Source organism: Streptomyces sp. Ag109_G2-15 (assembly GCF_900215565.1).
Lineage (GTDB): Bacteria > Actinomycetota > Actinomycetes > Streptomycetales > Streptomycetaceae > Streptomyces > Streptomyces diastatochromogenes.
This window is the reverse complement of sequence record NZ_OCNI01000001.1, coordinates 5,263,499-5,376,082: the sequence shown is the minus strand read 5'-3', so window position 1 is coordinate 5,376,082 and position 112,584 is coordinate 5,263,499. Positions and strand designations below refer to the sequence as shown.

At 71.6% G+C, this 112,584-nt stretch carries 105 protein-coding genes, 1 tRNA gene and 2 pseudogenes (2 of these 108 only partly in view); 45 read left to right on the top strand and 63 right to left on the bottom strand.

What is annotated here, in order from left to right:
- A protein-coding gene (locus CRP49_RS24130) for an ABC transporter ATP-binding protein (RefSeq protein ID WP_097255272.1) crosses the window boundary here: on the top strand, nt 1-1,002 show its 3' portion. It extends 942 nt beyond the left edge of the window; the window shows 1,002 of its 1,944 coding nt (coding positions 943-1,944); its start codon lies beyond the left edge, outside the window; the stop codon is at nt 1,000-1,002.
- A 65-nt stretch (nt 1,003-1,067) separates the two neighbouring features.
- Here CRP49_RS24130 and CRP49_RS46950 read toward each other — a convergent pair whose 3' ends face one another.
- The 5 genes from CRP49_RS46950 to CRP49_RS24105 form a co-directional block, all read right to left on the bottom strand.
- Entirely contained in the window at nt 1,068-1,238 is a 171-nt protein-coding gene (locus tag CRP49_RS46950) for a hypothetical protein (RefSeq protein WP_179851441.1), read from the bottom strand.
- Between the two features lie 189 nt (nt 1,239-1,427).
- Nucleotides 1,428-2,591, bottom strand: coding sequence for a cytochrome P450 (locus tag CRP49_RS24120; protein ID WP_097255271.1), 1,164 nt, complete (start codon nt 2,589-2,591; stop codon nt 1,428-1,430).
- A gap of 20 nt (nt 2,592-2,611) precedes the next feature.
- Nucleotides 2,612-3,976 (bottom strand): amidohydrolase, encoded by a 1,365-nt coding sequence (locus CRP49_RS24115; protein WP_179851739.1) that lies wholly within the window; start codon nt 3,974-3,976, stop codon nt 2,612-2,614.
- A 49-nt stretch (nt 3,977-4,025) separates the two neighbouring features.
- Nucleotides 4,026-5,888 (bottom strand): FUSC family protein, encoded by a 1,863-nt coding sequence (locus tag CRP49_RS24110; RefSeq protein WP_179851738.1) that lies wholly within the window; start codon nt 5,886-5,888, stop codon nt 4,026-4,028.
- Nucleotides 5,889-6,102: 214 nt separating this feature from the next.
- Nucleotides 6,103-6,870: a nucleotidyltransferase domain-containing protein gene (locus CRP49_RS24105; protein WP_097255268.1), complete on the bottom strand. Its 768-nt coding sequence runs from the start codon at nt 6,868-6,870 to the stop codon at nt 6,103-6,105.
- A 641-nt stretch (nt 6,871-7,511) separates the two neighbouring features.
- On the opposite strand from CRP49_RS24105, the gene CRP49_RS24100 reads away from it, so the two are divergent.
- Together CRP49_RS24100 and CRP49_RS24095 are read left to right on the top strand one after the other, a co-directional pair.
- Entirely contained in the window at nt 7,512-7,925 is a 414-nt protein-coding gene (locus tag CRP49_RS24100; protein WP_097255267.1) for a RidA family protein, read from the top strand.
- Nucleotides 7,922-8,386, top strand: a complete 465-nt coding sequence (locus tag CRP49_RS24095) for a GNAT family N-acetyltransferase (protein WP_097255266.1) — start codon at nt 7,922-7,924, stop codon at nt 8,384-8,386. The genes CRP49_RS24100 and CRP49_RS24095 overlap by 4 nt, the downstream gene beginning before the upstream one ends.
- A gap of 10 nt (nt 8,387-8,396) precedes the next feature.
- Here CRP49_RS24095 and CRP49_RS24090 read toward each other — a convergent pair whose 3' ends face one another.
- Together CRP49_RS24090 and CRP49_RS24085 are read right to left on the bottom strand one after the other, a co-directional pair.
- Nucleotides 8,397-9,119 (bottom strand): aspartate/glutamate racemase family protein, encoded by a 723-nt coding sequence (locus CRP49_RS24090; RefSeq protein ID WP_097255265.1) that lies wholly within the window; start codon nt 9,117-9,119, stop codon nt 8,397-8,399.
- A 5-nt stretch (nt 9,120-9,124) separates the two neighbouring features.
- A complete protein-coding gene (locus CRP49_RS24085) occupies nt 9,125-10,585 on the bottom strand; it encodes an NCS1 family nucleobase:cation symporter-1 (protein ID WP_097255264.1) in 1,461 nt (486 codons plus the stop codon).
- A 186-nt stretch (nt 10,586-10,771) separates the two neighbouring features.
- Between CRP49_RS24085 and CRP49_RS24080 the strand changes: the two genes are divergently transcribed.
- Nucleotides 10,772-11,446: a GntR family transcriptional regulator gene (locus tag CRP49_RS24080; RefSeq protein ID WP_097255263.1), complete on the top strand. Its 675-nt coding sequence runs from the start codon at nt 10,772-10,774 to the stop codon at nt 11,444-11,446.
- Nucleotides 11,447-11,453: 7 nt separating this feature from the next.
- Here the strand turns inward: CRP49_RS24080 and CRP49_RS24075 are convergent, their stop codons facing one another.
- The gene (locus CRP49_RS24075) at nt 11,454-12,149 is read right to left on the bottom strand and encodes a uracil-DNA glycosylase (RefSeq protein WP_097255262.1); all 696 of its coding nucleotides are present in this window, start codon (nt 12,147-12,149) and stop codon (nt 11,454-11,456) included.
- 69 nt (nt 12,150-12,218) lie between these two features.
- Here CRP49_RS24075 and CRP49_RS24070 point away from each other — a divergent pair, with 69 nt between their 5' ends.
- Entirely contained in the window at nt 12,219-12,848 is a 630-nt protein-coding gene (locus CRP49_RS24070) for an RNA-binding S4 domain-containing protein (RefSeq protein ID WP_097255261.1), read from the top strand.
- Between the two features lie 133 nt (nt 12,849-12,981).
- Here CRP49_RS24070 and CRP49_RS24065 read toward each other — a convergent pair whose 3' ends face one another.
- The 3 genes from CRP49_RS24065 to CRP49_RS24055 form a co-directional block, all read right to left on the bottom strand.
- A complete protein-coding gene (locus CRP49_RS24065; protein WP_097255260.1) occupies nt 12,982-13,446 on the bottom strand; it encodes a DoxX family protein in 465 nt (154 codons plus the stop codon).
- Between the two features lie 75 nt (nt 13,447-13,521).
- Nucleotides 13,522-14,202: a bifunctional 2-polyprenyl-6-hydroxyphenol methylase/3-demethylubiquinol 3-O-methyltransferase UbiG gene (locus tag CRP49_RS24060; protein WP_097257512.1), complete on the bottom strand. Its 681-nt coding sequence runs from the start codon at nt 14,200-14,202 to the stop codon at nt 13,522-13,524.
- A gap of 74 nt (nt 14,203-14,276) precedes the next feature.
- Nucleotides 14,277-15,185, bottom strand: coding sequence for an acyltransferase domain-containing protein (locus CRP49_RS24055; RefSeq protein WP_097255259.1), 909 nt, complete (start codon nt 15,183-15,185; stop codon nt 14,277-14,279).
- Nucleotides 15,186-15,249: 64 nt separating this feature from the next.
- Between CRP49_RS24055 and CRP49_RS24050 the strand changes: the two genes are divergently transcribed.
- Nucleotides 15,250-15,570 (top strand): DUF6343 family protein, encoded by a 321-nt coding sequence (locus CRP49_RS24050; protein ID WP_179851737.1) that lies wholly within the window; start codon nt 15,250-15,252, stop codon nt 15,568-15,570.
- 97 nt (nt 15,571-15,667) lie between these two features.
- Here the strand turns inward: CRP49_RS24050 and CRP49_RS24045 are convergent, their stop codons facing one another.
- The 3 genes from CRP49_RS24045 to CRP49_RS24035 form a co-directional block, all read right to left on the bottom strand.
- Nucleotides 15,668-16,048, bottom strand: coding sequence for a tetratricopeptide repeat protein (locus CRP49_RS24045; RefSeq protein WP_097255257.1), 381 nt, complete (start codon nt 16,046-16,048; stop codon nt 15,668-15,670).
- Nucleotides 16,049-16,097: 49 nt separating this feature from the next.
- Nucleotides 16,098-16,745 (bottom strand): dephospho-CoA kinase, encoded by a 648-nt coding sequence (gene coaE / locus CRP49_RS24040; RefSeq protein WP_097255256.1) that lies wholly within the window; start codon nt 16,743-16,745, stop codon nt 16,098-16,100.
- Between the two features lie 118 nt (nt 16,746-16,863).
- Nucleotides 16,864-17,802, bottom strand: coding sequence for a PAC2 family protein (locus CRP49_RS24035; RefSeq protein WP_097255255.1), 939 nt, complete (start codon nt 17,800-17,802; stop codon nt 16,864-16,866).
- Nucleotides 17,803-18,004: 202 nt separating this feature from the next.
- On the opposite strand from CRP49_RS24035, the gene CRP49_RS24030 reads away from it, so the two are divergent.
- On the top strand, nt 18,005-18,964 hold the full coding sequence (locus tag CRP49_RS24030) for a nitrous oxide reductase family maturation protein NosD (protein ID WP_097255254.1): 960 nt from the start codon (nt 18,005-18,007) through the stop codon (nt 18,962-18,964).
- 181 nt (nt 18,965-19,145) lie between these two features.
- Here the strand turns inward: CRP49_RS24030 and rpsA are convergent, their stop codons facing one another.
- Nucleotides 19,146-20,636, bottom strand: a complete 1,491-nt coding sequence (gene rpsA, locus CRP49_RS24025) for a 30S ribosomal protein S1 (RefSeq protein ID WP_097255253.1) — start codon at nt 20,634-20,636, stop codon at nt 19,146-19,148.
- Between the two features lie 370 nt (nt 20,637-21,006).
- Here rpsA and CRP49_RS24020 point away from each other — a divergent pair.
- Together CRP49_RS24020 and hrpB are read left to right on the top strand one after the other, a co-directional pair.
- Nucleotides 21,007-21,833: pseudogene (locus tag CRP49_RS24020) on the top strand (class I SAM-dependent methyltransferase).
- A gap of 67 nt (nt 21,834-21,900) precedes the next feature.
- Complete coding sequence (hrpB, locus tag CRP49_RS24015; RefSeq protein ID WP_097255252.1) at nt 21,901-24,426, top strand: ATP-dependent helicase HrpB; 2,526 nt, start codon at nt 21,901-21,903, stop codon at nt 24,424-24,426.
- Here hrpB and CRP49_RS24010 read toward each other — a convergent pair.
- The 3 genes from CRP49_RS24010 to CRP49_RS24005 form a co-directional block, all read right to left on the bottom strand.
- Complete coding sequence (locus CRP49_RS24010) at nt 24,416-25,408, bottom strand: DUF3068 domain-containing protein (RefSeq protein ID WP_097255251.1); 993 nt, start codon at nt 25,406-25,408, stop codon at nt 24,416-24,418. The genes hrpB and CRP49_RS24010 overlap by 11 nt on opposite strands.
- Before the next feature lie 27 nt (nt 25,409-25,435).
- Entirely contained in the window at nt 25,436-25,570 is a 135-nt protein-coding gene (locus CRP49_RS46255) for an SPW_0924 family protein (protein ID WP_107487117.1), read from the bottom strand.
- Nucleotides 25,571-25,730: 160 nt separating this feature from the next.
- On the bottom strand, nt 25,731-27,443 hold the full coding sequence (locus CRP49_RS24005; protein WP_097255250.1) for a lytic transglycosylase domain-containing protein: 1,713 nt from the start codon (nt 27,441-27,443) through the stop codon (nt 25,731-25,733).
- A gap of 318 nt (nt 27,444-27,761) precedes the next feature.
- On the opposite strand from CRP49_RS24005, the gene CRP49_RS24000 reads away from it, so the two are divergent.
- The gene (locus tag CRP49_RS24000) at nt 27,762-28,619 is read left to right on the top strand and encodes a DUF4184 family protein (RefSeq protein WP_097255249.1); all 858 of its coding nucleotides are present in this window, start codon (nt 27,762-27,764) and stop codon (nt 28,617-28,619) included.
- On the opposite strand, the gene CRP49_RS23995 is transcribed toward CRP49_RS24000, so the two are convergent.
- Both CRP49_RS23995 and polA read right to left on the bottom strand, forming a co-directional pair.
- On the bottom strand, nt 28,537-28,944 hold the full coding sequence (locus CRP49_RS23995) for a hypothetical protein (RefSeq protein ID WP_179851736.1): 408 nt from the start codon (nt 28,942-28,944) through the stop codon (nt 28,537-28,539). The two genes, CRP49_RS24000 and CRP49_RS23995, sit on opposite strands and share 83 nt — an antisense overlap.
- A 319-nt stretch (nt 28,945-29,263) precedes the next feature.
- Nucleotides 29,264-31,990 (bottom strand): DNA polymerase I, encoded by a 2,727-nt coding sequence (gene polA / locus CRP49_RS23990; protein WP_097255248.1) that lies wholly within the window; start codon nt 31,988-31,990, stop codon nt 29,264-29,266.
- 183 nt (nt 31,991-32,173) lie between these two features.
- Here polA and CRP49_RS23985 point away from each other — a divergent pair, with 183 nt between their 5' ends.
- The 9 genes from CRP49_RS23985 (at nt 32,174) to CRP49_RS23945 (ending at nt 42,145) form a co-directional block, all read left to right on the top strand.
- Nucleotides 32,174-34,501: an FdhF/YdeP family oxidoreductase gene (locus CRP49_RS23985; protein WP_097255247.1), complete on the top strand. Its 2,328-nt coding sequence runs from the start codon at nt 32,174-32,176 to the stop codon at nt 34,499-34,501.
- 48 nt (nt 34,502-34,549) lie between these two features.
- Nucleotides 34,550-35,035 carry a PaaI family thioesterase gene (locus tag CRP49_RS23980; RefSeq protein ID WP_097255246.1) on the top strand — a complete coding sequence of 162 codons (486 nt, stop codon included), beginning with the start codon at nt 34,550-34,552 and terminating at the stop codon, nt 35,033-35,035.
- A 66-nt stretch (nt 35,036-35,101) separates the two neighbouring features.
- The gene (locus tag CRP49_RS23975; protein WP_097255245.1) at nt 35,102-35,515 is read left to right on the top strand and encodes a hypothetical protein; all 414 of its coding nucleotides are present in this window, start codon (nt 35,102-35,104) and stop codon (nt 35,513-35,515) included.
- The gene (locus tag CRP49_RS23970) at nt 35,512-36,120 is read left to right on the top strand and encodes a Tat pathway signal sequence domain protein (RefSeq protein ID WP_097255244.1); all 609 of its coding nucleotides are present in this window, start codon (nt 35,512-35,514) and stop codon (nt 36,118-36,120) included. The genes CRP49_RS23975 and CRP49_RS23970 overlap by 4 nt, the downstream gene beginning before the upstream one ends.
- A 290-nt stretch (nt 36,121-36,410) precedes the next feature.
- Nucleotides 36,411-37,646, top strand: coding sequence for a branched-chain amino acid ABC transporter substrate-binding protein (locus tag CRP49_RS23965; protein ID WP_097255243.1), 1,236 nt, complete (start codon nt 36,411-36,413; stop codon nt 37,644-37,646).
- Nucleotides 37,647-37,753: 107 nt separating this feature from the next.
- Nucleotides 37,754-38,686 carry a branched-chain amino acid ABC transporter permease gene (locus CRP49_RS23960; protein ID WP_094220285.1) on the top strand — a complete coding sequence of 311 codons (933 nt, stop codon included), beginning with the start codon at nt 37,754-37,756 and terminating at the stop codon, nt 38,684-38,686.
- Nucleotides 38,687-38,691: 5 nt separating this feature from the next.
- Nucleotides 38,692-40,515 carry a branched-chain amino acid ABC transporter permease gene (locus tag CRP49_RS23955; protein ID WP_097255242.1) on the top strand — a complete coding sequence of 608 codons (1,824 nt, stop codon included), beginning with the start codon at nt 38,692-38,694 and terminating at the stop codon, nt 40,513-40,515.
- A 5-nt stretch (nt 40,516-40,520) separates the two neighbouring features.
- Nucleotides 40,521-41,432, top strand: a complete 912-nt coding sequence (locus tag CRP49_RS23950) for an ABC transporter ATP-binding protein (protein WP_097257511.1) — start codon at nt 40,521-40,523, stop codon at nt 41,430-41,432.
- Nucleotides 41,429-42,145 carry an ABC transporter ATP-binding protein gene (locus CRP49_RS23945; RefSeq protein ID WP_094220283.1) on the top strand — a complete coding sequence of 239 codons (717 nt, stop codon included), beginning with the start codon at nt 41,429-41,431 and terminating at the stop codon, nt 42,143-42,145. The genes CRP49_RS23950 and CRP49_RS23945 overlap by 4 nt, the downstream gene beginning before the upstream one ends.
- 71 nt (nt 42,146-42,216) lie before the next feature.
- On the opposite strand, the gene CRP49_RS23940 is transcribed toward CRP49_RS23945, so the two are convergent.
- Nucleotides 42,217-42,873 (bottom strand): ANTAR domain-containing response regulator, encoded by a 657-nt coding sequence (locus tag CRP49_RS23940; RefSeq protein WP_097255241.1) that lies wholly within the window; start codon nt 42,871-42,873, stop codon nt 42,217-42,219.
- 100 nt (nt 42,874-42,973) lie between these two features.
- Between CRP49_RS23940 and CRP49_RS23935 the strand changes: the two genes are divergently transcribed.
- Nucleotides 42,974-43,048 (top strand) — tRNA-Leu (locus CRP49_RS23935).
- 75 nt (nt 43,049-43,123) lie between these two features.
- Here CRP49_RS23935 and pyk read toward each other — a convergent pair.
- Nucleotides 43,124-44,560 (bottom strand): pyruvate kinase, encoded by a 1,437-nt coding sequence (gene pyk / locus CRP49_RS23930; protein WP_097255240.1) that lies wholly within the window; start codon nt 44,558-44,560, stop codon nt 43,124-43,126.
- 154 nt (nt 44,561-44,714) lie between these two features.
- A complete protein-coding gene (locus CRP49_RS23925; protein ID WP_097255239.1) occupies nt 44,715-45,410 on the bottom strand; it encodes an SIMPL domain-containing protein in 696 nt (231 codons plus the stop codon).
- Nucleotides 45,411-45,559: 149 nt separating this feature from the next.
- Between CRP49_RS23925 and CRP49_RS23920 the strand changes: the two genes are divergently transcribed.
- Nucleotides 45,560-47,365, top strand: a complete 1,806-nt coding sequence (locus tag CRP49_RS23920) for a bifunctional UDP-sugar hydrolase/5'-nucleotidase (protein WP_097255238.1) — start codon at nt 45,560-45,562, stop codon at nt 47,363-47,365.
- A 42-nt stretch (nt 47,366-47,407) separates the two neighbouring features.
- On the opposite strand, the gene CRP49_RS23915 is transcribed toward CRP49_RS23920, so the two are convergent.
- Together CRP49_RS23915 and CRP49_RS23910 are read right to left on the bottom strand one after the other, a co-directional pair.
- Nucleotides 47,408-48,820, bottom strand: coding sequence for a lysine N(6)-hydroxylase/L-ornithine N(5)-oxygenase family protein (locus CRP49_RS23915; protein WP_097255237.1), 1,413 nt, complete (start codon nt 48,818-48,820; stop codon nt 47,408-47,410).
- Nucleotides 48,817-50,175: an aminotransferase class V-fold PLP-dependent enzyme gene (locus tag CRP49_RS23910; RefSeq protein ID WP_097255236.1), complete on the bottom strand. Its 1,359-nt coding sequence runs from the start codon at nt 50,173-50,175 to the stop codon at nt 48,817-48,819. The genes CRP49_RS23915 and CRP49_RS23910 overlap by 4 nt, the downstream gene beginning before the upstream one ends.
- A 203-nt stretch (nt 50,176-50,378) precedes the next feature.
- Here CRP49_RS23910 and CRP49_RS46250 point away from each other — a divergent pair, with 203 nt between their 5' ends.
- Complete coding sequence (locus tag CRP49_RS46250) at nt 50,379-50,918, top strand: GNAT family N-acetyltransferase (RefSeq protein WP_257033476.1); 540 nt, start codon at nt 50,379-50,381, stop codon at nt 50,916-50,918.
- Here the strand turns inward: CRP49_RS46250 and CRP49_RS23900 are convergent.
- The 4 genes from CRP49_RS23900 to CRP49_RS23885 form a co-directional block, all read right to left on the bottom strand.
- Nucleotides 50,915-51,751: an NAD(P)H-binding protein gene (locus CRP49_RS23900; protein ID WP_097255234.1), complete on the bottom strand. Its 837-nt coding sequence runs from the start codon at nt 51,749-51,751 to the stop codon at nt 50,915-50,917. The genes CRP49_RS46250 and CRP49_RS23900 overlap by 4 nt on opposite strands.
- A 127-nt stretch (nt 51,752-51,878) precedes the next feature.
- On the bottom strand, nt 51,879-54,359 hold the full coding sequence (pepN, locus tag CRP49_RS23895; protein WP_097255233.1) for an aminopeptidase N: 2,481 nt from the start codon (nt 54,357-54,359) through the stop codon (nt 51,879-51,881).
- Between the two features lie 82 nt (nt 54,360-54,441).
- Entirely contained in the window at nt 54,442-54,792 is a 351-nt protein-coding gene (locus tag CRP49_RS23890) for a chorismate mutase (protein ID WP_094220274.1), read from the bottom strand.
- A gap of 56 nt (nt 54,793-54,848) precedes the next feature.
- On the bottom strand, nt 54,849-55,727 hold the full coding sequence (locus CRP49_RS23885) for an AraC family transcriptional regulator (protein ID WP_097255232.1): 879 nt from the start codon (nt 55,725-55,727) through the stop codon (nt 54,849-54,851).
- A 98-nt stretch (nt 55,728-55,825) separates the two neighbouring features.
- Between CRP49_RS23885 and CRP49_RS23880 the strand changes: the two genes are divergently transcribed.
- Together CRP49_RS23880 and CRP49_RS23875 are read left to right on the top strand one after the other, a co-directional pair.
- Entirely contained in the window at nt 55,826-57,583 is a 1,758-nt protein-coding gene (locus tag CRP49_RS23880; RefSeq protein ID WP_097255231.1) for a beta-galactosidase family protein, read from the top strand.
- Nucleotides 57,584-57,686: 103 nt separating this feature from the next.
- The gene (locus CRP49_RS23875) at nt 57,687-58,562 is read left to right on the top strand and encodes a hypothetical protein (protein ID WP_097255230.1); all 876 of its coding nucleotides are present in this window, start codon (nt 57,687-57,689) and stop codon (nt 58,560-58,562) included.
- 26 nt (nt 58,563-58,588) lie between these two features.
- Here the strand turns inward: CRP49_RS23875 and CRP49_RS23870 are convergent, their stop codons facing one another.
- Complete coding sequence (locus tag CRP49_RS23870; protein ID WP_097255229.1) at nt 58,589-60,028, bottom strand: MFS transporter; 1,440 nt, start codon at nt 60,026-60,028, stop codon at nt 58,589-58,591.
- Between the two features lie 116 nt (nt 60,029-60,144).
- Here CRP49_RS23870 and CRP49_RS23865 point away from each other — a divergent pair, with 116 nt between their 5' ends.
- Nucleotides 60,145-60,612, top strand: coding sequence for a MarR family winged helix-turn-helix transcriptional regulator (locus CRP49_RS23865; RefSeq protein ID WP_097255228.1), 468 nt, complete (start codon nt 60,145-60,147; stop codon nt 60,610-60,612).
- A gap of 6 nt (nt 60,613-60,618) precedes the next feature.
- On the opposite strand, the gene CRP49_RS23860 is transcribed toward CRP49_RS23865, so the two are convergent.
- Both CRP49_RS23860 and CRP49_RS23855 read right to left on the bottom strand, forming a co-directional pair.
- The gene (locus CRP49_RS23860; RefSeq protein ID WP_097255227.1) at nt 60,619-61,530 is read right to left on the bottom strand and encodes an SDR family oxidoreductase; all 912 of its coding nucleotides are present in this window, start codon (nt 61,528-61,530) and stop codon (nt 60,619-60,621) included.
- The gene (locus CRP49_RS23855; RefSeq protein ID WP_257033475.1) at nt 61,527-62,342 is read right to left on the bottom strand and encodes an SDR family oxidoreductase; all 816 of its coding nucleotides are present in this window, start codon (nt 62,340-62,342) and stop codon (nt 61,527-61,529) included. Before CRP49_RS23855 ends, CRP49_RS23860 begins: the two co-directional genes overlap by 4 nt.
- A gap of 100 nt (nt 62,343-62,442) precedes the next feature.
- On the opposite strand from CRP49_RS23855, the gene CRP49_RS23850 reads away from it, so the two are divergent.
- From CRP49_RS23850 to CRP49_RS23835, 4 genes are read left to right on the top strand one after another with little or no spacing between them, the layout of a single operon-like run.
- A complete protein-coding gene (locus CRP49_RS23850; RefSeq protein WP_097255226.1) occupies nt 62,443-63,186 on the top strand; it encodes an enoyl-CoA hydratase family protein in 744 nt (247 codons plus the stop codon).
- Nucleotides 63,187-64,035, top strand: coding sequence for a CoA transferase subunit A (locus CRP49_RS23845; RefSeq protein WP_097255225.1), 849 nt, complete (start codon nt 63,187-63,189; stop codon nt 64,033-64,035).
- Nucleotides 64,032-64,799, top strand: coding sequence for a CoA-transferase subunit beta (locus CRP49_RS23840; protein ID WP_257033474.1), 768 nt, complete (start codon nt 64,032-64,034; stop codon nt 64,797-64,799). Before CRP49_RS23845 ends, CRP49_RS23840 begins: the two co-directional genes overlap by 4 nt.
- A complete protein-coding gene (locus tag CRP49_RS23835; protein ID WP_097255224.1) occupies nt 64,799-65,857 on the top strand; it encodes a nitronate monooxygenase family protein in 1,059 nt (352 codons plus the stop codon). Before CRP49_RS23840 ends, CRP49_RS23835 begins: the two co-directional genes overlap by 1 nt.
- Here CRP49_RS23835 and CRP49_RS23830 read toward each other — a convergent pair.
- From CRP49_RS23830 to CRP49_RS23820, 3 genes are read right to left on the bottom strand one after another with little or no spacing between them, the layout of a single operon-like run.
- Complete coding sequence (locus CRP49_RS23830) at nt 65,841-66,998, bottom strand: acetyl-CoA C-acetyltransferase (protein ID WP_097255223.1); 1,158 nt, start codon at nt 66,996-66,998, stop codon at nt 65,841-65,843. The two genes, CRP49_RS23835 and CRP49_RS23830, sit on opposite strands and share 17 nt — an antisense overlap.
- 38 nt (nt 66,999-67,036) lie before the next feature.
- Nucleotides 67,037-67,672, bottom strand: coding sequence for a TetR/AcrR family transcriptional regulator (locus CRP49_RS23825; protein WP_097255222.1), 636 nt, complete (start codon nt 67,670-67,672; stop codon nt 67,037-67,039).
- Nucleotides 67,673-67,696: 24 nt separating this feature from the next.
- A complete protein-coding gene (locus CRP49_RS23820) occupies nt 67,697-68,482 on the bottom strand; it encodes an SDR family oxidoreductase (RefSeq protein WP_097255221.1) in 786 nt (261 codons plus the stop codon).
- Nucleotides 68,483-68,535: 53 nt separating this feature from the next.
- Here CRP49_RS23820 and CRP49_RS23815 point away from each other — a divergent pair, with 53 nt between their 5' ends.
- Together CRP49_RS23815 and CRP49_RS23810 are read left to right on the top strand one after the other, a co-directional pair.
- Nucleotides 68,536-69,675, top strand: a complete 1,140-nt coding sequence (locus tag CRP49_RS23815; protein WP_097257508.1) for an acyl-CoA dehydrogenase family protein — start codon at nt 68,536-68,538, stop codon at nt 69,673-69,675.
- Complete coding sequence (locus tag CRP49_RS23810; protein WP_097255220.1) at nt 69,675-70,625, top strand: acyl-CoA dehydrogenase family protein; 951 nt, start codon at nt 69,675-69,677, stop codon at nt 70,623-70,625. Before CRP49_RS23815 ends, CRP49_RS23810 begins: the two co-directional genes overlap by 1 nt.
- Before the next feature lie 26 nt (nt 70,626-70,651).
- On the opposite strand, the gene CRP49_RS23805 is transcribed toward CRP49_RS23810, so the two are convergent.
- The gene (locus CRP49_RS23805; RefSeq protein WP_097255219.1) at nt 70,652-71,377 is read right to left on the bottom strand and encodes a VWA domain-containing protein; all 726 of its coding nucleotides are present in this window, start codon (nt 71,375-71,377) and stop codon (nt 70,652-70,654) included.
- 143 nt (nt 71,378-71,520) lie between these two features.
- Between CRP49_RS23805 and CRP49_RS23800 the strand changes: the two genes are divergently transcribed.
- Complete coding sequence (locus tag CRP49_RS23800; protein ID WP_097255218.1) at nt 71,521-72,399, top strand: rhomboid family intramembrane serine protease; 879 nt, start codon at nt 71,521-71,523, stop codon at nt 72,397-72,399.
- Nucleotides 72,396-73,250 carry a chitosanase gene (locus CRP49_RS23795; protein WP_097255217.1) on the top strand — a complete coding sequence of 285 codons (855 nt, stop codon included), beginning with the start codon at nt 72,396-72,398 and terminating at the stop codon, nt 73,248-73,250. Before CRP49_RS23800 ends, CRP49_RS23795 begins: the two co-directional genes overlap by 4 nt.
- Before the next feature lie 13 nt (nt 73,251-73,263).
- On the opposite strand, the gene CRP49_RS23790 is transcribed toward CRP49_RS23795, so the two are convergent.
- From CRP49_RS23790 to CRP49_RS46945, 3 genes are all read right to left on the bottom strand, one after another.
- A complete protein-coding gene (locus CRP49_RS23790) occupies nt 73,264-74,289 on the bottom strand; it encodes a hypothetical protein (RefSeq protein WP_097255216.1) in 1,026 nt (341 codons plus the stop codon).
- Nucleotides 74,290-74,324: 35 nt separating this feature from the next.
- Nucleotides 74,325-76,097, bottom strand: coding sequence for a DUF2334 domain-containing protein (locus tag CRP49_RS23785; RefSeq protein ID WP_097255215.1), 1,773 nt, complete (start codon nt 76,095-76,097; stop codon nt 74,325-74,327).
- Between the two features lie 346 nt (nt 76,098-76,443).
- Nucleotides 76,444-76,596: a hypothetical protein gene (locus CRP49_RS46945; protein WP_179851440.1), complete on the bottom strand. Its 153-nt coding sequence runs from the start codon at nt 76,594-76,596 to the stop codon at nt 76,444-76,446.
- Here CRP49_RS46945 and CRP49_RS23780 point away from each other — a divergent pair.
- The 3 genes from CRP49_RS23780 to CRP49_RS23770 all read left to right on the top strand — a co-directional run bounded on the left by CRP49_RS23780 (nt 76,550) and on the right by CRP49_RS23770 (nt 79,796).
- Entirely contained in the window at nt 76,550-77,818 is a 1,269-nt protein-coding gene (locus CRP49_RS23780) for a glycosyltransferase (RefSeq protein ID WP_257033473.1), read from the top strand. The two genes, CRP49_RS46945 and CRP49_RS23780, sit on opposite strands and share 47 nt — an antisense overlap.
- Before the next feature lie 110 nt (nt 77,819-77,928).
- A complete protein-coding gene (wecB, locus tag CRP49_RS23775; protein WP_097255214.1) occupies nt 77,929-79,092 on the top strand; it encodes a non-hydrolyzing UDP-N-acetylglucosamine 2-epimerase in 1,164 nt (387 codons plus the stop codon).
- Nucleotides 79,089-79,796 carry a calcium-binding protein gene (locus CRP49_RS23770; protein ID WP_257033472.1) on the top strand — a complete coding sequence of 236 codons (708 nt, stop codon included), beginning with the start codon at nt 79,089-79,091 and terminating at the stop codon, nt 79,794-79,796. The genes wecB and CRP49_RS23770 overlap by 4 nt, the downstream gene beginning before the upstream one ends.
- Nucleotides 79,797-79,916: 120 nt before the next feature.
- On the opposite strand, the gene CRP49_RS23765 is transcribed toward CRP49_RS23770, so the two are convergent.
- From CRP49_RS23765 to CRP49_RS23755, 3 genes are all read right to left on the bottom strand, one after another.
- Nucleotides 79,917-81,380 carry a glutamate synthase subunit beta gene (locus CRP49_RS23765; protein WP_097255213.1) on the bottom strand — a complete coding sequence of 488 codons (1,464 nt, stop codon included), beginning with the start codon at nt 81,378-81,380 and terminating at the stop codon, nt 79,917-79,919.
- The gene (gene gltB, locus CRP49_RS23760; protein WP_179851735.1) at nt 81,373-85,965 is read right to left on the bottom strand and encodes a glutamate synthase large subunit; all 4,593 of its coding nucleotides are present in this window, start codon (nt 85,963-85,965) and stop codon (nt 81,373-81,375) included. The genes CRP49_RS23765 and gltB overlap by 8 nt, the downstream gene beginning before the upstream one ends.
- Nucleotides 85,966-86,368: 403 nt before the next feature.
- Nucleotides 86,369-87,100: a VIT1/CCC1 transporter family protein gene (locus CRP49_RS23755; protein WP_097255211.1), complete on the bottom strand. Its 732-nt coding sequence runs from the start codon at nt 87,098-87,100 to the stop codon at nt 86,369-86,371.
- A 131-nt stretch (nt 87,101-87,231) separates the two neighbouring features.
- Between CRP49_RS23755 and CRP49_RS23750 the strand changes: the two are divergent.
- The 7 genes and pseudogenes from CRP49_RS23750 to CRP49_RS23720 form a co-directional block, all read left to right on the top strand.
- Nucleotides 87,232-88,188 (top strand): annotated as a pseudogene (locus CRP49_RS23750) (ADP-ribosylglycohydrolase family protein); the annotation flags it as partial.
- Nucleotides 88,189-88,609: 421 nt separating this feature from the next.
- Complete coding sequence (locus CRP49_RS23745) at nt 88,610-89,725, top strand: ADP-ribosylglycohydrolase family protein (RefSeq protein ID WP_097255210.1); 1,116 nt, start codon at nt 88,610-88,612, stop codon at nt 89,723-89,725.
- Nucleotides 89,726-89,733: 8 nt separating this feature from the next.
- Complete coding sequence (locus tag CRP49_RS23740; RefSeq protein WP_097257505.1) at nt 89,734-90,909, top strand: ADP-ribosylglycohydrolase family protein; 1,176 nt, start codon at nt 89,734-89,736, stop codon at nt 90,907-90,909.
- Entirely contained in the window at nt 90,897-92,258 is a 1,362-nt protein-coding gene (locus CRP49_RS23735) for an ADP-ribosylglycohydrolase family protein (protein ID WP_097255209.1), read from the top strand. The genes CRP49_RS23740 and CRP49_RS23735 overlap by 13 nt, the downstream gene beginning before the upstream one ends.
- Nucleotides 92,255-93,148, top strand: a complete 894-nt coding sequence (rbsK, locus tag CRP49_RS23730) for a ribokinase (RefSeq protein ID WP_097255208.1) — start codon at nt 92,255-92,257, stop codon at nt 93,146-93,148. The genes CRP49_RS23735 and rbsK overlap by 4 nt, the downstream gene beginning before the upstream one ends.
- Nucleotides 93,145-94,350 carry a CaiB/BaiF CoA-transferase family protein gene (locus CRP49_RS23725; RefSeq protein ID WP_097255207.1) on the top strand — a complete coding sequence of 402 codons (1,206 nt, stop codon included), beginning with the start codon at nt 93,145-93,147 and terminating at the stop codon, nt 94,348-94,350. Before rbsK ends, CRP49_RS23725 begins: the two co-directional genes overlap by 4 nt.
- Nucleotides 94,347-95,159 (top strand): CoA ester lyase, encoded by an 813-nt coding sequence (locus tag CRP49_RS23720; RefSeq protein ID WP_097255206.1) that lies wholly within the window; start codon nt 94,347-94,349, stop codon nt 95,157-95,159. The genes CRP49_RS23725 and CRP49_RS23720 overlap by 4 nt, the downstream gene beginning before the upstream one ends.
- Before the next feature lie 68 nt (nt 95,160-95,227).
- Here CRP49_RS23720 and lgt read toward each other — a convergent pair whose 3' ends face one another.
- The 11 genes from lgt to hisI all read right to left on the bottom strand — a co-directional run bounded on the left by lgt (nt 95,228) and on the right by hisI (nt 104,112).
- Nucleotides 95,228-96,199: a prolipoprotein diacylglyceryl transferase gene (gene lgt, locus CRP49_RS23715; RefSeq protein ID WP_097255205.1), complete on the bottom strand. Its 972-nt coding sequence runs from the start codon at nt 96,197-96,199 to the stop codon at nt 95,228-95,230.
- Nucleotides 96,200-96,283: 84 nt separating this feature from the next.
- Entirely contained in the window at nt 96,284-97,057 is a 774-nt protein-coding gene (locus CRP49_RS23710; protein ID WP_094220245.1) for a thioredoxin domain-containing protein, read from the bottom strand.
- A 62-nt stretch (nt 97,058-97,119) separates the two neighbouring features.
- Complete coding sequence (trpA, locus tag CRP49_RS23705; RefSeq protein ID WP_097255204.1) at nt 97,120-97,938, bottom strand: tryptophan synthase subunit alpha; 819 nt, start codon at nt 97,936-97,938, stop codon at nt 97,120-97,122.
- Entirely contained in the window at nt 97,935-99,218 is a 1,284-nt protein-coding gene (gene trpB, locus CRP49_RS23700) for a tryptophan synthase subunit beta (RefSeq protein ID WP_097255203.1), read from the bottom strand. Before trpB ends, trpA begins: the two co-directional genes overlap by 4 nt.
- Nucleotides 99,219-99,355: 137 nt before the next feature.
- A complete protein-coding gene (gene trpM, locus CRP49_RS49160) occupies nt 99,356-99,529 on the bottom strand; it encodes a tryptophan biosynthesis modulator TrpM (RefSeq protein WP_373560363.1) in 174 nt (57 codons plus the stop codon).
- 21 nt (nt 99,530-99,550) lie between these two features.
- Nucleotides 99,551-100,360 carry an indole-3-glycerol phosphate synthase TrpC gene (gene trpC, locus CRP49_RS23695; protein WP_097255202.1) on the bottom strand — a complete coding sequence of 270 codons (810 nt, stop codon included), beginning with the start codon at nt 100,358-100,360 and terminating at the stop codon, nt 99,551-99,553.
- A 163-nt stretch (nt 100,361-100,523) separates the two neighbouring features.
- Nucleotides 100,524-100,964, bottom strand: a complete 441-nt coding sequence (locus CRP49_RS23690) for a DUF2752 domain-containing protein (protein ID WP_097255201.1) — start codon at nt 100,962-100,964, stop codon at nt 100,524-100,526.
- Between the two features lie 175 nt (nt 100,965-101,139).
- Nucleotides 101,140-101,397, bottom strand: coding sequence for an HGxxPAAW family protein (locus tag CRP49_RS23685; RefSeq protein ID WP_097255200.1), 258 nt, complete (start codon nt 101,395-101,397; stop codon nt 101,140-101,142).
- A gap of 141 nt (nt 101,398-101,538) precedes the next feature.
- Nucleotides 101,539-102,177, bottom strand: a complete 639-nt coding sequence (locus CRP49_RS23680; protein WP_097255199.1) for a TIGR02234 family membrane protein — start codon at nt 102,175-102,177, stop codon at nt 101,539-101,541.
- A gap of 52 nt (nt 102,178-102,229) precedes the next feature.
- Nucleotides 102,230-103,708: an anthranilate synthase component I gene (locus tag CRP49_RS23675; protein ID WP_094220237.1), complete on the bottom strand. Its 1,479-nt coding sequence runs from the start codon at nt 103,706-103,708 to the stop codon at nt 102,230-102,232.
- A gap of 11 nt (nt 103,709-103,719) precedes the next feature.
- Entirely contained in the window at nt 103,720-104,112 is a 393-nt protein-coding gene (gene hisI, locus CRP49_RS23670) for a phosphoribosyl-AMP cyclohydrolase (protein ID WP_097257504.1), read from the bottom strand.
- Nucleotides 104,113-104,194: 82 nt separating this feature from the next.
- Between hisI and CRP49_RS23665 the strand changes: the two genes are divergently transcribed.
- Together CRP49_RS23665 and CRP49_RS23660 are read left to right on the top strand one after the other, a co-directional pair.
- Nucleotides 104,195-104,830, top strand: coding sequence for a TIGR03085 family metal-binding protein (locus CRP49_RS23665; RefSeq protein WP_097255198.1), 636 nt, complete (start codon nt 104,195-104,197; stop codon nt 104,828-104,830).
- A 10-nt stretch (nt 104,831-104,840) separates the two neighbouring features.
- On the top strand, nt 104,841-105,248 hold the full coding sequence (locus CRP49_RS23660) for a VOC family protein (protein WP_097255197.1): 408 nt from the start codon (nt 104,841-104,843) through the stop codon (nt 105,246-105,248).
- Nucleotides 105,249-105,263: 15 nt separating this feature from the next.
- Here CRP49_RS23660 and CRP49_RS23655 read toward each other — a convergent pair whose 3' ends face one another.
- The 10 genes from CRP49_RS23655 to hisD all read right to left on the bottom strand — a co-directional run.
- Entirely contained in the window at nt 105,264-106,514 is a 1,251-nt protein-coding gene (locus CRP49_RS23655) for an MFS transporter (RefSeq protein WP_257033471.1), read from the bottom strand.
- A gap of 14 nt (nt 106,515-106,528) precedes the next feature.
- A complete protein-coding gene (locus CRP49_RS23650) occupies nt 106,529-107,116 on the bottom strand; it encodes a transcriptional regulator (RefSeq protein WP_097255196.1) in 588 nt (195 codons plus the stop codon).
- A 123-nt stretch (nt 107,117-107,239) separates the two neighbouring features.
- Nucleotides 107,240-107,995: an imidazole glycerol phosphate synthase subunit HisF gene (hisF, locus tag CRP49_RS23645; protein ID WP_097255195.1), complete on the bottom strand. Its 756-nt coding sequence runs from the start codon at nt 107,993-107,995 to the stop codon at nt 107,240-107,242.
- A complete protein-coding gene (locus CRP49_RS23640; RefSeq protein WP_097255194.1) occupies nt 107,992-108,393 on the bottom strand; it encodes a RidA family protein in 402 nt (133 codons plus the stop codon). The genes hisF and CRP49_RS23640 overlap by 4 nt, the downstream gene beginning before the upstream one ends.
- A complete protein-coding gene (gene priA / locus CRP49_RS23635; protein ID WP_097255193.1) occupies nt 108,390-109,115 on the bottom strand; it encodes a bifunctional 1-(5-phosphoribosyl)-5-((5-phosphoribosylamino)methylideneamino)imidazole-4-carboxamide isomerase/phosphoribosylanthranilate isomerase PriA in 726 nt (241 codons plus the stop codon). The genes CRP49_RS23640 and priA overlap by 4 nt, the downstream gene beginning before the upstream one ends.
- 3 nt (nt 109,116-109,118) lie before the next feature.
- Nucleotides 109,119-109,760: an imidazole glycerol phosphate synthase subunit HisH gene (gene hisH, locus CRP49_RS23630; RefSeq protein ID WP_097255192.1), complete on the bottom strand. Its 642-nt coding sequence runs from the start codon at nt 109,758-109,760 to the stop codon at nt 109,119-109,121.
- A complete protein-coding gene (locus CRP49_RS46940; protein ID WP_167444304.1) occupies nt 109,757-109,921 on the bottom strand; it encodes a hypothetical protein in 165 nt (54 codons plus the stop codon). The genes hisH and CRP49_RS46940 overlap by 4 nt, the downstream gene beginning before the upstream one ends.
- Before the next feature lie 3 nt (nt 109,922-109,924).
- A complete protein-coding gene (gene hisB / locus CRP49_RS23625; protein ID WP_030783530.1) occupies nt 109,925-110,518 on the bottom strand; it encodes an imidazoleglycerol-phosphate dehydratase HisB in 594 nt (197 codons plus the stop codon).
- Nucleotides 110,515-111,624, bottom strand: a complete 1,110-nt coding sequence (locus tag CRP49_RS23620) for a histidinol-phosphate transaminase (protein WP_097255191.1) — start codon at nt 111,622-111,624, stop codon at nt 110,515-110,517. The genes hisB and CRP49_RS23620 overlap by 4 nt, the downstream gene beginning before the upstream one ends.
- Nucleotides 111,621-112,584: the 3' portion of a histidinol dehydrogenase gene (gene hisD / locus CRP49_RS23615; RefSeq protein WP_097255190.1), read on the bottom strand. The gene runs 362 nt beyond the window's last position; 964 of the gene's 1,326 nt are visible here — the last part of the coding sequence; its start codon lies off the right edge, out of view; its stop codon occupies nt 111,621-111,623. The genes CRP49_RS23620 and hisD overlap by 4 nt, the downstream gene beginning before the upstream one ends.

Genomic DNA, 112,584 nt, shown 5'->3' with positions numbered 1-112,584 from the left:
ACGCTGGGCGCGCTGCTGCTGGGCGGCGCGATGGCCCTGTCCGTGGCCGGTACGGCGGTGATCGCGATCCGTACCGGGTCGACGAGCCTGGACACGCTGGTGCTGGAGATCAACGAGCTGCACGAGGAGGCCCTGTTCGTCGGCGATCTGCAGCGGCTGTACACCGAGGCGGCCGAGCGGGCGATCCCGTCCGGCGGGCTGCCGCTGCCCGAGGACCCGCGGGAGATCCGGTTCGAGAACGTCACGTTCAGCTATCCGGGTGACGCGGCCCGCCCCGCCCTCGACGACGTGAGTCTCACGCTCCCGCTGGGCCGGATCATCGCGCTCGTCGGTGAGAACGGCTCGGGCAAGACCACCCTGGTCAAGCTGCTCGCGGGCCTGTACACACCGGCCCGGGGCCGGATCCTGTGGGACGGTGTCGACGCGGCGAGCGCCGACCGGCGGCTGCTCGCCGAGCGCGTCGCGATGGTGGCCCAGGACTTCAAGCGCTGGCCGTTCACCGCCCGGGTGAACGTGGCCGTCGGCCGTTCCTCCGCACCCCTGACCGAGGAGCGCCTGGCCGCGTCGATCGCCGAGGCGGGGGCCGAGGAGGTGGTCGCCGACCTGCCGCGCGGCCTGGACACGCTGCTGGCCCGCAACTTCAGCGGCGGGCACGAGCTGTCGGGCGGCCAGTGGCAGCGCCTCGGCATCGCCCGGGCGGCCTACCGGCGCGGGCGCATCCTGATCGTGGACGAGCCGACGGCGGCGCTGGACGCGCGGGCCGAGCTGGAGGTGTTCGACAAGATCCGGGCGCTGGCGGGCAGCGGTCAGACGGTCGTTCTGATCACCCACCGGCTGGCCTCGGTCCGCCACGCCGATCTGGTGCACGTCCTGGAACACGGGCGGCTGGTGGAGTCCGGCACTCCGGAGGAACTCCTGGCCAGGGGTGGTGTCTACGCGGAGCTGTACGCGCTGCAGGCGGAGCAGTTCACGGCGCGGGTGCCGACCCCGAAGCCGACCTGAGCCGCCTCACTCCGTGCCCCTCACCCCGCGGCATCTCACTCCGTGCCGTCTTACTCCGCGGCATCTCACTCCGTCGCGTCTGCGCGCACGATGACCAGGAACGTGTCCGTCGCGAGGTCCATGACGACCTCGGCGGGCAGGCCTTCGAGACGCCGGGCACGCGCGAACTCCTCCGCCGGCCACGATCCCCGCGGGCCACCTGCGGGAAAGCACTCGAGCACGGTTCGCCCGTTCACCATCTCGCACCTCCAGAAAGTGTCGTACTTCTTGGAGTTAACGCCCTGGAGAAGGCGAACGGCTCGCTCGGTGACGGGACTGAGACATTGTTGACACCCGCCCACGGCGGAGCGTGAGGATCCGTTCACTTTCCGACAGGAATGACACATTCAGCGATGGCATCGTAGCTGAATGTGTCATTGTGCCACTCAGTACGTCACCGGCAGCGCCGTCAGCCCACGGGCCCGCAGCGACGAACGCCACCGCAACTCGCCCTCCGCGAGCGCCAGATCGGGAAACCGCTCCAGAAGCGCGGTCAGCGCGATCTCGGTCTCGGCGCGCGCCAGGGGTGCGCCCAGGCAGTAGTGGATGCCATGGCCGAGGGAGAGATGGCCGGAGGCGTCGCGGGAGAGGTCGAGGCGGTCGGGGTCGGGGAAGCGGGCGGGATCGCGGTCGGCGGCGGACAGGGACACCCAGACGGTCTCGCCCGCCGGGATGGTCGCTCCGGCGATCGTCACGTCCTCGACCGGGAATCGGCGCATGGCCAGCAGCATGGGCCCCTCGTAGCGGGCGAGTTCCTCGACGGCGGCGGGGATCCGTCCCGGGTCCTTGCGCAGAGCGGCGAGCTGGTCGGGGTGCTGGAGGAGGGCGAGTACTGCGTTGCCGATGAGCTGGACCGTGTTCTCGTACCCGGCGAAGAGGATGAGGAAGGCCAGGGACATCAGCTCGTCCTCGCCGAGCCGGTCGCCTTCGTCGCGGACGGCGATCAGGTCGGAGAGGAGGTCGTCGGCGGGTTCCCGGCGCTTGGTCGCGACCAGCCGGGTGAGGAAGTCGAGCATGGCCGCCATCGCTTCCTTGGAGGCGTGCGGGCGGGCCGGGTCGGGGGCCGTGAGGCTGTCGGTCCACTGCCGGAAGTCCAGCCGGTCACCCTCCGGGATGCCGAGCAGGTCGCAGATGACCGTGATCGGCAGCGGGGCGGCGTAGGAGGCGACCAGGTCGGTGCTGCCGTGCGGGCCGAGGGCGTCGAGGAGCCGGTCGGCGGTGCGCCGGATCGGCTCGCGGAGCTGCTGGACGCGGCGCGGGGTGAAGGCGCGGCCGACCAGGCGGCGGATGCGGGTGTGGTCGGGCGGGTCCATGTTGAGGAGGTTGGCGTCGAGGGCGGGCGGCAGCGAGAGGCCCTTGTACGTGCCGGTCCCCCGCCGCTTGTCCAAGGAGAGCCGGGGGTCGGCCAGGACCGCCCGGACGTCCTCGTACCGGGTGACGAGCCAGGCGGCGGTGCCGTCGGGTCCGGTGATGCGGTGCACGGGCGCGGTGTCGCGCAGGCGCCGGTAGATGTCGTAGGGCTGGTCGAGGAGGCCGTCCGCGAGATCCATGGCAGGAAGCCTACGCGGACTCAGGTGTCGTACTCCTGGATGCGCCGCCCGTGGCTCCGGTCGACCAGGGCGGGCAGCCGCTGGTCCAACTCCCGTACGACGGCGGGCACATCGAGGGTGAGCAGCTCGCGGTCCCGCATCAGGACCCGGCCGTCCACGATGGTGGTGCTGACGTCGGCGGAGCGGGCGCTGTGCACGAGGGTGGCGGCGAGGTCGTGGACCGGCTGGGTGTGCGGGCCGGTGAGGTCGACCAGGATGAGATCGGCGCGCCGGCCGGCGGCGAGGGTCCCGATGTCGCCGCCGAGGCCGACCGCGCGGGCGCTCTGCAGTGTGGCGTGGTGCAGGGCCTGACGGGAGGTCAGCCAGCGCGGGTCGCCCTCGGTGGACTTCTGGATCAGGGAGGTCAGCGCCATCGACTCCCACACGTCGAGGGAGTTGTTGGAGGCGGCGCCGTCCGTGGCGAGGCCGACGGGGACGCCGATCGCGCGCAGGGCCCGTACCGGAGTGGCGTCGGGCCAGGCGAACTTGAGGTAGCCGCGGGGCGCGGTCGCCACCGCCGTACGGCCGCCCGTGCGTTCGAGGAGTGACAGGTCGCGCTCGATGATGCCGGTGCCGTGGGCGATGAGCAGGTCGGTGTCGAGGAGTCCGGTGCGGTCGAGGACCTCGACGGGGGTGACGCCGTGCCGGGCGAGACTGGTGTCGGTCTGGTCGCGGTTCTCGGCGGCGTGGAGGTGGACGGGCAGGCCGTGCGCGCGGGCGAGTTCGGCGGTCGCGGTGAGGTCGGCTTCGGTGACGGTGTAGGGGGCGTGCGGAGCGAGCGCGGTGGTGATCCGCCCACCGGCGGCGCCCCGCCGACCGAGCGCGAACTCCACCGAACGCTCCCGCCCTTGCGGGCCCTGCGAGGAGAAGTAGGCCTCGCCGAGGTGGGCCCGCATCCCGCACTCGGCGACGACGTCGGCGACCACGTCCATGTGGAAGTAGTGGTCGGCGAAGCAGGTGACCCCGCCGCGGATCATCTCGGCGCAGGCGAGCCGGGCGCCCAGCTCGACGTCCTTCGCGGTGAGGTTGGACTCGACGGGCCAGACGACGTCGTTGAACCACTCCTCGGTCGGCAGATCCTCTGCGAGCCCGCGCAGGGCGACCATCGGGGCGTGCGTATGGCAGTTGACGAGCCCGGGCATCGCGACCTGCCCGCGCGCCTCGATCCGCTCCACGGCCGCCAGCTCCGCCGCGGCCGCCGCGGTGGTCACCGCTTCGATCACCCCGTCGCGTACGACGATCGCGGCGTCCTCACGAAAGGCGATGCGCTCCTCTTCGTCGTGCACCTCGTCGTGCACGAGGACGGTGCAGCCGGTGATGATCAGGTCGGCGGGAGAGGCACTCATGGGCCCAACGTACGACGGTGCCGGACCGCGAGGTGAGCGCATCCGGTCACTACGCGGCGGCGGGCGGCCCGACCCACTCCTGGCGCTGCTCCAACTCGTCCAGCAGTTCTTGCAGTTGCCGGGTGTGCCGTGGGGTGAGGTGGCCGGTGTCGTCGAGGTGCACGGCGCAGGCCGTGGTGGTGTCGACGAGGCGTTCCAGGACGGTGGCGACGGCGTCCGTGCCCTCGGTGTGCCGGGCGAGAGCGGGCAGTTCGGCGGCGGCGAGCGCGATCGCGGTACGGGCCTCGGCGAGGGTGCGGTAGGCCTCGCGGCGCAGCGCCCAGCGTTCGGTACGGTCGCCGGACTCGCTCAGGACGTGCACGAGATAGGCGTGCGCGGCGCTCGCGGCGGCGGCGAGCCGGGCCCGCACCCCTCCGCCCCGCTCCCCCGGCATCGGCAGATGCCCGACGATCAGCACGATCACGCAGGCCAGCAGGGTCTCGCCGATCCGGCTGGCGGAGGCCTGCGACTCGCCGCCGACCATGACCAGGGCCAGGACGAGGACGGTGACGACAGTGGTCAGGGCGGCGAAGTTCCGGGTGGCGACGGGGATGAGCGCCCCGCAGACGGCCACCAGCACGATGAGCCCCTCGGGCCGGGGCAGCACGGCGGCGAACCCGGCGAAGACGAGGGCACCCAGCACGGTCCCGGCGGCCCGGCTCAGCACGCGGGAGGCGAGCGGCCCGAGGTCCGGCTTGACCAGGAAGACGGCGGTGGCGGGCAGCCAGTACCAGTGCTGGTGCTGCCCGTACCAACGGGTGTGGTGCAGGGCCTGGGCGACGGCGGCGCTGGCCCCGAAGCAGAGGGCCACGCGCAGCCCGTACTCCCGCCCGCCGGTGCCGAGCGCGGCCCGGACTGCGTCCCTGACGCCGCGCCGCCGGGCGAGCAGCCGGTGTGCGCCGTCCTCGGTCCGGTCGAAGGCCTCCGCGGCGCGCAACAGGGCGTCGTCGAGGGCGCGCAGGGCGGGCGCGGACCGGGTGGGGGCGGGCAGCGGGCCGGTGCCGGTGTTGCCGCGGACGGCGGCGGCGAGCCGCCGGGGCCCTTCCGCCGCGCGCGCGGAGACGGGTTCGCCCGCCCAGGCGAGGGCGGTGGCGGCCTCGGCCAGGGGCAGCGCGGCGGCGTACTGGGCGTGCAGCCGGCGCTCGGCCGCGGAGCCGGCGTACCGGCGCAGCCGGGGTCCGGCGAGGGCGTCCTGGGCGTGGTCGAGGGCGGCGGTGAGCGCGGCCCGGCGGGCGGCGGCGGTGTCCGTGCCCACGGCGTCGAGCAGCGCGGCGACGGCGTCGTACACGTCGGCGACCGCCTCCCGTTCGCCGTCGAACCGGAAGTCCCCGGCGAGCGAACCGGGCGTGGGCAGCGCCAGCCGCAGCAGGAGCAGCCAGCCGGCGCCGGCGAGAAAGGCGAGCGCCCGCTGCCAGCCGCTCTCGGCCGCGGGCATACCCGCGCCGATGGCGGAGGCGACGAGCAACTGGGTACCGGCGGCGGAGGCGACGGGCCCGACGGCGCTGATGCCTCCGGCGACCAGCCCGAGCACGGTGAGGAGCAGGGTCAGCGGTACGGCGGACAGCACCTGCCCGGTGTACGTCCCCACGAGCAGCCCGAGAGCCCCGGCCAGCGCGGGCACCCCGAGCCGCCTGACGGAGGCGCGCCTGCTGCCGGGCCGGTCGTTGATGCCGGCGAGCATCGCGGCGATGGCGGCGAGGACGCCGAGCGCAGTACGGCCACTGAGCACACCGGCGAGCAGCAGCGGCCCGGCGGCGAGCGCGCCCCGGGTCACCGCGCTCCAGGGGACGGGTCCGCGCTGGGTGCGCAGGGCGTGGGCGAGCCAGGGGGGCAGTGACAGTGCGGCCGGGCGCGACACGGGGCTCCTGTTCATTCGAGGGCGGGGTGGGCCTTCGGACGACGGTGGCCGGGCTATGGGGTGTGCGTCCCACGGTAGATCGCGTTCGCTGAGCAAACGGGGCGATCGCGTTTCGGGGAGGTGAAAGGTGGCGGTGTGGGGACTTTCTTTATGAACGCAATTCCCCTGGGCCTGGGGGCCTTGGGGAACGGCTGCCCCTCAACTCCCTGGACCGACCCCGAGGATCTCTTCAACTCGCGGGACCGACCCCGAGGATCCTTTCGGCCTGTCCGATCGCGTCCGTCAGCGCCTCCGGCTCCGCCCGCAACGCGCCCACCACCGCGTCGATCCGCCGCAGCCCCGCCCGCTCCAGCAACCGCTTCTCGTTCGTCACCCACTCCCCGCGTGCCGCCAGCACCGCGTGGCCGGCCTGTACGGCGGCGGTGGCCAGCGCGCCGGCGACCTCGGTGAGGCGGGCGTGCGGAGCGTGGTTGGCCTTGGCGTAGGCCAGAGTGGCGCGTGCGGTGCCTGACCAGCGCTCCGCCGCGGTCCGGCGCAGCTTCTCCGGATAGGCGGCCGGGCGCGGCAGCTCGCCCCGCAGTACCCGGTTGACGGCCAGCTCGGCCACGATCAAGTAGCTGGGGATCCCGGCCAGATGGAACAGCAGCGGCTCCACCCGGAACCGCCCCTCCTCCGCCTCCGCCAGCTCGTGCTCGACCACGTCCAGATCCCGGTAGTGCACGTCGACCCGGCGTCCGTCGATCGTCAGCCAGGCCCCGCCGTTGAAGACTCCGCCGCCCCAGCCGCCGATCTCGGACACCTCGCCCTGCCAGCCGAGGGCGCGCAGGTCGGCGGGGTCGAAGGGGCCGCGGTAGTAGAGGGCGAGGTCCCAGTCGCTGTCGGGGGTGTGCGTGCCCTGGGCCCGGGATCCGCCGAGGGCCACGGCCTGGACGGTGGGGAGGGCGGCGAGGCGGTCGGCCGTGGTGGTGAGGAAGTCGGGGTCGGCGAGCGTGGGCATGGGTGGGGGCTCCGGCTGGGGTGAGGGTTTGGGTGCGGGGAGCGTAGGACGGGGCCGGACGCGCGGCGACCCGATTGTCAGTGGGGTGCGTTATCAATGAGATCGTCACTCACTGTCACGACGGGGGAGGTCATGGTGACGACTGGGGAGAGCGGGGCGAAGGCGCGGCGCGGCCATGTGTCGATGGCCGGGCTGCGGGCTCGCGGGTGGACGGCCGAGCTGGCGCGCCGGCTGCTGGGTGAGCCCGATCTGCTGCGTGTCAATCCGTACTCGGCCTCGGCCCCGCCGACCCGGCTCTACCGCCTCGAACGGGTCGCGGCGGCGGAGCAGAGCGCCGAGTTCAGAGCCGTGGCGGCAGCCGCGGTACGGCGGTCCATCGCGGCCAAGGCCGCCGTCCGGCGCGGGCGACGGGAAGTGCGGGCGCGGGTCGCGGAGGCGCGGCGGGCTGCGGAGGACGGCATGCCCGGTAGGCCTCCCCGGACCGCCGAAGACCCGGAAATTCGGGTGCGCAGGCCTGGGCGGGCCCCGGATGATCAGGAGGTTGCCCGTCCATCGAACGTTGCCCGCCCATCGAACGTTGCACGTCCACCGAACGCCGCCTGTCCGTCGAACGCCGCCCGTCCATCGAACCAGGAGCCGCCATGATCCGACGCGTGACCACCCCCGCGCTCTTCCCGCCGCCCACCTACTCGCACGCCTCCGTCGTCGAGGCCGGCACGAAGCTCGCCTTCCTCGCCGGGGCCGTGCCGCTCGACGAGAAGGGGGAGGTGGTGGGAGTAGGGGATCCCGTGCGGCAGGCGAAGCAGGTGGTCGCCAATCTTCGGGAGCAACTGCTCGCGGTGGGCAGCGACTTGGAGCATGTCGTGTCGACCGACGTGTACGTCGTGAGCAGCGAGCCCTCGGTGCTGTCCGCCGTCTGGGACGTGGTCGAGGCGTCGGGGCTCAGTGCCGGACCGCACTCGTCGACCCTCCTCGGCGTGGCCTGCCTCGGGTACACGGGGCAGTTGGTGGAGATCACGGCCACGGCCGTCGTACCCGAGGAGGCGCGCCCGTGAGCGCGGGTGCCGGGCCGGAGATCGTGCTGCGCCGGGCGGCCGGCCCGGACGCCGCCGCCGTCGCCGACGTGTGGCTGCGGTCCTACACGGCCGCGTTGCCCACGGTGGTCCGGGCGCACACCGACGACGAGGTGCGCGACTACTTCCGGGAGGTCGTGGTGCCTTCCCGCGAGACCTGGGTCGCCGAGGCGGGCGGTGGCGTCGTGGGCATGATGGTGCTCGCCGGGGACCTGCTGTCCCAGCTGTACCTGGACCCCGACTGGCGCGGCCGTGGCATCGGCGACCGGTTCGTCACGCTGGCCAAGGAGCGCAGTCCGGGCGGGCTCACCCTGTGGACCTTCCAGGTCAACAAGCCCGCCCACCGCTTCTACGAACGGCACGGTTTCGTCGCCGTCGAGTCCACGGACGGCAGCGGCAACGAGGAGCGGGAGCCGGACGTGCGGTACGAGTGGCGGCCCTGAAGGGCATCCCTCACCCCCTCGGCCGTCCCCACGCCCGCAGCTTCGGCAAGGGCTTCGCGTACGTGCCCGCCCGGCTCGTCGTCAGCCCCAGCGACACCAGCGACTCCGCCAGCTTCACCGCCGCTCCGACCCCGTCGACGACCGGGAGCCCCAGCTTCTCCTCCACCGCGCGCTGCAGTCCCGTCATCCCGGCGCAGCCCAGCACCAGGACCTCGGCGCCGGCCTCGCCGGCCCGTTCGGCCGCGGCGAGGAAGGCGGCCTCGGTGCGGGCCGGGTCGTCGGCGAGGTCGAGGACGCCCAGGCCCGTGCCGATCACGGCGGCGCAGTTGCGGGCCACGCCGGCGGTCTCCAGGCTGTCCTCGATCTGGCCGCGGGACCGGTCGAGGGTGGTGACGACGCCGTAGCGCCGCCCGAGGAGGCAGGCGAGGTGGGCCGCGGCCTCGGTGATGTCCACGACGGGCACGTCCACCAGCTCCCGTACGCCCTCCCGGCCGTGCTCCCCGAACCCGGCGAGCACGACGGCGTCGTACGACGGGCCGTCGTAGGTGCGCAGTGCGTCGAGGACGGCCGCGGCCGAGAGGTAACTGTCGAGCCAGCCCTCGGCCGACTCGGGGCCCCAGGCGGGGGTCAGCCCGGTCACGGTGGTGCCCGGGCCTGCGGCGGCCCGGGCACCTCGGACGATCTCCTCGGTCATCTCCTGCGTGGTGTTGCAGTTGGTGACGACGATCCGCACGTCCGTCAGACCTCCGCCCCGGCGGTCCGGGCCCGCTCACCGCGGCACAGCACCGCGTACAGCCCGGCGGCCAGCGCCGTGCCGATGAACCAGGAGTACGGCGCCACGTCGCTGAAGGTCTTGACCAGCGCCAGCACCGCGGCGACCGCGGCCGAGGGCAGGAACGCCCACAGGGCCTTGGGGTTGACGCCCTTGCGGTAGTAGTAGCGGGAACCGGGCGTGGCGTCGAAGAGCTGGTCCACGTCGACCCGGCCGCGCTTGACCGCGTAGTAGTCGACCATGATCACGCCGAACAGCGGGCCCAGGAAGGCGCCGAGGCCGCCGAGGAAGTAGTTGACCACGGTCGGGTTGGAGAAGAGGTTCCAGGGGGTGACGACCAGCGCGGCCACCGTGCTGATCAGGCCGCCGACCTTGAAGGTGATCTTCTGCGGCCAGACGTTGGCGAGGTCGTACGCCGGTGAGACGAAGTTGGCGACGATGTTGACGCCCATGGTGGCGACGGCGAACGTCAGCGCGGCCAGGACCAGCACCCAGGTGTTGCCGACCTTGGCGACCAGCTCCGCCGGGTCCGTGATGGCCTTGCCCCAGACCTCCAGCGAGCCCGCGGTGACGATGACGGAGACGACGACGAAGGCGGTGGAGTTGATGGGCAGGCCCCAGAAGTTGCCGCGGCGGACCGTCTTGTAGTCGGGTGCGAAGCGGGAGAAGTCGCAGAAGTTGAGCATCAGCGTGCCGTAGGTGGCGAGGATCAGACCGATCGCGCCGAACCACTGCCGCCACTGCTCGCCGACGGAGACCGGGTGCGGGGTGGAGGTGAGCGAGATGCTCCAGTGGGCCTTGGCCAGGACCCAGATGGCCAGCGCGATCATCACCAGCCAGATCGCCGGACCGCAAAAGTCCTGGAACTTCCGCACCGATTCCATGCCCTGGCTGATGATCAGCGCCTGGATCAGCCAGAGGGAGACGAAGGAGGTCCAGCCGAGGGCGTCCAGACCGAGGAAGGAGCTGTGAGTGAGGGACTCCAGGCCGGGCCAGGCCGCCAGCAGCATCACGTTGACGGCGACGGAGGCCAGATAGGTCTGGATGCCGTACCACATGATGGCGATCACGGCCCGGATCAGGGCCGGGATGTTGGCACCCCAGACACCGAAGCTGATGCGGCTGACGACGGGGAACGGGACGCCGTGGCGCTGGCCGATCTTCCCCATCCAGTTCATGCCGATGTAGATGAGCACGAAGCCGACGAGCAGGGAGGTGAAGACCTGCCAGACGTTCATGCCCAGGACGAGCAGGCCGGCGGCGAAGGTGTAGTTGCCGAGGTTGTGGACGTCGGACATCCACATGGCGAACAGGTCGAAGACCTTCCAGTTCCGCTGCCCGGCGGGGGCGAGGTCTTCGTTGGTGAGTCGGGGGTCGGGGACGAACGCTGGGGCGCCGGTGGCTTCGGCGCGGTCGGCGAGGGACACGGGGCCTCCATGGACGAGGGGACGGCGGAGGACGGCTGCATTGTCCGGAGTGCCGGACTGGGGGGTGCCGAGCGAGTTCGTTTGGTATACCAAACTGCCGTCATGGTCCCGCCGTCAAGCGTTCGGACCGATGTCGCTGCTGTTACTTCTCCGTAAAAGCACCGCCGGGTCGGCGAAGATGGCCCCATGAGCTCCACGACGACGAAGACCGAGCCCCTGGGCGCGGTGCGCGAACGGGTCCTCGCGACCTTGCGGCAGGACATCATCGCGGGGCGTCTGGGTCCCGGCGAACGGCTCGTCGAACGGGAGCTGGCCGACCGGTTCGGCGTCTCGCGGGTGCCGGTGCGGGAGGCGATCCGCGCCCTGGTCGCCGAGGGCTTCGTCCTGTTCGAGTCGGCACGCCGTACGGTCGTACGCCGGCTGACCCCGACCGATGTGAAGGAACTCTTCGAACTGCGCGAGGCGTTGGAGGTGTACGCGGCGGGACTGGCCGCGGCACGGGCGACACCCGAGGCGCTGGCGGAGCTGCGGGAGCTGCTGGCCGAGGCCGCGACGGCGACGAAGGAGGGGGACGGCGAGGCCATCACGGACATCAACACCCGCTTCCACGACCGCATCCTGGCCATGGCCGGCAACACCCTGCTGATCTCCGTCATGGAACCGGTCGACGGCCGGCTGCGCTGGCTCACCCGACAGAACGAGGAATGGCCCCAACTCCTCGACGAACACCGGGAGTTGTACGAAGCCATCGCCTCCGGCGACCCGGACCGCGCGCGCACCCACGCACTCGGCCACGTCCGCGCCAACTACCGCTCGACGGTACGGCACCTGTTCGGAACCGAGCCCGACGACGCCGGCTGAGGCCTCCCTACGGCAGTCCGGCCGCGTCGGCCGCCATGCGCAGCACCTCGCGCAGCATCTCGGGGGTGAGCCGGCCGGTGAAGGTGTTGCGCTGGCTGACATGGAAGCAGCCGAAAACGTCCAGACCGCCGAGCGCGACCCGGGCGCCATGGGCGAAGACGGGGCGGGGCCGGGGCACGGGCCAGCCCGCCTCGGCGAACGCGGGCAGCGCCGCCTGCCAGCCGAAGGCGCCGAGCACCACGGCGGCCCGGAGCGTCGGGCGCAGCAGCTTCAGCTCCTGGACCAGCCAGGGGCGGCAGGTGTCGCGTTCCCCGGGGGTGGGCTTGTTGGCGGGCGGGGCACAGTGCACGGGCGCGGTGACGCGGACGCCGTACAGCTCCAGGCCGTCGTCGGCGCGCACGGAGGTGGGCTGCGAGGCCAGCCCCACGTCGTACAGCGCCTGGTACAGCACGTCTCCTGAACGGTCCCCGGTGAACATACGGCCCGTGCGGTTGCCCCCGTGCGCGGCCGGGGCCAGCCCGATGATCACGAGGCGGGCATCGGCCGGCCCGAAGCCCGGCACCGGCCGCCCCCAGTACGTCCAGTCGGCGAACGCGGCCCGCTTGGTCCGAGCCACCTCCTCCCGCCACTCGACCAGCCGTGGGCAGGCCCGGCACTCCGCGACGCGCCGGTCGAGCCGGGCAAGGGCACAGCTGTCGTCCATACCGCCACCGTATGCCCGCCCCCGGAAAACGCCTCCGGCTCCTCCGACCCGGCGGGTTAAGGTCGGGACATGGCTTCCGAGGATGCGGACGAGAACGTCAACCGTGACACCGGCGGATCGGGCGCAGCGGCACCCGGCCAGACCGCCGAGGGTCCCGGAGCCTCCGGTGCCCAACCGGCCGACCCGAAGGTCGCCGCCGCGTTGGCCGAGGCCGAGGCCGCCGGTCAGGCCAGCGGCGAGACCGTACGGATCGACAGCTGGATCTGGGCCGTCCGCCTGATCAAGACCCGCTCCCTGGGCGCCACCGCCTGCCGTGGCGGGCACGTCCACGTCAACGGCGAGCGGGTGAAGCCCGCCCACTCCGTGCGCGTCGGCGACGAGGTGCGCCTGCGGCACGAGGGCCGGGAACGGGTCGTGATCGTCAAGCGTCTGATCCGCAAGCGCGTCGGCGCCCCGGTGGCCGCCCAGTGCTACATCGACAACTCCCCGCCTCCCCCGCCCCGCGAGACCGTGGCCCCCGCCGGCCTCCGCGACCGCGGCACCGGCCGCCCCACCAAGCGGGACCGCCGCGACATGGAACGACTGCGGGGGCTGGGCGGTATGGGGGGACTCGGTGGGCCGGGCGGGCCCGCCGGACCCAGCGGGGCGGGCCAGCCGGGGGGATTGGGTGGGTCTGGCGGGCGTCCTCGGGGGCGCTGAGGCGGTCCCACTTGGGGCCCCCTCCCCCCTCCCCCTCCCCTCCCCCTTTTGCACGCTCGGGTTCTTCACGCTCGGCTGACGTCGGCCAGGCCCCCGCGCCCCGGCCGACGTCACTGCGGGTGTCCCGCATGGGTCACGCCCGTCGGCCTGCCTGTCGGCCCGCGCGCCCCAGCAGCCGTAGCAGTTCCGTGTTGTGCCCGCGCCGGGACCAGGCGATCAGGGCGAGCGGCACGATCAGGATCAGCGGGGTCGCCGCGTACTGACCGTCGAAGACGCTGAGCTGGACGATGAACGCGCCCACCATGAGCGCGCTCAGCGCGATCGCCGCCACCGACTGCAGCACCGGGACCAACAGCGCGATCGCGCCGGCCAGTTCGAGCGCGCCGATGGTGTACATACCCGCACTGCCCCAGCCGATCTTGTCGAAGGACTCGACGGCCGACGGGTGCGCGATCAGCTTGGGCAGGGCGCTCGCGGTCCCGTAGAAGAGGGCGAGCAGCACCTGCACCGTGCGCAGGGCGATGCGGGCGAGGCGACCGCGGGCGGTCACGGAGGCGGTGGAGGGAGCGGAAGTCGCGGGGGCGGTGGTCTCGGACATGGGGGTCTCCTGGGTGAAGCGGTCCCGGTTGCTGTCACCGAGGTAGACCGCCCGCCGTCCGAAAACTCATCGCTCCTACGCCACCGGTACCGCCCTCACCCACATCCCGTCCGGAGTCAGATACGCGTCCACCTCCAGTCCCGCCTCCGCCAGCGCCTCCTCGAACTGTTCCTTCGTGAGGGGCCGGGCGAGGAACGTCTGGGTCCAGGCCGCGTCCGGGAACACGTACTCGGCGCGCACCGAGTGCACCCCGTCGCCGACCGGCTCCGACGACGCGATCCGCACGGTGAAGCCGCTCGGGTCGACCCGCTCCCTCGGCACGTTGGCGTGGTAGTCCCCGCCCTCCCGCTGGATGAGCACGCAGCCGCCCTCCGCGACATGGCGGGTGCAGGCGCACAGCATGCCGCGGCTCACCTCGACGTCGCCGTTGTGCACGAGGAACGACGCGAGCATCACCACGTCGAACCTCTCGCCCAGGTCCAGGTCTTCGATCGGGCCGCATATCGTGCGAGCCCCGCGGACGTGGGCGAGCATCTCGGCGGACTCGTCCACCGCCGTGACCGTGAAGCCGCGCTCCAGCAGGGCGTGGGTCACCCGGCCCACTCCGCTGCCCAGTTCCAGGATGTGGGCCCCGGCGGGCACTGCCGCGGCGATGACGTCCGGCTCGTCGCCCACCGGAAGCCGCGTGTACAGCTCGACCGCGCAGCCGTCCGGGGTGATCGCACCGGGTCCTGTTCCGTCGTATCCCTCACGCATTTCGACCGTCATGCCCGAACAACGGGCGGCCTCCGTACGCCCGTTCCCGTCCGACGGCGGTTCACCCTTTCGGGTTATTTACCCTGCAGTGGGAACCATCCGTGCCCGATGTACCAGTGCCCTCCGGCTCGCAGATGGTCGCCGACGGCCCGCTCCACGGACGTGCGCCGCGGCAGTTCGGCGACCGGCAGGTCCGGGTTCCCGAAGACGAACTGGACGGGCTCGGTGTCGGCCGGTTCCGTGTCCTCGTGGGCGATGCGGAAGCGTTCCTGGAAGCGGATGACGTTGGACTGCGCGGGCAGGTGGCGCTTCAACTGGGGGTCGAGCAGCCAGGAGTGGCAGGCCGCGACCGAGTACGTCTCGTCGGGGTAGTGGCCCGCGAAGAACTCCGTGGCCAGCGCCAGCGAGCGGTCACAGGCGCCCGGCGAGAGCGGGCCGAGGAAGTCGGGTATGTGGAGGTTCAGGCAGGGCGTGCCCGGGGCTGCGTCCAGCCCGGCCGCGGCGAGTGCCGCGCTGGTGCGCTGTCCGAGTGGGGCCCGCTGGAACTGCAGGCGCCCCAGTTGGTACAGCTCGCCGCGGAAGTGCAGGGTGAGCCAGCGCGGCGCCTGCACGCCCGCAGTGCCGTAGCGCCTGCGGTGGACCGCCATGTTCCGCCCGAGGTCGGCGAGGGTGCGGCGGGAGACGTCGGCCGGGATGCCGCGCTCGCGGTGGTGGGTGCGGACGTGGGGGAGCGCCGCCACGAAGACATACACGGGGAAGCAGCGCTGCAGGGCACCCGATGGCCAGTCGAGCTGGGGCAGGTCGGCCCCGCCGCGGATCTCACCCAGCCCTCGCACCAGCTCGGCGACGGCGCCTTCGAGGATCCGCGAGAGTTCCGGGTCGTCGCTCACGCGTCGGCCCATTCGTACGAGTGCGTTGATGTCCTCGTGGGGTACTGCCAGATCGAGCAGCACCTCGGCCAGTTCGTCGGCATCGGGCAGCAAGCGATGACCCCCTTGGTGAACGTCCGCTCCGAAGAGTACGTTGCAGATAGGAGTGGTGGTCCCGATGCGTACGGGCAGTGAGCCGGCGACCGCGCGCAGTGCGCTGCGAGCGCGCTTCTGGCTGAGCGTGTGGGGGCTGGTCTGGGCGATCTTCGGCACGGCGGTGTTCGCGTTCGTCGGGCGTCCCGGCTGGGCGGCCGCCTGCGGGGTGCTGTGGCTGGTGGCCACCGTCGACATGACCATGATCCTCAGGCACATCCGGCAGGGGCCGCACTATCAGCCGGGCCGGGACATCCCGCCGTACCGGCCGGTGGACAGCGATCCGCCTTACCCTCGGCCGAGCGGTCGGCCCTACCCGCGCCCGCCTCGGCCCCGCCACCCGTGACGGCGGCCTGTGGGCCTGTCAGCGCGGACTCCTCGGCGCGGACCCTCGGCACGGCCCGTCACCTCGGCGCGGACGCCCGGCAGGGCCCCGTCCGCAGTCAGGACTCGAACTCGGCCGCCTTCAGGTACTGCGGGTTGGGGTCGAGCGCGGCGGCCAGCCGGAAGTGACGCTTGGCCTGGTCGTGGCGGCCCTGGCGTTCGTAGGTGCGGGCCAGCGCGAAGTGCGCGAACGCGTTGTCCGGCTCACGCTCCAGCACGATGGTGAACTCGAGTTCGGCGGGCCGCAGTTGTGCGGCCGCGAAGAAGGCTCGCGCACGCAGCAGCCGGGCCGCGGTGTTCTCGGGGTGTGCGGCGATGACTCCGTCCAGCAGCTTCACCGCGCCCCGCGGATCCCGCGCGTTGAGCAGTTGCTCGGCCGCGCGGAAGTCTATGACGTGCGTCTCCGGAGTACGTCCGGTGGAACCGCTGATCTCGGGCACGGCAAAGTCCTTCCCTCACTGCGGCGGTTCAACGCCCTGCCACAGGCAGCTATTCCGCGCCGCCGTCGCGCGACCGCCCGTCCCCGGATGCCGCCCGTGGGGCGCGCGCCCGGCGCACGAGGTCGTCCCAGACTTCCGCCACGCGCTTGCGCAGCGCGTCCAGGGGTACGTCGTTGTCGATCACGATGTCCGCGATCTCCCGGCGCTGCTCGCGGGTCGCCTGTGCGGCCATGCGCGCGCGTGCGTCGTCGTCGGTCATCCCGCGCAGCCGGACCAGCCGGTCGAGCTGGGTCTCGGGGCTCGCGTCGACGACGATCACCAGGTCGTACAGCGGCGCCAGGCCGTTCTCGGTGAGGAGCGGCACGTCGTGGATCACTACGGCGCCCTCGGTCGCGGTGCTCTCCAGCTCGCGGGAGCGGGCGCCCACCAGGGGATGCACGATCGAGTTGAGGACGGCCAGCTTCTCGGGATCGGCGAAGACGATGGAGCCGAGTCTGGGCCGGTCCAGGCTGCCGTCGGCGGCGAGGATCTCCTCGCCGAAGGCCTCCACCACGGCCGCGAGCCCGGGCGTGCCGGGCGCCACGACCTCGCGCGCGATGCGGTCGGCGTCGATCAGCACGGCTCCGTGCTCCACGAGCAGCCGGGACACCTCGCTCTTGCCGGCGCCGATGCCGCCGGTCAGGCCCACTTTCAGCATGAGCGGAAGCTTAGGCCCTGCCACTGACAGGGCCACCCCGGCGTCGGCCCTACGGCCGGGCCGGCCGCGCCAGGGCGTGCCAGACCCCGCGTCGTCGGTGTGATCCAGAAGACACCCTCTAGTTCTCGCCCTCTCGCTCCGCGAGGAACCGCTCGAACTCCCGCCCGATCTCGTCGGCGGACGGAATCTCGACCGGCTCGGCGAGCATGTTGCCCCGGGTCTCGGCGCCCGCGGCAGCGTCGTACTGGTGCTCCAGGCCCTGGACGAGCGAGGTCAGTTCCTCGTCGCCTTCCTGGATCTGCCGGTCGATCTCGGTCTGCGTGCGGTGCGCGTCGGTACGCAGGGAGTGCGCGATGCCCGGCAGCACCAGCCCGGTGGCGGCCGTGACGGCCTCCAGTACGGTCAGCGCGGCGTCCGGGTACGCGGAGCGGGCGATGTAGTGCGGGACGTGCGCGGCGACACCCAGGACGTCGTGTCCGGCCTCCATGAGGCGGTACTCCAGCAGCGACTCGGCGCTGCCGGGGACCTGGGCCTCCTCGAAGGGGCTGCGGTGGCCCGGGATCAGGTCGGTGCGGTTGCCGTGGGGGGTGAGGCCCACGGGGCGGGTGTGCGGGACGCCCATGGGGATGCCGTGGAAGTTCACGGACAGGCGGACGCCGAGCCGCTCCACGATCTGCCGTACGGCGGCCGCGAACCGCTCCCACTCCACGTCCGGTTCGGGCCCGGAGAGCAGCAGGAAGGGGGCGCCGGTGGCGTCCTGGACGAGGTGGACCTCGATGGCCGGCACCTCGTAGTCGGTCCAGCTGTCCCGCTTGAAGGTGAGCAGCGGGCGGCGGGCCCGGTAGTCCACGAGCCGGTCGTGGTCGAAGCGGGCCACGACCTGGTGGGGCAGTGAGTCGAGGAGCCGGTCGACGATCTGGTCGCCGGTCTCGCCCGCGTCGATGTATCCGTCGAAGTGGTAGAGCATGACAAGTCCGGCCGACTCCTGGGCGAGCGCCATGTCGACGACGGCCAGGCCCTTCGGCTCCCATGCGTACAAACCCTGCGGATCAAGCACTGTGACCGCTCCTCCTCGTGTTCCTCTTCGACAACGCGCCCTGGGGCGTAGGCATTCCCGCGTCAGGTCGCTGATCAGGCACCTAGGTCCGCGCATCTTGACGCCCCGTCAACTGGTCCGTACCTTCACGAAGACCGGAGTTCATATCCACGCACATCGTTCATGTATGAGATCCGCGTCCGCACGACAGGAAGGCACCCCCATGCGCACGCGCACGCTGCTCACCTCCCTGCTCGCCGCGACCACCGCAACCGGCGGCCTGCTCCTCTGCGCGGGCCCGGCCCCGGCCGCCTCGACCGTCGAGGTCGGCACCGCGGCCCAGCTCAAGACCGCGCTCAGCAACGCGAAGCCGGGCGACACGATCCATCTCGCGGACGGCACGTACACCGGCAACTTCAAGGCGGCCGCGCCGGGCGGCGCCACGGCCCGCATCACCCTCACCGGCTCCCCCAGGGCCGTACTCACCGCGGGCGGCGGCTACGGCCTGCACCTGAACGGCGCGTCCTACTGGACGGTCAGCGGGCTGACCGTGACCGGAGGCCAGAAGGGCATCGTGATCGACACGGCCAAGGGTGTCGTGGTGGACGGCGTCACGGTGCACGGGCTCGACATGGAGGGCGTGCACTTCCGCAACTCCAGCACGGACGGCGTGATCAGGAACTCCAGGATCTACGACACCGGGAACGACGGCCGGGGCATGGGCGAGGGCGTGTACGTGGGGACCGCGAACACGCTGTCCGACAGGAGCGACCGCATCCAGATCCTGAACAACACGATCGGCCCCGACGTCGGCGGCGAGAACGTGGACATCAAGGAGGGCACGACGGGCGCGCAGATCGTCGGCAACACCTTCGACGGCAGCGGGCTGACCGGCGCCAACTACGACGACTCCTGGGTCGACGTGAAGGGCAACGACGTCCTCGTCCAGGACAACACCGGCAGGAACACCAGCAACGACGGCTACCAGACCCACACCCAGCAGTCCGGCTGGGGCTGCGGCACGGTCTTCAAGAACAACAAGTCAACTTTGACTGGCACCACCGGCTCGACCCAGCTGGCCATCAACGTGACCAACTACAGCGCCGGCTGCAAGGCGACGGTCTACAGCACCAACACGGTGACGGGCGGCAAGGGCCTGACGAATATCCCGGTCACTTCCTGAGAAGGGCCGGGGCACCCCACCTAGGGGCGCGGGGCTGTATCACTATGCGGCTCCGCCGCGTGGGCGCGACAAGCCCCCACCGGGCCGCACCCCAAGGACGGTCGCCCCCAAAAAGTCTGAGGGGCCGCACCTCGAAAGGTACGGCCCCTCAGAACTAACGGCTAAGCCCCGCGGCTAGCGCTCAGCTCTGGCCACCGGCAAGCTTCTCGCGAAGCGCGGCAAGCGCCTCGTCCGAGGCCAGCGCACCGGAGGTGTCCGCACCCTCGGAGGAGTACGAACCGCCGGTCGCGGCCGGAGCGGCGGCCTCGCCACCCTCGGCGGCAGCGGCAGCGTCGGCCTCGCGGGACTTGATGACCTGCTGCTGGTGCTGCTCGAAGCGGGACTGCGCCTCGGCGTACTGGCGCTCCCACTCCTCGCGCTGCTTCTCGTAGCCCTCGAGCCAGTCGTTGGTCTCGGGGTCGAAGCCCTCGGGGTAGATGTAGTTGCCCTGGTCGTCGTAGGACGCGGCCATGCCGTACAGGGTCGGGTCGAACTCGACCGAGGCCGGGTCGGCACCGAAGGACTCGTTGGCCTGCTTCAGCGAGAGGCTGATGCGACGACGCTCGAGGTCGATGTCGATGACCTTGACGAAGATCTCGTCGTTGACCTGCACGACCTGCTCCGGGATCTCCACGTGGCGCTCGGCCAGCTCGGAGATGTGGACCAGACCCTCGATGCCCTCGTCCACGCGGACGAACGCACCGAACGGAACCAGCTTGGTGACCTTACCCGGGACGACCTGACCGATCTGGTGGGTCCGGGCGAACTGCTGCCACGGGTCTTCCTGGGTCGCCTTCAGCGACAGGGAGACACGCTCGCGGTCCATGTCGACGTCGAGGACCTCGACGGTGACTTCCTGGCCGACCTCGACAACCTCGGACGGGTGGTCGATGTGCTTCCAGGACAGCTCGGAGACGTGGACCAGACCGTCGACGCCACCCAGGTCCACGAAGGCACCGAAGTTGACGATCGAGGAGACCACGCCGGAGCGGACCTGACCCTTCTGCAGGGTCGTGAGGAACGTCTGGCGGACCTCGGACTGGGTCTGCTCCAGCCAGGCACGGCGGGACAGGACCACGTTGTTGCGGTTCTTGTCCAGCTCGATGATCTTGGCCTCGAGCTCCTTGCCCACGTAGGGCTGGAGGTCGCGGACGCGGCGCATCTCGACCAGGGAGGCCGGGAGGAAGCCACGGAGGCCGATGTCGAGGATGAGACCACCCTTGACGACCTCGATGACGGTACCGGTGACGATGCCGTCCTCTTCCTTGATCTTCTCGATGGTGCCCCAGGCACGCTCGTACTGGGCGCGCTTCTTCGAGAGGATCAGGCGGCCTTCCTTGTCCTCCTTCTGGAGAACAAGGGCCTCGATCTCGTCACCGACGGCGACGACCTCGTTCGGGTCGACGTCGTGCTTGATCGAGAGCTCGCGGCTCGGGATGACACCTTCGGTCTTGTAACCGATGTCGAGCAGGACCTCGTCCCGGTCGACCTTCACGATGACGCCGTCGACGATGTCGCCGTCGTTGAAGTACTTGATCGTCTCGTCGATCGCGGCGAGGAAGGCTTCCTCGTTACCGATGTCGTTGACCGCAACCTGCGGGGTGGTGGCGGTGGTCTCGGTGCTGCTCGTCATGTGGGAAAGGGCTCCGGTACGGACATTGAAGTCGTAGGTACTGCTACGCCGGGAGCCCGTATCGCTCTGAAGAAGCCGGACAGCCAAGGAAGCGCCCCACCAGAGAACTGGTGATGGCGCCTCGACAACCGAGGGGACATACAACAGATGCGAGCGCAGCCTGCTACGTCTGAGGTGCGCAGGCCCGCAGCGCAACTTGTAGCATACGGGGGCAGCCGGACAGGGTCAATGCGCGAAGGCGCACACCCGGGCGGATCGCCGCATACCCGGCACAAAAAATCGTCCCAGCAGGCCACGCAGGGCTGCGGGACCCCTTCCGTGACACGCGCGCGCCCGGCGGGTTGGACGGAAGAGTACGACGAGGGAGCCGATCATCCAAGAGCCTGAAACGCTCGCCCCGAGGGGCTCGAGCCGGAAGCCACCCGACGTGACGCCGGGGTCGCGGAGAGCACCCGGGCCAACCGTGGCTGGTGGGACCGCAACGCCGACGAGTACCAGATCGATCACGGCACGTTCCTCGGCGACGACCGCTTCGTGTGGGGCCCGGAGGGCCTGGACGAGGTGGAGGCCGAGCTGCTCGGCGCCCCGGAGGACCTGAAGGGCAAGGACGTCCTGGAGATCGGCGCCGGCGCGGCCCAGTGCGCGCGCTGGCTGGCCGCCCAGGGCGCCCACCCGGTGGCCCTGGACCTCTCGCACCGCCAGCTCCAGCACGCCCTGCGCATCGGCGGATCGTTTCCCCTGGTCTGCGCCGACGCCGGCGCGCTGCCCTTCGCGGACGGCTCCTTCGACCTCGCGTGCTCCGCGTACGGGGCGCTGCCGTTCGTGGCCGACCCCCGGCTGGTGCTGCGCGAGGTGCGGCGGGTGCTGCGGCCGGGTGGCCGCTTCGTCTTCTCGGTGACGCACCCGATCCGCTGGGCGTTCCCGGACGAGCCCGGTCCCGAGGGCCTGTCGGTGTCCGCGTCCTACTTCGACCGCACGCCCTACGTGGAGCAGGACGAGGAGGGCCGCGCGGTGTACGTCGAGCACCACAGGACGCTCGGCGACCGGGTCCGGGACATCGTGGCCTCGGGCTTCCGGCTCGTGGACCTGGTGGAGCCGGAGTGGCCGGCGTGGAACACCTCGGAGTGGGGCGGCTGGTCCCCCCTGCGCGGGAACCTGATCCCGGGTACGGCCGTCTTCGTCTGCGAGCGGGACTGAGCGGTCTCGTCCGCTTATGCGCACGCGCGCGTGGGGGGCGTTTTCGGCGTCGTACGACACTAGGGGCGTGATCCGTTACGACGCCCTGGACGCGCTGCCCGTCCATGCCGCCCTGCCCGCCCTGAGCGACGCCCTGGACGGGCACGGCACGGCCGTGCTCGTGGCGCCGCCCGGCACCGGCAAGACGACGCTGGTGCCGCTCGTGCTGGCGGGGCTGGTCGGCGGCGGTCCCGCGCGGCGGGTCGTGGTGGCCGAGCCGCGGCGGATCGCTGCGCGGGCGGCGGCCCGGCGGATGGCGTGGCTGCTGGGTGAGAAGCCCGGCGAGAGCGTCGGCCACACGGTGCGCGGCGAGCGGGTCGTGGGGCGGCACGCGCGCGTGGAGGTCGTGACGACCGGTGTGCTGTTGCAGCGGCTGCAACGGGATCCGGAGCTGGCCGGCGTCGACGTGGTGGTGCTCGACGAGTGCCACGAGCGGCATCTGGACGCCGACACGGTGGCCGCCTTCCTCTGGGACGTACGGCAGACGCTGCGGCCGGAGCTGCGGCTGGTGGCCGCGTCGGCGACCACGGACGCGCAGGGCTGGGCGCGGCTGCTCGGCGGTGCTCCGGTGGTCGAGGCCGAGGGAGTCGCGCATCCCGTGGACGTCGTCTGGGCGCCTCCCGTGCGTCCGGTACGGCCGCCGCACGGCATGTGGGTCGATCCGGCGCTGCTGGGCCATGTGGCGTCGGTGGTGCGGCGGGCGCTGGCCGAGCGGGAGGGGGACGTGCTGTGTTTCCTGCCCGGGGTGGGCGAGATCGCGCGCGTGGCCGGGCAGCTGGGCGATCCGGGTGATGTCGAGGTGCTGCAGGTGCACGGGCGGGCGCCGGCCGCCGTGCAGGACGCGGTGCTGGCGCCCGGGGAGCGGCGCCGGGTGGTGCTGGCCACGTCCGTGGCGGAGTCGTCGCTGACCGTGCCCGGGGTGCGGGTGGTGGTCGACTCGGGGCTGGCGCGGGAGCCGCGTGTGGACCACGCGCGCGGACTGAGCGGACTGGCGACGGTACGGGCGTCGCGGGCGGCCGGGCGGCAGCGGGCGGGGCGGGCCGGGCGTGAGGCGCCGGGTGTGGTGTACCGGTGCTGGACGGAGGCCGAGGACGTCCGGCTGCCGGCCTTTCCGGCGCCGGAGATCAAGGTGGCCGACCTGACCGCGTTCGCCCTTCAGGCGGCCTGCTGGGGCGATCCGGACGCGTCCGGACTGGCGTTGCTGGACGCACCGCCGGGTGGGGCGATGGCGGCCGCGCGCTCCGCGTTGGCAGCGGTGGGGGCGGTGGACTCCGTCGGTCGGGCCACGGAGGTCGGTCAGCGGTTGGGGCGCCTGGGGGTGCACCCTCGGCTGGGGCGGGCGCTGCTGGACACCTCCGGTGGGGGTGCCTCGGTTGTCGCTCTGCTTTCTGAAGAGGTGCCGCGGGATTACGGGGATGATCTCGCTGGTGCTTTGAGGCGTGCTCGGCGTGGGGGTGACGCCTACGCGGGTCGGTGGGCTGCGGAGGTGCGGCGGCTGCGGGCCGTCTCTGGGGAGTTTTCCCACCCGCCCACGCATGCCCGTCGGTCACAGGCGGACGTTCGAGTAGAGCCACGCACCGGCGACGACAGGCTCACCGGGCTCGTCGCCGCTCTCGCGTTCCCCGAGCGCGTCGCCAAGCTCGACGGCGGGTCGTACCTCATGGCCTCCGGAACTCGGGCCGAGTTGTCCGAGGGGTCGGCGCTGCGTGGGGCGCCCTGGATCGTCGTCGCCTCCGCCGATCGGCCCGGTGGGAAGGGGCACGCGCGCGTGCGGCTGGCGGCGGGCGTGCACGAGGACGTGGCGCGAGCGGCGGCCGGGGCGCTGTTCGAGGAACGGGACGAGGTGCACTGGGGCGACGGGGATGTCGTGGCTCGGCGTGTCGAGCGGCTGAGGGCCATCGAGTTGGCCGTACGGCCGCTGAAGGACGTCGGTCCCGGTCTCGTACGCGGCGCCCTTCTGGAAGGGCTACGGCAGGAGGGGTTCGGGCTGTTGCGGTGGTCCGCGGAGGCGGAGGTGCTGCGGCAGCGGCTGGCGTTCCTGCACAGCCACCTCGGTGCGCCGTGGCCGGACGTGTCGGACGAAGCCCTGCACGCGCGCGTGGACGAGTGGTTGGAGCCGGAGCTGGGCCGGGCCCGCAGGCGGGCCGATCTCGGGCGGATCGACGCCGGGCAGGCCCTCGCGCGGCTGCTGCCCTGGGCGAGCGGGGAGGCCGCCCGGCTGGAGGAGCTGGCGCCGGAACGGATCGCCGTACCCAGTGGGTCCAGAATCCGGATCGACTACGGGGACCCGGAGCGGCCTGTCCTCGCGGTGAAGCTGCAGGAGATGTTCGGGTTGCGGGAGACACCCGCCGTGGCGGGGGTGCCGCTGCTGGTCCATCTCCTCTCCCCCGCCGGACGGCCGGCCGCCGTCACGGCCGATCTCGCCTCCTTCTGGAAGGACGGCTACAAGGGTGTGCGCGCGGAGCTGCGGGGGCGCTATCCGAAGCATCCGTGGCCCGAGGACCCGGCGACCGCCGAACCCACCCGGCACACCAACGCGCGGCTCAGGCGCTGACCGGTTCGGTTTCCGTCGCCTGTGTGTGTGCCGGGCCCTCGGGGCGGCGGCCGCGTGCCTCCAGGTAGAGGGAGAGCGCGAGGAGCAGGAGGCCGAGGGCCAGGAAGCCCCAGGGCAGGTAGGAGGTCATCAGGAGGACCAGGGTGCGGTTGTGTTTGACGAGGGCGACGGTGTGTTCGATGTAGTCCTCGCGCATCTTCACGTCCCCGGCGAACGCCGTCACCTTGGCGCGGCCGCCGAGCAGGGTGCCGCCGCGCAGCTCCTCCTTGTGGAGCTCTTCGCCGTAGACGGGCGCTCCGGTGACCGGTTCGACCCAGAACTTCCGGACGGTGCTGTACCAGCGGGTGGTGCCGGTCTTCGCCACCGACTCGGGGGTGATGCCCTGGACCGGCATGGTCTTGGGCATGAGGACCTTGGTCCAGGGGATGGTCTGTTCGAAGTAGTAGACCTTCAGGCCGCGGAAGGTCTGGGTGCCCTTGTAGTGGATGGGGTTGGTGGTGCGGGTCTGCGCGTCGAAGTACTCGTAGTCGCGCTTCTGGGTCAGGAAGGGCCACTTGAACTCGATGCCGTCCCGCTTGACCGGGTCGCCGTCGACGGACTCGCCGGTGGCGTGGACGGGGTCCTGGCTGTGGGCGTCGAAGATGTAGCGCTCCGGGATCCGGGAGATCATCTTGCCGTCGGGGTCCTGGAGGTAGGACAGCCCGTCCCAGACGACGACGGGTCGCCCCGCGCTCTTCTCGATCTTCTCGGCGGCCTCCACGTTGCCCTTGAGGGTCTGCACGATGGTCACCTTGGAGACCTTCTTCGCGCGCATGGTGCCGTAGTCGAGGAGGGTGGCGTCCTTGGCCTCCAGGACCATGTCCTGGTACTGGTTCGGCGGGATCCTGGCCAGGCGCGGGAAGGCGTACCAGCGCAGCAGCGGGGACAGCGCCGCGAAGAACACGGCGCAGCCGAGCAGGACCAGGCTTGCGTTGCGGCGCATTCCGGCCTCCCTCCGGGACGGGTGCTGCTACGGGTGCGCGGGCACCGTCGTCAGCAGCGGCTTGGGGGACGTCCGGCCCGTCGGTGTGCCCATGGCGCTCACTGCCAGGACCAGGGCGAGCGCGAGGGCGAGACCGGTCGCGGCGGCGATCAGGGCACGCATGCGGGGCCTCCCGGCGGACGGTTCCTGATGGATCGTCAGGTGCGGCAGGCACCGTAGCAATGGGCGGCCGAGATGAGAACACGTCGCGCACACAGACGAGGGCGCCCCCTCCGCCATGGCGGAAGAGGCGCCCTGTTCGCCCGGTGTCGGGTGTGTGCCGTCAGGAGCTCGCGGACGGGCTCGGCGAGGGCGAGGGGCTGGCCGAGGCGTCGGCCGCGGCGACCTTCAGTTCGACGGTGAGGGTCGCGCCGCCCGTGGTGGTGATGCGGAGCAGGAAGGTGCCGGTGGTGTCGTCCGCGTACAGCTTCGGCAGTGTCAGCAGGCCCTTGTCGTCCGTCTGGAGGTCGGTGAGGGTGCGTACGACCTTGCCGTCGGCGTCCTTGAAGTAGGGGCCCTTGTCGTTCTCGGTGGCGTCGTCGGCGGACTTGATCAGGGTGGCGGTGGCCGCGACCTTGTCGGCGACGGCGCCCTTGTACGTCGCCTTCACCTGGACCTGGTCGGCGAACTCGCCGCCCGGGGTGCAGGTCAGCGGGGTGTCGCTGGTGCGGGCGAGGGTGTCGGCGGCGCGTGCGGTGACGGTGGCCGTGTAGTCGACCCCCTTGACCTGGTGGCCGACGACAGCGGTGGTGATCTTGAAGGCGCCGGTCTTCTCGCCCGCCTGGAGCGCCGGTGCGAGCGCCACGCCCTTGGCGTCGGTGGCGATGGTGGCCACGGTCTCGCCGCCGACGAAGGTGGCGTCGGTATCGCCGGTGATGGTGAACCGGATCCGGACCTTGCCGACGGCCGCCCCGGCCTTGGTCTCGGCACGGGTGCTGATCCGCTGGGCGAACGCGTCGCCGGCCATCGCGGTGAGCTTCGTGGTGCCGTTGCCCGCGTCCTCCAGGTGGTCCACGGTGTCGGAGGGGGTGGGCGGGGCCGGCGGCTTCGGCGGCTTCGGGTCGGGCGTGTCCTTGCCGCCGCCGGGCTTGCCCGGCTCCGGCTTGGTCTTCGGCGGGTCGGAGGGCTTCTTGGTGTGGTGCTTCGAGCCGTCGTCGCTGCGGTGGGAGGGCACGCCGCCGGTGCCGTCGGGCACGGAGTGGGTGCCCTTGCGGTAGTACTCCAGCCAGCTCAGGACCAGGTTCAGGTAGTCCTGCGAGTTGTTGTAGCTGAGGATCGCGCTGTACAGGCCGGCCTGGGTGGACATGTCCCAGTCGTTGCGGCACAGGTAGTGGCCGGCGGCGAGCGCGGCGTCGTAGGCGTTGTTGGGGTCCGCCTTGCCGTCGCCGTTGCCGTCGCGGCCGGCCCAGGCCCAGGTGGACGGGATGAACTGCATCGGGCCGACGGCCTGGTCGTACTGGCTGTTGCCGTCGTACTCGCCGTGGTCGGTGTCCTTGATGAGCGCGAAGCCGTTGCCGTCGAGCTGCGGGCCGAGGATCCGGCCCAGGGTGGTGCCGTTGGCGTCGACGCGACCGCCGCGGGCATGGCCCGACTCGACCTTGCCGATGGCGGCCAGGAGTTGCCAGGGCAGGTTGCAGCCCGGCTTGGAGGTGCGCAGCTCGGCCTCGGCCTTCTTGTAGGCGTCGAGGACCGTCGCGGGGATACCGGCCTCGGCCGGGCCCCGGGAGACGGGGGTGCCGATGGTGGGCGACGGGCTGGGGTTGGGGCTGTTGAGCGGCGGCAGGTCCGTGTAGTACGGCGAGTTGCCGGTGGCGTTGGCGCTACCGTCGGCGGCCACGTCCGGTACCGGGGTGCTGGCGCCGGCCGTGGCCTGTCTGCCGTGGTCCTCGCCGGTGGCTCCCGGAGCCTGGGACGCGGACAGAGCCGCGACCGCTGCCGCGGCCACGGCGGTGGTCGCCGCTCCCTTGCGCAGCCGCCTGCCGATGTGCGCCGCCATAGAGTGAACCCCTCCCGTGGACGCCCCTGCGTCCGTCTCCGTCCGTGTGCCTCGCTCTGGTCTGACGGTTGACCCGGTGCTCTGGTTGCCCCTGTTCCGCCTTTCCATCCGCGCGACGTACGTTCGAACGTGCGCCCGGCACTGCGACCCAGGTGACCCTACGACACCTTCCTTTGCCCGGGCACCCGTTCGCGCCCGTTTTTCACCGGTTGGCCAACTTCCGTTGGTGTGGGGGGCGTCGGACGGTACTCACGCATACTGGACGGACATGATCACCGGTTCCGGTGCCACGGCCGACGACCGTTCCAGGGGGCTCTGTTGCCGTTCACGCTCAGCCATGCGGCGGCCGTACTGCCCGCCATCCGCCGGGACGGCGCGGGCCGGGGCCGGCTGGTGCCCTCGGTGCTCGTCGCGGGCTCCTTCGCGCCCGACCTGACCTACTACGCGGCGAGTGTCCTGCCGGGCGCAATGGAGTTCGGGTCGGTCACGCACTCGTTCACGGGTGTGGTCGGCGTGGACGTGCTCATCTCCTGGGCTTTGGTGGGGCTGTGGCTGCTCGTCCGGGAACCGCTGGTGGCTCTGCTGCCCCGGGGCCGGCAGGGGCGGCCGGCCACGCTGCTGCGGTGCGGTGCGCCACGCGCGCGCGTGCGGGCCGTTTCCGTGCTGTGGTGGTACGTCTCCGCGGTGCTCGGCGCGCTGACGCATGTCGTGTGGGACGCGTTCACGCATCACGACCGGTGGGGGTCGCGGCTGATTCCGGCCCTCGGACGGAGCCTGGCGGGCATGCCGCTCTACTCATGGCTGCAGTACGGCACGTCCGCGGTGGCCGCCGTGGTGATCGCCGTGTTCCTGGTACGTGCGCTGCGGCGCTCGCCGGCCGGCGAGCCGGTGGGGGTGCCCGCCCTGTCCGTACGGGACCGGTGGTGGGCCGCCTGCGTACTCGGCGGCTGCGCCCTGACGGGGGCGGTGCAGCGGGCGACGCGGTGGCGGGAGTACTGGGGTGCGCACGCGAACCCCTGGGACCTGGTGCCCACGCTCTGCTTCGGTGTGGGCGCCGGGCTGGTCCTCGGAGTGCTGGTGTACGCGGCCGGGGTCAGGGTGTGGCGCCCTGCCCCGGTTCCGGGCAGTCCCGCAATGGCGGCCGGTGCCGCTCGGGACCGGTCGGCCGCTCGATGACGGGGGCCACGAACACGGTGAGGGTGCGTCTGGGGCGTGCCCTCGGGATCAGGGTGAGCAGCAGCGCGAGGTAGCCGCGGAGAAGGTCGGGCCAGGCGCGCCAGTCGGGGGCGTGGCGTGTGCGGGCGGCCAGTCGGCGCCGGAGGTCCACCGCGGCCCTGCGTACGGTCGTGGCCAGGTCGGCGGGGATGCGGGCGGTGCTTGCGTCGGCCGCGAGGGCCGGGACCGGCGAGGCGGGCGTGGCTCGGTCCGTGGCGGTGTCCGCCCGGGCCGGGGTGCCGCCCTGCGCCTCGGGCGTCCGGCGGTGGAGCATGCGTATACCCATGCTCGCAGTGTTGCGGTTACGGGGCTCGGGGGGCGTTCTGGCGGGGGCCACGTGAGTGACGGGCCCTCCGGGGGTTCAGCCGGATTCGGGTGCGGGTGGGGTGGCAGCGGGGGTGGTCCGGTGGGTCCGGCACCGCCGGGATGCGCCGTGGGGGTCGATCGCCGTCGCGGCGGAGAACTTCTTCGCGCCGGCGGGCGACCAGCAGCCGTGGCGGAGGCGAGGGGGAGTCGCCCGCCTCGGCACCCACCGGCACCCGCAGCGGCGGAGGGGCGTTGTCCTGCCCTTGGCTGAAAACGCCCCTCCGCTGCATTGCCGAAGGCTAGTGCGCCGCCGACTCCCAGTCCGGGCCCACGCCCACGGAGACGTCGAGCGGGGCCCTCAGGTGGACCGCGTCGGCCATCTCGTGGCGGACGATCTCCTCGGTGGCCTTGCGTTCGCCGGGGGCGATCTCCAGGACGATTTCGTCGTGGACCTGGAGGAGCATGCGGGACTTGAGGTCCGCCTCACGCAGGGCCCGGTCGACGTTGAGCATGGCGATCTTGACGATGTCCGCCGCCGTGCCCTGGATCGGCGCGTTCAGCGCCATGCGCTCGGCCGCCTCGCGGCGCTGGCGGTTGTCGCTGTTGAGGTCCGGGAGGTAGCGGCGGCGCCCGAAGAGCGTCGCCGTGTAGCCCGTCGCCCGGGCCTCGTCGACCGCTCGGCGCAGATAGTCCCGGACGCCACCGAAGCGCTCGAAGTAGGCGTCCATCAGCGCACGGGCCTCGCCCGCGTCGATGTTCAGCTGCTGGGAGAGACCGAAGGCGGAGAGGCCGTAGGCCAGGCCGTACGACATCGCCTTGATCTTGCGGCGCATCTCCGCGTCCACCGCGGTGGGCTCGACGCCGAACACCTGGGAGGCCGCCGTGGTGTGCAGGTCCTCGCCGGAGGTGAACGCCTCGATCAGGCCCTCGTCCTCGGAGAGGTGGGCCATCACGCGCAGCTCGATCTGGCTGTAGTCGGCGGTCATCAGGGACTCGAAGCCCTCGCCGACCACGAAGCCGCGGCGGATCGCCCGGCCCTCGTCGGTGCGGACCGGGATGTTCTGCAGGTTCGGGTCCGTGGAGGACAGCCGGCCGGTCGCGGCCACCGTCTGGTTGAAGGTGGTGTGGATACGGCCGTCGCCGGCGACGGTCTTGATCAGGCCCTCGACCGTGACGCGGAGCTTCGCCTGCTCGCGGTGCCGGAGCATGATCACCGGCAGTTCGTTGTCCGTCTGGGTGGCGAGCCAGGCGAGGGCGTCGGCGTCGGTGGTATAGCCGGTCTTGGTCTTCTTCGTCCTGGGCAGGGCCAGCTCGCCGAAGAGGACCTCCTGGAGCTGCTTGGGCGAGCCCAGGTTGAACTCGTGCCCGGCGGCCGCGTGCGCCTCCTTCACGGCCTGCTGCACCGCGCCCGCGAACATCTGCTCCATCGCCTCGAGGTGTGCGCGGTCGGCGGCGATGCCGTGGCGCTCCATGCGGGCGAGCAGGACGGAGGTGGGCAGCTCCACGTCCCGCAGGAGGTCGGCGGCACCGACCTCCTGGAGGCGTTCCTCGAAGGCCTCGCCCAGGTCGAGGACGGCGCGGGCCTGGATCATCAGCGCCTCGGCCTCGGCGCCGTCGTCCGCGCCGAAGGCCAGCTGGCCGTCGGCCGCGGCGGCGGGGGCCAGCTCGCGGTGCAGGTACTCCAGGGACAGCGCGTCCAGGTCGAAGGAGCGGCGGCCCGGCTTGACCAGGTAGGCGGCGAGGGCGGTGTCCATGGCGACGCCCTCGACGCTCCAGCCGTGCTCGGCGAAGACGCGCATGGCGCCCTTGGCGTTGTGGAACACCTTGGGGCGGCCGGCGTCGGCCAGCCAGGCCGCGAACGCGTTCTCGTCGGTCTCGTCCAGCTCGGCGGGGTCGAACCAGGCGGCCGCGCCCTCGGCCGCGGCGAGAGCGACCTCGGCGACCGAGCCGGTGCCCAGGGCCCAGGTGTCGACGGTGGCGACGCCGAGGGTCTTGGTGCCGTGCTCGGCCAGCCAGGGGGACAGCTCGCCGGTGCCGAGGATCTTGCCGTCCAGCTCGACGCCCTCCGCCGCGACCGGAGTGGTCTCGGCCTCCTCGGCGCCCGGGTCGACGGCGAAGAGACGCTCCCGCAGGGACGGGTTGCGGATCTCCAGGGTGTCCAGGACCATCGCGACGGTCTTGCGGTCGTACGGAGCACGCTCCAGGTCGGTGACCGTCTTCGGCAGCTCGACCTGGCGCTCCAGCTCGGTGAGGCGGCGGTTGAGCTTGACCGCCTCCAGGTGGTCGCGAAGGTTCTGTCCCGCCTTGCCCTTGACCTCGTCGACGCGCTCGACCAGCTCCGCGAACGAGCCGAACTGGTTGATCCACTTCGCGGCGGTCTTCTCGCCGACACCGGGGATGCCGGGCAGGTTGTCGGACGGGTCGCCGCGCAGGGCCGCGAAGTCGGGGTACTGGGCGGGCGTCAACCCGTACTTCTCGAGAACCTTCTCCGGGGTGAAGCGGGTCAGCTCCGAGACACCCTTCGTCGGGTACAGCACGGTCGTGTTCTCGGTGACGAGCTGGAAGGAGTCGCGGTCGCCGGTGACGATCAGCACCTCGAAGCCCTCGGCCTCGGCCTGGGTGGCGAGGGTGGCGATGACGTCGTCGGCCTCGAAGCCCTCGACGGCGAAGCGCGGCGCGTGCATGGCGTCGAGCAGCTCGCCGATCAGCTCGACCTGGCCCTTGAACTCGTCGGGGGTCTTGGAGCGGTTCGCCTTGTACTCGGTGAACTGCTCGGAGCGCCACGTCTTGCGGGAGACGTCGAAGGCCACCGCGAAGTGCGTGGGGGCCTCGTCACGCAGGGTGTTGGCCAGCATCGACGCGAAGCCGTAGATCGCGTTCGTCGGCTGGCCCGTCGCGGTCGTGAAGTTCTCCGCGGGCAGCGCGAAGAACGCGCGGTAGGCCAGCGAGTGCCCGTCCATGAGCATCAGCCGGGGACGGGTAACGCCGGGGTTCTTGTCGGTCTTCTTCGATGCTGTCTCTGCCACGCCCCCGATCCTGCCACGCCCCACTGACAGTCCGGGCCGCGACGGGTTCGGCACCCCGCCTGGAACCCCACGGATCCGGGCAGGGCCGGGGCTCACGGCTGTCGGTGCCCCGTGCGAGGATCGGAGGCGTACTTCTCACACGTAGAGGCGTATTTCTCACACGCAGTCGAAGGGGACCGTGCGATGGCGACCAAGCCGCCCAAGGGTGATCCGGTTCAGGACGCGCCGCAGGTCGCGGAGCCGAAGCACGCGGCGGCGGGGCTGCCCGCCATCGGGCACACCCTGCGCATCGCCCAGCAGCAGATGGGCGTGAAGCGCACCGCGCTGACCCTGCTGCGGGTGAACCAGAAGGACGGCTTCGACTGCCCGGGCTGTGCCTGGCCGGAGCCGGACCACCGGCACAAGGCGGAGTTCTGCGAGAACGGCGCCAAGGCGGTCGCCGAGGAGGCCACCCTGCGCCGGGTCACCCCGGAGTTCTTCGCCGCGCACTCCGTCGCCGACCTGGCCACCAGGAGCGGGTACTGGCTGGGGCAGCAGGGACGGCTCACGCACCCCATGCATCTGCCCGAGGGCGGCGATCACTACGAGCCGGTCAGCTGGGAGCGTGCCTTCGACATCATCGCGGAGGAGATCTCCGCCCTCGGCTCCCCCGACGAGGCCGTCTTCTACACCTCGGGCCGGACCAGCAACGAGGCCGCGTTCCTGTACCAGCTCTTCGCGCGCGAGCTGGGCACCAACAACCTGCCCGACTGCTCGAACATGTGCCACGAATCGTCCGGCTCGGCGCTCTCCGAGACGATCGGCATCGGCAAGGGCAGCGTCCTGCTGGAGGACCTCTACCGGGCCGACCTGATCATCGTCGCGGGCCAGAACCCGGGGACGAACCATCCGCGCATGCTCTCCGCGCTGGAGAAGGCCAAGGCGAACGGTGCGAAGATCATCAGCGTCAACCCGCTGCCCGAGGCCGGCCTGGAGCGGTTCAAGAACCCGCAGACCCCGCAGGGCATGCTCAGGGGCGCCGCCCTCACCGATCTGTTCCTGCAGATCCGCATCGGCGGCGATCAGGCCCTGTTCCGTCTCCTCAACAAGCTGATCCTGGAGACCGAGGGCGCGGTCGACGAGGAGTTCGTGCGCGAGCACACACACGGGTACGAGGAGTTCGCCGAGGCCGCGCGTGCCGCCGACTGGGACGAGACGCTCAGGGCGACCGGCCTGTCCCGGGAGGAGATCGAGGAAGCGCTCGGCATGGTCCTCGCCTCCGAGCGCACCATCGTCTGCTGGGCCATGGGCCTGACCCAGCACAAGCACGCCGTCCCGACCATCCGCGAAGTGGTCAACTTCCTGCTCCTGCGCGGCAACATCGGCCGCCCGGGCGCGGGCGTGTGCCCGGTGCGCGGCCACTCCAACGTGCAGGGCGACCGCACGATGGGCATCTTCGAGCGGCCCGCCCCGGCCTTCCTGGACGCGCTGGAGAAGGAGTTCGGGTTCGCTCCCCCGCGCGAGCACGGCTTCGACGTCGTACAGGCCATCCGTGCGCTGCGGGACGGCGAGGCGAAGGTGTTCTTCGCCATGGGCGGCAACTTCATCTCCGCCTCCCCCGACACCGAGGTCACCGAGGCGGCCATGCGGCGCGCGCGGCTCACCGTGCACGTGTCGACCAAGCTCAACCGCTCGCATGTCGTCACGGGCGCGCGTGCCCTGATCCTGCCGACGCTGGGCCGCACCGAGCGGGATCTGCAGGGCAGCGGCGAGCAGTTCGTCACCGTCGAGGACTCCATGGGCATGGTGCACGCCTCGCGCGGGCGGCTCGCGCCGGCGAGCCGGCAGCTGCTGTCCGAGCCGGCGATCGTGTGCCGGATGGCGCGCCGGGTGCTCGGCGCGGACAGCAAGGCGCCGTGGGAGGAGTTCGAGAAGGACTACGCGACGATCCGCGACCGCATCGCGCGCGTGATCCCCGGTTTCGAGGACTTCAACGCGCGCGTGGCCCACCCGGGCGGCTTCACGCTGCCGCACGCGCCGCGCGACGAGCGCCGCTTCCCGACCGCGACCGGCAAGGCGAACTTCACGGCGGCGCCGGTGGAGTACCCGGAGCTGCCCGAGGGCCGGCTGCTGCTGCAGACGCTGCGCTCGCACGACCAGTACAACACCACGATCTACGGCCTGGACGACCGCTACCGGGGCATCACGGCCGGCCGCCGGGTGGTGCTGGTCAACCCGGAGGACGCGCGGACCCTGGGGGTCGCCGACGGGTCGTACGTGGACCTGGTGAGCGAGTGGAAGGACGGCGTGGAGCGGCGGGCCCCCGGCTTCCGGGTCGTGCACTATCCGACGGCCCGGGGCTGCGCGGCGGCGTACTACCCGGAGACCAACGTGCTCGTGCCGCTGGACGCCACCGCCGACACCAGCAACACCCCGGCCAGCAAGTCCGTCGTGGTCCGCCTGGAGACCGCGCCGGAGAGCCGCCCGGGGACCCGCCCGGAAGCCCGTCTGGAACAATCGGCCACCGACTGAGCGTTTGCTCAGCCACGAGACAGGTGTACGACGAACGGAGCCGGGCCCATGGGTGAGCAGCAGCAGGTGAAATTCCCGCAGGAAGTCATCGACGAGTACGCCGCGCTCGGTGTCGACCTGCCCGCGCTGTTCTCGGCAGGCCACCTCGGGACGCGGATGGGCGTGCAGATCCTGGAGGCGTCGGCGGACCGGGTCGTCGGCACGATGCCGGTGGAGGGCAACACCCAGCCGTACGGGCTGCTGCACGGAGGCGCGTCCGCGGTGCTCGCGGAGACCCTGGGCTCGGTCGGCTCCATGCTGCACGGCGGCAGCTCGAAGATCGCGGTCGGCGTGGACCTGAACTGCACGCACCACCGCGGGGTCCGCTCGGGCCTGGTGACCGGTGTGGCCACGCCGGTGCACCGGGGGCGGTCGACGGCGACGTACGAGATCGTGATCAGTGACGAGGAGGGCCGCCGGGTGTGCAGCGCGCGGCTGACCTGTCTGCTGCGCGACCTCAAGCCGGAGGACGGCGCCCAGGTCGTCAAGGGCTGATCCCGGCCGCCGAGCGGCCGGCGCCGGGCCGTTGCCCCGCGCCGTGCCTCCCCTTAGCTTCGGCACATGGGACCGCGGCTTCGGCACGGAGCCCCCTGGCCGGGAGTCACGGGGCGGGGACTCGCACTGGCACTGCTGGCTGCCGTACTGACGGGTGGGTGCGCCGGATCGGGCGCACCCGCTCGTACCCCGCACAGCGGCACGGTCTCCGCGTCACCGACCTCCGAAGCCGAGCTGTGCGCCAGGATCGTCGCGTACTGGTCGCGCAAAGTGCTCGACAGCGGCACCTACGGCGACTACCAGTCCATGGGGCTGTCCAACGGGCAGTATGAGATCCTGCGGACCGTCGTGGACGCGGCGCGCGCGGCCGAGCGGCGCCAAGGGGCCGCTGCCGCCGACGAGTTGATCGACCGTCAGTCCCGCAGTGCCTGCGCCGAGCGGTACCGGCACGGAACGCCGAGCGGAGGTCCGTGGCAATGAGCGGCATCGGCCCCCTGGAGCCCGGCGAGGGCACGCGCGCGTGGGACACCGCGCAGGAAGCGCCCCTCGGCCGAAGACGCGCGCCGCTCGCGGCCCTGTACGCCCGCCACCGCCGCGCCGTCCTGGCTCTCGCCGCCACCGCGGCCGTACTCGCGGGCGGCGGCTATCTCTACGCGACCCGCCCGCAGCAGCCGCCACCGCCCGAAGTGCCGTACCCCGCACAGGTGGTGGCGATGTCGTACCTGCGCGACCGGGCCACCCCGCCCGGCGCGCCGGCCCGCAGCTTCAGCTTCGAGGTGCTGATGCGCGTGGAGTCGGGACCGCCGGTCACCGTCACCCGGGTGACCCAGCCGTACGCCGGCCTCTCGGCGGCCGCGGCGCCACACGTCCCCTTCCGGACAAAGGCAGGCGCTCCCCGCAAGATCACCATAACCATGCATGTGACGGAATGCGGAAAGGTTCCGAAGGACGCCGGGATGCCTTTCCTGGAAGTAACTCTACGTAATACGCGCGCAATACAGATTCAGAGTTTCATCCTCGGCCCCCACTACGCACAGCACCTCTCACACGCCCTGAAAGTCGCCTGCAGCAACAGTGGTGCGTAATCACCAAAACCCCCGAGACACCTGAACGGATCACGGTGAGTCCTGCGGGTTCTCACAATGCGGACAGGGCGAATCGGTCTGAATTCCGGCGTTCCCCCCACCGTGTACCGCTCTGCATTACCTCGTGTCATAACAAGAGCGTCACAGCATTGGTCAGACCCTCCTCCACGTTCCCCACACACGCCTAGAGTCACGGCCAGTCACCGCGCAGTCGGATTCTCACTTCGGCCAGGCGCGCGCGGCTCGACCGTTTCCACGGGGATGCGGTTGTCGATCGGAAAGGACTGATCGTGCGTCAACGTTCGCTCATCGCCATCACCGCCGCCCTGGCGGCGGGTGCACTCACCCTCACCGCCTGCGGCTCGCGCGACAGCGGCGACAAGGGATCGGACTCCGGCAACGGCGGCACCACCGTCACCATCGGCGTCGACGCCCCGCTGACCGGCGACCTGTCCGCCCTGGGCCTGGGCATCCGGAACTCCGTGGACCTCGCGGCCAAGCAGGCCAACAAGAAGAACTATGTCAAGGGCATCACCTTCAAGGTCGAGGCCCTCGACGACCAGGCCCAGCCCTCCTCCGGCCAGACGAACGCCACCAAGTTCGTCGGCGAGTCGGGCGTCCTCGGCGTGGTCGGTCCGCTGAACTCCTCGGTCGCCCAGTCGATGCAGAAGGTCTTCGACGACGCGAAGCTGGTCGAGGTCTCCCCGGCCAACACCAGCCCGGACCTGACCCAGGGTCCCGACTGGCGGACCTCGAAGTCGCGTACGTACAAGTCGTACTTCCGCACCGCGACCACGGACGCCATCCAGGGCCCGTTCGCCGCCCAGTACGTCTACAACAAGGCCAAGAAGACCAAGGCCTTCGTCATCGACGACAAGAAGACCTACGGCGCCGGCCTCGCCGGGACGTTCACCGACGAGTTCAAGAAGCTCGGCGGCAAGATCGTCGGCACCGAGCACATCAACCCCGACACCAAGGACTTCTCCGCGGTCGCCACCAAGGTGAAGAACTCCGGTGCCCAGGTGGTCTACTACGGCGGCGAGTACCCGCAGGCCGGCCCGCTCAGCAAGCAGATCAAGGCCGCCGGCGCCAAGATCCCGCTGGTCGGCGGTGACGGCATCTACGCCGACGACTTCATCAAGCTGGCCGGCGCCTCGGGCACCGGTGACCTCGCCACCTCGGTCGGTGCGCCGGTCGAGACCCTCCCCTCCGCCAAGGAGTTCGTCGACAACTACAAGGCGGCGGGCTACAAGGAGGCGTACGCGGCGTACGGCGGTTACTCCTACGACTCGGCCTGGTCGATCATCGAGGCCGTGAAGAAGGTCGTGGACGACAACGGCGGCAAGCTGCCGTCCGACGCCCGCGCGAAGATCACCGCCGCGATGCAGAACGTCTCCTTCGACGGTGTGACCGGCAAGGTCTCCTTCGACGAGTACGGTGACGCGACCAACAAGCAGCTCACCGTCTACTCCGTCACGGGCGGTGCCTGGAAGGCCGTGGAGTCCGGCACCTACAACGGCGGCTGACCCACACCCGCACCACGAGCCGCGCGGGGCGCTGTTCCACAGGCGCCCCGCGCGGACTCGCATCCGGCCACATCCGTCGAACTTTCCGAACGCTCGGAGGACATGCGGTGAACGAACTGCCGCAGCAGCTGGTCAACGGCCTGCTACTTGGATCCATGTACGGGCTGGTCGCCATCGGCTACACAATGGTCTATGGCATTGTCCAGCTCATCAACTTCGCCCACGGCGAGATCTTCATGACCGGAGCGTTCGGCGCGCTCACGGTCTACGCATACATACTTCCCGACGGCACCTCGATGTGGGTGGCCCTGCCGCTCATGCTCGTCGGCGCCATCCTCGTCGCCACCACCGTCGCCGTCGGAGCGGAACGGTTCGCCTACCGGCCCCTGCGCAGCGCCCCGCGCCTCGCTCCCCTCATCACCGCCATCGGCCTCTCCCTGGCCCTGCAGCAGGCGGTGTGGGCCTGGTACCCGGGCGCCAAGTCCGCCCGCACCTTCCCGAGCATCCCCGGCGGCCCCTTCGAGATCGGCAACGTCACGATCCAGACCGGTGACATCTTCCTGGTCTGCGCGGCGCCGCTCAGCATGGCCTTCCTCGCCTACTTCGTGATGCGCACCCGTACCGGGCGCGGCATGCAGGCCACCGCCCAGGACCCGGACACCGCGAAGCTGATGGGCATCAACACCGACCGCATCATCGTGGTCGCGTTCGCCCTCGGTGCCACCTTCGCCGCCGTCGGATCCGTGGCCTACGGCCTCAAGTACGGCCAGATCGACTTCCGTATGGGCTTCATCCTCGGCCTGAAGGCCTTCACCGCGGCCGTCCTCGGCGGCATCGGCAACATCTACGGCGCCATGCTCGGCGGCCTCGTCCTCGGTGTCGCCGAGGCCCTGTCCACCGCCTACATCTCCGACATCCCCGGCATGGACAAGTTCGGCAGCCAGTCCTGGGCAGACGTCTGGGCGTTCGTACTCCTCATCCTCGTTCTGCTGTTCAGGCCACAGGGCCTGCTCGGCGAGCGCGTCGCGGACAGGGCGTGACACCGATGACCACACAGACCACCGCATCCGAGACCCCGAGCGCTCCCGCGGCCGCCCCGTCCGGCCTGATCGGCCTGCCCGCCCCGCTCGGACGGGCCCTCGCCACCGGCGGCGGCGTCCTGACGATCGTCTCCACCTTCCTCGCCTGGACCTGGACCGCCGCGTTCCCCGGCGACCTCACCGTCTACGGCTACCCGGGCGGCCTTCAGGTCCTCGTCCTGATCGGCGGCATCCTCACCACCGTCTTCGGCCTCGCCTCCTACGGCGTCAAGGGCCTGAAGTGGCTGACCCCGGGCAGCGCCGACAGCGCCCTGAAGCTGTCCGCGCTCGGCGCCTTCGCCACCGCCTGGTACACGGTCATCGCCATCAGCGCCAAGCTGGGCGGCCTGGTCAACCTGGAGGCCGGCGGCTTCGTCGTGGCCGTCGCCACGCTGGCGGCCCTGGTCGGCGCGCTGGCCCTGCCGTACGAGCGGCCGGCCCCGGAGCCCGCCGACCCGGACGACACCGGTCTGGAGGCGTTCCGCCACCAGGCCCGCCAGAACTGGAGCAACTTCAAGGCGGCCTTCGCCTCCAAGACCCCGGCCCCGGCCCCGAAGTTGTCCGCCTACGTCGAGATCCTCGTCATCATCGCGGCGATGGCGGTCGGTCTGATCGTCTTCACCTACGGCATCGGCACCCAGTACGACCAGCTGTTCATCGGCTTCCTCATCACCGCCGGCTTCGGTTTCGGCGCCCTCGCCAAGGCCGGGCTCGTGGCCCGGGTCTCGGCGATCACCGCGCGCCACCGCAACATCACCATGACCGGTGCCTTCGTCGCGGCGGCCGCCTTCCCCTTCACCCAGTCCGACGACCAGTACGCGACGATCGGCGTCTACATCCTGATCTTCGCCACCGTCGCGCTCGGCCTGAACATCGTCATCGGCCTCGCCGGCCTCCTCGACCTCGGTTACGTCGCCTTCCTCGGTGTCGGCGCCTACACCGCGGCCCTGGTCTCCGGCTCGCCGTCCTCGCCGCTGCACGTGCACTGGCCGTTCTGGGCCTCGGCGCTCTGCGGCGCGGCCGTCGCCATGGTCTTCGGTGTCCTCATCGGCGCCCCGACCCTGCGGCTGCGCGGCGACTACCTCGCCATCGTGACGCTCGGCTTCGGTGAGATCTTCCGCATCACCGTCCTCAACATGGACGGCACCTCGGGCCCGGACGTCACCAACGGCTCCAACGGCATCTCCTCGATCCCGAACCTGAACATCCTCGGCTTCGACTTCGGCCAGGAGCACCAGCTCCTCGGCACCACCATCGGCCGGTTCGCGAACTACTTCCTGCTGATGCTGTTCATCACGCTCATCGTCGTCGTGGTGTTCCGGCGCAGCAGCGACTCCCGCATCGGCCGCGCCTGGATCGCCATCCGCGAGGACGAGACCGCCGCGCTCGCCATGGGCATCAACGGCTTCCGGGTCAAGCTCATCGCGTTCGCCCTGGGCGCCTGCATGGCCGGCCTCGCCGGCTCCGTCCAGGCCCACGTCACCTACACGGTGACCCCGGAGCAGTACCAGTTCGCGCACGTCGTCCCGCCCAACTCGGCCTTCCTGCTGGCCGCTGTGGTCCTCGGCGGCATGGGCACCATCTCCGGTCCGCTGGTCGGCGCCGCGCTGCTGTACCTGATCCCGGCCAAGCTCCAGTTCCTGGGCGACTACCAGCTCTTCGCCTTCGGCTGTGCGCTCGTCCTGCTGATGCGCTTCCGCCCCGAGGGCATCATCCCCAACCGGCGTCGGCAGCTCGAATTCCACGAAGAGACCGAAGCGCCCGCCGTCCTCAGCAAGGCAGGGGCGTGACCACGATGACCACCGACACCACCACCCAGGACGCCGTCCCCGGCGCTTCCGCACCCGGCGAGGTCGTGCTCGACGCCCGCGGCGTCACGATGCGCTTCGGCGGTCTGACCGCCGTGCACAACGTCGACCTCACGGTCAACAGCGGCGAGATCGTCGGTCTGATCGGCCCCAACGGCGCCGGCAAGACCACGTTCTTCAACTGCCTCACCGGCCTGTACATCCCCACCGAGGGCGAGGTCCGCTACAAGGGCAACGTCCTGCCGCCCAAGTCCTTCAAGGTCACTGCCGCCGGCATCGCCCGCACCTTCCAGAACATCCGTCTGTTCGCCAACATGACGGTCCTGGAGAACGTGCTCGTCGGCCGCCACACCCGCACCAAGGAGGGCCTGTGGTCCGCGCTGCTGCGCGGCCCCGGCTTCCACAAGGCCGAGGCGGCCTCCCGCGCCCGCGCCATGGAACTCCTGGAGTTCGTGGGCCTGGAGGCGAAGGCCGAGCACCTCGCCCGCAACCTGCCCTACGGCGAGCAGCGCAAGCTGGAGATCGCCCGGGCGCTGGCCAGCGAGCCCGGCCTGCTGCTCCTGGACGAGCCGACGGCCGGTATGAACCCGCAGGAGACCCGGGCCACCGAGGAACTGGTCTTCGCCATCCGGGACAAGGGCATCGCCGTCCTCGTCATCGAGCACGACATGCGCTTCATCTTCAACCTCTGCGACCGCGTCGCCGTCCTGGTGCAGGGCCAGAAACTCGTCGAAGGCGACAGCGCGACCGTGCAGGGCGACGAGCGGGTCGTCGCCGCGTACCTCGGCGAACCCTTCGAGAACGCTCCCGGCGACGAGGAGGTCGCCGAGGTCGAGGCGGCCGAGGCGCACGCCGAGGCCACGACGGACGCCGCGCCCGGCAAGGAGAACGACCGATGACCGCACTGCTCGAAGTAGAGGACCTGCGGGTCGCCTACGGCAAGATCGAGGCCGTCAAGGGCATCTCCTTCAAGGTCGAGGCCGGCGAGGTGGTCACCCTCATCGGCACCAACGGCGCCGGCAAGACCACCACCCTGCGCACGCTCTCCGGCCTGCTCAAGCCGGTCGGCGGGCAGATCAGGTTCAACGGCAAGTCGCTGAAGAAGGTCCCGGCCCACCAGGTGGTCTCGCTGGGGCTCGCCCACTCCCCCGAGGGGCGGCACATCTTCCCGCGCATGACCATCGAGGACAACCTGCGCCTCGGTGCGTTCCTGCGCAGCGACAAGCCGGGCATCGAGAAGGACATCCAGCGCGCCTACGACCTCTTCCCCATCCTCGGGGAGCGCAGGAAGCAGGCCGCGGGCACCCTCTCGGGCGGTGAGCAGCAGATGCTGGCGATGGGCCGCGCCCTGATGTCCCAGCCGAAGCTGCTGATGCTGGACGAGCCGTCCATGGGTCTGTCGCCGATCATGATGCAGAAGATCATGGCGACGATCGCCGAGCTGAAGTCCCAGGGCACGACGATCCTGCTGGTCGAGCAGAACGCCCAGGCGGCGCTCTCGCTCGCCGACCAGGGCCATGTCATGGAGGTCGGCAACATCGTCCTGTCCGGCTCGGGTCAGGACCTGCTGCACGACGAGTCCGTGCGCAAGGCGTACCTCGGCGAGGACTGACCGCCGAGGCAGACGACCAGGCCCGCGCCCCTCTTCTCCGGGGCGGGGGCCTGGTCGTTCACGTGGGAAGGTCAGCCCTTCTTGGCGGACTTCTTCTCCTCGTTGTCCGCGATGACGGCCACGGCGACCTCCTGCATCGACATCCGGCGGTCCATGGAGGTCTTCTGGATCCAGCGGAAGGCGGCGGGCTCGGTCAGCCCGTACTCGGTCTGCAGGATGGACTTGGCGCGGTCGACCAGCTTGCGGGTCTCCAGCCGCTGGGTGAGGTCGGCGACCTCCTGCTCCAGCTGCTTCAGCTCGGTGAAGCGGGAGACGGCCATCTCGATGGCCGGTACGACGTCGCTCTTGCTGAACGGCTTCACCAGGTAGGCCATGGCACCGGCGTCCCGGGCGCGCTCGACGAGGTCGCGCTGGGAGAAGGCGGTGAGCATCAGGACCGGGGCGATGGACTCCTCGGCGATCTTCTCGGCCGCGGAGATGCCGTCCAGCTTGGGCATCTTGACATCGAGGATGACCAGGTCCGGCCGGTGCTCGCGGGCCAGCTCCACGGCCTGCTCCCCGTCCCCGGCCTCGCCGACGACGGTGTACCCCTCCTCCTCCAGCATCTCCTTCAGGTCGAGCCGGATCAGGGCCTCGTCCTCGGCGATGACGACACGGGTCGTCAGCGGAGGCACGTGCGACTTGTCGTCGTCGGGCGCGTCTACGGGCTGGGGCGACTCGGCGGTCACGGGGGCTCCTCGTTCAGGGCAGGGGTACTGCTGACAAGAGCCTACCTAGCTACGGTATGGTGGACGCGCGGAGGGTCGGGGGAAACCTTGGATTCTGCGAGCCCCGGTAGCCCAATTGGCAGCAGGCAACGGATTCAAAACCCGTACAGTGTCGGTTCGAGTCCGACCCGGGGCACTTTTCCTTGGATTCCAAGGTCACTGAATTGGCGGGCCCCTCTCGATGAGGGGCCCTTTTCCGTAGCGTGTTCCACTATTTGGGACTGTCGTCCTCGCCGATGTGGTGCACCCGGACCAGGTTGGTCGAGCCGGAGACACCGGGCGGGGAGCCCGCCGTGATGACCACGACGTCACCCTTCTGACAGCGGCCGTACTTCAGCAGCAGCTCGTCCACCTGGTCGACCATGGCGTCCGTGGAGTCGACGTGCGGGCCGAGGAAGGTCTCCGCGCCCCAGGTGAGGCTGAGCTGGGAGCGAGTGGCCGGCTCCGGGGTGAACGCCAGCAGCGGGATGGGCGAGCGGTAGCGGGACAGCCGGCGGGCCGTGTCTCCCGACTGGGTGAACGCCACCAGGAACTTCGCCCCCAGGAAGTCGCCCATCTCGGCGGCGGCCCGGGCGACCGCGCCGCCCTGGGTGCGGGGCTTGTTCCGCTCGGTCAGCGGCGGCAGGCCCTTGGCGAGCAGGTCCTCCTCGGCCGCCTCGACGATCTTCGCCATGGTCCGCACGGTCTCGATCGGGTACTTGCCGACGCTGGTCTCGCCGGACAGCATCACCGCGTCCGTGCCGTCGATGACCGCGTTGGCCACGTCCGAGGCCTCGGCGCGGGTCGGACGGGAGTTGTCGATCATCGAGTCCAGCATCTGGGTGGCCACGATGACCGGCTTGGCGTTGCGCTTGGCGAGCTTGATCGCGCGCTTCTGCACGATCGGGACCTGCTCCAGCGGCATCTCCACGCCCAGGTCGCCGCGCGCGACCATGATGCCGTCGAAGGCGGCGACGATGTCGTCGATGCTGTCGACCGCCTGCGGCTTCTCCACCTTGGCGATCACCGGGAGGCGGCGGCCCTCCTCCGCCATGATGCGGTGGACGTCCGCGGCGTCCTTGCCACTGCGGACGAAGGACAGCGCGATGACGTCGAAGCCCGTGCGCAGCGCCCAGCGCAGGTCGTCCTCGTCCTTCTTGGAGAGGGCGGGCACGGAGACGGCGACGCCGGGGAGGTTCAGGCCCTTGTGGTCGGAGATCACCCCGCCCTCGATCACCCGGGTGTGGACCCGGGGGCCGTCGACGGCGGTGACCTCCAGGCAGACCTTGCCGTCGTCCACGAGGACGCGCTCACCCGGGGTGACATCGGCGGCGAGGCCGGCGTACGTGGTGCCGCACGTGTGGCGGTCGCCCTCGACGCCCTCCTCCACGGTGATGGTGAACGAGTCGCCGCGTTCAAGGAGTACGGGTCCTTCGCTGAAGCGGCCGAGCCGGATCTTCGGACCTTGAAGGTCGGCGAGGATTCCGACGCTGCGACCGGTTTCGTCGGCCGCCTTCCGTACGCGCTGGTAACGCTCCTCGTGTTCGGCGTGCGTGCCGTGGCTGAGGTTGAAGCGGGCGACGTCCATTCCGGCCTCGACCAGTGCCTTGATCTGGTCGTACGAGTCGGTGGCGGGCCCCAGGGTACAGACGATCTTTGCTCGGCGCATGATTCGAGCCTAGGCCTTACCCGCCGGTAGAGAATCCGGGCTACATGACCACTCAACAACCTTTACGTAAAGGGCTATTGACAAGTGTTGAATTGTGCAGCCGCCCGCTCCTATGAGCGATTCTTTTCGGGCGTCGATTCTCGGCCCGCGCAATTCACAGTCGCGGCGGCACCACAGTGAATTGAGCGCTGACCTGGGCCGTCACCCGCAGTCGCGAGGGTTCCAGATCGAGAGGTTCGGCGGGCTCGGCCGTTTCGGCCATGCCCATGCGCCGGACACCCCGCGCGAAGGCGGCCCCGCCGGCCCGCGGGCGCTCGGCGCCGGTGTCGGCCAGTTCGATCAGGGCGGCGATCGAGGTGCCCAGGGCCTCGGCGTACTCCCGGGCCCGCTGGAGCGCGTCGCCGACCGCCCGCCGCCTGGCCTCCGCGTGCACCGGCGAGCCGGGGCGCAGGGACCACCAGGGGCCGTCGACCCGGGTCAGCTCCAAGTCGGCGAGGCGGGTGGTGAGTTCACCGAGGACGGTGAAGTCCGAGAACTCGGCGCCGAGGTGGACCCGGCCCTGGTAGCTGCGCACCCGCTCGCCCCGGCCGCGCTCGGTGAGTTCCGGGGTGATGGAGAAGGCGCCGGTGGACAGCTCCTCCACCGCGTCACCGTAGGACTTCACGAGGTCGAGAACGGCGGTGTTGCGCCGGGTGAGGTCGTCCAGGGTGGAGCGCCGGTCACGGCCGCGGGCGCTCACGGTCACGCCGATGCGGGCGATCTCGGGCTCGACGTCGAGGTCGGCCTCGCCGCGGACCACGAGGAGGGGGGCGTCGGGGGTGCCGTACGGGACGGTCGACGGAGAGGTCATACGTCCCACTCTGTCACGCACCTCCCGCTTCGGCGGCCGGAGTTCACCTCACAGGTCACCAGATCGAAACCTCACGGACCTGTTGCCGTCGGTCATGAACGGGTCAGAATCTACGCGCGTTGTTGACCATTCCCCGAGGAGACCGAGAGATGCCGTTGAACCGCCGGAAGTTCCTGAAGAAGTCCGCCGCGACGGGGGCGGGAGTGGCGATCGCCGGTGCGGCGGCGGCTCCGGCGGCCGAGGCGGCCGAGCAGCAGGCGCCCGGGAAGCACGTGAAGCGCTACTCGCTCACCGTCATGGGCACCACCGACCTGCACGGCCACGTCTTCAACTGGGACTACTTCAAGAACGCGGAGTACACCGACAAGGCGGGCAACGCCCAGGGCCTGGCCCGGATCTCGACGCTGGTCAACCAGATCCGCGCGGAGAAGGGCCACTGCAACACGCTGCTGCTGGACGCCGGCGACACGATCCAGGGCACCCCGCTGACGTACTACTACGCCAAGGTCGACCCGATCACCGCCAAGGGCGGCCCGGTCCACCCGATGGCGCAGGCGATGAACGCGATCGGGTACGACGCCGCCGCGCTCGGCAACCACGAGTTCAACTACGGCATCGAGACCCTGCGCAAGTTCGAGGACCAGCTGGACTTCCCGCTGCTCGGCGCCAACGCGGTCGACGCCAAGACGCTGCGGCCCGCCTTCCCGCCCTACTTCATCAAGACCTTCCACGTGCCCGGCGCCCGGCCGGTCAGGGTCGCCGTGCTCGGTCTGACCAACCCCGGCATCGCGATCTGGGACAAGGCGTACGTGCAGGGCAAGCTGGCGTTCCCGGGCCTGGAGGAGCAGGCCGCGAAGTGGGTGCCGAAGCTGAAGGCGCTGGGTGCCGACGTCGTCGTGGTCTCGGCGCACTCCGGATCCTCCGGTACCTCGTCGTACGGTGACCAGCTGCCGTACGTGGAGAACGCGGCCGCCAACGTCGCCAAGCAGGTCCCGGACATCGACGCCGTCCTGGTCGGCCACGCGCACGTGGAGATCCCGGAGCTGAAGGTCACCAACGACAAGACCGGGAAGACGGTCGTGCTGTCGGAGCCGCTGGCGTACGCGGAGCGGCTGTCCGTGTTCGACATCGAGCTGGTCTTCGAGAAGGGCCGGTGGGCCGTCGAGTCCGTCTCCTCGAAGGTGCTCAACTCCAACTCGGTCGCCGACGACCCGAAGATCACCAAGCTGCTCAGCGACGAGCACGCGAAGGTCGTGACGTACGTGAACCAGGTCGTCGGCACCGCGACCGCGACCCTGACGACCGTCGAGGCCCGCTACAAGGACGCCCCGATCATCGACCTGATCACCAAGGTCCAGGAGGACGTGGTCAAGGCCGCGCTGGCGGGCACCGAGTACGCCTCGCTGCCGGTGATCGCGCAGGCCTCGCCGTTCTCCCGTACCTCCGAGATCCCGGCCGGCAACGTGACCATCCGGGACCTGTCGAGCCTGTACGTGTACGACAACACGCTGGTCGCCAAGCTGCTGACGGGCGCCCAGGTGCGGGCGTACCTGGAGTACTCGGCGCAGTACTACGTCCAGACGGCCACCGACGCCGCCGTCGACGTGGAGAAGCTGACCAACGCGGGCGGCCGTCCCGACTACAACTACGACTACGTCTCGGGCCTGTCGTACGACATCGACATCGCCCAGCCGGCCGGTTCGCGGATCAAGAACCTCACGTTCAACGGTGCCGCGCTGGACGACGCCCAGCAGTTCGTGTTCGCGGTGAACAACTACCGTGCCAACGGCGGCGGCGCCTTCCCGCATGTCGCGTCGGCCAAGGAGCTGTGGTCGGAGTCGACGGAGATCCGCACCCGGATCGCGGAGTGGGTCACCGCGAAGGGCGTCCTGGACCCGAAGGACTTCGCGTCCGTGGACTGGAAGCTGACGCGGAACGGCACGCCGGTGTTCTAGGGAAAGCTGTTCCCTGGAACACCGTTCCAGGGAGCACCTCTCTCACCCTTCCTCGACCAGCGGAGTCAGCTGCTTCGCCTGCCTGGTCTGCGGCACCCTGGACCGCTGCTCCTGAAGTCCGAACGTGGTGAAGGCCGTTCGGAGGGGCTGCGGGTACGGCTCCTTCTCCGTGAGGGAGTTGAGGATGCGGGCGCTGCGCCAGGCGGCGAGGCCGAGGTCGGGGGCGCCGACGCCGTGGGTGTGGACCTCGGCGTTCTGGACGTACACCGATCCGGTGACCGAGGGGTCGAGGACGAGGCGGAACTCCTCGTCGATGCGCAGGCGTTCGCTGCTGTCGCGACGCAGGTAGGGGTCGAGTCCCGCGAGGATGCGGCCGAGCGGGCGTTCGCCGTAGCCGGTGGCGAGGACGACGGCGTCGGTGGTGAGCCGGGAGCGGCTGCCCTGCTGGACGTGTTCCAGGTGCAGTTCGACCTTGGTCGTGGCGATGCGGCCGGCGGTGCGGACGCTGACACCGGGGGTCAGGACGGCGTCCGGCCAGCCGCCGTCCAGGGTGCGCCGGTACAGCTCGTCGTGGATCTCGGCGAGCGTGCCGGCGTCGATGCCCTTGTGCAGCTGCCACTGGGCGGCGACCAGCCGGTCGCGGACGGGCTCGGCGAGGGCGTGGAAGTAGCGGGTGTAGTCGGGGGTGAAGTGCTCCAGGCCGAGCTTGGAGTACTCCATCGGCGCGAACGCCTCGCTCCGGCCGATCCAGTGCAGCTTCTCGCGTCCGGCGGGGCGGTTGCGGAGCAGGTCGAGGAAGACCTCGGCACCGGACTGTCCGGAGCCGACGACGGTGACGTGCTCGGCGGCGAGGACGGCGGCGCGGTGGTCGAGGTAGTCGGCGGCGTGGAAGACCGGGACGCCGGGCGCCTCGACGAGGGGCTTGAGCGGGTCGGGCACGTAGGGGGCGGTGCCCACGCCGAGGACGACGTTGCGGGTGTAGGTGCGGCCCAGCGCCTCGGCCTCGCCCTCGGCGTCGAGCTGGGTGTGGTCGACCTCGAACACATCGCGTTCGGGGTTCCAGCGGACGGCGTCGACCTGGTGGCGGAAGCGCAGCCCGGGGAGGTTCTCGGAGACCCAGCGGCAGTAGGCGTCGTACTCGGCGCGCTGGATCTGGAAGCGCTCGGCGAAGTAGAAGGGGAAGAGCCGCTCGCGGGTCCTGAGGTAGTTGAGGAAGCTCCAGGGGCTGGTGGGGTCGGCGAGGGTCACCAGGTCGGCGAGGAACGGCACCTGGATGGTGGCGCCCTCGATGAGGAGGCCGGGGTGCCAGTCGAAGGCGGGGCGCTGTTCGTAGAAGACGGCGTCGAGTTCGGCGAGCGGGTGGGCGAGGGCGGCGAGGGAGAGGTTGCAGGGGCCGATGCCGATGCCGACCAGGTCGCGCGGGGACTCGGGCTCGTGGCGTGGGGGGATGGTCATCTGGGGGTCGTTCCTTCTACGAGTTTGAGGAGCTGGGCCAGTTCGTCCGGCCGGGTGTGGGGGTTGAGGAAGGTGGCCTTGAGCCAGAGGCGGCCGTCGAGACGGGCGCGGCCGAGGACGGCCCGGCCCTCCTGCAGCAGCGTGCGGCGTACGGCGGCGACGGTGTCGTCGTCCGCGCCGGCGGGCCGGAACAGGACCGTGCTGATGACGGGCCGGTCGTACAGCTCGAAGCCGGAGTGGCCCTGGACGAGCGCGGCGAACTCGCGGGCGCGGGCGCAGACCTGGTCGACCAGGGTGCCCAGTCCGCCGCGGCCCAGCGTCCTCAGGGTGACGGCGATCTTGAGAATGTCCGGCCGACGGGTGGTGCGCAGGGAGCGGCCGAGCAGGTCGGGGAGTCCGGCCTCGGTGTCGTCGTCGGCGTTCAGGTAGTCGGCGCGCTGGTGCAGGACGGCGAGTTCCCGGGGCCGGGCCACGGCGAGGAGGCCGGCGGCGGCCGGCTGCCAGCCGAGCTTGTGCAGGTCGAGGGTGACGGTGTGGGCGGCTTCGAGTCCGGCGAGCTTGTCCCGGTGCCGGTCGCTGAAGGCGAGGCCTCCGCCGTAGGCGGCGTCGATGTGCAGGCGGGCGCCGTGGGCGGTGCACAGGCCGGCGATCTCGGGCAGCGGGTCGATGAGCCCGGCGTCGGTGGTGCCGGCGGTGGCGGCGACCAGCAGCGGGCCGGAGAGCGCGGTCAGGGCCGCGTCGAGGGCGGCCGGGTCGAGGGTGCCGCCCGGGGCGGGGACGACGACCGGCTCGGGCAGGCCGAGCAGCCAGGCGGCGCGGGGCAGCGAGTGGTGGGCGTTCGCCCCGCAGACCAGTTGGACGCTGCCGCCGTGGGCCTCGCGGGCGAGCAGCAGGGCGAGCTGGTTGGACTCGGTGCCGCCGGTGGTGACCAGGGCGTCGGCGAGGCCGATCTCCTGGGCGAGGGCGCGGGTGACCTCGGCCTCCAGCGCGGAGGCGGCCGGGGCCTGGTCCCAGGAGTCCAGGGACGGGTTGAGGACGCTCGCGGCGAGGTCGGCGGCGGTGGCGACGGCGAGCGGCGGGCAGTGCAGATGGGCCGCGCACAGCGGGTCCGCGGGGTCGGCGGCACCCTCGGCCAGGGCCCGCACGAGGGCGTGCAGCGCGCCCGGGTCGCCGTCGTCCGGCAGGACGTCCCCGAGGGCGTCGGCGATCCGTGCGGCGACGGCCTCGGGCCCGCCGGCCGGCAGCGGTCCGCCGCGGGCTCGGGCGCCGCTCGCGAGCGCGTCTATGACGGTGTCCAGGAGCGGCCGCAGGGCTCCGGGGCCGTCGGGTCCTGAGGCGAGGGGCGGCAGGCTCATGGGGCTCTCCTCCGGGGCGCGGGGACAAGGGGGCGACCATGCGGGCTTCCGGCTGGTGCAGGGACTTCTGTGCGGCGTTCTTCCAGTTTGTACGGGAAGAATCCCACGCGTCCGGAAAGCCCAACGATCGGAACCCGAAAGTGGGTACTGCCGTACGGGGAAAACGCGTTGGAGCGTGGTGACCTGCGGCTAACGTCGGTCGGGTGGTTGACGCGTGGATGATCGACGTGCCCGGTGAGCGGGTGGTGGTGCGTGAGCCCGGTCCGGCGGACGAGGCGCCGCTGCTCACGCTGTTCGCGGAGTGCGAGGACTGGTTCGTGGCGGCGACGGGACTGCCGTCGGGGCCGGGGGACGTGCAGAGCCTCTTCTACTCGCTGCCGGAGGGCGCTTGCCCCGACGCCAAGGTGCTCCTGGTGCTGGAGCGGGACGGCGTGGTCGCGGGCCTGGTGGACGCCGTACGGGACCATCCGGAGCCGGGCGCGGTGGCGGTGGGGCTGTTCCTGCTGGCGCCGTGGGCGCGGGGCCGTGGCCTCGGCCGTGCGCTGGCCGAGTCCCTGCTGGCCCGCGCCGGTCGGGTGCCCCTGGTCACGGCGACGGTCCCGGCGGGCTGGCGCTCCGGTGAGTGCTTCCTGGAGCGGCTCGGTTTCACCCTGGCCGCCGCCGCTCCCGCCCCGACCGAGGTGGGCAACCGGCGGGCGGGGCGGGGCGAAGGGGGCGTACGGCGGGCGGAGTTGAGGTTCTAGACGCCTCGGAAGTCGTCCGCGTGATCCTGTGCCCACCGGTCGAAGGTGCGCGCCGGAGTGCCCGTGACCTTCTCGACCGTGGCGGTGATCTCAGGGGGTACGCCCACGGTGGCGGCGAAGCTCTTCAGCAAGGGCTGGACGAACTCCGGCGGGGCGTGCGGGAACAGCTTGGGTCCCGCCTCTTCCGGGGACACCTCGACGAAGGTCAGCTCGCGGCCCACTGCCCGGCCGATCGCGGCGATCTGGTCGGTGTTGGTGGTCGCCTCGGGCCCGGTGAGGCGGTGGACGGCGCCTTCGTGACCGTCGTCCAGCAGGGCGCGTTCGGCCACGGCGGCGATGTCGTCCTCGTGGATGGGCGCCGTGAGCATGCCCGCGAAGACACCGTGGACGGTGTCGCCGCCACGGATCTGCGGCGCCCACTGCAACGCGTTGACGGCGAAGGCGTTGGGGCGCAGGAACGTCCACTCCAGGCCGCTGTCACGGATCTGCCGCTCGGCGGTGGCGTGCATGACGTGGATGGGATGGGTCTCGTCGGCGCCCTCCTGGATGATCCCGGAAGAGAGCAGGACGACGTGGCGCACCCCGGCCGTGCGCGCGGCCTCCAGCAGGGCGGCCGTCCGCTCGCCGCCCGCCTGGACGTACAGGAAGAGCTTGCTCGCTCCCTCGAACAGGGCCGCCGACGCCTCCGGCGCGAACGTCACCACCTCGGCCCGCTGGGGCAGACCCGCGCGTTCGGGGTCGCGGGTCAGTGCCCGTACCGGCCGGCCGGCGGCGACGAGACGCTCGACGAGGGCACGGCCGACGTTGCCGGTCGCACCGGTGACTACGATCACGGGTTGCCTCCTGGGCTCGGGTTGATCGTCCTGGTCGTCCTTGGCCTTCCGAGCCTAGGAAGGACGATGGGCCCTCCGCATCGTCGTCAGGGACCAGCCACCCCGGCCACGCCCTACGTCCCCGGCCCTACTCCCCCCGTACCCGCAACGCCCGGGCCAGGTCGTCCAGTTCGTCGATCAGCTTGCGGCGGAGGGCGACGACCGGGTCGGACTCGCGCAGGCAGGCCTCGCCGAGAGCGAGGTTCTCGGCGTCGACGGCGTGGTGCGGGAAGGCCCAGCGGCCGGCGGCGACGGCGATGGCGGGGCCGCGGCGGGCGGCGAGGGCGACCGCGTCCTCGTAGTAGCGCGTCACGTACGCGCGTACCAGGTCGGCCTGTTCGGGCTGCCAGAAGCCGCGCGCGGTGGCCGTGAACAGGTAGTTGGAGAGGTCGTCCGTGGCGAACATCGCCTCCCAGGCTGCGCGCTTGGCCTCGGGGTCGGGCAGGGCGGCACGGCAGGTGGCGGCGCCCTCCTGGCCGGTGGCGGACGGGTCCCGCTCCAGCTCGGCGGCGATGGCGGCCTCGTCGGTCGCGCCGAGCACGGCGAGCCGGCCGAGGAGGCGCCAGCGCAGCTCCGGGTCGAGTTCCGGCCCGCCGGGCACCGTGCCGTCGGCGAGCCAGGCGGCGATGGTGTCGGGGTGTGCGGCCACGTCGATGAAGTGCCGTACGGCGATCAGACGCAGGCCGGGGTTGTCGCCGTCCTCGGTGCGGCGCAGCAGGTCGCGGCAGAGGGAGCTGAGGGTGGCGAGAGCGGCCGGGCGGTCCTCGGGGCGCAGGAAGCGGTCGGCGACGTGGGTGGAGGCGAAGGCGAGGACGCCCTGGACGAGGGCCAGGTCGGTCTCCAGCGGGAGATGGGTGCGGGCCGTCTCCAAGTAGGCCTGGGGCGGGAGTTCGCCGTCGCGGACGGCGTCCCTGAGGGCGTTCCACACCACCGCGCGGGTGAGCGGGTCGGGCAGCCCGGACAGACCCGCGCGGACCGCCTCGAAGGACTCGGCGTCGAAGCGGACCTTGGCGTAGGTCAGGTCGCCGTCGTTGAGCAGGAGCAGCGCAGGGCGCTTGCCGATGGGCTCCGGGGCGGTCTGCGGGACGTCGAGGCCGATGCGCTCGCGCAGGGTGAGGCCGCCCTCGTCGCCGAGGTCACGGTCGTAGAGGCCGACGGTGACGCGGTGCGGGCGGCTGCCCGCGCGCTCGACGGTCAGGGCGCAGGTGCCGTCGGCGGACTCGATCGCCGGGGTGAGCGTGTCGACTCCGGTGGTGCGCAGCCAGGCGTCGGCCCAGGCGTGCACGTCGCGCTCGGTGGCCGCTGCGAGGGAGTCGATGAAGTCGGCGAGGGTGGCGTTGGCGAACCGGTGCCGCTTGAAGTGGATGTTGATGCCGGCGAGGAAGTCCTTCTCACCGAGCCAGGCCACCAGCTGGCGCAGCGCGGAGGCGCCCTTGGCGTAGGAGATGCCGTCGAAGTTGAGCAGGGCGGCGGCGGTGTCGTCGACCGCCTCAGGGGCCACCGGGTGGGTGGAGGGGCGCTGGTCGGCGTCGTAGCCCCAGGCCTTGCGGGCGACCCCGAAGTCGGTCCAGGTGTCGGTGAAGCGGGTGGCCTCGGCAGTGGTCTGGTAGCCCATGTACTCGGCGAAGGACTCGTTCAGCCAGATGTCGTCCCACCACTTGAGGGTGACGAGGTCGCCGAACCACATGTGGGCCATCTCGTGGGCGATGACCATGGCGCGGGTCTGCCGCTCGGTCTCGGTGACCGCCGAGCGGAAGACGAACTCGTCGCGGAAGGTGACCAGGCCGGGGTTCTCCATGGCGCCGGCGTTGAACTCGGGGACGAACGCCTGGTCGTAGGAGTCGAAGGGGTAGGGCTCCTCGAACTTCTCGTGGTAGCGGTCGAAGCACGCGCGCGTGACCTCGAAGATCTCGTCGGCGTCGACGTCGAGGTGGGGGGCGAGGGAGCGGCGGCAGTGGATGCCGAAGGGCAGGCCGCGGTGCTCGGTGCGCACCGAGTGCCAGGGGCCGGCGGCGACGGCGACGAGGTAGGTGGAGATCAGCGGGGTCGGGGCGGCCCGCCAGCGGCCCTCGCCGAGGTGTTCGGTGATGCCGTTGGCGAGGACGGTCCAGCCGTCGGGCGCGGTGACGGTGAGCTCGAAGACGGCCTTCAGGTCGGGCTGGTCGAAGGCGGCGAAGACCCGCTGGACGTCGTCCAGGAACAGCTGGGTGTAGACGTACGTCTCGCCGTCGGTGGGGTCGGTGAAGCGGTGCATGCCCTCGCCGGTGCGGGAGTAGCGCATGGCCGCGTCGACGCGCAGCTCGTGCTCGCCGGCGGTGAGGTTCTTCAGCGGAAGCCGTTCGTCCTGGAAGGACTCCGGGTCGAGGGGCTGTCCGTCCAGCGTGACGGCGCGCAGCTCGGCGGGCTTCAGCTCGACGAACGTGTCCCCGTCGGTCCGCGCGGTGAACCTGATCACGGTACGGGAGTCGAAGGTCTCGTCCCCCGTGGTGAGGTCGAGCTCGATCGAGTAGCGGTGGACGTCGAGGAACTGTGCTCGGAGCTGCGCTTCGTCGCGCGTGATGACGGACATGCAGCCATGCTGCCTGATCGCGCTGACAGCGCACAGGGGTGGATCGGTACACGCCTTTTGTCCGAATCCCCCTCGCGGCTGGTCAGTCGGCCTGGGCCGGCTGCCCGTTCGCGGTGTCCTCGGCGATGGACTCGTGGTGCCGGATCACCTCGGCGATGATGAAGTTCAGGAACTTCTCCGCGAACGCCGGGTCGAGCCTCGCGTTCTCGGCGAGGCTGCGCAGCCGCTCGATCTGCCGGGCCTCGCGGGCCGGGTCGGCGGGCGGCAGCTGGTGCACCGCCTTGAGCCGGCCGACCTGCTGGGTGCACTTGAAGCGCTCGGCGAGCATGTGGACGACGGCCGCGTCGATGTTGTCGATGCTCTCGCGCAGCCGCTCCAGCTCCTGGCGGACCGCGGGGTCGACGTCACCGGTACCGGTGTTGCTGATGGTCATGGGCGTCAACCCTAAGGGGCGCGGTGCCTCCCGATCACCGGCTGATCACCATGCGATCAGTCGCCGATCATCGGAGGATCGTCCGGATCCGGGATGCGGTCGCTCCAGCCGCCGGGGACGCTGCGGCCCTGCTGGGCGCGGAAGCGGACGGGGGCGAGGCCGACCCGGCGGGTGAACAGGCGCGAGAAGTAGGCGGGGTCGTCGTAGCCGACGCGGCGGGCGACGGCCGCGACGGGCAGCTCGGTGGCGGCGAGGAGTTCCTTGGCGCGGCCCAGGCGGATGCGGAGCAGGTAGTCCTTGGGGCTGCATCCGGCGGCGCGGCGGACGGCGCCGCGCAGCTCGGCGGGGGTCATGCCGTGCACGCGCGCGTGGTCGGCGACGCTCATCGGCCTGCAGGCGTCCCGGGCGAGGGCCTGCAGCACCTGGTCGCCGTCGGGGGCGAGGTCGGCGCGGGCCCGGCGAAGGGCGACGAGGAGTTCGTGGACGGCGGCACCGGTCTCGACCTCCAGGAGGGGGTTGCCGCGGCGGGTGGCGCGGGCGATGCGGGCGACGACCGCACGGGGTCCGGCCGCGTCCGAGAGCGGGACGACGGGCCGCTCGGGCTCGATGTAGCCGAGTTCGGTGTAGGTCGCGGTGGCGGGCCCGGCGAAGTCGACGAAGCCCTCGTCCCAGCCGGTGTCCGGGTCGGGCCCGTAGTGGTGCGGCACCCCGGGGGTGAGCCACAGCAGCGCGGGCGCGGTGACGGTCGTACGGCGGCCGTCGGCGCCCTGGTACCAGCCGCCGCCCGTGCTGATCACGACGGCCACGTGGTGGTCGAGGGTGCGGGGGCCGACCGTGGGCAGCGTGCCGTACTGGAGGCCGACGCCGAGGCAGACCAGGCCGAGGCGGTGGTGGGCGGGGCCGGGACTGAAGAACCGCATCCAGGTGTGGTACATCGGCGCTCCTCCCGGCGTCGGCGACGGCGGACTTTTGTCCAAGCAGCGCCGATCTTCGTCCATGGCGTCGATCGCCGCCAGGGCCGAGGCTCGGGTGCATGAGCGAGTTCACGGTGGGGGAATCCGACTTCCTGCTGGACGGGCGGCCGGTACGGCTGCTGTCCGGCGCGCTGCACTACTTCCGGGTGCACGAGGCGCAGTGGCGGCACCGGCTGGAGATGCTGCGGGCGATGGGCCTCAACTGCGTGGAGACGTACGTCCCGTGGAACCTGCACCAGCCCGGCCCGGGGCGCTTTCGGGACGTGCGGGCGGTCGGCCGGTTCCTGGACGCGGTCCGCGAGGCCGGGCTGTGGGCGATCGTGCGGCCGGGGCCGTACATCTGCGCCGAGTGGGAGAACGGCGGGCTGCCGCACTGGGTGACGGGCGAGCCGGGTACGCGCGCGCGTACCCGTGACGAGCGCTTCCTGTTCCACGTACGGAACTGGTTCCGCCCTCTGCTGCACGAGATCGTGCCCCGGCAGATCGACCGGGGCGGCCCGGTGATCATGGTGCAGGTCGAGAACGAGTACGGCAGCTACGGCTCGGACGCGGACTACCTCGAACAGCTCGCCGAGCTGCTACGGGTCAAGGGGGTCACGGTGCCGCTGTTCACCTCGGACGGCCCCGAGGACCACATGATCACCGGTGGCTCGCTGCCCGGGGTGCTCGCCACGGTGAACTTCGGCTCCCACGCGCGCGTGGCGTTCGAGACACTGCGCCGCCATCGTCCCGGGGGCCCGCTGATGTGCATGGAGTTCTGGTGCGGCTGGTTCGACCACTGGGGCGGCGAACACGTCGTACGGGACCCCGGGGAGGCGGCCGAGGCGCTGCGGGAGATCCTGGAGTGCGGTGCCTCGGTGAACTTGTACATGGCGCACGGCGGGACGAGTTTCGGGGGCTGGGCGGGCGCCAACCGGGGCGGCGGCGAGCTGCACGAGGGTCCGCTGGAGCCGGACGTGACCTCGTACGACTACGACGCGCCGGTCGACGAGTACGGGCGCCCCACGGAGAAGTTCTGGCGCTTCCGCGAGGTGCTCGCCGAGTACCACTCCGATCCCCTGCCCGAACCGCCGCCGCTACCTGATCCGTTGGGTTCTCCAACGGAGGTGGCGCTCACCGACTGGGCACCCATGGGTGACGTCCTGGAGGCGCTCGGCGGCGAGGAGACCGTCACCCCCGTACCGCCGGCCTTCGAGGAACTGGGCGTCGCCCGGGGCCTGGTGCGCTACGAGGTGAGCGTGCCGGGACCGCGGCAGCCGTACCCGCTGACGGTGCGCGGGCTCAGGGATCTCGCGGTGGTGTACGTGGACGGCGAGCGGGCCGGGGTGCTCACCGAGGAGGAGCCCCGGCTGAAGGAACCCGTCGCCGGCCCCGCGCGCGTGGAGCTGTGGGTGGAGTCCCTGGGGAGGGTCAACTACGGGCCGCGTTCCGGCGAGGCGAAGGGCATCACCGAGGGTGTCCTGCACGAGCGGCAGTATCTGCACGGGGTACGCGCGCGTGGGCTCGATCTGGACGCCTTCGACGACGGCCTGGAGGCGGTGCCCTTCGGCGCGCTCTCCGGGGACGGCGCCCCGGGGCTGTACCGGGGCACCGTCACGGTCCGCGGGGCCGGGGACGCCCGGCTCGAACTGCCCGGCTGGACACGGGGCTTCGTCTGGGTCAACGGCTTCGGTCTGGGCCGCTACTGGTCCGTGGGACCGCAGCGGTCCCTGTACGTCCCCGGGCCGGTGCTGCGGGAGGGCGAGAACGAAGTGTGGGTGCTGGAGCTGCAGGAGGCGGGACCGGGGCCCGGCGCGCCGCGGCTGCTGCCGGTCTGATCCCTGGTCGGTGGCCGCCGCAGAGCGGCCGACGCGGTGCGCGAAAATCCGCTCACGCCCGCATAGAGTGGAAGGCGGTTCTGGGCGTCTTTGGGGGTCGGACGTGGCGAACGGCGGACCGGTCGAGCATGGCTACCCGCATCTGGAGACGGTGCGGGCCGCCATCACCGCGCTGTACAAACGGCTGTCGTACGACACCGTGCAGACCTTCTCGACCAGCGTGGCCCCCGCCGACGTGGCCTTCAGTGACGTGGACGACCTGCATCTGGGCGCGCAGCGGGTGGCCCGCGAGATCGTCCGGCACTTCCGGCTGCCCGATGCCCGGCTGATCGTCGGCTTCCGGGACATGACCCACGCGGCCAATGTCGAACTGGCGGCGGGCCCCGAGTACTTCGTCGAGCTGAACGACCGCTTCCGCACCCACCGCAAGGACATCGGCGCGGCCCTCGCCCACGAGGTGACCCACGTCTATCTGCACCGCCTCGACCTCGCCTTCCCCACCACGGCGGAGAACGAGATCCTCACGGACACGGTGACGACCTACCTGGGCGCGGGATGGCTGCTGCTGGACGCCTTCCGCGAGGACGGGGTCTCCTCCCAGAAGCTCGGCTATCTCACCCCCGAGGAGTTCGGCTACGTCCTCGCCAAACGGTCCCTGCTCTTCGACGAGGATCCCTCCGTGTGGTTCACCAGTCCGCAGGCGTACACGGCCTACGCCAAGGGCATGGACCGGGCCCGGCGGGACCAGCAGCAGCCGCCGCTGACCGGGGCCGGCTGGGCGGGCCGCCGCCGCTACGCCCACGACCGGCGCCACGGCGTCCCGCCCGGAGCGCCCTACGCCTTCAGCCCCGACCCCGCCGGCCACCTCCACGTCTCCTTCCCCTGCCCCACCTGCCACCAGCGCATCAGAGTGCCGGTGCGGGGGCGGGTACGGGCGCGGTGCGGGTTGTGCCGGACGGTGCTGGAGTGCGACACCTAGGTTCACACACCCCACCGGGGGGCAGCTCACTCCGAGTGCTCAGCCACCGCCCGTCGCGGCAGCACAGCACACAACACCCCGCACACCCCGAACGCCCCCACAACCCACGGCATAGAAGCGGCAAGCGCCCCCGTAAGCCCCTCCCCCACGTGCCCGAAGAACACCGTCCCGACCACGGCCGCCCCCACCGCGCCCCCGAACTGCTGAGCCGTGGAGAAGATCCCCGACGCCCCACCGGCCAACTCCCCCGGCACCGCGGACAGCACCACGTTCACCAGCGGCACCACCAGGAACCCGAGCCCCGCCCCGGCGACCAGCAGCCCCGGCGCCAGCGGCCACGCCCCCGTGTGCACAGCCGCCGCTCCGTCGACCGCCGCCCACACCCAGCCGAAGCCGCCCGCCATCATCAGCGCCCCGGCACCGAGCACCATCCGCCCGTACTTCACGGCGAGCCCGTCCGCGGCCGGCGCGGTCAGGAAGCCGCCGACCGAGAAGGCCACGGTCACCACCCCGGCCTGCATCGGCGTGTACCGCTCGCCGCCCTGCAGCCAGAGGGCGAAGACCAGGAAGAACCCCTGCATGCCGAGGGCGAACAGCAGCTGGACCACCACACCCACCGAGAACGCCGGGAGCCCGAAGGCGCGTGCCGGCAGCAGCGGTGCCGTCCCGGGCCGGTGCCGCCGGGCCTCGTAGAGTCCGAGCCCGACGACCGCGGCCACCCCGGCGGCCAGGCAGAGCCAGCCCCACAGCGGCCACCCGTTCTCCCGACCCTGAACGAGCGGCAGCACGATCGCGACCAGCCCGCCGGCCAGCAGCACACTGCCCAGCACGTCGGGCCGCCCCGCCGACCGCTCGCGCGTGGCCGGCACCAGCAGCAGCCCGCCCACGAAGGTCGCCACGGCGACCGGCACGTTGACCAGGAACACCGAGCGCCAGCCCCAGCCGAACAGGTCGGCGTCGGTGAGCACCCCGCCCAGCAGCAGCCCGACCGCCGAGGCGAACCCGGCGACGGCGCCGTACATCCCGAAGGCGGCCCCGCGCTCCTTGCCCTGGAACAGCGTGCGGAACGAGCCGAGCACCTGCGGCACCAGCACCGCCGCGAGCACCCCCTGCACCGCGCGCGCGGCGATCAGCTGCCCCGGTGACTGGGCGATCCCGCAGGCCAGGCCCGCCAGTCCGAAGCCGGCCGTACCGGCGAGGAAGAGGGGGCGTCGGCCGATGCGGTCGCCGAGGTGACCGGAGACGATCAGCGCGGCGGCGAAGCCGAGCAGGTAGGCGGAGACCGTCCACTGCAGGTCGCTCGCCGAGGCGTGCAGATCGCGGCTGATGGACGGGACCGCGACGTTGACGATCGTGCCGTCCAGCAGGTCCATCAGCGCCGCGATCATCATCACGACGGCGGCGGCCCAGCGGCGCGGATGCGGCTCGGCCGTGGTGGGCGGGTGTGGTGTGAAGGTCGTGGACACGGCAGTCTCCCCCTGGCTCAATTTATTTCGTTCGGACTAACGAAAGACTTGCACCGGCGCAGGCGTGATCGCAAGTCCTTAGTTCGATCGAACGAAATATTTGCTAGCCTGAGCCCATGACCGAGGCAGACGCGAAGCGGGCCGAGACACTGCGGCAACTCATGGAAGTGGGGCGGAACCACAGCGCCGTGACGGTCATGTTCCACTCGGCGGTCGCCGCCAAGCAGGGGCTGAACGCCACGGAGGAGAAGACCCTCGACTATCTCCAGCGGCAGGGTCCGCTCACCGCCAAGGACCTGGCCGAGCTGACCGGACTCGCCCCCGCCTCCGTCACCGGCCTGCTCGACCGGCTGGAGAGCAAGGGGTTCGTCCGCAGGGTCAAGCACCCTACGGACAAGCGCCGGGTGCTCGTCGAGCTGAACCAGGACAAGCTCGCCGAACTGGCCGTGTTCTTCGAGGACTGGGCGCGTGACATCGTCGAGGCCTGCGAGGAGTTCAGCACCGACGAGCTGAGCACGGTGGTCCGCTTCCTGTCCGTCATGAGCGAGCGGCAGCGCGCGGCCGCAGCCCGCCTGACGGGCTGAACTCCCCTACCCCTGGGCCCCGTACACAGCTCCCGGCGGCTCCGCCTCCGCCAGCAGCTTCAGCGTGGCCTCCCCCGCCTCGGCCGGGGTCCAGCGCGCCCCCTTGTCCGCGCCGGGACCTGGGCGCCAGCCCTCCATGACGGTGATCCGGCCGCCCTCCGCCTCGAACACCCGGCCGGTCACGCCGGTGCACGCGGCGGAGCCGAGCCAGACGACCAGCGGGGAGACGTTCTCGGGGGCCATGGCGTCGAATCCGGCGGCCGGGGCCGCCATGGTCTCGCCGAAGGCACGTTCCGTCATGCGGGTGCGGGCCGCCGGGGCGACGGCGTTGACCTGGACGCCGTAGCGGGCCAGCTCGGCCGCCGCGACGAGGGTCAGCCCGATGATCCCGGCCTTGGCGGCGCTGTAGTTCCCCTGCCCGACCGAGCCCAGCAGACCGGCTCCGCTGCTGGTGTTGACGATCCGGGCCACCGGGGTGCGCCCGGCCCTGGCCTCGGCCCGCCAGTGCGCGGCGGCGTGCTTGAGGGGCAGGAAGTGTCCCTTGAGGTGGACACGCAGCACGGCGTCCCAGTCGTCCTCGTCGAGGTTGACGAGCATGCGGTCGCGCAGGAAACCGGCGTTGTTGACGAGGGTGTCGAGCCGGCCGTACGTCTCGACGGCGGTCCGGATCAGGGAGGCGGCCCCCTCGGTCGTCGCGATGTCGCCGCCGTGCGCGACCGCCTCGCCGCCCGCCGCCCGGATCTCCGCGACCACGGCCACCGCCGGGCTGTCGGGTCCGGGCACCCCGTCCAGCCCGACGCCCAGGTCGTTGACGACGACCCGGGCGCCCTCGGCCGCGAAGGCGAGGGCGTGGGCGCGGCCCAGCCCCCGTCCGGCTCCGGTGACCACGACGACTCGCCCTGCGCAGATTCCGCTCATCCCAGGCCTCCTTGCCGGCGGTCTTCCTTGCCGTCTTCCCTGCCGTCTTCCTTGTTGACGGTCGCGATGTCCAGGAAGGCGGGCCGATCCCCGCCTCCGTGCACCAGCAGACTCGCCCCGCTGATGTAGGCGGCCGCGTCGGAGGCGAGGAAGACGGCGGCCGCGCCGACGTCCGAGGGGGTGGCCAGCCGTCCGAGCGGGACGGTGCGGGAGACGGCGGCGAGGCCGTCCGGGCCTCCGTAGTGCAGGTGAGACAGCTCGGTGCGGACCATGCCGACGACCAGCGTGTTGACGCGGACCTCCGGCGCCCATTCCACGGCCATGGAGGCGGCCAGGTTCGCCAGGCCCGCCTTGGCCGCGCCGTAGGCCGCCGAGCCGGGCGAGGGACGGCCGCCGCTCACGCTGCCGACCATGACGACCGAGCCTCGGGTGCGCCGGAGCTGGTCGTAGGCGGCGAGGGAAGCGGTCAGCGGGGTGACGAGGTTCAGCTCGACGACCCGGGCGTGCCGTTCGGCGTCCGCGTCGGCCAGCCGCCGGTACGGGGTGCCGCCCGCGTTGTTGACGAGGGCGTCGAGCCGGGGCAGCGCGGCGAAGAAGGCGCGGACGGCCGGCGGGTCACGCAGGTCGAGGGGCGCGAACTCCACGCCGTCGAGGGGTTGTTCGGGGGGACGCCGGGCGCAGGCCAGCACCTGGGCGCCGGCCTGGGCGAAGGCCTGCGCGATGCCCGCCCCCACGCCCCGGGTGCCGCCGGTGACGACAACGGTTCTGCCGCGCAGCGAGTTGTCCACAGGCCCTGCCGCGGAGTTGTCCACAGGCTCTCCCGCTCGTCTTCGGCGACTGCTAGCGTCGAAGCCTCACACCTAACAAATGTTTGGTGGAAAGGCGTTGAGTGCGAAGGTAGCTGATGCGTCCATGGGTGTCTCCATGTCGGTCCCGGAAAAGGGGATTTCCGTAGTCACCGTCGACTTCCCGCCGGTGAACGCGCTGCCGGTGCGCGGCTGGTTCGCCCTGGCCGAGGCCGTGCGCGCGGCGGGCCGTGACCCCGAGGTGCGGTGTGTGGTGCTGGCTGCCGAGGGGCGCGGCTTCAACGCGGGCGTGGACATCAAGGAGATACAGGCGGACGGACACGAGGCGCTGATCGGTGCCAACGAGGGCTGCGCGGAGGCCTTCGCGGCGGTGTACGAGTGCGAGACACCCGTGATAGCGGCGGTGCACGGCTTCTGTCTGGGCGGCGGGATAGGCCTGGTGGGGAACGCCGACGCGATCGTGGCGAGTGACGACGCCTTCTTCGGGCTGCCGGAGCTGGAGCGGGGCGCACTGGGCGCCGCCACGCATCTGGCCCGGCTGGTCCCGCAGCACACGATGCGCGCGCTGTATTACACCGCGCGCACGGCGAGCGCCGCCGAGTTGCACGCGCACGGCTCGGTGTGGCGGGTGGTACCGCGTGCGGAGCTGCGTGCGGCGGCGCTGGAGCTGGCCGGCGAGATCGCCGCCAAGGACGGACGGCTGCTGCGCATGGCCAAGGCCGCCATCAACGGGATCGATCCCGTCGACGTGCGCCGCAGTTACCGCTTCGAACAGGGCTTCACGTTCGAGGCCAACCTCAGCGGACTGGCCGACCGGGTCCGCGACACGTTCGGGAAGGAGGGTGCGTAGGTGAGCGACAAGACGATGACCGCCGACGAGGTGGTCTCCCGGCTGTCCAGCGGGATGACCCTGGGCATCGGCGGCTGGGGTTCCCGGCGCAAGCCGATGGCGCTGGTCAGGGCCCTGCTGAGAGCCGGGATCGGGGACCTCACGGTCATCTCGTACGGCGGCCCGGACATCGGCGTGCTGGCCGCGGCCGGCCGGATCCGCAGGCTGGTCACCGCCTTCGTCACCCTCGACTCCATCCCGCTCGAACCGCACTACCGGGCGGCCCGTGAGGGCGGGGACTTCGAGCTGACGGAGGTCGACGAGGGGATGTTCATGTGGGGGCTGCACGCGGCCGCCCACCGGCTGCCGTTCCTGCCGGTGCGGGCGGGCCTCGGCTCGGACGTGATGCGGGTCAACCCGGGCCTGCGGACGGTCACTTCACCGTACGAGGACGGGGAGACGTTCGTGGCGATGCCCGCCTTGCGGATGGACGCGGCCCTGGTGCACGTCAACCGCGCCGACCGGCTGGGCAACGGGCAGTACCTGGGCCCGGACCCGTACTTCGACGACCTGTTCTGCGAGGCGGCGGACGCGGCCTACGTCTCCTGCGAACGGATCGTCGACACCGCCGAGCTGACGAAGGAGGCGGCCCCGCAGTCGCTGCTGCTCAAGCGGCTCGCGGTGACGGGTGTGGTCGAGGCACCGAACGGCGCACACTTCACCTCCTGCGCACCGGACTACGGCCGGGACGAGGAGTTCCAGCGGGAGTACGCGGCCACGCCCTGGCCGGAGTTCGCGGCACGCTTCCTCGACGGGGACGAGCAGGCATACCAGTCGGCGGTGCAGGCGTGGCACAAGGAGCGGCCGTGAACACCGTGAGCCGCGCCCCCTCTCCCCCGCCCACCCGCGCCGAGTACTGCGTGATCGCCTGCGCCGAGGCCTGGCGGGACGGCGGGGAGATCCTGGCCAGCCCGATGGGCCTGATCCCGTCGCTGGGCGCGCGGATGGCCCGGCTCACCTTCGCGCCGGACCTGCTGCTCACCGACGGCGAGGCGCTGCTGGTCCGCCCGGACGGCACTCCCGAGGGCTGGCTGCCCTACCGGCAGCATCTGGCCCTGGTGGCGGGAGGGCGCCGGCACGTGATGATGGGGGCGAGCCAGATCGACCGGTTCGGCAACCAGAACATCTCCTGCATCGGCGACTGGCCCCGGCCCCGCCGGCAGCTGCTCGGGGTGCGCGGAGCTCCGCTCAACACACTGAACAATCCCACGAGTTACTGGATCCCCAGACACTCCAGGCGGGTGTTCGTGGAGAAGGCGGACATGGTGTGCGGGGTGGGGTACGACCGGGCGGCGGAGCTGGGGAGCACGGCCCGCTTCCACCGCGTCCCGCGGGTCGTCTCCGACCTCGGCGTCTTCGACTTCGCCACCCCCGACCACTCGATGCGGCTGGCCTCGCTGCATCCGGGGGTGAGCGTGGAGCAGGTGCGGGAGGCGACGGGCTTCGCGCTCGCCGTGCCCGACGAGGTGCCGTACACCCGGGACCCCGGCACGGAGGAGCTGCGGCTGATCCGCGAGGTGCTGGATCCGGCGGGGGCCCGCGCGCGTGAGGTGCCCGAGGGGGCGAGGGGGTGATGAAGACCGCGCTGACCCGGCTGGTCGGGGTCCGGCATCCGATCGTGCAGACCGGGATGGGCTGGGTGGCCGGCCCCCGGCTCGTCTCGGCGGCGGCGAACGCGGGGGCGCTCGGCATCCTTGCCTCCGCGACGATGACCGTCGACCAGCTGCGTGACGCGATACGGGAGGTCCGGTCGCGGACCCGGGCGCCGTTCGGGGTGAACCTGCGGGCCGACGCGGCCGACGCGGCCGACCGGGTGCAGATCATGCTCGACGAGGAGGTCCGGGTGGCCTCCTTCGCGCTGGCCCCCTCTGCCGAGCTGATCGCCCGGCTCAAGGAGGCCGGTGTGGTGGTCGTCCCGTCCGTCGGGGCGCGGCGGCACGCCGAGAAGGTGGCCGCGTGGGGTGCGGACGCGGTGATCGTGCAGGGCGGCGAGGGTGGCGGGCACACCGGCGAGGTGGCGACGACCGTGCTGCTGCCGCAGGTGGTGGACGCGGTGCGGATACCGGTCGTGGCGGCGGGCGGCTTCTTCGACGGGCGGGGCCTGGTCGCGGCGCTGGCCTACGGGGCGGCCGGGGTGGCGATGGGCACGCGATTCCTGCTCACCTCGGACTCGACGGTGCCGGACGCGGTGAAGGCCCGGTATCTGGCGGCGACGGTCCGGGACGTGACGGTCACCCGGGCGGTGGACGGGCTGCCGCACCGGATGCTGCGCACGGAGCTGGTCGACGCGCTGGAGCGGTCCGGCCGCATACGGGCTCTCGCCCACGCGGTGCGGCGGGCCTCGGGCTTCCGGCGGCTGTCGGGGCTCACCTGGCGGCAGCTGGTCCGGGACGGCCAGGCCCTGAGGCACGGCAAGGAGCTGTCCTGGAGTCAGGTGCTGCTGGCCGCGAACACGCCGATGCTGCTGAAGTCGGCGATGGTGGACGGCCGTACGGACCTCGGGGTGATGGCGTCCGGGCAGGTCGCCGGGGTGATCGACGACCTGCCGTCGTGCGCGGAACTGGTGGAGCGGATCGTGAAGGAGGCGGAGGGGGTGCTGGAGCAGTTGGACGGCCTCAGAGGCGTTCGATGATCGTCACGTTCGCCTGACCGCCGCCCTCGCACATCGTCTGGAGGCCGAACCGGCCGCCGGTGCGCTCCAGTTCGTGCAGCAGGGTCGTCATCAGGCGGACGCCGGTGGCGCCGAGCGGGTGGCCGAGGGCGATCGCGCCGCCGTTGACGTTGACCTTCTCCGGGTCGGCTCCGGTCTCCTTGAGCCAGGCGAGCACGACGGGGGCGAAGGCCTCGTTGATCTCCACGAGGTCGATGGCGTCGATGGTCAGGCCGGTCTTCTTCAGGGCGTGTGCGGTGGCCGGGATGGGCGCGGAGAGCATGCGGATGGGATCCTCGCCGCGCACGGAGAGGTGGTGGACGCGGGCCCGCGGGCGCAGCCCGTGTTCCCGTACCGCCCGCTCGGAGGCGAGCAGCATGGCCGCGGCTCCGTCGGAGACCTGGGAGGAGCAGGCCGCGGTGATGGTGCCCCCGTCGAGGACGGGCTTCAGTGCGGCCATCTTCTCCAGGGAGGTGTCCCGGCGCGGGCCCTCGTCGAGGGTGACCTCGCCGTAGGGGACGGTCTCGCGCTCGAAGCGGCCCGTGTCGATGGCCCAGACCGCGCGCCGGTGCGAGCGCAGGGCGAACTCCTCCTGGTCCGCGCGGCTGATGCCCCACTTGGCGGCGATCATCTCGGCGCCGGCGAACTGGTTGACGGGCTGGTCGCCGTAGCGGGCGCGCCAGCCGGTGCTGCCGAGGAAGGGGCCGTCGGTCAGGCCGAGGGGGTCGGCGGCCTGCCGGGAGGCGAAGGCGATGGGGATCTGGGACATGTTCTGCACCCCGCCCGCGACCACCAGGTCCTGGGTGCCGGAGAGCACGGCCTGCGCGGCGAAGTGCACGGCCTGCTGGGAGGAGCCGCACTGCCGGTCGACGGTCACGCCCGGCACCTCCTCGGGCAGCCCTGCGGCCAGCCAGCAGGTGCGGGCGATGTCCCCGGCCTGCGGCCCGACCGCGTCCAGGCAGCCGAAGACGACGTCCTCCACGGCGGCCGGGTCGATCCCGGCCCGCTGCACGAGCGCCTTCAGCACATGTGCGCCCAGGTCGGCGGGGTGGACCCCGCCGAGCCCTCCCCCGCGCCGCCCGACGGGCGTGCGGACCGCTTCGACGATGTAGGCCTCGGCCATGGCGACTCCCTCACAGGAAAGGGGTGTTCAGCGTGATGTCATTCGCGTACGGCGATCCCGTCCAGCACCATCGACAGGTACTGGCGGGCGATCTCCTCGGGGCTGTGTTGTCCGCCGGGCCGGTACCAGGACGCGGCGACCCACACCGTGTCCCGGACGAACCGGTAGGTGAGCCGGACGTCCAGGTCGGCGCGGAAGACCCGCTCGGCGACCCCGCGTTCCAGCGCGGACAGCCATGCCTTCTCGAACCGGCGCTGCGAGTCGGCGAGGAAGGCGAAGCGGTCCTGCGCCACGAGCTGCTTGCTCTCCTTCTGGTAGATCGCGACGGCGGCGCGGTGCCGGTCGATCTCCCGGAAGGACTCGGTGACCAGGGCCTCCAGGGTCTCGCGGGGCCCGAGCCCGGAGGCCAGGACGGTGTCGTAGCCGTCCCACAGCTCGTCCAGGAAGGTCCGCAGGATCTCCTCCAGCATCGACTCCTTGGAGTCGAAGTGGTAGTAGAGGCTGCCCGCGAGCATCCCGGCGTGGTCGGCGATGGTGCGGACGGTGGTGGCGTTGTAGCCCTGCTCGGCGAAGACCTCGGCGGCGGTGCCGAGGAGTTCGTGACGGCGCGCCTGGGCGGCCGCGGCTGTGGGCTTCTTCGGAGCGGTCACCTGGGGCTTCTTCTTGGTCGGCACGAACCCATTGTGGTCTGCCGTTCGTCAGGGATGCTGGCTGCTGACGGCGATGACCTCGCCGGTCAGGTACGAGGAGTAGCCGGAGGCCAGGAACACGATCACGTTGGCCACCTCCCAGGGCTCGGCGTACCGCCCGAAGGCCTCCCGCTCGGTGAGTTCCCGGAGCAGTTCGGGCGAGGTGACCTTCACCAGATGCGGATGCATGGCGAGGCTGGGCGCCACCGCGTTGACCCGCACCCCGTAGGCGGCCGCCTCGATCGCCGCGCACCGGGTCAGCGCCATCACGCCGGCCTTGGCGGCGGCGTAGTGGGCCTGCCCGGCCTGGGCGCGCCAGCCGACCACGGAGGCGTTGTTGACGATCACCCCGCCGCCGGTGTCCCGCATGGCGCGCAGGGCGGCGCGGGTGCAGCGGAAGGTGCCGTTCAGGGTGACGTCGAGGACCCGGGACCACTGCTCGTCGGTCATGTCGACGAGGTCCGAAGTCCCGCCGAGACCCGCGTTGTTGACCACGATGTCGAGCTTTCCGTGCTCCCGTACGGCCGCCTCGAACAGGGCCCGCACCTGGGTCTCGTCGGTGACGTCGCAGGGCACCGCGGCCACCGCGCCGGGGAACTCCCGGCCCAGCCCGGCCTCGTGCTCCTTCAGGCGGCGCGTGTGTGCGTCGCTGATCAGCACCCGGGCGCCCTCCTCCAGGAAGCGGCGCGCGGTCGCCCCGCCGATCCCCGCGCCGGCCGCCGCGGTGATGACGGCGGTGCGCCCCTTCAGCAGCCCGTGCCCTGGCTCGTAGGCCGGACTCTCGACGCCTGTCATAGGGCCACGCTAACCTACCAAACACTTGTTAGGGAAGGACGGTGACGGCGACCGTGGACCTGACCCACGCTCCGGCCGACGAGGAGTTCCGCGCCGAGGCCCGCGCCTGGCTGGCGGCACATGTGCCCCGCACCCCGCTCCCCTCCCTGGAGACCGCGGAGGGTTTCGCGGCGCACCGCGCCTGGGAGGCCGAACTGGCCGCGGACCGCTGGTCGGTGGTGTCCTGGCCCGAGGAGTACGGCGGGCGGGGCGTCGGGCTGCTGCGCTGGCTGGTCTTCGAGGAGGAGTACTGGGCGGCGGGCGCGCCCGGCCGGGTCGGCCAGAACGGCATCAGCCTGCTCGCGCCGACCCTCTTCGACCACGGCACGGAGGAGCAACGCGCGCGTGTGCTGCCGCCGATGGCCTCCGCCGAGGTGGTCTGGGCGCAGGCCTGGTCCGAGCCGGAGGCGGGCTCCGACCTGGCCTCGCTCACCTCCAGGGCGGTGCGGACGGACGGCGGCTGGCTGCTGAGCGGCCTGAAGACCTGGTCCTCGCGGGCGGCCTTCGCCGACCGGGCCTTCGGCCTGTTCCGCAGCGACCCCGGGACCCCTAAGCCGCACCAGGGGCTCACGTACCTGATGTTCGACCTGCGGGCACCGGGCGTCACCGTCCGCCCGATCGGCCGTCTGGACGGGAAGCCGGCCTTCGCGGAGCTGTTCCTGGACGAGGTGTTCGTGCCGGACGAGGACGTGATCGGCGAGCCCGGCCAGGGCTGGCGGATCGCGATGTCCACGACGGGCAACGAACGCGGCCTCACCCTGCGCTCCCCCGGCCGCTTCCTCGCCTCCGCCGCCCGGCTGCTGGAGCTGTGGCAGGCGCGGGGCCGCCCCGGGCACGCGCGCGCCCGTGTGGCCGACGCCCTGATCGGCGCCCGCGCCTACCAGCTGTTCACCTACGCGGCCGCCGGCCGCTTCCTGGAGGGCGCCGCACTCGGCCCGGAGTCCAGCATGAACAAGGTGTTCTGGTCCGAGTACGACCTGGCACTGCACGAGACGGCGCTCGATCTGCTGGGCGAGGAGGGCGAGTCGGCGGACACGGAGTGGGCGGAGGGGTACGTGTTCTCCCTGGCCGGGCCGATCTACGCGGGGACCAACGAGATCCAGCGCGACATCGTCGCCGAGCGCCTGCTCGGCCTGCCGAAGGGACGCCGCTGATGCGCTTCCTCCTCGACACCGAGCAGCGTGCCTTCGCCGACTCGCTGCACGCGATGCTGACGGCGACGGACACCCCGGCGGTGGTCCGGGACTGGAGTCGCGGCGACCATGCGGGCGGCCGCGCGCTGTGGCGTCGTGTCGCCGAGGCAGGGGTGTTCGGTCTCGTCGTGCCGGAGGAGTACGGGGGGCTGGGGCCGCACCCGGTGGAACTGGCCGTCGCCTTCGTGGAGTTGGGCAGGCACGCGGTGCCCGGTCCACTGGTGGAGACGGTCGCGGCGGCCGTACTGCTCGGCGAGGGCGGGCCGGCCAAACGGTTCCTGCCCGGGCTCGCGGCGGGCGAGATCATCGCGACCGTGGCGACGCCCACCGGGTACGCCCTCGACGGCGACGCGGCCACCCTCCACCTCACCCCGACCCCCGAGGGACTGCACCTGTCCCCGGGGCCCGGCCCGGTCCGCCCCTCTCTCGACCCCGCCCGCCGTCTGACCCCGCTGGCCCCCGGCGGCGAACTCCTGACCCCCGACCCGCCGAGCGCCCACGCCCTGACCTGGGCGCGCCTGGCCACCGCCGCCCAGGCCCTCGGCGTCGGACTCGCCCTGCTCGACCGGACGGTCGCCCACGTGAGACAGCGCACGCAGTTCGGTGTCCCCATCGGCTCGTTCCAGGCCGTCAAACACCGCCTCGCCGACGCGAAGATCGCCCTGGAGTTCGCCCGCCCCCTGCTCTTCGGAGCGGCCCTGTCCCTGCGCCCCGCGGACGTGGCCGCCGCCAAGCTGAAGGCCTGCGAGGCGGCCTACGCCACCGCTCGCACGGCACTCCAGCTGCACGGCGCGATCGGGTACACGGCGGAGTACGACCTGTCCCTGTGGCTGACCAAGGCCCGCGCCCTGCGCACCGCGTGGGGCACGCCCGAGGAGTGCGGGGACGCCGTGCTCGAAGCCGCCTGCTGAACGGTCGGGACCGGCCGGCGCATGACTCAGACGGACCGCACGATGCCCGCGGCGCGTGCGGCCGTGAGCCACTGGGGGAACTCGCCGACGAGACGGTCGTACAGCTCGGCGTCGGATACCCGGCGTGGGTCCTGGCCCACGTGGAAGAAGCCGGCGTTGTCCAGGGGCCGCTTGCCGGGGACGGCCAGCTCGTCCAGTTTGCGCAGGAACTCGAACTGGCGGCTGCCCGGGTCGCCGAAGCCGACGAACTGCCAGAACAGCGGCAGCCTGGCCGCCTTGCACAGGTAGCGTTCCGCGGCGAGCTTGTTGATCGGGCCGCCGTCGGTCTGGAAGACGACCAGCGCGGGGTCGGTGGCGCCGCTGTCCAGGTAGTGGTCGATGACGGCGTCCATCGCCAGGTGGTAGCTGGTCTTGCCCATGTGCCCGAGCCCGGCCGCGATCCGCTCGATGCGGCCCTCGTGGCCGGCGAGGGCGATGTCGGTGACCGCGTCGATGTCCGTGGAGAAGAACACCACCGGCACCCGTCCGTCGTCGTCCAGGTGCGCGGACAGGCTCAGCACCCGGTCGGCGAGCGCCTGCACGCTGCCGTCCTTGTAGTACGGCTTCATGGAACCCGAGTAGTCGACCACGAGGTAGACGGCGGCCCGCAGCCCGTCCAGGCCGTGCTTGCGCAGGCAGACGCCGGCCGAGCGGTACGGCCCGACGAGCGCGGGTGCGGTCTCCTCCACCTTGCGCAGACTGATCGCGGCCACGGTTCCCCCCTTGGCTGTGCGGGAGGCCGAGCCTAAGGGATCGGGAGCCCCGGCTGTCTCTCCCGTCACATCGGTTCGCTATTTTGTTCGCCGCCGTCCCCACCGGCTCACCCTGTCCCGAACTTTCCTCAGAGGAGCCGGCCGTGACCGCCGAGTCCGCCGTGACCACCTGCTTTCGTCACCCCAAGGTCGAGTCCCACGTCCGCTGCACGCGCTGCGACCGCTACATCTGCCCGTCCTGCATGCGGGAGGCTGCCGTCGGTCACCAGTGCGTGGAGTGTGTGCAGGAGGGCGCACGCTCGGTCCGGCAGGCGCGCACCGCGTTCGGTGGCCGGATCAGCGCGGTGCCGCTGGTGACGTACGTGCTGATCGGGCTCAACGTGCTCGCGTACCTCGCCGAGTTGGCGCGGCCGTCGGTCGAGGACCGGTTCGACATGCTGGGCACCGTGCCGGCGGGCTACTACCCGGAGGGCGTCGCCCACGGTGAGTGGTACCGGCTGCTGACCGGAGCGTTCCTGCACCTGACGCCCGCCGAGGGCACGTTCGGCATCGCGCACATCCTGATGAACATGCTGGCGCTGTGGAACGTCGGCCGGGTGGTCGAGGCCCAGCTGGGCCGGGTCCGCTATCTCGCCCTGTACCTGCTGTCGGCGCTCGGCGGCTCGGTCCTGGTGCTGCTGATCGCCCCCGAGACCCCCACGGTCGGCGCGTCCGGGGCCATCTTCGGGCTGGGCGCCGCGTACTACGTCATGGGCCGTCGGCTCGGCTACGACATGCGCGCGGTCAACCAGTACATGGGCGGCCTGCTGCTGTGGCTGGTGCTCTCCGCGTGGGTGACCTCCTGGCAGGGCCACCTCGGCGGCCTGCTGGCGGGCGGGGTGGTGACGCTGGCGTACGCGTACGCGCCCCGGGACGGTCGCCGCGTGCTGATCCAGGCGGGCGCCTGCGTCGCCCTGCTGGCGTTGCTACTGGTCCTCGCCTGGGTCAAGGTCGCGGATCTCACGGGCGGCGTGGCCGCATGAGGCGAGCGGGAATCCTGCTGCTCGCCGCCGTGCCCGTGGTCGTGGCGGCGGCGGTGTTCGCCGCCGGCCCCGACCGGTCCGGCTCTTCGGAGGGCAAGGACACTCCGGCTTCCCAGGACGCGTCGGTCGTCACCGACGCCCCGCCGGGCCTGGCCGCGCCCGCCAAGAAGGAGCTGGCGCAGCGGATCGTGGCCAGCGCCGAGAACTCCACGCTGGACTGGCGCAGCGCCTACGGCTACATCGAGGACATCGGTGACGGGCAGGGCTACACCGCCGGCGTCATCGGCTTCTGCACCGGCACCCACGACCTGCTCACCCTGGTCGAGCGCTACACCAGGGCCCACCCGGACAACGGCCTCGCGAAGTTCCTGCCGGCCCTCCGCGAGGTCGACGGCTCGGACTCCCACGAGGGCCTGGACCCGGGCTTCACCGCGGCCTGGAAGGCGGAGGCGAAGCTCCCGGCCTTCCGCAAGGCCCAGGACGAGGAGCGCGACCGCGTCTACTTCGACCCCGCCGTCCGCCGCGCCAAGCTCGACGGCCTGGGCACACTGGGCCAGTTCATCTACTACGACGCGATGGTCTACCACGGCCCCGGAACCGGCCCCGACAGCTTCCACGGCCTGCGCGCACGGGCCCTGAAGGAGGCCGACACCCCCGCCGAGGGCGGCAGCGAGAAGAACTACCTGGACATCTTCCTCGACGTCCGCCGCCGGGCCATGAAGACGAAACGACCGGGCATCGACACCTCCCGCGTCGACACGGCCCAGCGGCGGTTCCTCTACGACGGCAACCTCGACCTGGACACTCCACTGGAGTGGCGGGTGTACGGGGAGCCGTACCGGATTCCCTAGGGAGTCAGGGACGTCAGCCGGCCCACTTCCGGCGCAGCACCTCCTCGGCGGGTTTGCCGCGGGGGGTGTACGCCAGGCGTGCCGGTGTCTCTCCGCTGTCCGGCCAGTCGTCCCACATCCACCAGCAGACGCCGGCCCACCACTTCCGGCCCTCGAAGGAGTCGAGGAGTGCCCCGTAGGCGGCGGCCTGTTCGGCGTTCGCCGGGTGGGTGCTGACGGTCCAGGAGTACGGGGCGGTGGTGGTGCCGCGCTGGCTGACGTAACCGGCCTCGGTGAACAGGATCCGGCGGTGCTGGCGTGCCGAGTACGCGGCGAGCTTCTGCCGGATCGGGGCCCAGGCGCGGTTCAGCAGGGCGGGGTCGGTGGTGGCTTTCTCGGCGAGCGGCCAGTAGGCGTCGATGCCGATGAGGTCGAGGTCCTTCCAGAAGTGGATGTGCTGGTACTCGTCGTAGTTGGCGGCGTAGGTCAGCGGTCCGTCGTAGTGGTCGCGGACCGCCTTGATCACCTTCGTCCAGGCGGTGGTGTCGCCGGAGACCCCGGCGAGTTCGGTGCCGACCGCGAGCTGTTCGGCTCCGGTGTCGGCGGCGAGGTCCGCGTAGTGGGTGATGAAGCGGCGGTAGGCGGCGAACCAGGCGGCCCGGTCGCGGGGGCGGATCTCGGCGCGGTCGACATCGCCGGGCAGGTCCACGTGCGGCTTGATCATCACCTTGAGGCCGGCCGCGTGGGCGCGCTGCACGATCCCGCGCAGGCTCGCGTCGCTCGCGGTCTCCTCCGTGGTGTGCGGGGCGGAGTCGGTGACCCGCTTCTGGTACCAGGTCGGGGTGAAGGTGACCCAGCGTGCCCCGGTGGCCTTGATGTCGCGCAGATAGCGGGGCGCGGCCGGGCTGTCGTAGTCGGTGCGGTACCACGAGGGCAGGGTGATGCCGCGCATGGTGGTGGTCCCGGTCTCCGGGCGGGAGGCGTGCGTGCCGCCGTGGGCGGGGCCCTTGCCCGCGCCGGTGGACACGCACCCGGTGACGACGGCGAGGACCGCCGCCATGACGGCGACGGTCCTCTTCCTCGGGGCGGGCGCCGTCACAGCGCCGCCGGGCTGACGAAGGTGTAGCCGAGTGCCTTGATGCCGTCGATCGTGTCCTTCAACGGCTGCACCGGGTAGTAGGGGTGGTAGAAGAAGCTCGCCACTCCGTCCCGTACGGCCAGGTTCGCCTTCGCCGACGCGATGAGGTCGGCGGGCAGGCGGGCCGGGTGGTTGTTGTACGCCTCCGGCTCGTAGTTGCCGATGTTCTCGGGCAGCACCTTGGTGCCGTAGACGTCCTTCACCACGTACGGGAAGAACTGCCCGATGAACCGGTTCGGGTCGGCCGAGGCCCCGCTCAGCGTCCCGGCGAAGTAGAGCGAACGCTCCAGGCGCGCCGAGAAGTTGGCGCCGAAGACCTTGTAGTCGGCCGCGGAGCCCGCGTAGTGCGGGGTGGTCCACAGCGTCGGCCTGGGCAGGCCCGCCAGGGCGAACTGGGTGAGCGCGCTGGTGACCCGGGTCTGCGCCCAGAGGGCGGAGTCCTCGGCGACCGGGCCGTCGTGGACGACGTTGTTCGCGGCGTCGATGTGGGCCCGATAGAACTCGAAGTCGTCGCCGGTCACCCCGTTGTAGGGGTTGTTGACGTTGCTGTACTGGTGCGTGTAGCCGTGGTCCATCAGGACCGCGCCCCTGGCCAGCATGTACTTCAGCGCGCTGACCACCTGCGGGCGCTGGGCGAGCGTGATCGTCTGTGGGACGCCGTTGTTGTAGGTGCCCTTGGGGTCCGTGTAGACGGGGATCACGTTGATGCCGTACGGGATGTTCTGCGCGTACAGGTAGTCGGCCATCGCCCGCAGTTCGGTGGGATCCGAGTCGGGGCTGATGTCCTCCAGGCGCACCATCGCCCGGTGGCGCTCGGCGGTGGCCGGGGCGAGGGCGTCGAAGAGCAGGTCCTCGAAGGCGATGACGCGGTCGGTCTCGGAGACGTAGGAGAACGGGATCTCACTGATGTAGGTGAGGTTGGCCGAGCGCACCGCCCAGCCGAAGGTGTGCCCGTTCGAGCTGTCCAGGCCCTCCGCGAGCCGGGTGACGGCCGCGTACCCGGGCCCCGTCAGGACGTGGGGGCGCAGCACGCCGCCGTCCTGCCCGGCCGGAATGGTGCGGGTCAGGGTCTGGCCGCGGTACGTCACCTGCGTGACGTTGCCGATCGAACCGCCGTCCTCGTAGTACGACGTCGTCGGGTCCCAGCCGTACTTCTGCGTGAACTGGGCTACGCCCACCGCGCCCGCCATGTTCCAGATGTTGGCGCCCATCCAGATCACCGGCTTGGCGCTCGCCGACGCGTCGGCGTAGAAGGCGGCCGGGACGGCGTCCGGGGTGGCGCCGCCGTAGTACGTCGAGCCGATGTAGATCACGGTCGAGTACGAGTCGATCATTCCGGCGGTGTACTGCTGGACCGGCTTGGCCGTCACCGTGCCGAAGTGGCCGGCGAGGTTGGCCGTGGCCATCGCGTACAGCTCGCCCAGCTGCCCGTAGGGGCCCGCCGTGTCGTAGAGGACGAGTGCGGCCGGGGTGGCGTCGGCGGCCGCGTCGGCCGGGGCGAGCAGGGCCTTCTGCCGGGTCGCGGCGGTCGTGGTGCGGACCGGGTGGGCGGCCACCGACGCGCGGGTGGTCGGGGTGGTCCTCGGGAGCGGCCGGGTGCGCCGTGCCCGGTCGGCCTTGAGCTGGGTTTTCGCCCAGCCCTTGAGGTCGACCCGGTTCAGCCCGGACCCGGTGCCGGTGGCCTCGCCCCTGTGCTGCCGCCCCCCGGCGGCCTGGGCGTTGGTGGCCATGAATGTGCCGCTCAGCAGAGCGGCGACCAGTAGTAGAACGACGGAAATTCTGCTGTGTGCCCTCTTCCGGGGCGGGATCCCTCGTCTCACGATCTTCCCCCCACTTTGCCAAATGATTGACAAAGCATTTGGCGTCAGGAAGGCACCGATTCTTCTGGTCGGCGTGATGACTGTCAAATGTCCTTCTTGCTATCGGAAGGTCTGCTAAGTTCACCACCGCGCGTTGGGGACGCGCACCGAATATGGGGGGACAATGTACGGACGACCCGCCCTGGGGGCACTTCTGCCCATGGCAGGCGCGATGGCCGCACCGGAAGCGATACCCGGCCTGCCTTTGGCCAAAGCACTACAGGCGATAGCCGGGGCCGGATTTCTGTTCTATTGCCTGACGGCGTGCCTGATACTGCTGACCCGGATACGTCTGCGACGCCAGGGCCAGCGGATACGGGCGCATGCCGGAGGCAGCCGTGATCATTGAGCTGCTGTTGTGGTCGAGCATCACTCTGATTGTGATGGCCGGCTGCTACAACACCAGTCTTTTCCTTCTCTCTCGACGCAGAATTCGCCGCTCTCGAACAGATCGGCGAGAACGTTTCTACGTATTTCTGCTGGCGTGTCTGAACGAGGAGAAAGTTCTCGCGGAAAGCCTGGCGCGCATCACTTCGCTGCCCGCCGGTAATTTCATGGCGCTGGTCATAGACGACGGCTCCGACGATCGCACCAGCGAAATCGCACGGGCCGCCGACCCGAACCTGGTCCGGCTGCACCGGCGCACTCCACCGAACGCACGCCGGGGCAAGGGCGCCGCACTCAACGACGGCGTGCGGCACCTCAGAGAGTCCGGCCTGCTCGCCGGACACGACCCGGCGGACGTCGTGCTGTGCGTGGTCGACGCGGACGGGCGGCTCGACCCGCACGTCGTGCAGTCCGTCGACCCGTACTTCGACGACCCGGGTACGGGCGCGGTCCAGGTCTGCGTCCGTATGTACAACCGGGACGAGGGGCTGCTCGCCCGCATGCAGGACATGGAGTTCGTCGTCTACGGCGACGTGTTCCAGAGCGCGCGGCGCTTCATCGGCAGCGTGGGCATGGGCGGCAACGGGCAGTTCATGCGGCTGTCGGCGCTCAACACCCTGAACGCCGTGGATGGTGCCGGCCCGTGGAGCGACAGCCTCACCGAGGACCTGGACCTCGGGGTGCGGCTGATCGCCAAGGGCTGGACCAACATGCACTGCACCACCGCCGCGGTCTCCCAGCAGGCCGTGCTCAGCCTCCGGCGCCTGGTCCGGCAGCGATCCCGCTGGTTCCAGGGCCATCTGCAGTCCGCCGGTCTCGTCCCGCTCATCCTCAGGGACGTGCCGACCCGGCCGGCGCTGGACATGCTCTACCACCTGTCGAGCCCGGTCCTGATCCTGCTCACCTCGCTGCTGCCGGTCTCCTTCCTGGTCGCCCTGGGTGCCACCGTCGTGGCCTCGCTCCAAGTGGGACACCCGCTCGTGTCGCCCATGTGGCTGCTCGGGCCGTACGCGCTCTCGTTCACGGCCGCCTACACCTACGGCTTCGTGTACTTCAAGCGTGAGCGGCAGCTGGGCCTGGTGCGCTGTGTGCTCCTCGCCCATGTCTTCGTCTTCTACGGCTACATCTGGTTCTTCGCCGGCTGGTGGGGGTTCTGGCGGATGCTCACCGGCAAACAGACCTGGCTGAAGACCGCGCGCACCTGAGGACCTTCGTCCCGCTCTCGCGGCTGAACGGCCGCGCATCTCTCATCTCTCATCTCTCCGCACCGCTCACGCGGTCCTGCGACGACCGCGCACGCCCTAGGGGGGCTTCCATGTCCACACCTCCGTCCACCCTGCCCGTACGCGCCATGCTCGTGCTGGGCACCCGGCCGGAAGCGATCAAACTGGCGCCGGTGGCACGGGCCATGGCCGACAGCGAGCAGTTCGAGCCGATCGTCGTCACCACCGGCCAGCACCGCGAGATGCTCCACCAGATGCTCGGCCTGCTCTGCGTCGACGTACGGATCGCGCTCGACGTGATGCGCAGCCGGCAGCAGCTGTCCGAGCTGACCGCCCGCCTGGTCGGCGAACTCGGCGAGGTCATGCGGGAGCAGCGGCCCGACCTGGTCGTGGTGCAGGGGGACACCACGACCGCGCTGGCCGGCGCCCTGGCCGCCTTCTACGAGAAGATCCCGGTCGCCCACGTCGAGGCGGGGCTGCGCACCGGAGTCATCGACAACCCGTTCCCGGAGGAGCTGAACCGCAGCCTCATCGGACGCATCGCCCGCTGGCACTTCGCCCCGACCCCGCGCGCGGCACGACAGCTCACCGACGAGGGCGTCCCGGCGGAGCAGGTGTTCACCACCGGCAACACCGTCATCGACAACCTGCTGTGGGTGCTGGCCGAGGGCACCGGCACCTCCGCGTTCCGCACCGGCGCCCGGCGGGTCCTGGTGACCCTGCACCGCCGGGAGAACCAGGGCGAGCGGATGCGCGGCATGGGCCGTGCGCTCACCCGGCTCGCCGGGCGCGGGGACGTGGAGATCGTGCTGCCGCTGCACAAGAGCCCCGCCGTACGGGAGGCGCTGCTGCCCGAACTCGACGGCCACGCCGGCATCTCGCTCGTCGAACCGCTCGACTACCTGGACTTCGCGGCCACGCTGGCCGCGTGCGACCTGGTGCTCACCGACTCCGGCGGCATCCAGGAGGAGGCCCCGAGCCTGAGCAAGCCCACGCTGGTGCTGCGCACGACCACCGAACGCCCGGAGGCGGTCGAGGCGGGCGCGGCCCGGCTGATCGGCACGGACCCGGACGCCATCGTGACCTGGGCCGAGCGGCTGCTGGACGATCCGGTGGAGTACCGGCGGATGGCGGCCGCGGGCAACCCGTTCGGGGACGGCCTGGCCGCCGGCCGCGTACTGGCCCAACTGGCCGAGGACTTCGCCGCAGAAGTACCCGTCGGCCTCACCGCTTCCGGGCCATACTCGACCGCATGACCCAGACGCCCCTGCGCATCGTTCGCCGGATCCCGCCGATCCCGCGGGGGCGCGGGGGCCGTCTGCTCACCACCCTGGCACTGGCGCTCACGCTGACCGCGCTCCTGGCGGTGGTCCTGGTCCAGTGCCAGGGCGACGCACCGCCGCCCAAGCCCTGGATCGACGGCACGATCCACGGCCGCTGGCTCTCGGTGTTCAACGGCCACGGCACCAACCTGGGCGACGACGACTCCCTGTCGCTCTCCCCCAGGGCCGCGGAAGGCCCCGGCACCACACACGCGGGCCTGGTGGTGAGCACCGCCTCGTACACGGACGTGCGGTACGGGGCACGGATGCGGACGGTGCGGCAGCTGCGCGATCCCGACCCGAACCCGTGGGAGGTCCCGTGGCTGGTCTGGGCGTACACCGATCCGGAGCACTTCTACTACATCACCCTCAAGCCCAACGGCTGGGAGCTGGGGAAGCGGGATCCGGCCTATCCGGGGGGCCAGCGCTTCCTGGCGACCGGGCGGACGGTCTACCCGGTGGGCGCCTGGTACACGGTCCGGGTGGAGCAGAACGGTGCGGGCCTCACCGTCGCGGTGGGCGGAAAGCACCTGGTGACCTTCACCGACACCGAACGGCCGTACACCACGGGCAGGGTGGGGGCGTACACCGAGGACGCGACCGTGAAGTTCGAGGGGCTGAAGGCGAGTTCCCGCTGAAGGGGGCGGCGCTTCGCGCCGAAAAGGCGGCGACGCCTGCCCACGTCCGGTCGGGGACTGTGGGGCAGGCGCCGCCAGTGTTCCGTACGCCTTTGTACGGGACGTTCTTGTGATGAACCGTCAGACCATCAGCGAGCGGTCCGTCGGGCGGATCGGGGCCGGCAGGTCGCTGGCTCCGGTCAGGTGGCGGTCGACACCGCGGGCGGCCGAGCGGCCCTCCGCGATCGCCCACACGATGAGGGACTGGCCGCGGCCGGCGTCACCGGCGACGAACACACCCGGCACGTTGGTCTGGAAGTCGGCGTCGCGGGCGATGTTACCCCGCTCGTCGAGGGCCAGGCCGAACTGCTCCACCACGCCGTTCTCCCGGTCGGTGCCGGTGAAGCCCATGGCGAGGGTGACCAGCTGGGCCGGGATCTTGCGCTCGGTGCCCGGCTTCGGGGTCAGCTTGCCGTCGACGAACTCGACCTCGGACAGGTGCAGCCACTGCACGTTGCCGTCCTCGTCGCCCTCGAAGTGGGTGGTCGAGACGGAGTAGACCCGCTCGCCGCCCTCCTCGTGCGCCGAGGTGACCTTGTAGAGCATCGGGAAGGTCGGCCAGGGCTGGCTGGTCGGGTGCCGCTCCTCGTTCGGGCGGGGCATGATCTCCAGCTGGGTGACGGAGGCCGCGCCCTGGCGGTGGGCGGTGCCCACGCAGTCGGCGCCGGTGTCGCCACCGCCGATGACGACGACGTGCTTGCCCTCGGCCGAGATCGGCGCGGTGACGTAGTCGCCCTCCTGCACCTTGTTGGCCAGCGGCAGGAACTCCATCGCCTGGTAGATGCCCTTGAGCTCGCGGCCCGGCACCGGCAGGTCACGGGCGGTCGTGGCGCCGGCGGCGATCACGATCGCGTCGTACCGCTTCTTGAGGTCCGTCGCCTTCAGATCGCGGCCGATCTCGATACCGGTGCGGAAGCGGGTGCCCTCCGCGCGCATCTGCTCGATACGGCGGTTGATGTGCCGCTTCTCCATCTTGAACTCGGGGATGCCGTACCGGAGGAGGCCTCCGATGCGGTCCGCGCGCTCGTAGACGGCGACCGTGTGGCCGGCCCGGGTCAGCTGCTGGGCGGCGGCGAGACCCGCCGGGCCCGAGCCGATGACCGCGACCGTCTTGCCGGACAGGCGCTCGGGGATCTGCGGGGCGACGTCCCCGGTCTCCCACGCCTTGTCGATGATCGAGACCTCGACGTTCTTGATGGTGACCGGCTGCTGGTTGATGCCGAGCACACACGCCGACTCACAGGGGGCCGGGCAGAGGCGACCGGTGAACTCCGGGAAGTTGTTGGTCGCGTGCAGGCGCTCGGAGGCGGCCGCCCAGTCCTCGCGGTAGGCGTAGTCGTTCCACTCGGGGATCAGGTTCCCCAGCGGACAGCCGTTGTGGCAGAACGGGATGCCGCAGTCCATGCACCGGCTGGCCTGCTTGCTGATGATCGGCAGCAGGGAGCCGGGGACGTAGACCTCGTTCCAGTCCTTGACGCGCTCGGCGACGGGGCGGGTCTTGGCGACCTCACGGCCGTGGTTCAGGAAGCCCTTCGGGTCAGCCATTGATCGCCGCCTCCATCATCTTCTCGGTGATCTCGGTCTCGGTGAGACCGGCTCGCTCGGCGGCGTCCTTGGCGGCGAGCACTGCCTTGTACGTGCTGGGGATGATCTTGCTGAACCGCTCCGCGGCCGCGTCCCAGTCGGCCAGCAGCTTCTCGGCGACCGTCGAGCCGGACTCTTCGGCGTGGCGGCGCACCACGCCGTGCAGCCACTGCTTGTCCGTGTCGTCCAGCGCCTCGACGGCGTCGACGTTGCCGACGTTGACGTTGTCGCGGTCGAGGTCGATGACGTACGCGACACCGCCGGACATGCCCGCCGCGAAGTTGCGGCCGGTCGGGCCGAGGACGACCGCGTGACCGCCGGTCATGTACTCGCAGCCGTGGTCGCCCACGCCCTCGGAGACGACCAGCGCGCCGGAGTTGCGGACGCAGAACCGCTCACCGGTACGGCCGCGCAGGAACAGCTCGCCGCCGGTGGCGCCGTAGGCGATGGTGTTGCCCGCGATGGTCGAGTACTCGGCGAGGTGGTCGGCCGCGCGGTCCGGGCGGACGACGACGCGGCCGCCGGAGAGGCCCTTGCCGACGTAGTCGTTGGCGTCGCCCTCCAGGCGCAGCGTGACGCCGCGCGGAAGGAACGCGCCGAAGGACTGGCCGGCGGAGCCGGTGAAGGTGATGTCGATGGTGTCGTCGGGCAGGCCCGCGCCGCCGAACTTCTTCGTCACCTCGTGGCCGAGCATGGTGCCGACCGTGCGGTTGATGTTGCGGATGGCGACCTGGGCGCGCACCGGCTGGGCCTCGGTGGCGTCCGAGGCGGCGAGCGCGTCCGCGGCCAGCTTGATCAGCTCGTTGTCCAGGGCCTTCTCCAGGCCGTGGTCCTGCTCGACGATCTGGTGGCGCACCGCGCCCTCGGGCAGCGACGGAACGTGGAACAGCGGCTCCAGGTCCAGGCCCTGCGCCTTCCAGTGGTCGACGGCACGGGTGACGTCGAGCGCCTCGGCGTGGCCGACGGCCTCCTCGATGGAGCGGAAGCCCAGCTCGGCGAGGATCTCGCGGACCTCCTCGGCGATGAACTGGAAGAAGTTCACCACGTACTCGGCCTTGCCGGAGAAACGGTCGCGCAGCGTCGGGTTCTGGGTGGCGATGCCGACCGGGCAGGTGTCCAGGTGGCAGACGCGCATCATGATGCAGCCGGAGACGACGAGCGGAGCAGTCGCGAAACCGAACTCCTCGGCGCCCAGCAGCGCGGCGATGACCACGTCACGACCGGTCTTCAGCTGGCCGTCCGTCTGGACCACGATCCGGTCGCGCAGGCCGTTGAGCAGCAGCGTCTGCTGCGTCTCGGCCAGGCCCAGCTCCCAGGGACCGCCCGCGTGCTTGAGCGAGGTCAGCGGGGAGGCACCCGTACCGCCGTCGTGACCCGAGATGAGGACGACGTCCGCGTGCGCCTTGGACACACCGGCCGCGACCGTGCCGACGCCGACCTCCGACACCAGCTTCACGTGGATACGTGCCGCCGGGTTGGCGTTCTTGAGGTCGTGGATCAGCTGGGCCAGGTCCTCGATGGAGTAGATGTCGTGGTGCGGCGGCGGGGAGATGAGGCCCACGCCCGGCGTCGAGTGACGCGTCTTCGCGACCCACGGGTAGACCTTGTGGCCGGGCAGCTGGCCGCCCTCGCCGGGCTTGGCGCCCTGGGCCATCTTGATCTGGATGTCGTCCGCGTTGACCAGGTACTCGGAGGTCACACCGAAGCGGCCGGAGGCGACCTGCTTGATGCTGGACCGGCGCGCCGGGTCGTACAGGCGCTCCGGGTCCTCGCCGCCCTCACCGGTGTTGGACTTGCCGCCCAGCTGGTTCATGGCGATGGCGAGGGTCTCGTGCGCCTCCTTGGAGATGGAGCCGTACGACATCGCGCCGGTCGAGAACCGCTTGACGATCTCACTGGCCGGCTCGACCTCGTCGATGGAGATCGACGGGCGGTCCGACGTGAAACCGAACAGACCGCGCAGCGTCATCAGGCGCTCGGACTGCTCGTTCACCCGCTCGGTGTACTTCTTGAAGATGTCGTAGCGGCCGGAGCGCGTGGAGTGCTGGAGGCGGAAGACCGTCTCCGGGTCGAACAGGTGCGGCTCGCCCTCGCGGCGCCACTGGTACTCGCCGCCGATCTCCAGCGCGCGGTGCGCCGGGGCGATGCCGGAGGCCGGGTACGCCTTGGCGTGGCGGGCGGCGACCTCCTTGGCGATGACGTCGATGCCGACGCCGCCGATCTTGGTGGCGGTGCCGTTGAAGTACTTCTCGACGAAGGTGTCGTCCAGGCCGACGGCCTCGAAGACCTGGGCGCCGCGGTAGGAGGCGACGGTCGAGATGCCCATCTTGGACATGACCTTCAGGACGCCCTTGCCGAGGGCGTAGATCAGGTTGCGGATGGCCTTCTCGGACTCGATGTCCGACAGGAAGGTGCCCGCGCGGACCAGGTCCTCGACGGACTCCATCGCCAGGTACGGGTTCACGGCCGCGGCGCCGAAGCCGATGAGCAGCGCGACGTGGTGGACCTCGCGGACGTCGCCGGCCTCGACCAGCAGGCCCACGTGGGTGCGCTGCTTGGTGCGGATGAGGTGGTGGTGGACGGCCGCGGTGAGCAGCAGCGACGGGATCGGCGCGTGCTCGGCGTCCGAGTGCCGGTCCGAGAGGACGATCAGCCGGGCGCCGTTCTCGATGGCCGCGTCGGCCTCGGCGCAGATCTCGTCGATGCGCGCGGCGAGGGAGTCACCGCCGCCGGAGACCCGGTACAGGCCGGAGAGGGTCGCGGCCTTGAAGCCGGGCATGTCGCCGTCGGCGTTGATGTGGATGAGCTTGGCCAGCTCGTCGTTGTCGATCACCGGGAAGGGCAGGGTGACCGAACGGCAGGACGCGGCGGTCGGGTCCAGCAGGTTGCCCTCGGGGCCCAGCGAGGAGCGCAGGGAGGTGACCAGCTCTTCGCGGATCGCGTCCAGCGGCGGGTTGGTGACCTGCGCGAACAGCTGGGTGAAGTAGTCGAAGAGCAGCCGGGGGCGCTCGGAGAGGGCGGCGATCGGCGAGTCGGTGCCCATGGAGCCGATCGGCTCGGCGCCGGCCTTGGCCATCGGCGCGAGGATGACGCGCAGCTCCTCCTCGGTGTAGCCGAAGGTCTGCTGGCGGCGGGTGACCGAGGCGTGGGTGTGGACGATGTGCTCGCGCTCGGGCAGGTCGCCCAGCTCGATCTCACCGGCCTCCAGCCACTCGGCGTAGGGAGCCTCGGCGGCGAGCTGCGCCTTGATCTCGTCGTCCTCGATGATCCGGTGCTCGACGGTGTCGACGAGGAACATCTTGCCGGGCTGCAGCCGGCCCTTGCGGACGACCTTGGCAGGGTCGATGTCGAGGACGCCGACCTCGGAGCCGAGGACGACGAGGCCGTCGTCGGTGACCCAGTAGCGGCCGGGGCGCAGACCGTTGCGGTCGAGCACGGCACCGACCTGGGTGCCGTCAGTGAAGGTGACGCAGGCGGGGCCGTCCCAGGGCTCCATCATCGTGGAGTGGAACTGGTAGAACGCGCGCCGGGCCGGCTCCATGGAGTCGTGGTTCTCCCACGCCTCCGGGATCATCATCAGCACGGAGTGCGGGAGCGAGCGGCCGCCGAGGTGGAGCAGCTCGAGCACCTCGTCGAAGGAGGCCGAGTCGGAGGCGTCCGGCGTACACACCGGGAAGACGCGCTCGAGGTCGCCGTTGCCGAACAGGTCGGAGACCAGCTGCGACTCGCGGGCACGCATCCAGTTGCGGTTGCCCTTGACGGTGTTGATCTCACCGTTGTGGGCGACGAAGCGGTAGGGGTGCGCGAGCGGCCACGACGGGAAGGTGTTCGTGGAGAAGCGCGAGTGGACGAGCGCGATGGCCGAGGCGAAGCGGCGGTCGGACAGGTCCGGGAAGAAGGGCTCCAGCTGGCCGGTGGTCAGCATGCCCTTGTAGACGATCGTGCGGGCGGAGAGGGACGGGAAGTAGACACCGACCTCCCGCTCGGCGCGCTTGCGCAGCACGAAGGCCCTGCGGTCCAGCGCGATGCCCTCGCTGGCGCCGTCGGTGACGAAGACCTGCCGGAAGACCGGCATGGTGGACCGGGCGGTGGCGCCCAGCAGTTCCGGCGCGACGGGGACCTCGCGCCAGCCGAGGACGGTCAGGCCCTCGTCGGCCGCGATCGTCTCGATCTTCGAGACGGCGTCCTGGGTCCCGTCCGTCGGCAGGAAGGCGATGCCAACGGCATACGAGCCCGCCGCGGGAAGGTCGAATCCGGCCACCTCACGGAAGAAGGCGTCCGGCACCTGGGAGAGGATGCCCGCGCCGTCGCCGGAGTCCGGCTCGGAGCCGGTGGCGCCGCGGTGCTCGAGGTTGCGCAGAACAGTCAGCGCCTGCTCGACCAGCGCATGGCTCGCCTCACCGGTGAGGGTGGCCACGAATCCGACGCCACAGGCGTCGTGCTCGTTGCGGGGGTCGTACATACCCTGCGCAGCAGGGCGAGCATCCATGAAGGACCAGTTCTGGCCATTCGCGGAATGCTGGGACGGCTGGCGCGGCGTACGCATCGGCTCTCCCGTCGTCGTCATGTGGCATGTGGCAGGTGCCGAGGGACGACGTTGGCCCTCTGCGGAGTGCAAAATTTCGTGCAGGTTACATGATGGAGCGGTTCTCGGGAACCGGATACTCCGTTCCAACATGCGGACGCCGCCCGGGTTTGCGGCGGGTGCCGTTGGGTCACGGCGGCGCCGCACACAAGCGGCGGAAAGTATGGGGGGACCGAGCGGGACAAGATCGATCAGATCGGCGTCCGTCGGCCCGGGGGGGCCGGGGGGAGCGTCTTCGCTCCTCCCGCGAGTGCGCCGCAGGCGTCATTGCCCACAGCGCTTACGGCTCATGCCCGGTGGTTAAGCATTCGAAACCAGCAAGTAACGGCTATTTATGCGGCCCAACGCATAGGTAGCGGTCGAGCTATCCTACGGCCGTTCCGAACAGGCTGCCCAGGGCGTACGTCACACCGGCCGCCGCACCACCCAGCGCGAGCTGCCTGAGGCCGCTGTACCACCAGCTCCGCGCGGTCACCTTGGCCACCACCGCACCGCAGCCGAAGAGCCCGGCGAGCGCGAGGAGAACGGCCGGCCAGAGGGCGGCCGCGCCCAGCAGGAACGGCAGGACGGGCAGCAGCGCGCCGAGCGCGAAGGACCCGAACGACGACACGGCCGCGACCAGCGGCGACGGCAGGTCACCGGGGTCGATGCCCAGCTCCTCGCGGGCGTGTATCTCCAGGGCCTGCTCGGGATCCTCGGACAGCTGCCGGGCGACCTCACGGGCCAGTTCCGGCTCGACTCCGCGGGCCACGTAGAGCGCCGCCAGCTCGTCCTCCTCGTCCTGCGGGTGCTTGTGCAGTTCACGCCGCTCGACGTCGAGTTCGGCCTCGACGAGTTCACGCTGCGAGGCGACGGAGGTGTACTCGCCGGCCGCCATGGAGAAGGCGCCGGCGGCGAGGCCGGCGAGCCCGGTGATGACGATCGTCTGGTGACCGACGGAACCGCCGGCCACACCGGTCATCAGGGCGAGGTTGGAGACCAGGCCGTCCATGGCGCCGAAGACGGCGGGACGCAGCCAACCGCCGTTCACATCCCGGTGCGTGTGGTTGTCACGGTGCGCCTCGTGCAGCGCCGCCTCGGTTTCGATGATGGCCATGGGGTCCCCCAGGAAGCTTAGCCAAAGCTAACTTTGGACGAGTTCTACTTTTCGACAACCCCGAACGTACGCCGATAATTTCATCGCCGCCAGCAAGGAAAGGCTGGGCTAACCTGCGGTTTTACCCCCGAATGCTCATCCGTGATCATGACTGCTCAGATGCCGACCGGGTGACACGGCGGCCGCCGAGGCTCACCCGCACCCCTCCCGTGGGAGACATCCGCAAAGGTCCCGCGAAGGAGAGGCCGCCCATGGCATCGATCGCCTGCACTCCCCCGGCCGCGGCGCCCGGGGACGCCGCCGGACTCCGCGAACGGGCCCGCGGCGCCCTGCTCGGCCTGGCCGTCGGAGACGCGCTCGGAGCACCCGCGGAGAACCTGAAGCCCTCCGAGATCCGCGCCCGCTGGGGCCGTATCACGGGGTACGTCACCGAGACGCCGTCCGGCACGGACGACACCGAGTACGCGATCTTCTCGGGCCTGCTGCTGGCCCGGCACGGCTCGGCCCTCACCCCCGCCCATGTCGAGGCCGCCTGGCACGAGTGGATCGCCGACCGGGCCGAGGGCCCCTTCCGCGGCGCGGGCTTCAGCGAGCGGGGCACGCTGGAGAACCTCCGCCGGGGCCTCGCGGCCCCCATCTCCGCCCAGCACCGGCACGCCTGGAGCGACGGCCTGGCGATGCGGGCGGCACCCTTCGGCGTCTTCGCGGCGGGCCGCCCCGCCGAAGCGGCCCGTCTGGTGGCGATCGACGGCCTGGTCAGCCACGAGGGCGAGGGCATCTACGGCGGCCAGGCGGTCGCGGCGGGAGTGGCGGCGGCGATGGCGGGCGCCTCGCCCGCGGTGGTGATCGCCTCGGCACTCGCCGTCGTCCCCGAGGACTCCTGGACGGCCCGCTCGCTGCGGCGCGCGGTGACCGTGGCCCACCGCGGCGAACGCGCGGTCCGCTCCGCGGTGGTCATCGGCGGTTACCCCTGGACCGACCTGGCCCCCGAGGCGGTCGCCCTCGCCTTCGGCGCGTACGCGGCGGCGGACGGCGACTTCCGGGAGGCGGTCCTCACCGCGGTCAACATGGGCCGCGACGCGGACACGACGGCGGCGGTGGCCGGCGCCCTGTCGGGCGCGACCCAGGGCATCTCGGCGATCCCCCCGGACTGGGCCTCGGCCATCGGCCCGGCCCGCGGCCGCTGCCTGCCCTCCATGGCCGGCCACCACATCCTGGACGTGGCGGAGCTGCTGGTGCCGGGGGAGGGCGGGAAGTGGGGGCGGGGGTGGTACGGCCGGACTTCCTGCCGGAGGACGTACGGGGGCTTGGCCCGACCACTTCGCAGCCGACCGAGCCACCCACACCCCGCCCCGCCACTTCTCACCCGACCGAGCCACCCACACCCCGCCCCGCCACTTCCCAGCCAACCGAGTCGGGTGGTGGGTGGGCAAAGGTACGGGGGTCCAGGGGGCGGAGCCCCCTGGTCGGTGCGGGTAACTCCGGGCACCAGGACAGCGAGCCGGTGTCATGACGCGCCGCATCGAAGGACTCCTGCTGGGCCTGGCCGCAGGCGACGCCGCCGGCTGGCCCGCCGCCCGGCACCGCGCCGCCAGGATGCCCGAGTGGACCCGCCGCCTGACCCGCGAACTGGACACCTTCGCCGAGCAGAACGCCACCACCACCCTCCCCGTACCGATCGCGCTCAACCAGCCCCCGGAACCCCTCCGCCTCGGCCCCTCCGACGACGCCGAGTGGGCCGCGTTCGCCGCGGAAGCGGTCCTGCGGGCCGGCGACGACGACGTACTCGGCGACCTCGGCCGGGAACGCCGGATGCGCGCCGCGATCGACCTCACCTGGACCGCCGTAGCCGCGGAAGTGGCCGCCGCAGCGGACCGCGCCCCCGAGATCGAGTCCGCCGTACTGCCCCTGCGCGCCCGCATCTCCGTCCGCGCCGGCCTCGGCAACCTCGCCGCCGGCCTGCGCCCGCCCGCCACCGGCCACGACAACCCGCACTACTTCGACGACGCCGCCTGCGTCCGCGCCTGCGTCCTCGCGGTGGCCCACCCGGGCGACCCCCAACGCGCCGCCGATCTCGCCGAGTTCGACGCCCGCTACACCCAGGACGGCGACGGCGTGCACGGCGCCCGCGCGATGGCGGCGGCCCTCGCGCTCGCCCTCACCGGTGCGGACCCGGACACCTGCGTGGCGGCCGCGGTCGGCGAACTCCCCGCGGAGACGGAGATCGGCCGCAACACCCGCCACGCCCTCGCCCTGGCCGAGGACAGCGAGTCGGCGTTCGCCCTCGTCCCCCTCCTGGAACACCAGATCGTCGACCACGTCTACAGCTACGGCATCGCCGCCGCCGAGACCGTCCCCGTGGCCCTGGCCCTCGCCACGGCCGCCCGGGGCCGGCTCGCCGAGGCCGTCCCCGCCGCCGCCTGTCTGTCCCGGGTCGCCGACTCCGCCCCCGCTCTCGCGGGCGCGCTCACCGGCGCCCTGGGCGGCGGCGCGGCCCTCCCGGCGAGCTGGCGGGACGCCTGCCGCACGCTGTCCGGCTGCGCCCTGCCCCGCCTCACCGGCACCGACCTGGTGGAACTCGCCGGACTCCTGGAAGCCGCACAACGGGCCCGACCAGGAGGATGATTCGGGGCATGACGCCCATAGGAGAAGAAAGCCGCGGGTGCGGTCTGGACGAGCGGATCACCGGAGCCCTGGTCGGAGCCGCCGTCGGCGACGCGCTCGGCGGCCCCGTCGAGGGCTACTCCCCCGACCAGATCACCGAGCGGCACGGCGGCCGGGTCCACGGCATCGTCGGCCCCTGGCACGGCGACGCCTGGCGCACGGCCCGCCCCATCGCCCCGTACCACAAGGGCGACGGCCACGTCACCGACGACACCCTGATGACCCACGCGCTGGTCCGGGTCTACGCCCGCGTCCGTGACCACCTCGACGCGTACGCCGTCGCCGACCACCTGGTCCCGGACCTGATGACCAACCCGCGCTGGATCCCCGAGCTGGAGGCCGAGGCCCTGCCGCTGCAGCGCCTCTTCCTCGCCGAGAAGTGGCTCGTGGCACGGCTGGCCTACGGCCATGTGGACCCCCGGGAAGCGGGCGTCGGCAACATCGTCAACTGCGGTGCGGCGATGTACATGGCCCCCGTCGGTCTGGTCAACGCGGCCAACCCGGCCGGGGCGTACGCCGAGGCGCTGGACATCGCGGGTGCGCACCAGTCGTCGTACGGCCGTGAAGCCGCCGGAGTCCTCGCCGCGGCGGTCGCCGCCGCCACCGCACCGGGCGCGACCCCGGACTCGGTGGTGACCGCCTGCCTGTCCCTGGCGAAGGACGGCACGCGCGCGGCGATCGAGAAGGTCTGCGAAGTGGCCTGCGCACACGGCGACTTCGAGTCGGCCCTGGTCCCGCTCCGGCAGGCGGTGTCCCCGTACGACACGGTCGGCCCCGACTACCGCGCCCCCTCCCTCGGCGCCCGCCGCCCCTCCCGGCTGCACTCCATCGAGGAACTCCCCGTCGCTCTCGGCATGTTGCTGGTCTCCGGGGGCGACTACCGCCAGGCGGTCCTGGGCGCGGTCAACTACGGCCGCGACTGCGACTCGATCGCCACGATGGCCGGCGCGCTCGCGGGCGCCCTGGGCTCCCCGGTGCCCGAGGACTGGGCGAAGACGGTGGCGGAGGCGAGCCGCCTGGACCTGTGGGAGCCGGCCCGCATCCTGGCCGCGGTCACCCGCGAGGTCTTCGCACAAGACGTACGCCGCCGACGCGCACACGAGCAGGCCTTCGCGGCGCTCGGAGGCACGCCATGCTCCGCCTGACCTGGGTCCAGCCGGAGGACCTGCTGGGCCACGAGCTCCACCAGGCCCGCCTGGACGGCCGGGAACCGTCGAGGATCGAGGCGCGATGGCGCGCGGCGGGAGGCCTGGAGCCTCCGGAGCGTGCGGGAGCCTCCCCGAACCGCGCGTCCCGCTACCTGCGCCTCCTCGCCGAGGACCTGCTGGACGAACTGGCCGACCTGCCGAGCAAGTTGGCGGAGGACGAGCCGACGGACCTGGCGAAGATCAAGGCCCTGTGCCCGGACTGGCCCACGCAGGTGAGTGCCCCCACCCCCACCCCCCTCACCCTCGAAGCGTCCTGGCTCGGCAGAGCCATCGGCTGCCTCCTCGGCAAACCCGTCGAGAAACTCCCCCGCGACGGCATCCGCGCCCTCGCCAAGGCAACCGGGAACTGGCCCCTGACCACGTATTTCACGGCAAGGGGCGTCCCCGAGGACCTCCTCACCCAGTACCCCTGGAACCGCCGCTCCGCCACCACCTCCCTCGCCGAGAACATCGACGGCATGCCCGAGGACGACGACCTCAACTACCCCCTCCTCAACCTGCTCCTGCTGGGGCGCCACGGAAGGACCTTCACCACCACCGACGTGGCACAGCTCTGGCTCGACGAACTCCCGCCCGGCCGCACCTTCACCGCCGAACGCATCGCCTTCCGCAACCTCCTCACCGGCATCGAGCCCCCGCACACCGCCCGCCACCGCAACCCGTTCCGCGAGTGGATCGGCGCCCTGATCCGCGCCGACGTCCACGGCTGGACCAACCCCGGCGACCCCGCGGCCGCCGCCGCACAGGCCCACCGCGACGCGCGCCTCACCCACACCGCCAACGGCGTCTACGCGGCGATGTTCACGGCCGCCACCCTCGCCGCGGCGGCCACCGGCACCCACGACATCCACGCCTGCCTGCACACCGGCCGCACGGTGGTCCCACCCCGCTCCCGCCTGGCGCGGGCGATCGACCACGCCCTCCGGTCGGCGAGGAGGCACCAGGACTTCGACGACGTCGTGGACGAACTCCACGCCACCTACTCCGCGACCCACCACTGGGTCCACGCCGTCCCCAACACCGCCCTGATCGTCGCCGCCCTCACCCACGCGGACGGCGACTTCACCGGCTCCGTCTGCCGTGCCGTGTCCGGCGGCTGGGACACCGACTCGGCCGGAGCGACCGCCGGCAGCATCGCCGGCCTCCTCGCCGGCACCCCGGGCGCGCTCCCCGACCGCTGGCGGGCCCCGCTGAAGAACCGGCTCGCCACCACCGTCGCCGACTTCGACGGCACCGGCTTCGACACCCTCGCCCACCTCACGTACCTGGAGGCGACCCGCCCATGACCCACATCGCCGTCCTCGGCAGCACCAACATGGACCTCGTCACCTACGTCACCAAGGCTCCGCAGCGCGGCGAGACCGTGACGGGACGGGAGTTCCGTACGATCCCCGGCGGCAAGGGCGCCAACCAGGCGATCGCCGCGGCCCGCGCCGGCGCCACGGTCACGATGATCGGCGCGGTCGGCAACGACGCCTTCGGTGTGCGGCTGCGCGACACCCTCGAACACTCCGGTGTGGACACCGACTTCCTGCGCACGGTCGAGGGCCCGTCCGGCACCGCGCACATCGTGGTGGACGACGAGGGCGGCAACTCCATCGTCGTCGTCCCCGGCGCCAACGGCACCGTCGACCACCTCGCACTCGGCGACGAGGGCTTGCTCGCCTCCGCCGACGCGCTGCTGCTCCAGCTGGAGATCCCGCTGGCCGCGGTCGTCGCGGGCGCGCAGGCCGCCCGCCGGCACGGCGTCCGTACGATCCTCACCCCGGCCCCCGCCCAGCCGCTCCCGCCCGAACTCCTCGCCGCGACCGACCTGTTGGTCCCGAACGAGTACGAGGCCGTCACCCTCACCGGCCGCACCGACCCACGGGAGGCGGCCGCCGCCCTGCTCGACGTGGTGCCGCAGGTCGTCGTCACCCTGGGCGCGACCGGCAGCCTGTATCTGGCCCGGGGCGCCGAACCCCTGGTGGTGCCCGCGCCCCGGGTGAAGGCCGTGGACTCCACCGGGGCGGGCGACACCTTCGTCGGCGCGCTCGCGGTGGCCCTCGCCGAGGAGAAACCGGTGCGGGAGGCCCTGTCCTGGGCGGCCGCGGCGGCGGCCCTGTCCGTGCAGCGGGAGGGGGCGTCGGCGTCGATGCCGTACCGCCCGGAGATCGACGCGCAGTACACGGCATGAGCAGCCCCGCGAACACCCCGCAGCCCCTCACCGGCCTGCGCGTCCTGGACCTGGCCACCCTCTTCGCCGGCCCCATGGCCGCCACCCTGCTCGGCGACTTCGGCGCCGAGGTGATCAAGGTGGAGCATCCGGACCGGCCCGACCCGTCCCGTGGGCACGGCCCGGCGAAGCACGGGGTCGGCCTGTGGTGGAAGGTGCTCGGCCGCAACAAGCGCACCATCACCCTCGACCTGTCCAAGCCCGGCGGCCGCGCGACCCTGCTCCGGCTCGCCGCCACCGCCGACGTGGTGATCGAGAACTTCCGCCCCGGCACCCTGGAGAAGTGGGAGCTGGGCTGGGCGGAGCTGTCCGCCGTCAACCCGCGGCTGGTCCTCGCCCGCGTCACGGCCTTCGGCCAGTTCGGCCCCTACGCGCACCGGCCCGGCTTCGGCACCCTCGCCGAGGCGCTGAGCGGCTTCGCGGCCCTCACCGGCGAACCGGACGCACCGCCGACGCTCCCACCGTTCGGGCTCGCGGACTCGGTCGCCGGTCTGGCCACGGCGTACTCCGTGCTGACGGCCCTGTCCGCGCGGGACCGGACCGGCGAGGGGCAGGTCGTGGACATGGCGATCATCGAACCGATCCTCGCCGTCCTCGGCCCTCAGCCCACCTGGTACGACCAGCTCGGCTACGTCCAGGAACGCACCGGCAACCGTTCCGCGAACAACGCCCCGCGCAACACCTATCGCACCGCCGACGGCCGCTGGGTCGCCGTCTCCACCTCCGCGCAGTCGGTGGCGGAGCGGGTGCTGCGGCTGGTGGGCCGCCCGGAGCTGATCGAGGAGCCGTGGTTCGCCACGGGCACGGACCGGGCCGCGCACGCCGACGTCCTGGACGAGGCGGTGGGCTCCTGGATCGCGGCCCGCACCCGCACCGAGGTCCTCACGGCCTTCGAGAAGGCGGATGCGGCGGCCGCCCCGGTCCAGGACGCCCGGGACGTCCTGGCGGACCCCCAGTACCAGGCCCTGGACACGGTCACCACCGTCGCCGACCCGGAGCTGGGCCCGCTGCGCATGCAGAACGTCCTCTTCCGGCTGTCCGCGACGCCCGGCGCGATCCGCTGGGCCGGCCGCCCGCACGGCGCCGACACGGAGGCGGTGCTCACCGAGCTGGGCCTCGCCCCGGCCGAGCTGCGCGCCCTGCGCGAGGAGGGCGCCCTGTGACGTCGTACCCGCTGACCTGGTTGTACGTCCCCGGCGACCGCCCGCACGTCGTGGCCAAGGCGCTGGCCGCGGGCGCCGACGTGGTGGTGATCGACCTGGAGGACGCGGTCGCCCCCGACCGCAAGGAGTACGCGCGCGCGGCCACGGCCGAGCGTCTGGGCGAGCCGCAGCCCGTCCCGGTGCACGTCCGCGTCAACGCCCTCGACGGCCCCTGGGCGGCCGCCGACCTGACGGCGCTGGCCACGCTGCCGGGCGTGTCCGGGCTACGGCTCCCGAAGGTGACGTCCCCGGGCCAGATCAGGCAGGTCGCCGTGGCCACGCCCGTCCCCCTGTACGCCCTGCTGGAGTCGGCCCTCGGCATCGAGCACGCCTTCGCCATCGCCACCGCCCACCCGTCCCTGCGGGGCGTCTCCCTCGGCGAGGCCGACCTCCGGGCCGATCTGGGCGTACGGGCCGACGCGGGCCTCGACTGGCCCCGCTCGCGGGTGGTCGTCGCCGCCCGCGCGGCCGGCCTGGCACCGCCGCCCCAGTCCGTCCACCCCGACATCCGCGACCTGGACGGCCTGGCCACCTCCTGCGCCCGCGGCCGCACCCTCGGCTTCCTGGGCCGCGCGGCGATCCACCCACGGCAGCTGCCGGTGATCGAGCGGGCGTATCTGCCCACGTCCGCGGAGATCGAGGCAGCGGAAACGATCATCAAGGCAGCGGCGACGAACGAGGGCGCCCAGGCCCTCCCCGACGGCCGCTTCGTCGACGCGGCGGTGGTGGCGGCGGCGCAGCGCACCCTGTCGTTGGGGCGGAGTCGCTGAACTTCCTTCCACACACACCGAGGGCGCCCAGAAGATTCCGGGCGCCCTCGGTGTCGTACAACCAGCCGTCAGCTCTTCTTCGCCGACTCCGGCTCGTCCTTCGCCTCCACGGCATCCGGCTCGGCCTTGTCCTCGACCTCGGTGTCGGCCTCGGCGACGGACTTGGCGTCGACTTCCTCACCGTCGGCCTCGGCACCTGAGGCGTCCTCGGCCGGACCGTCGGAGGCACCCGGTTCGACAACCGCCTCCCGGCCGGGCCGCTTCTTCGCCGACACCACGATGTACGTCACCGCCAGCAGGAACACGATCATCGCGGTCCAGTCGTTGAGGCGGAGGCCCAGGATGTGGTGGGCGTCGTCGACGCGCATGTACTCGATCCAGCCGCGGCCCACGCAGTACGCGGCGACGTACAGGGCGAAGGCCCGGCCGTGGCCCAGCTGGAAGCGGCGGTCGGCCCAGATGACCAGGAGAGCGACGCCGATGCACCACAGGGACTCGTAGAGGAAGGTCGGGTGGTAGTAGCCCGGCACCCGGCCGCCCTCGGAGGAGGTGATGTGCAGCGCCCACGGAACATGCGTCTCGCGCCCGTACAGCTCCTGGTTGAACCAGTTGCCCCAGCGGCCGATGGCCTGCGCGAAGGCGATGCCGGGGGCGATGGCGTCGGCGTAGGCGGGCAGCGGGATGCCCCGGCGCCGGCAGCCGATCCACGCGCCCACCGCGCCGAGCGCGATCGCGCCCCAGATACCGAGGCCGCCCTCCCACACCTTGAACGCGTCCACCCAGTCACGGCCCGCGCTGAAGTACAGCTCGTAGTCCGTGATCACGTGGTAGAGCCGACCGCCGACGAGGCCGAAGGGAACGGCCCAGACCGCGATGTCGGCAACCGTGCCGGCTCGCCCGCCCCGGGCGATCCAGCGCCTGTTGCCGAGCCAGACGGCGACGAAGACGCCGATGATGATGCAGAAGGCATAACCGCGCAGCGGAATGGGGCCGAGGTACAGCACCCCGCGCGACGGGCTGGGAATGTAGGCAAGTTCCATGGCAAGGTCGACGCTACCGTGCCGGGCCGCGAGGACGGCAAGCAGCCCGGCTACGGGTCCATAACGGGGACGTGAGAAACACGCTTACCCGCGGTTCGCCTCCTCCACCATCTGCTTGAGCTTCGCCGGGGTCATGGTCTGGTCCGCGTAGATGTTCTTGCCGCCGAACAGGACGGTGGGCGTGCCGCTGAAGCCGCCGGCCTGGAAGGCCTTGTGGGACTTGTTCACCCAGCTGTCGTGGGTGCCGTCCTTGACGCACTTCTGGAACGCGGGGGTGTCGAGGCCCTTCACCTTGCCGGCCAGCTGGATCAGCTTGGCGTTGTCCGCGAAGGTGTCGTCGGTCTCCTTGGGCTGGTTCTCGTAGAGCACGTCGTGGTAGTCGCGGAACTTTCCGGCGTCCTGGGCACAGGCCGCGGCGTTGGCCGCGCGCAGGGAGCCGGTGCCGCCGAGATTGCCGTCGATCAGCCGGACCAGGTGGTACTCGACTCTGAGCTTGCCCGCGTCGGTCAGTTCGTGGAGCGTGGGCCGGTACATCGTCTCGAAGGCCTGGCAGGCCGGGCAGCGGAAGTCCTCCCAGACCGTGAGCGTCGCCTTGGCGCCGTCCTTGCCGACCGGGATCGCGAGACTGTCCTTGCCCTGCGCTCCCGAGGGCGCCACGACCGGGCCGGCGCTGCTGCTCTTCTCCTTGCCCGAGTTGGCGGCGATCACGCCGATCACCGCCGCGAGCCCCAGGACGCAGACGACGCTGGCGCCCACGATCAGCGCGCGCCGTCGCTTCTCCGCGGCCTTCTGCTTCTCGCGCTCGACCGCCAGCCGCTCCCGGGCGGTGCGCTTTCCGTCACGGTTCTTCTCGCTCACACCCCCAGAACGAACCGGGGAGGCGCAGCGCGCCTCCCCGGCCTGAGGTCCACCCGTTCGGACTACGCCTGTCCGCGTACGCCCTTCGCCAGCTCGCCGGCGAGCCCGCGCACGGCGTCGAGTCCGGAGGCGTGGTCCGGGGCGTCCAGCATCCGCTTCACGAACGCCGAGCCGACGATGACACCGTCGGCGAAGCCGGCGACCTCGGCGGCCTGGGCCGCGTTGGAGACGCCGAGACCGACGCACACCGGCAGCGCGGTGCCGGTGGCCCGGGTGCGCTCGACCAGGTCGTGGGCCTGCGCGCCGACCGACGCACGGGTGCCGGTGACACCCATCAGCGAGGCCGCGTAGACGAAGCCGCTGCCCGCCGCGGTGATCTGGGCGAGCCGCGCGTCCTTGCTGCTCGGGGCGACGACGAAGACGGTGGCGAGGCCGTGCTTCTCCGCGTGCTCCCTCCACAGGCCCGACTCCTGGACCGGCAGGTCGGGCAGGATGCAGCCCGCGCCGCCCGCCTCCGCCAGCTCGGCGGTGAAGCGCTCGATGCCGTAGCGGTCGATGGGGTTCCAGTACGTCATCACGAGCACCGGCTTCCCGGTCGCCTCGTGCGCCTCGCGCACCGTCCGCATGACGTCCGCGATCCTGACTCCGCCGCGCAGGGCGATGTCGTCGGCGGTCTGGATCACCGGGCCGTCGAGGACCGGGTCGCTGTGCGGCAGACCGACCTCGACGACGTCGGCGCCGCCGTCGAAGACGGCCTTGATCGCCTCGATGCCGCCGTCCACGGTGGGGAAGCCGGCCGGGAGGTAGGCGATGAGGGCGGAGCGCCCCTCCGCCTTGGCGGCGGCGAGGGTGTCGGACAGCAGCTGAATGTTCCCGCTCACTTGGCGTCCCCCTCGATCTCGGCGGTGTCGGCTTCGTTGGCGGCCACCTCGGCGTCGGTGTCGTAGAGGCCGAAGTAGCGCGCCGCGGTGTCCATGTCCTTGTCGCCGCGGCCGGACAGGTTGACCACGATCAGCCCGTCCTTGCCCAGCTCCTTGCCGACCTCGAGGGCGCCGGCCAGGGCGTGGGCGCTCTCGATGGCCGGGATGATGCCCTCGGTCCGCGACAGCAGGCGCAGGGCCTGCATGGCGGCGTCGTCGGTGATCGCGCGGTACTCGCCGCGGCCGCTGTCGCGCAGGTAGGAGTGCTCCGGGCCGACGCCCGGGTAGTCCAGACCGGCCGAGATGGAGTACGGCTCGGTGATCTGGCCCTCGTCGTCCTGCAGGACGTAGGAGCGGGAGCCGTGCAGGATGCCGGGCTCGCCCGCGGTCAGGGTGGCCGCGTGCTCGCCGGTCTCCACGCCGTGCCCGGCCGGCTCGCAGCCGATCAGGCGGACGCCCTCGTCGGGGATGAAGGCGTGGAAGAGGCCGATGGCGTTGGAGCCGCCGCCGACGCAGGCGACGGCGGCGTCGGGGAGCCGGCCGGCGCGCTCCAGGAGCTGGCGCCGCGCCTCCACGCCGATCACCCGGTGGAAGTCGCGGACCATGGCCGGGAAGGGGTGCGGGCCGGCGACCGTACCGAACAGGTAGTGGGTGTGGTCGACGTTGGCGACCCAGTCCCGGAACGCCTCGTTGATGGCGTCCTTCAGCGTGCGGCTGCCGGACTTCACGGCGACGACCTCGGCGCCGAGCATGCGCATACGCGCCACGTTGAGGGCCTGGCGCTGGGTGTCGATCTCGCCCATGTAGATGGTGCAGTCGAGGCCGAAGAGGGCGCAGGCGGTGGCCGTGGCGACGCCGTGCTGGCCGGCGCCGGTCTCCGCGATGACGCGGGTCTTGCCCATGCGCTTGGTGAGCAGCGCCTGGCCGAGCACGTTGTTGATCTTGTGGGAGCCGGTGTGGTTAAGGTCTTCCCGCTTGAGGAACACCCGGGCACCGCCGGCGTGTTCGGCGAACCTCGGCACCTCGGTCAGGGCGCTGGGGCGGCCGGTGTAGTTGACGAGCAGGTCGTCGAGCTCGCGGGCGAACTCGGGGTCGTGCTTCGCCTTGTCGTACTCGACGGCGACCTCGTCCACGGCGGCGACGAGGGCCTCTGGGATGAACTTGCCCCCGAAGGCGCCGAAGTAGCCCTCGGCGCTGGGCACCTGGCCGGTGGGGTCAGGGATGAAGAACTGGCTGGGCATGCGAATACCTCACGGTGAGTGTGTGGAAAAAAGACACCAATCGCCGTGGGGGCGGGGTAATCACTTGGCTGCGGACCGTGTGTGGCTGGTCGCGCCCACGCGGCGGAGCCGCAGATTCTGGTTCTGCCCCGCGCCCCTTAGGTCGGCTGCTGCCATCGCATGCCGTTTACTTGCCCTGGCTCGTCACCGATGACGTACCGCACCCGTCGGCCGTGCACCCTGCGGGCAGGCGCGCGGCAGCCACGCGGGCGGCAGCCGCGCGCGAGGCGGGCGTACCGGTCCGTGGCCGTGACGGGTGTGGTCGGAATCATCGCGGCAAGCCTAGCCGTTGATCAGCTTCGGCCGTGCCGCAGTGCGGGGTGCTCGCCCGCCGCGACCAGGTCGGAGACCGCCGTCTTCGGGTCCTTGCCGGTGACCAGGGACTCACCCACCAGGACCGCGTCCGCACCGGCGTTGGCGTACGCGATCAGGTCGTGCGGCCCGCGCACACCGGACTCGGCGACCTTGACGATGCCCTCGGGGATCTCCGGGGCCACCCGCTCGAAGGTGCCGCGGTCGACCTCCAGGGTCTTCAGGTTGCGCGCGTTGACGCCGATGATCTTGGCGCCCGCGGCCACGGCCCGCTCGACCTCCTCCTCGTCGTGCACCTCGACGAGCGGGGTGAGTCCGATGGAGACGGCACGCTCGATCAGCGACTCGAGAGCCGGCTGGTCCAGGGCGGCCACGATCAGCAGCGCGAGGTCGGCGCCGTACGCCCGGGCCTCCCACAGCTGGTACGACGTGACGATGAAGTCCTTGCGCAGGACGGGGATGTCCACACGCGCGCGGACGGCCTCAAGGTCGGCCAGCGAGCCGCCGAAGCGGCGCTGTTCGGTGAGGACGGAGATGACTGCGGCACCGCCCGCCTCGTAGTCCGCGGCGAGCCCGGCCGGGTCGGCGATCGCGGCCAGCGCGCCCTTGGAGGGGCTGGAGCGCTTGACCTCGCAGATCACCTTGACACCGTCGCCCTTGAGCGCGGCAACCCCGTCCTTGGCGGCGGGGGCCTTCGCCGCACGCTCCTTGAGCTCGTCGAGGCTGACGCGTGCCTGCCGCTCCGCGAGGTCGGCACGGACTCCGTCGATGATCTCGTCGAGCACACTCACGCGAGCGGCCCCCTTTCAGACGGTTGTTCCTTTGGGTTCTGATTGAAAACCCTTGGTCACTCCGATGGTATCCGGAGGTCCACTGTGGCCCTGCATCCGATCTATACCGGTCCCACGACCTGGACATTCCGTCGGCGGTCCGGGAGCGGTCCACGAGAGCGGTCTAGGGGTGCAGCCAGCCGCCGCCCGGCAGGTTCCGGATCACGGTGAAGACCAGCAGCAACGCGCCGACGCTCCACATCTGCACCCGCCCGAGTTCGATCCGCACCGGCCGGCCGCGCACCGCGCGGACCCCCCAGACGGTCCACAGCACCGCGAAGCCGAGGTAGGCGGCGACGCCCATCGCGTTGTCGTGCAGGGCGGTGAGGAAGTCACCGTGGACGAAGGCGTGCGCGCTGCGCAGTCCGCCGCAGCCGGGGCAGTACAGGCCGGTCAGCCGGTACAGGGGACACACCGGGTAGTGGCCGGGCTCGTTCGGGTCCACCGTGCCGACGTACGCGAAGGCCCCGCCGACGGCCGCGAGCAGGCCGGCCGGAAGGGCGAGCCGCCCCCACAGGGCGGGCGGCGGGCTGGTGCGCGGGGCGCTACGGCTGTCGGCATTCACGCTGGCATTCTGCCCCGCACGCCCCCGTCACGCGCGCGAGGGGCGTCCTCGGCGGCCCGGGCCTACGCGCAGCGGTCGGCGACGCACGCTCCCGCCCCGATCCCCCACGACACGCGAAAGGGGCGGCCCGTACCCTCTTCGGGTTCCGGTCGCCCCTCGCGGGAAGCGGTGGTGCTCAGCTCTCGGCGGTGGCCGGCTCGCGGGTCGCGGTGGGGGTCGCGTGCGCGACGGCGGCTGACTTCTTCGGCTGGCCGAGGCCCATGGCGCTCATGGCGGAGCCGACGACGCCACCGAGGACCACGATCGCCAGGCCGGCCCAGAAGCCGATCGGCTGGGCCATCACCACGAAGGCGCCCGAGACGCAGAAACCGATGAAGGCGATGGTGACGCCGGTCCAGGCGGCCGGGGTGTGACCGTGGCTGCTGCCCGCCATGACTTGCTCCTCGTTGCTGTGTGTCCTAGTCCGAGCCGGACGCTCGTCGTCCATTGTCCCGTACGCGCACGCGTGCCGGACGCGGGGGTGGCGTCTGGTTCGCCACATCCAGCGACCGCCAAGGGGGTACTGCCGAGGCGCTCAGGCCCCGGTCGGGTCCTCGCCGCGGTCCAGGGCCTTCCAGATCTCCTCGGGCCGTTCGGGGTCCACCGGGCGCGCCGTGCGCCGCGGGCGGTCGGCCCCGCGCTCGTAGCGGCCTGACATGGCGGGCCACAGGCTGCCGTAGCGCAGGGCGAGCAGCCCGGCGAGCAGGATCAGGACGCCGCCGGCGGCGGCGACGTACGGCCAGCCGGTGTGGCTGAGGGCGGCGACCGCGGCCGAGGTGTCGCCGGTGGCCTGGGCGGCCTTCTCGTCCAGCGCGGAGCTGTCGGAGGCCCCCACGAGGGCGGCGGCGACGGTGCCCGCGCCGGAGAGGGCGAGCAGCGCGGCGACGGCGAGGCGGCCCGCCCTGCGGACGGCGAAGACGGCGACGAGCGCGGCGAGGCCCACTATGGCGAGGGCCGCGGGGACGCCCGTGACGTCGCTGCCCTTCGCGGTCAGCGGAAACGCGCCGCCGGCCACCGTGGCGGTGCCCTCCGCCCAGCGCTGCCGGGTCGCGAGCAGCGCCACGGCCGCGCCGAGCGCACCGCACAGCAGAGCGACGGCGAGGCTCCGCCGACCGGACCGGGTGGGCGCGGCGGCTTCGGAACGGGGGTGAGGTACGGCAGTCACGTACTCCACTATCGCCTGAACCCCGGGCGAACCATCACCCGGGGTTCACATCAGACGGTCCCTACCGTCCGAGACGATTCGCCGTGTGGACCGCCCGCAGTACCGCGGCGGCCTTGTTGCGGCACTCCTGGTCCTCGGCGACCGGGTCCGAGTCGGCGACGATGCCCGCGCCGGCCTGCACATAGGCCGTGCCGTCGCGGAGCAGGGCCGTGCGGATGGCGATGGCGGTGTCGGAGTCGCCGGCGAAGTCGAGGTAGCCGACGCAGCCGCCGTACAGGCCGCGGCGGGACGGCTCGAGTTCGTCGATGATCTGCATCGCGCGGGGCTTGGGGGCGCCGGAGAGGGTGCCCGCCGGGAAGCACGCGGTCAGCACGTCGAAGGCCGTACGGCCCTCGGCCACCTTGCCGGTGACCGTCGAGACGATGTGCATCACGTGCGAGTAGCGCTCGATGGACATGAAGTCCACGACCTCCACCGAGCCGGGCTCGCAGACCCGGCCGAGGTCGTTGCGGCCGAGGTCGACCAGCATCAGGTGCTCGGCGCGCTCCTTGGGGTCGGCGAGCAGCTCCTCGCCGAGGGCCTGGTCCTCCTGCGGGGTGGCGCCGCGGTGCCGGGTGCCGGCGATGGGGTGGACCATCGCGCGCCCGTCCTCGACCTTCACCAGCGCCTCGGGGGACGAGCCGACGACGTCGAACCCGTCGAAGCGGAAGAGATACATGTACGGCGACGGGTTGGTCGCCCGCAGGACCCGGTACACGTCCAGCGCGCTCGCCGTGCACGGGGTCTCGAAGCGCTGGGAGGGCACGACCTGGAAGGCCTCGCCCGCGCGGATGCGCTCCTTGACGTCCTCGACGGCCGCCTGGAAGTCGGGGCCGCCCCACAGGGCGGTGTACTCCGGGAGTTCGGAGGGCGGGAGGACGGCGGGTGGCTGGGCGACCGCGCGGGACAGGTCCGCCTCCATCGCGTCGAGGCGGGCCACGGCGTCCGCGTACGCCTCGTCGACACCCGTGTCGAGGTCGTTGTGGTTGATCGCGTTGGCGATCAGCAGGACCGAACCCTCCCAGTGGTCCATGACGGCGAGGTCGCTGGTGAGGAGCAAGGTCAGCTCGGGCAGCTTCAGGTCGTCGCGCTCGCCGGGGCCGATCTTCTCCAGGCGGCGGACGATGTCGTAGCCCAGGTAGCCGACCATGCCGCCGGTGAAGGGCGGCATGCCCTCCTGGTGCGGGGTGTGCAGGGCCTGGAGGGTGGCGCGCAGCGCGGCGAGCGGGTCGCCGCCGGTGGGGACGCCGACGGGCGGGGCGCCGAGCCAGTGGGCCTCGCCGTCCCGGGTGGTGAGGGTCGCGGCGGAGCGCACGCCCACGAAGGAGTAGCGGGACCAGGAGCGGCCGTTCTCCGCGGACTCCAGCAGGAAGGTGCCGGGGCGCTCGGCGGCGAGCTTGCGGTAGAGCGCGACCGGGGTGTCGCCGTCGGCGAGGAGCTTGCGCGTGACCGGGATGACGCGCCGGTCGGTGGCGAGCTTGCGGAAGGTCTCGAGGTCCATGGCGGCTGACCTTACTGATCCTGTGCCCGTACGCCGGAATCGGCGTCCTTGAGCAGCACGTCCTCGTCGAAGCAGGTGCGGGCGCCGGTGTGGCAGGCGGCGCCGACCTGGTCGACCTTGACCAGCACGGTGTCGGCGTCGCAGTCCAGGGCGACGGACTTGACCCACTGGAAGTGGCCGGAGGTGTCGCCCTTGACCCAGTACTCCTGGCGGCTGCGCGACCAGTAGGTGCAGCGGCCCGTGGTGAGCGTGCGGTGCAGCGCCTCGTCGTCCATCCAGCCGAGCATCAGTACCTCGCCCGTGTCGTACTGCTGGGCGATGGCCGGGAGGAGCCCGTCGGCGCTGCGCTTCAGGCGCGCGGCGATCTCGGGGTCGAGGCTGCTGGGCGGAGGCGTACTGGTCATGCCTGCCATTGTGCCGCGCGGCACTGACAGTGACGGTCCGTGTCCACTGTGCGGACCTACTGTGTGGTCGTAGGCTGATTCCATGTCGACCTTCGCGCAGCGTGAACGGCTTCTGCTCGCCGACCTCTTGGAAACCACCGGTCCGGACGCCCCGACCCTCTGCGAGGGGTGGCAGACGCGCGATCTGGCCGCCCACGTGGTGGTGCGGGAGCGGCGGCCGGACGCCGCCGGCGGCACGCTGATCAAGCAGCTCGCGCCGCGGCTGGAGAAGGTGATGGCCGAGTACGCCGCGAAGCCGTACGAGGAGCTGATCCAGCTGATCCGTACGGGCCCGCCGCGTTTCTCGCCCTTCCAGCTCAAGCAGGTCGACGAGGCGGCCAACATCGTGGAGTTCTACGTCCACACGGAGGACGTCCGGCGTGCCCAGCCGGACTGGACCCCGCGTGAGCTGGACCCCGTCTTCCAGGAGTCGCTGTGGTCCCGGCTGGAGCGCACCGCCCGGCTGCTGGGCCGGGGTGTGCCGACGGGTCTGGTCCTCAGGCGCCCGGACGGCCAGACGGCCGTCGCCCACCGGGGCGCGCCCGTGGTGACGGTGACGGGCGAGCCGTCGGAGCTGCTGATGTTCGCGTTCGGCCGGCAGAGCGCGGCGCGGGTCGAGCTGGACGGCGACGAGAACGCGATCGCCAAGCTGCACGAGTCCAAGCAGGTGGGCATCTGAGAGGCACCTCATGATCAAGGTCGCGATGACCGGCGTGTACGTGGACGACGTGGCGAAGGCGCACGCCTTCTACACGGCCGTCCTGGGCTTCGAGACCCGTACCCATCTGGACCTGGGCGGCGGCACGCTCTTCATCACCGTCGGTGCGCGGGGCGGGGCCCAGCCGGATCTCCAGCTGCTGCTGGAGCCCGGCGAGGGCCCGATCGCGGAGCCGTACCGCCGGGCCCTGTACGAGGCGGGGATCCCGTGCATCGTCTTCTCGGTGGACGACATCCAGGCGGAGTACAAGCGGCTGGTGAACCTCGGTGTGCACTTCACGCACGAGCCGCAGGAGCAGGGGCCGGTGATCGCGGCCGTGCTCGACGACACGGTCGGCAACCTGATCCAGCTGGCCCAGCCCAAGCCGGCCCACGGCTGAGCCTCGGGCCGAGCCTCAGCGGGGCAGCTCGGCCCGGCGCAGGCCCGGGACGTACAGGGCGACGACCCCGCCAAGGCCGCAGACGACGGCGCTGACGACGTAGACGGGGCCCAGGCCGAAGGCGCCGATCGCTGCGGCCGCGAACGGCATGCTCAGCGGGGCGAGTCCGAGGCTGACCAGGCCGGCGACGGCCGTGACCCGGCCGAGGTAGGCGGGGTCGGCCTGGGTCTGCAGCAGGGCCCCGCACATGGCTCCGCTGAGACCCGCGAGGAGTCCGACGAGCAGGGCCACCCCGACGGCTCCGGCGAGGCTCGGGACGTAGGCGAGGGCACCGATCGCGACGGAGCCCGCGAGGATGGCGTACGCGGCGACCAGCCCGGCGCGCGGCAACCGCCCCCGGACGGTGAGCAGCAGCGAGGCGGCGCCCGCGCCGACGCCGAACCCGGCGAGGATCCAGCCCATCCCGGAGGCGCCCCAGCCGCGCCGGTCGGCGAGCAGGGTCAGGCCGACGTTGAACGGCCCGACGAAGCCGAAGTCGCCGAGGGCGATGGCGAGCATCAGCGGGGCGAGGACGCGGTGGCCGCGGATGTAGCGCAGGCCGGCCCGCAGATCCCGCCAGGGGGACGCCTTTCCGTCGGCCGTCCCGTCGTCGGCCGGCAGCTCCCGCACCCGTACGGAGACCAGCAGCGGTACCGACACCGCGATGAGCAGGCCGGCCAGGGCGAAGGCGGTCGCCGCGCCGCCGAGCGCCACGCCGAGGCCGCCGAGCGGGGCCCCGATGACGCCGGCGCAGCGGATGGCGAGGCCGCGCATGCCCTGCACCCGGGCGAGCTGCCCCTTGCCGGTGATCCGTGCCGGGAGGGCGCCGACGGCGGGCATGAACACGGCGTCGACGGTGCCGAAGACCAGGGCCAGCAGGGCGAGCGGCCACAGCCCGGGGCTGGTGAGGAACAGCAGGGCGGCCACCGCGAGGACGGCGGCACAGCGCACGGCGTCGCTGCCGATGACGACACGGCGCGGGCCCAGCCGGTCGGCGAGCACTCCCCCGCCGAGCATCAGCACGGCCCTCGGCACCGCGCTGACCGACATCACGACACCGGCCTGCGCGGGGGTTCCGGCCTGGACGGCGGCCCAGGAGAGGGCGATGTAGTAGATGCTGTCGCCCAGCATCGAGGAGGTGTAGGCACCGAGCCAGCGCAGGACGTTGGGGTCGCGGTGGGCGGCCTGTTCGAGCTGCCGCGCGGGTATGTCGGTCAGGACGGTCACGGCGGTGCCCTCTCTCAGACGCGGAACGGGAAGCCGTACACGTGCAGCGCGACGTGCTCGCGCCCTTCGGCCTCGCCCGCTGCCTCGGCGGACCGGCCCTTCTCGTCGTACTTCCTGACCAGGGCGAGCAACTCCTCCCGGAGTTCGTTCAGTTCGCCTGCGGTGAGGCGGAAGAGGGACTCGCTGTCGGGTGCGGCGGCGTTCCACTCGGCGCTCCAGGTGGAGCGCTCGTCGAGGTAGCGGCGGTACATCTCGGCGCGCTGGTCGTGGAAGAGGCGGGTCGCCGCCAGGTGTGCGGCCGCCTTCTCGGGGGCGTCCCGGAAGTCCTTGTCGCGGATGCTCACCCCCTCCGAGGAGGGCTGCCACCAGCGTTCCCGGCCGTCCGCGCTCTGCGGCTCGGCCTCCTCGATGAGGCCGTGCTCGGCAAGCTTGCGCAGGTGGTAGCTGACCAGCGAGACGGCCTCGTCCACCTGGTCGGCGAGGTGCGAGGCGGTCGCCTTGTCGGCCACGCACAGGGCTCGGTACAGCTTCATCCGCAGCGGGTGGGCGAGCGCCTTCAGCGTGCCCACGTCCGTGATGGGACGGCTCCCCTTGGCTGTCATGCACCCAACGCTAGATAGAAAAGAAAGGTTGCACAACATATTTTGCGCAACTTTTCTTTCCTGTCTGCCGACGAGAAGGCCCCGGCCGCCCAAGGGCAACCGGGGCCGAAGCTCAGCGCAGCGTCACCGCACCGGGTGCCCCGCCTCCCGCAGCGTCTGCTTCACCTGGCCGATGCGCAGGTCGCCGAAGTGGAAGACGGAGGCGGCCAGGACCGCGTCCGCGCCCGCCTCGATGGCCGGCGGGAAGTCCGCCAGCTTGCCCGCGCCGCCCGAGGCGATCACCGGGACGGTGACGTGCTTGCGGACCGCGGCGATCATCTCCAGGTCGTAGCCGTCCTTGGTGCCGTCGGCGTCCATGGAGTTCAGCAGGATCTCGCCGGCGCCCAGATCGGCGGCCCGGTGCGCCCACTCGACGGCATCCATGCCGGTGCCGCGGCGGCCGCCGTGGGTGGTGACCTCGAAGGATCCGGACTCGCTGCGCCGCGCGTCCACCGACAGCACCAGCACCTGCCGGCCGAAGCGCTCGGCGATCTCGCGGATCAGGTCCGGGCGGGCGATGGCCGCCGTGTTGACGCCCACCTTGTCGGCGCCGGCCCGCAGCAGCTTGTCCACGTCCTCGGCCGTGCGGACGCCGCCGCCGACGGTCAGCGGGATGAACACCTGCTCCGCGGTGCGGCGCACCACGTCGTACGTCGTCTCGCGGTTGCCGGACGAGGCGGTGATGTCCAGGAACGTCAGCTCGTCGGCGCCCTCGGCGTCGTACACCTTGGCCATCTCGACGGGGTCGCCCGCGTCGCGCAGGTTCTGGAAGTTGACGCCCTTGACGACCCGGCCGTTGTCCACGTCCAGGCAGGGGATGACTCGGACCGCCAGGGTCATGAGTTCACGGCTCCTCTGAATGCCTCTAGTTCCACTTCGACCAGCATGCGCGGGTCGACGAAGCCCTCCACGACCAGCAGGGTGGAAACGGGCCGCACCGCGTCGAAGAGGTCCTTGTGGGCCCGGCCCGCCTCGTCGACGTCCCGCGCATGGGTCAGGTACATCCGCGTACGGATCACGGACTCGATACCGAGCCCGAACTCCGCGATCGCCTCCAGCGCGCTGGTGAACGCCACCTTGGCCTGCTCGTACGGGTCGCCCTCCCCGTACAGCACAAGGCCGCGGAAGGACGTCGTACCGGCCACCAGCACCCGGTCACCCGCCGCCACGGCGCGCGCGAACCCGAAACTCTCTTCCCAGGGACTTCCGCTCTGCACGCGCCGCACGGCATCACTCATGACGACACAGCCTCCAAGGCCTCTTCCAGGGTGAACGCCTTCGCGTACAGGGCCTTCCCGACGATGGAGCCCTCGACACCGAGGGGTACCAGCTCGGCGATGGCCCGGAGGTCGTCCAGCGACGACACGCCGCCGGACGCCACGACCGGCCGGTCCGTCGCGGCGCAGACGTTCTTCAGCAGCTCCAGGTTCGGGCCCTGGAGGGTGCCGTCCTTGGCGATGTCGGTGACGACGTAGCGGGCGCAGCCCTCCTTGTTGAGGCGCTCCAGCGTCTCGTAGAGGTCACCGCCGTCCCGGGTCCAGCCGCGGCCGCGCAGGGTCGTGCCGCGCACGTCCAGGCCGACCGCGATCTTGTCGCCGTGCTCGGCGATGACCTTGGCGACCCACTCGGGGGTCTCCAGGGCGGCGGTGCCGAGGTTCACCCGGGTGCAGCCGGTGGCCAGGGCGGCCGCCAGGGAAGCGTCGTCCCGGATACCGCCGGACAGCTCCACCTTGATGTCCATCGCCTTGGCGACCTCGGCGATCAGCTCCCGGTTGTCGCCGGTGCCGAAGGCGGCGTCCAGGTCGACCAGGTGCAGCCACTCGGCGCCCGAGCGCTGCCAGGCGAGGGCCGCCTCCAGCGGGGAGCCGTAGGACGTCTCGGTCCCGGACTCGCCGTGCACGAGGCGGACGGCCTGGCCGTCACGGACGTCGACCGCGGGGAGGAGTTCGAGCTTGGCCATGGTCTACAGGGTTCCGATCCAGTTGGTGAGGAGCTGGGCACCGGCGTCGCCGGACTTCTCGGGGTGGAACTGGGTGGCCCACAGGGCACCGTTCTCCACGGCCGCCACGAAGGGCTTGCCGTGCGTCGACCAGGTCACCCTGGGCGCGTGCATGACCGGGTTGTTGGTCTCCAGGGTCCAGTCGTGGACGGCGTAGGAGTGCACGAAGTAGAAGCGGGCGTCCCGGTCCAGGCCGGCGAACAGCTCCGAGTCGAGCGGGGCGTCGACGGTGTTCCAGCCCATGTGGGGCACGATGTCGGCCTGGAGCGGCTCGACCGTGCCGGGCCACTCGTCGAGGCCCTCGGTCTCCACGCCGTGCTCGATGCCGCTCGCGAACAGGATCTGCATGCCGACGCAGATGCCCATCACCGGCCGCCCGCCGGACAGCCGGCGGTCGATGATCCAGTCACCGCGAGCCCCGCGCAGCCCCTGCATACAGGCGGCGAACGCGCCGACGCCCGGCACCAGCAGGCCGTCGGCGTTCATCGCCCGGTCGAAGTCGCGCGTTATCTCGACGTCGGCCCCCACGCGCGCGAGGGCGCGTTCGGCGGAGCGGACATTGCCGAAACCGTAGTCGAAGACGACTACTCGCTTGCCGGTGCTCAATTCCACACCTCCAGCCTCAGGACGCCCGCGACGAGGCACATGCCCGCGCCGATGGACAGCAGCACGATGAGGCTCGTGGGCATCTTCTGCTTGGCGAAGGAGATGATGCCGCCGACCAGGAAGAGGCCGACGACGATCAGGACGGTGGACAGACCGTTCATGGGTTACAGCGCGCCCTTCGTGGAGGGGAGGATGCCGGCCGCGCGCGGGTCGCGCTCGCTGGCATAGCGCAGGGCCCGGGCGAGCGCCTTGAACTGGCACTCCACGATGTGGTGCGCGTTGCGCCCGTAGGGCACGTGCACGTGCAGCGCGATCTGCGCCTGGGCGACGAAGGACTCCAGGATGTGCCGGGTCATCGTCGTGTCGTACTCGCCGATCATCGGCGCCATGTTCTCGGGCTCGGTGTGCACGAGGTAGGGGCGGCCGGACAGGTCGACCGTCACCTGGGCGAGGGACTCGTCCAGCGGGACCGTGCAGTTGCCGAAGCGGTAGATCCCCACCTTGTCGCCGAGGGCCTGCTTGAAGGCGGCGCCGAGCGCGAGGGCGGTGTCCTCGATGGTGTGGTGGGAGTCGATGTGCAGGTCGCCGTCGGTCTTCACGGTCAGGTCGAACAGACCGTGCCGGCCGAGCTGGTCGAGCATGTGGTCGTAGAAGCCGACGCCCGTGGCGATGTCGGTCCGCCCGGTGCCGTCGAGGTCTATCTCGACCAGGACCGAGGTCTCCTTGGTGGTGCGCTCCACACGTCCTACGCGGCTCATGCCTCAAGCTCCTTCTTCAGTTCCCGAACCGCGTCGAGGAACGCGTCGTTCTCCTCCGGGGTTCCGGCGGACACCCGCAGCCACCCCGGTACGCCGTTGTCCCGGACCAGGACGCCCCGGTCGAGGATCTTCTGCCAGGCCTCGTGGGCGCTCTCGAACCGGCCGAACTGCACGAAGTTCGCGTCCGACGCGGTGACGTCGTAACCGATCGCCCGCAACTCGCTCACCAGCCGGTCCCGCTCCGACTTCAGCTGCTCGACGTACTTCAGCAGCGTCTCGGTGTGCTCCAGGGCGGCCAGGGCGGTCGCCTGGGTGATCGCCGAGAGGTGGTACGGCAGCCGGACGAGCTGTACGGCGTCCACGACCGCGGGGTGCGCGGCGAGGTAGCCGAGGCGCAGGCCTGCCGCGCCGAACGCCTTCGACATGGTGCGGGAGACGACCAGATGCGGCCGGCCCTCCAGCAGCGGCAGCAGCGAGTCGCCGTGGCTGAACTCGATGTAGGCCTCGTCGACGACGACCATGGACGGCTTGGCCGCCTGGGCCGCGTCGTACAGCGCGAGGACCGTCTCCGGCGGAACCGCGTTGCCGGTGGGGTTGTTGGGGGTGGTGATGAAGACGACGTCGGGCTTGTGCTCGGCGATGGCCCGCTCGGCCACGGCGAGGTCGATGTCGAAGTCCTCGTCGCGAGGACCCGAGATCCAGCCCGTCCCCGTACCGCGCGCGATGAGCGCGTGCATCGAGTACGACGGCTCGAAGCCGATGGCGGTGCGGCCCGGTCCGCCGAAGGTCTGCAGCAGCTGCTGGATGACCTCGTTGGAGCCGTTGGCGGCCCACACGTTCTCGATGCCGAGCGGGTACTTGCCGGTCTTCGTCAGGTACTTGGCCAGCTCGGTGCGGAGCTGGACCGCGTCCCGGTCGGGGTAGCGGTTCAGGTCGCGGGCGGCCTCCCGCACCCGCTCCGTGATCCGCTCGACCAGCGGCTCGGGCAGCGGGTACGGGTTCTCGTTGGTGTTCAGCCGTACGGGGACGTCCAACTGGGGCGCGCCATAGGGGGACTTGCCGCGCAGCTCGTCCCGTACGGGAAGATCGTCGATTCCGATGCTCACTTGCTCTCAGGCACCTTCCAACCGAACCTCGCCTTGATCGCCGCGCCGTGCGCGGGCAGGTCCTCCGCCTCCGCCAGCGTCACCACATGGTGCGCGACCTCGGCCAGCGCGTCCTTCGTGTAGTCCACGACGTGGATGCCGCGCAGGAAGGACTGGACGGACAGGCCGGAGGAGTGGCAGGCGCAGCCGCCGGTGGGCAGCACGTGGTTGGACCCGGCCGCGTAGTCGCCGAGCGAGACGGGGGCCCAGGGGCCGATGAAGATCGCGCCCGCGTTCCTCACCCGGTCCGCGACCGCGGCGGCGTCGGCGGTCTGGATCTCCAGGTGCTCGGCGCCGTACGCGTCGACGACCCTGAGGCCCTCGTCGATGCCGTCGACCAGGACGATCGCGGACTGCTTGCCGCTGAGGGCCGGGACGATCCGGTCCTCGATGTGCTTGGTGGCCGCGACCTGCGGCTCCAGCTCCTTTGCCACCGCGTCCGCCAGCTCGACCGAGTCGGTGACCAGCACGGCCGCCGCCAGCGGGTCGTGCTCGGCCTGGCTGATCAGGTCCGAGGCCACGTGCACGGGGTCGGCGGTGTCGTCCGCGAGGACCGCGATCTCGGTCGGACCGGCCTCGGCGTCGATGCCGATCTTGCCGGTGAAGTAGCGCTTGGCCGCGGCCACCCAGATGTTGCCGGGGCCGGTGACCATGTTGGCGGGCGGGCAGGACTCGGTGCCGTACGCGAACATCGCGACGGCGGTGGCGCCGCCGGCCGCGTAGACCTCGTCCACGCCGAGCAGGGCGCACGCGGCGAGGATCGTGGGGTGCGGCAGCCCCCCGAACTCCGCCTGGGCCGGGGAGGCGAGCGCGATCGACTCGACGCCGGCCTCCTGCGCGGGCACCACGTTCATGACCACGGAGGACGGGTAGACCGAGCGGCCGCCCGGGGCATAGAGCCCGACGCGGTCGACCGGCACC

Excerpts from the sequence above, each read along its gene's own strand:
- CRP49_RS24010 (WP_097255251.1), bottom strand. The coding sequence starts at position 25,408 with ATGCGCCGCAACGCAAGCCTGGTCCTGCTCGGCTGCGCCGTGTTCTTC.
- pyk (WP_097255240.1), bottom strand. The coding sequence starts at position 44,560 with ATGCGCCGAGCAAAGATCGTCTGTACCCTGGGGCCCGCCACCGACTCG.
- CRP49_RS23770 (WP_257033472.1), top strand. The coding sequence starts at position 79,089 with ATGACCCAGACGCCCCTGCGCATCGTTCGCCGGATCCCGCCGATCCCG.
- rbsK (WP_097255208.1), top strand. The coding sequence starts at position 92,255 with ATGACCCACATCGCCGTCCTCGGCAGCACCAACATGGACCTCGTCACC.
- CRP49_RS24100 (WP_097255267.1), top strand. The coding sequence starts at position 7,512 with ATGATCCGACGCGTGACCACCCCCGCGCTCTTCCCGCCGCCCACCTAC.
- CRP49_RS23975 (WP_097255245.1), top strand. The coding sequence starts at position 35,102 with ATGGGACCGCGGCTTCGGCACGGAGCCCCCTGGCCGGGAGTCACGGGG.
- CRP49_RS23985 (WP_097255247.1), top strand. The coding sequence starts at position 32,174 with ATGGCGACCAAGCCGCCCAAGGGTGATCCGGTTCAGGACGCGCCGCAG.
- CRP49_RS23755 (WP_097255211.1), bottom strand. The coding sequence starts at position 87,100 with ATGGCCATCATCGAAACCGAGGCGGCGCTGCACGAGGCGCACCGTGAC.
- coaE (WP_097255256.1), bottom strand. The coding sequence starts at position 16,745 with ATGCTGAAAGTGGGCCTGACCGGCGGCATCGGCGCCGGCAAGAGCGAG.
- trpM (WP_373560363.1), bottom strand. The coding sequence starts at position 99,529 with ATGATTCCGACCACACCCGTCACGGCCACGGACCGGTACGCCCGCCTC.
- priA (WP_097255193.1), bottom strand. The coding sequence starts at position 109,115 with ATGGCCAAGCTCGAACTCCTCCCCGCGGTCGACGTCCGTGACGGCCAG.
- CRP49_RS23995 (WP_179851736.1), bottom strand. The coding sequence starts at position 28,944 with ATGGGTATACGCATGCTCCACCGCCGGACGCCCGAGGCGCAGGGCGGC.
- CRP49_RS23865 (WP_097255228.1), top strand. The coding sequence starts at position 60,145 with ATGACCGAGGCAGACGCGAAGCGGGCCGAGACACTGCGGCAACTCATG.
- CRP49_RS23725 (WP_097255207.1), top strand. The coding sequence starts at position 93,145 with ATGAGCAGCCCCGCGAACACCCCGCAGCCCCTCACCGGCCTGCGCGTC.
- pepN (WP_097255233.1), bottom strand. The coding sequence starts at position 54,359 with ATGTCCGTCATCACGCGCGACGAAGCGCAGCTCCGAGCACAGTTCCTC.
- CRP49_RS46945 (WP_179851440.1), bottom strand. The coding sequence starts at position 76,596 with ATGCTCGACCACAACAGCAGCTCAATGATCACGGCTGCCTCCGGCATG.
- CRP49_RS24120 (WP_097255271.1), bottom strand. The coding sequence starts at position 2,591 with ATGGATCTCGCGGACGGCCTCCTCGACCAGCCCTACGACATCTACCGG.
- CRP49_RS23850 (WP_097255226.1), top strand. The coding sequence starts at position 62,443 with ATGGGTGTCTCCATGTCGGTCCCGGAAAAGGGGATTTCCGTAGTCACC.
- CRP49_RS23820 (WP_097255221.1), bottom strand. The coding sequence starts at position 68,482 with ATGACAGGCGTCGAGAGTCCGGCCTACGAGCCAGGGCACGGGCTGCTG.
- CRP49_RS23835 (WP_097255224.1), top strand. The coding sequence starts at position 64,799 with ATGAAGACCGCGCTGACCCGGCTGGTCGGGGTCCGGCATCCGATCGTG.
- CRP49_RS23830 (WP_097255223.1), bottom strand. The coding sequence starts at position 66,998 with ATGGCCGAGGCCTACATCGTCGAAGCGGTCCGCACGCCCGTCGGGCGG.
- lgt (WP_097255205.1), bottom strand. The coding sequence starts at position 96,199 with ATGGAACTTGCCTACATTCCCAGCCCGTCGCGCGGGGTGCTGTACCTC.
- CRP49_RS23785 (WP_097255215.1), bottom strand. The coding sequence starts at position 76,097 with ATGGCCACCAACGCCCAGGCCGCCGGGGGGCGGCAGCACAGGGGCGAG.
- wecB (WP_097255214.1), top strand. The coding sequence starts at position 77,929 with ATGTCCACACCTCCGTCCACCCTGCCCGTACGCGCCATGCTCGTGCTG.
- CRP49_RS23740 (WP_097257505.1), top strand. The coding sequence starts at position 89,734 with ATGACGCCCATAGGAGAAGAAAGCCGCGGGTGCGGTCTGGACGAGCGG.
- hisF (WP_097255195.1), bottom strand. The coding sequence starts at position 107,995 with ATGACCCTGGCGGTCCGAGTCATCCCCTGCCTGGACGTGGACAACGGC.
- CRP49_RS23955 (WP_097255242.1), top strand. The coding sequence starts at position 38,692 with ATGACCACACAGACCACCGCATCCGAGACCCCGAGCGCTCCCGCGGCC.
- CRP49_RS23660 (WP_097255197.1), top strand. The coding sequence starts at position 104,841 with ATGATCAAGGTCGCGATGACCGGCGTGTACGTGGACGACGTGGCGAAG.
- CRP49_RS24060 (WP_097257512.1), bottom strand. The coding sequence starts at position 14,202 with ATGCGTGAGGGATACGACGGAACAGGACCCGGTGCGATCACCCCGGAC.
- CRP49_RS23890 (WP_094220274.1), bottom strand. The coding sequence starts at position 54,792 with ATGACCATCAGCAACACCGGTACCGGTGACGTCGACCCCGCGGTCCGC.
- CRP49_RS23745 (WP_097255210.1), top strand. The coding sequence starts at position 88,610 with ATGACGCGCCGCATCGAAGGACTCCTGCTGGGCCTGGCCGCAGGCGAC.
- CRP49_RS23915 (WP_097255237.1), bottom strand. The coding sequence starts at position 48,820 with ATGACCATCCCCCCACGCCACGAGCCCGAGTCCCCGCGCGACCTGGTC.
- trpB (WP_097255203.1), bottom strand. The coding sequence starts at position 99,218 with ATGCCCAGCCAGTTCTTCATCCCTGACCCCACCGGCCAGGTGCCCAGC.
- CRP49_RS24070 (WP_097255261.1), top strand. The coding sequence starts at position 12,219 with ATGGCTTCCGAGGATGCGGACGAGAACGTCAACCGTGACACCGGCGGA.
- CRP49_RS23885 (WP_097255232.1), bottom strand. The coding sequence starts at position 55,727 with ATGTACCACACCTGGATGCGGTTCTTCAGTCCCGGCCCCGCCCACCAC.
- CRP49_RS24030 (WP_097255254.1), top strand. The coding sequence starts at position 18,005 with ATGCGCACGCGCACGCTGCTCACCTCCCTGCTCGCCGCGACCACCGCA.
- CRP49_RS46255 (WP_107487117.1), bottom strand. The coding sequence starts at position 25,570 with ATGCGTGCCCTGATCGCCGCCGCGACCGGTCTCGCCCTCGCGCTCGCC.
- CRP49_RS23665 (WP_097255198.1), top strand. The coding sequence starts at position 104,195 with ATGTCGACCTTCGCGCAGCGTGAACGGCTTCTGCTCGCCGACCTCTTG.
- CRP49_RS23980 (WP_097255246.1), top strand. The coding sequence starts at position 34,550 with ATGGGTGAGCAGCAGCAGGTGAAATTCCCGCAGGAAGTCATCGACGAG.
- CRP49_RS24115 (WP_179851739.1), bottom strand. The coding sequence starts at position 3,976 with ATGAGTGCCTCTCCCGCCGACCTGATCATCACCGGCTGCACCGTCCTC.
- CRP49_RS23790 (WP_097255216.1), bottom strand. The coding sequence starts at position 74,289 with ATGGCGGCGGTCCTCGCCGTCGTCACCGGGTGCGTGTCCACCGGCGCG.
- CRP49_RS23650 (WP_097255196.1), bottom strand. The coding sequence starts at position 107,116 with ATGACAGCCAAGGGGAGCCGTCCCATCACGGACGTGGGCACGCTGAAG.
- CRP49_RS23925 (WP_097255239.1), bottom strand. The coding sequence starts at position 45,410 with ATGACCTCTCCGTCGACCGTCCCGTACGGCACCCCCGACGCCCCCCTC.
- CRP49_RS24080 (WP_097255263.1), top strand. The coding sequence starts at position 10,772 with ATGAGCTCCACGACGACGAAGACCGAGCCCCTGGGCGCGGTGCGCGAA.
- CRP49_RS23735 (WP_097255209.1), top strand. The coding sequence starts at position 90,897 with ATGCTCCGCCTGACCTGGGTCCAGCCGGAGGACCTGCTGGGCCACGAG.
- CRP49_RS24075 (WP_097255262.1), bottom strand. The coding sequence starts at position 12,149 with ATGGACGACAGCTGTGCCCTTGCCCGGCTCGACCGGCGCGTCGCGGAG.
- CRP49_RS46940 (WP_167444304.1), bottom strand. The coding sequence starts at position 109,921 with ATGAACGGTCTGTCCACCGTCCTGATCGTCGTCGGCCTCTTCCTGGTC.
- CRP49_RS23950 (WP_097257511.1), top strand. The coding sequence starts at position 40,521 with ATGACCACCGACACCACCACCCAGGACGCCGTCCCCGGCGCTTCCGCA.
- CRP49_RS23910 (WP_097255236.1), bottom strand. The coding sequence starts at position 50,175 with ATGAGCCTGCCGCCCCTCGCCTCAGGACCCGACGGCCCCGGAGCCCTG.
- hisB (WP_030783530.1), bottom strand. The coding sequence starts at position 110,518 with ATGAGCCGCGTAGGACGTGTGGAGCGCACCACCAAGGAGACCTCGGTC.
- CRP49_RS23780 (WP_257033473.1), top strand. The coding sequence starts at position 76,550 with ATGCCGGAGGCAGCCGTGATCATTGAGCTGCTGTTGTGGTCGAGCATC.
- gltB (WP_179851735.1), bottom strand. The coding sequence starts at position 85,965 with ATGCGTACGCCGCGCCAGCCGTCCCAGCATTCCGCGAATGGCCAGAAC.
- CRP49_RS23810 (WP_097255220.1), top strand. The coding sequence starts at position 69,675 with ATGCGCTTCCTCCTCGACACCGAGCAGCGTGCCTTCGCCGACTCGCTG.
- CRP49_RS23685 (WP_097255200.1), bottom strand. The coding sequence starts at position 101,397 with ATGGCGGGCAGCAGCCACGGTCACACCCCGGCCGCCTGGACCGGCGTC.
- CRP49_RS23920 (WP_097255238.1), top strand. The coding sequence starts at position 45,560 with ATGCCGTTGAACCGCCGGAAGTTCCTGAAGAAGTCCGCCGCGACGGGG.
- CRP49_RS24050 (WP_179851737.1), top strand. The coding sequence starts at position 15,250 with ATGCGTACGGGCAGTGAGCCGGCGACCGCGCGCAGTGCGCTGCGAGCG.
- CRP49_RS23970 (WP_097255244.1), top strand. The coding sequence starts at position 35,512 with ATGAGCGGCATCGGCCCCCTGGAGCCCGGCGAGGGCACGCGCGCGTGG.
- CRP49_RS24065 (WP_097255260.1), bottom strand. The coding sequence starts at position 13,446 with ATGTCCGAGACCACCGCCCCCGCGACTTCCGCTCCCTCCACCGCCTCC.
- CRP49_RS23945 (WP_094220283.1), top strand. The coding sequence starts at position 41,429 with ATGACCGCACTGCTCGAAGTAGAGGACCTGCGGGTCGCCTACGGCAAG.
- CRP49_RS24110 (WP_179851738.1), bottom strand. The coding sequence starts at position 5,888 with ATGAACAGGAGCCCCGTGTCGCGCCCGGCCGCACTGTCACTGCCCCCC.
- rpsA (WP_097255253.1), bottom strand. The coding sequence starts at position 20,636 with ATGACGAGCAGCACCGAGACCACCGCCACCACCCCGCAGGTTGCGGTC.
- hisI (WP_097257504.1), bottom strand. The coding sequence starts at position 104,112 with ATGACCAGTACGCCTCCGCCCAGCAGCCTCGACCCCGAGATCGCCGCG.
- CRP49_RS23795 (WP_097255217.1), top strand. The coding sequence starts at position 72,396 with ATGAGGCGAGCGGGAATCCTGCTGCTCGCCGCCGTGCCCGTGGTCGTG.
- CRP49_RS23640 (WP_097255194.1), bottom strand. The coding sequence starts at position 108,393 with ATGAGTGATGCCGTGCGGCGCGTGCAGAGCGGAAGTCCCTGGGAAGAG.
- CRP49_RS23860 (WP_097255227.1), bottom strand. The coding sequence starts at position 61,530 with ATGAGCGGAATCTGCGCAGGGCGAGTCGTCGTGGTCACCGGAGCCGGA.
- CRP49_RS24005 (WP_097255250.1), bottom strand. The coding sequence starts at position 27,443 with ATGGCGGCGCACATCGGCAGGCGGCTGCGCAAGGGAGCGGCGACCACC.
- CRP49_RS23880 (WP_097255231.1), top strand. The coding sequence starts at position 55,826 with ATGAGCGAGTTCACGGTGGGGGAATCCGACTTCCTGCTGGACGGGCGG.
- CRP49_RS23765 (WP_097255213.1), bottom strand. The coding sequence starts at position 81,380 with ATGGCTGACCCGAAGGGCTTCCTGAACCACGGCCGTGAGGTCGCCAAG.
- CRP49_RS23675 (WP_094220237.1), bottom strand. The coding sequence starts at position 103,708 with ATGGACCTCGAGACCTTCCGCAAGCTCGCCACCGACCGGCGCGTCATC.
- CRP49_RS24105 (WP_097255268.1), bottom strand. The coding sequence starts at position 6,870 with ATGCCCACGCTCGCCGACCCCGACTTCCTCACCACCACGGCCGACCGC.